The following is a 115,343-nucleotide window of genomic DNA, read 5'->3' on the forward strand; positions in this document are numbered from 1 at the left end:
AAAAGAGTAATGTTATGAGTAAGATAAAAAATATAATCTGTGGGGTTGGGCTCTCAATGGTTGCGCTAGCTGCAAACGTAGCCAATGCAGCTGATGGTAAGGCATTATACACGGCTAAAATGTGTCAAACTTGTCATGGCGCTGAAGGTAAAGCACCTATTATGGCTGCGTACCCTAAGCTAAATGGTCAAAATAAAGAATACCTAGCAGCGCAAATGAAAGACATTAAGTCGGGTGCGCGCAGCAACGGTATGTCAATGGCAATGAAAGCCATGGTAGCCAATGTATCTGATGCCGAAATTGACGCCATTGCAGAGTATTTATCACAGGTTAAATAACCTAGTAGTGAATTAAAAAAAACCACCGCATGTCGGTGGTTTTTATTTGGTTGAACAAATGCCCATACTCATTTAGACTTCTATACATCTAATTGGGCTTATCTAAGGACCCTCTATGTTTGAATTACCTAAACTTAACTTAAAAGGCAAAGTGTCTGAGCAGGAGTGGCAGCTACGCGTAGATTTAGCAGCCTGCTATCGCTTAGTTGAGCATATGCGCTGGGGCGATTTAATTTACACGCATATGTCGGCGCGTTTACCTGGCACCGATCAGTATTTGGTCAATGCATTTGGTTTAAGTTTTGATGAGGTGACTGCGTCAAATCTAGTGAAAGTAGATTTAGCCGGTAATATTCTTGATGATACGCCATTTAAAATAAACCCTGCGGGCTTTACGATTCATAGCGCCATTCATGAAGTAAGAGACGACGCGCACTGTGTTATTCATTTACACACCAAAGAAACGGTAGCCGTAGCGAGTCTTGAGTGTGGGTTATTACCTTTGAGCCAGCATTCGATGTTTTCATTGCCTTCTTTGTCTTATCACGGCTACGAAGGATTGGCGGTAAATGACGATGAACGTAAACGCTTGCAAGACGATTTAGGCTCAACGAATCACATGTTGCTGGTCAACCATGGTGGTTTAACGGTTGGACCTACCGTGGGCGATGCATTTATGCGTTTTTACGACTTGCAGCGCGCTTGTGAGATTCAACTGGCAATTCAGTCATCGGGCCAGCAAGCCGTGCCCGTACCGCAGCCCATAATAGATAATATTTACAACCAAGCTAACGTTGTTCATAGCGGCAGCACGGGCGGGCAAGTTGCTTGGCCTGCCATGCTAAGAAAGGCATACCGCTTAGACCCAAGTTTTGCACAATAGGAATTCGTAATGAAAGTTAATCGCGTCGAAGTATTTGATATTCACTGTCCTGATAGACCCGCTTGGACTCCGGTATTTGTTCGCATTCATACCGATGAAGGCATTAGTGGTGTGGGTGAAGCAGGCCTTGCTTATGATTTAGGCCATAGCGCAGCGGCGGCCATGATAAAAGAAATGGCTGAAGCCTTTTTAATTGGTCACGACCCATTTCAAACTGAGCTGTTATGGTCGCGCATGTTGCGCGAAAGCTTTTGGGGTTTAGGTGGGGGCCCTGTGGTGTATGCGGCCATGAGCGCCATTGATACCGCCCTGTGGGATATTAAAGGCAAAGCACTTAACTTACCTGTTTATCAACTACTTGGCGGTAAGGTTAACCCTGAATTAAGAACCTATGCGTCGCAATTACAGTTTGACTGGGATAGCGAGTTTAAGGCGCTTGTAGAGCCTCAAGAGTATGCAGAAGCGGCACTTAAAGCCATTGCCGAAGGCTACGACGCGGTTAAAGTTGACCCAATCCAATACGACAAGTTTGGCAACACCTATTACGATCGCACTAAAATAATCTCTCGCGCAGAGATGAAGCTATACCGTGCACGTATGCAAGCCATTCGTGAAGCGGTAGGCGATGAAGTAGACATTATTTTTGAGTGCCACAGTTTACCGGGGGCAACCTCAGCCATTCAAATTGGCGAGATAGCCGAAGAGTTTGATTGCATGTATTACGAAGAGCCTGTGAACTACCTAAACCACTCTTTACATGCCAAAGTGGCCGACAAAGTAGCCGTGCCTATTGCTGGTGGTGAGCGCTTGTATAACCGTTGGGGTGTGCGCCCATACTTAGAAGATCAAAGTATTGACGTGTTGCAACCTGATATTGGTTTGTGTGGTGGTTTTACTGAAACCAAAAAAGTGTGCGACTACGCCGATATTTTTGATGTGCGCATTCAAGCTCACGTGTGCGGTGGCCCCGTTGCCACAGCAGCCTCGCTACACCTAGAAACAGCCATTCCTAACTTTTTGATCCATGAACACCACACCTACGCCATCAAAAAGTGGAACCGTGAATTATGTATTCAAGACCCACAACCTAAAAATGGCGTATTTAAGGTATCGGAAGAGCCAGGCATTGGCATTGAATTAAACGATGAAGTTGTAATGCGCTCACAACGCGTTGAGATCAAATAACGCATAAATTTATGTTAGAGGGTTAAGCCGATTTAGCCCTCTTTTTAATTTTTTTGAGCCTTAGGGGGAAACCTCGGGGAGAAGTCTTTATAGAGAAGTACTTATAGAGAAGTACTTATAGAGAAGTACTTATAGAGAAGTACTTATAGAGAAGTACTTATAGAGAAGTACTTATAGAGAAGCCCGTGGCGGTTGCTAAAATGGCTTTTTTCACCTTGCGCAAAAGGAATGTAAGCACTTCGTGCTTTGTCATTAAATGAATTAGTCTCGACTTGATCTGACATTTCGATTTGAAAAATTGAGAGTTACCCGTTTTGATAAAGGTGTCGAATCTTTTAATCAAAACAACCTAAAAGGTGGTAACTCTCATGTTGCATACTAACAACCCAATTATAAAACACAAAACTGGATTACTTAATCTTGCAGAAGAACTAGGTAACGTTTCAAAAGCCTGTAAAGTCATGGGCGTTTCAAGAGATACATTTTATCGATACCAAGAGCTAGTAGAGGACGGTGGCTTGGATGCGTTAATTGATAAAAGTCGTAGATCGCCAAACATTAAAAACCGTGTAGATGAAGTTACTGAGAACGCAGTGGTTCAATACGCTATCGATTACCCAGCTCATGGCCAGCACAGAACTAGCAATGAGTTGCGTAAACAAGGCGTCTTTGTTTCAGGCAGTGGCGTTCGCTCAATCTGGTTACGCCACGATTTAGAGAACTTCAAGAAACGCTTAAAAGCTCTAGAAGGTAAAGTTGCTGACGAAGGTATTATCCTCACCGATAGCCAAATCGCTGCGCTTGAGAAAAAGAAAAGCGATGACGAAGCTTGCGGTGAAATTGAAACAGCACATCCGGGTTACCTAGGCTCACAAGATACCTTCTATGTTGGCAATCTCAAGGGTGTTGGGCGTATCTACCAACAGACGTTTGTCGATACCTACAGCAAAGTAGCCTTCGCAAAGCTGTATACGACCAAAACACCAATTACTGCGGCTGACATACTCAATGACAAGGTTCTGCCTTACTTCGAGCAACACGAGTTGCCAATGTTACGCATTTTGACTGACCGAGGCACCGAATATTGCGGTAAGGTAGAGCACCATGATTATCAGCTCTATCTGGCAATTAATGATATCGACCATACGAAAACTAAGGCAATGTCGCCTCAAACCAATGGTATCTGCGAGCGATTCCACAAGACGATACTTAACGAGTTCTATCAGGTTACGTTCCGTAAAAAGCTTTACGGTTCGCTAGAGGAACTTCAAAAAGATCTGGACGAATGGATGGCTTATTACAATAATGAGCGAACTCATCAGGGAAAAATGTGTTGTGGCAGAACGCCATTTGAAACATTGCTTGATGGAAAATCGATTTGGGCTGAGAAGAATTTAGCTCAAATCTAAACTGACAGTCACCGATTGAAAAACGGGTAACTGTCAGATCAAGTCTGAGCTAGTACACATTAAACTTTTGCACTTAATTCACCTTGCGCAAAAGAAACGCACTCACTGCGTTCGCTCTCGTTAGCCTTTTGCACCTAATTCACCTTGCGCAAAAAGAGCGTAATCGCTTCGCTCTTGTCGCTAACCTTTTGCACCGTACTTGCGCAAAAGGAATGCAAGCACTTCGTGCTTTATCATTAAACTTTTGCACTTAATTTACCTTGCGCAAAAAACACATGCTCAATGTGTTCGTTATCGATATCGTTAACGTTATACACGATTGATTGATTGATTGATTGATGGTGTTTAGATACATTTTTGAGATTGTTGTAACAATACAAATAGAGTTAATTAATGAACGTGAATGATCTTGTATTATATTTATTTGATATCTTGAAAGGGTATGTAACTCTATTAGCTGCATGGTTTTTGTTGCTACACTTCCCTGCTCACAAATGGAAGCTATTTTTTGCAACAAGAAAACATCTATCAACCCTACAGCTTCATGGTATTCATTCTTATTTTATTACTATTTGTTCTTTTTTAATATTTCTTTATATCGGTGGTTCGATAGAAAAAGTGTTTTTTAATTTGCCGCTTAGCTTAGAAGGTAAGAGGAAGATTTTTTATCTGGCATTAATAATTAGTAAATTTTCATTTCTACTAATGCTATTTTTTTTACACTTTATTCGAGGGTGTTTTTTTTCAAAAGTATCGCGTATTTGTATTTATTCGAATGTATTTTTTATGCTTTTACTGTTTATGCAGCTCGTCGCTAGAGGTTACTTCGATTATCATGGCCTAAATATTTTTTACACTTTTGGTGGTTGGATATGTTATTTAATCATAATCACCGTGCTGTCTATCTACCCAATCAGGCAAACATTGGGGTATTTCAAACAGCGCCGCGTGGCTTAACCGATGTTAAATGGCGCTTTAGGCTTATCTAACCTACAAGTTTTACTACTAACAACATGGATGTGTAACAATGACTCTTAACGACTTCCTAAATCACTTAGCGTGGATTTTTAAAGGCTATGAAGCGCTGATTGTATTGTGGTTTTTAATCACGCAATTTCCTAAGTATCGTTGGTCGTTATTTTATGCCCGTCACCATACATTGAACTCCTTACCGCTTCATGAAATGCATTCGTGTTTTATGACGGCGCTGTGTTATTTATTCTTTTTTCTTTACTCTAGTGAAATAGATAACTTCATTATCAGGCAATTAAGCGCTGTTGATGGGCAAATTAAACTGTTTTACTTAACGGCAATGATAAATCAATTCTTATTCTTGGTAACACTATTTAGTCTACATAGGTTTAAAGGGTGCTTTTTTTCTAAGACAGCAAGGGTAAACATATATACCACACTTGCTGTAATGGCATTGTTATTTATGCAGCTTGTTGCCAGAGGCTACTTTGATTATCACGAGCTAGGGATGGTATATGTCTTTGGCGGCTGGGCATGCAATATAATCTCAGTCTCTGCTTTGTCTATTTACCCAATTAGGCAAACGCTGGGGTATTTTCAAAAGCGCAGTGTGGCTTAGCCGATGTTAGATGGCGCTTTAGGCTTATCTAACCGACTAGTTTTACTACTAACAACATGGATGTGTATCAATGACTCTTAACGACTTCCTAAATCACTTAGCGTGGATTTTTAAAGGCTATGAAGCGCTGATTGTATTGTGGTTTTTAATCACGCAATTTCCTAAGTATCGTTGGTCGTTATTTTATGCCCGTCACCACACGTTGAACTCCTTACCGCTTCATGAATTGCATTCGTGTTTTATGACGGCGTTGTGTTATTTATTATTTCATCTTTACTCCAGTGAAATAGATAACTTCATTATCAGGCAATTGAGCACTGTTGATGGGCAAATTAAACTGTTTTACTTAACGGCAATGATCAATCAATTCTTATTCTTGCTAACACTATTTAGTCTACATAGGTTTAAAGGGTGCTTTTTTTCTAAGACAGCAAGGGTAAACTTATATACCACTCTTGCTTTAATGGCATTGTTATTTATGCAGCTTGTTGCTAGAGGTTACTTTGATTATCACGAGCTAGGGATGGTATATGTCTTTGGCGGCTGGGCATGCAATATAATCTCAGTCTCTGCTTTGTCTATTTACCCAATTAGGCAAACGCTGGGGTATTTTCAAAAGCGCAGTGTGGCTTAGCCGATGTTAGATGGCGCTTTAGGCTTATCTAACCGACTAGTTTTACTACTAACAACATGGATGTGTATCAATGACTCTTAACGATTTTCTTTACCACTTAGGGGGGATTTTTAATGGTTACGAACTAGTCATAGTTTTGTGGTTCATTATCACGCAATTTCCTAAGTATCGTTGGTCGTTATTTTATGCCCGTCACCGCACGCTGAACTTCTTACCGCTTCATGAAATGCATTCGTGTTTTATGAGTGCTGTGATTGTTTTGTTTTTCCATGCTGCGGGTAGTGAAATAGAACAGTATTTGCTCTCATTTGAGTTCGAACAGGTTATGCGTATCCGAGTGTTCTATATGGGAATGATTGCGCAAAAGTTTGCTTTTATCGCTGCGCTGTATACGGTACATCGGCTACGCGGCTGTTTGTTCTCAAAAACCGCCCGTATGTGTCTATATATGAGTTTTACTTATGCTGCTTTTCTATTTGTGGAGTTGGTTGTTAGAGGGTACTTTGATTACCATAACTTCACACCTGTTTATCGAGTTGCTGCATGGGTATGTAACACCGCCGCAATCGCTGCTTTGTCTATTTATCCAATCAGGCAAACGCTGAGGTATTTTCAAAAGCGCCGCGTGGCTTAGCCGATGTTTGATGGCGCTTTAGGCTTATCTAACCGACTAGTTTTACTACTAACAACATGGATGTGTATCAATGACTCTTAACGACTTTCTTTACCACTTAGGGTGGATTTTTATCGGATATGAATCAGTGATTGTGCTGTGGTTTTTTATCACACAACTTCCGAAATATCGCCTGTCATTATTTTTTACACGGCGTGGTGTTCTGAACTCATTAGAACTGCATGAAATGCACTCTTGTTTTATGAGTGCGGTGGTTTTTTTATTGTTTCATGCGGTAGGTAGCGAAGTTGAGCACTACTTACTGTCATTTAAATTAGAGGTTGTTACACATATTCGCGTATTTTATATGGGGATGGTTGCACAACAGTTTGCCACTTTAGTTGTCTTATATACATTACATCGGCTACGTGGGTGTTTATTTTCAAAAACAGCACGTATTATCATGTACACGACCTTTTTATATGCAGCATTTTTGTTCATGCAATTAATCGCCAGAGGTTATTTTGACTACCACGAATTGGGAATAGTTTATCGTGTTGGTGGCTGGACGTGTAACACTGTCGGAATTGCCGCTCTGTCTATCTATCCAATCAGGCAAACATTGGGGTATTTCAAACAGCGCCGCGTGGCTTAGATGGCGCTTTAGGTTTATCTAATCGACTAGTTTTACTACTAACAACATGGATGTGTATCAATGACTCTTAACGACTATCTTTACCACTTAGGGTGGATTTTTATCGGATATGAATCAGTGATTGTGCTGTGGTTTTTAATCACGCAATTTCCTAAGCATCGTTGGTCGTTATTTTATGCCCGTCACCGCACGCTGAACTTCTTACCGCTTCATGAAATGCACTCTTGTTTTATGAGTGCGGTGGTTTTTTTATTGTTTCATGCGGTAGGTAGCGAAGTTGAGCACTACTTACTGTCATTTAAATTAGAGGTTGTTACACATATTCGCGTATTTTATATGGGGATGATTGCACAACAGTTTGCCACTTTAGTTGTCTTATATACATTACATCGGCTACGTGGGTGTTTATTTTCAAAAACAGCACGTATTATCATGTACACGACCTTTTTATATGCAGCATTTTTGTTCATGCAATTAATCGCCAGAGGTTATTTTGACTACCACGAATTGGGAATAGTTTATCGTGTTGGTGGCTGGACGTGTAACACTGTCGGAATTGCCGCTCTGTCTATCTATCCAATCAGGCAAACATTGGGGTATTTTCAGAAGCGCAGTTAGAGTCTCTTAGCGGTTGTTAAAACGGCTTATCGCCCTTACCGATTTGTAAAATGTTTAGCCCGTTCTAAGTACATAGCTTATTTACCTTAATGTGTTATATGCTGGGTTAAACGCAAAAATAAAGGAATAAGGCGATGAAATTAACCGGTAACACCATTTTAATTACAGGGGGCAGCCGCGGTATTGGGCTTGAAATAGCCAAAGCTTTTTTAGCTCTTGGTAATAATACCGTGATTATAACGGGTCGTGATGAGCTGCAATTACAGCAAGTTCAAAGTCAGTTGGCAGGCATTGTTTGTATTAAAAGTGATGTCAGTCATATTGACGATATTCGTAATCTATACTGTGAGGTGGCAAAGCAATATCCCACGCTGAACATGCTGATTAATAATGCAGGGGTGATGAAAAAGATTAATCTGCAGGCTCATTCTGGCGATGCGCATGCTTTAACGCAAGAGATTGATATCAACGTAAAAGGGCCTATTTGGATGGTAGATACGTTTTTGCCATTACTTAAACAAAACCCTAATGCAGCTATTGTTAATGTGTCATCGGCTTTGGCGTTTGTGCCTATGCCCGTTGCACCTGTGTACAGTGCCACCAAATCAGCCCTGCATTTTTATACTCTGTCTTTACGAGCGCAGTTAAAAAACACGGGTATAAAGGTGTTTGAGTTAGCCCCTCCTGGCACGAAAACCGAGTTACTTGACGAGTTTAGTGACGCAGATTTACAAGGCAGTAAGCCGATGACGGTGCAAGCTTTGGTTAGCGATTTTATGAAGGGCCTTTCTAAAAATAAAGAAGAGATCACGCCTGATCAGGCTGGTTTACTGAAGTTTATGAGCCGTTTTTTTCCTAACATGATTTTAAAAGAGATGAGTAAAAGCGTTAAAGATATGCAGTAATAAAAGGTCGGGTAAGCTTACCCGACCTTGTTTTAAATTACAGCGCTTGGGCTTTTTTGGTTTGATGGGCTTTGGCTAAAGAGAGCTCTCTCATGGTAACAAATGCTTTTATATCAGAAGAAATAATTAATAGCGTTGGCATCAGTATTAAACAGATCACCGTAGCAAATAATAATCCATAAGCCAGTGATACCGCCGCGGGGATCAGGTACTGAGCTTGCTCTGAGGTTTCGTTAAGTAGCGGCAATAGCCCCGCGAAGGTGGTAATCGTCGTCAAGAAAATAGCCCTAAAACGGTCTAAACAGGCTTGTCTTACCGCATCTACTTTACTGTCTAGTTCATGACAAAGCTGATTATATCGATTGACGATTAATAAGCTGTCGTTCACCACCACGCCAGATAGCGTGAGCATACCTAACCATGAATAGAGGCTAACACTTAGGCCTAGCCAAACATGCCCTAATACCGCACCAACTAAGCCAAAGGGTACTGAAAACACAATCAGTAACGGCTGGCCATAGCGTTTTAGCGGGATAGCCAAGAGTACGTAAATCAGCGCGATAGCCACGGTAAAGGCAACGCCCAAGCCTTTGGTCGACTCAACATTTTGCTCCAGCTCTCCGGCCCGCTTTAAACCCGCACCTGGGTATTGCGGCCGTACATGGCTGGCAAATACCGCCTCTAACTCCGTGTAAAGTTGCTCAGGTGAAACAACACTCTTATCAACATCTACCTTTAATGAGCGGGTAAGTTCACCATTAAAGCGGGTTAAGGTGTTATTCACTGTGGTGGTTTCAACATTGGCTACCGCTGACAGTGGAATTGGCTGCCCTTGCTCGTTATATATGTATAACGAGTTGAGATCCGAGCGCGAGTCACGCAACTGTTGGTGCAAGGTTAAGTACATTTTTACCCGATGTTCATCACGATAAAAGCGGTCAAGCTCCAATCCGCCGTATGCTGTCGCCAGTTGCTCAGAGAGCATACGATGAGTAATACCAAACAATTGTGCTTCAGGTTTTAGCGTAAAGGTGAGCTGCGGCATAGACGATAAGTTTTCTTCAAGCACATTGTTCACGCCTTCTTGGCGTGCTAACCACTGTTTGGTGTAGTCACTGATCTCATTCAGTCTATCAATATTAGGATGACTTAAGCGTATGTGAGTGCCAGCACCTGTGCCTTCTAATGAGACAGTTACCTCAACACTTTGCAGTGCTTCAACGTTCAGTAGTTCTTTGCGCCATTGGTTTGCCACTTGTTTTAGGTTGATATTGGCGCGTTCACTGCGCTGTATCGGCTCAGCAAATACCAGTATGTTGCCTTGCTCAAACGTTACCGTCATTGCTTTTTCAATAATATCACCGCTTAACTGGTACTGCTGCTTGTATTGCTCATTAATACGCGTTCTAACGGCTTTGACTTGTTGTTCGGCTTGTTGCAGCAAGGTGACTGGCACATTTTGTTCTAAATTTAGCTCAAGAATGATCAAATCACTGGGCACATCAGGAAACATCACACTGCGTATGGTTCCGTTTTGTAAACTGCCTAAAATGCCTAATACCAGTGTAAAAAAGCCAATTAAGCACACGTAACGGTATCGTAAACATGCATCTAGTACCGGGCGGTAGATTTTGTGCGCTAATAACTCGAGTAATTTACGAGGGTAAACCGTCAGCTTTCTGGTCAAAGACTTTGGATTGTTATCAAACTTAAGAGAGCGTAAGTGCGCTGGTAAAATAAACTTAGACTCTAGCAGCGAGAACAATAAGGCAATGATCACAACCCATGCAAAGCCTGCAAATAAACGGCCTGTTTCTGATGGAAAGCGTGTCATAGGTAATAGCGCTGCAACGGTTGTTAACACGCCAAAAATTGTTGGGATCGCAACGCGCTCAGTCCCTTTAATGGTTGATTCGAGCGATGCACCGTGTTTTTCTTTGTAGCTATAAATGCTCTCACCCACTACAACGGCATCATCCACTAAAATACCCAGCACCAAAATAAAGCCAAAGGTGGTTACTTCGTTTATGGTGTATTGAAAGCCAAGCTCGCCTAGAACAATAAAGGTCCCTGCAATAGCCACTGGTAAGCCCATTGCAACCCAAAAAGCCAAACGCATGTTTAAAAACAACGTCAAAATAATAAACACCAGAATAAAGCCTTGAATTGCGTTGTTTTGTAGCAAGTCTAAGCGTTCTTGAACGTAGTTGGCAGCGTTAAACCAAATGGTGATGTCTAGGTTACTAGGTAGGGTGGCTTTTAGTTCATCTACGGCAAGTTGAGTTTGCTCTGAGATCTCTAACACATCGCTGGTGGCCGACATTTTAACCGCAAAACCCATGGTAGGTTGGTTGTTAAACGTTACATTTGAGTCATGCTCGGTGATGTCGTCTTTAATATCAGCAACATCAGATAAATAAATAATGTGGCCCTGCTCAGTTACGCTGACCACTAAGTCTGAAAGCATTTTTTCAGTTTCAGCAACATGATCAGAGTAGAGCAAATATTTACCATTGGGCGTTTTTAAAATACCACTTTTAGCACGTACCGATTGTTTGGTGATGGCCGCAGAAATATGGTCAAAGCTGAGCCCGTATTGGCGCATTTTATATGGGTCTATTTGAATATAAACCGCGTATGAGTGAGCACCATATTCTTCTATTTTTTGAATGGCAGGGTAGCTGAGTAGCTTTTGTTTTACCGCCTCACCAATTTTGATCATACTATCGGGGTCGGTGTGGCCATGTAATTGTACCAGCAAAGCATCAAATACTAGTGTTTCTTGGAATATTTGTGGTCGCTCAGCAAGCACTGGCCAGTCATAAATACTGTCAATGCTCGACTTTACATCGGCCATTAAGCGATTCATATCATAATCAAGCTGCTTGATGATAGTTACAGTTAAACTGTTTTGTCCTGCAACACTGTTAATCGACTTGATCCCGCTGATCCCTTCAAGCGCGCGGTCAATTTTTTGGCCGATTTCTCGGTCAACTTGATCGGCCGTTTTACCTTCATAATATGTTGAAATGATCAGCTGGTTTGACGGTAACTTAGGAATAATTTCTTTGCGCATGTTGTTGGCGCTGAGCAAGCCGCCCAGCAGCAAAAACATCATTAATAAGTTAGAGGCAATCGGATGGCGAATAAACCACTGGATCATAACGCCTCCTTGTTAGATGCAGAGGTTTTTACTGCAAGCTCCATACCTTGGCTTAAGTAGCTTCTTGGAAACTCAACCACTCGGTTAAATTGGCTATCGTGCATAGGAAAATACACCATGGAGTCGTTGATGGTAAATTCGTTGAGTTTGTGACGATAAATTTTGTTTTGCTCATCAACGAGCCAAATTTCGTATTTTTCGGTTAATGCTGATTCAGGTACAGAGTAAGTTGTTTGCCAGTTCTTATGCGGCAATTGCACATACACGTTTTCACCAAACATCGGCAAACTACTATGTTCGCTGTCGATACTTACATATAGGGTGCGTTGTTGGTTTTCACTAAAGTGACTGACCCCCGTTACTTTGCCGTGCCAGCTTTTAAGCTTGTTTAAGCTAAATACCTCAACTTGTTTGTTTAGTAACGGCTGCGCTATGTCATCAAACTCTTCAATATTAATCGGCACACGAATTTCACGCGTGGCTTTGGGCAATGCCGACGCGACACTTGTGCCAGCCGCAACGTACTCACCTAAATTGGTTTTTATTTGCACCAGCTCACCATCAAAAGGTAGTGCGATAACGGTGCGTTTTAAATCAACTTGCGCTTGCTCCACTTGTAGCTCGGCAAGTTTTAGCTGGCTCTGCGCCGACTTAACCACCAAGCTGTTAGCATCATATTGTGTTTGTGCATTTTTTAAATTTGTTTTTGCTTCAAGTAGCTGTGATTGTGCATTGGCGAGTGCAACTTGATAAGGCAGTGGGTCAACATGAAGTAAAGGACTGCTTTCATTGAGTAGTTGGCCCTTTCGAAAAGAATCAGTGACTAAAACGATACGCCCAGATACGTCACTCATCACCTCTGTCATTTTCAACGGCTCTACATAGCCTAAACGCATTAAGCTGGGTAGTTGCATTATCGGTTGAATATCAACCACTGAGGCGACGTGCAAACTCGGTGCTACATTGCTACTTGGTGGTATGACGTTAGCTTGCTCTGCCTTTTCTAGCTCATCTAACACCACTAGTAAAAAAAACAACGCGACTACGGTGGCAATCGCTTGTCTTACTCGTAAACTTGAAAAAAAACGCTTCATAGCAAGCTCCAATCATATCCTACTGTAAATTAATAAATACTTGCGCTAACTGGCTGTTAAACTTGAATTTGCTTTGTACAAAGGTGGGCGACTGATTTTGTGCTAAATCAACACCGCTTACTGCCAGTTTCTCTTTAGGGGCACCCAAAAAGTTTTCGTCTAGCTCTTTGTTTATATTTTCGTCGTGGTAAGCAAAAATGGCATATTCGCCGTGCTGCAGTTTGTCGAACTTACACAGCGCCTTTAACTTATCTATGGTTTGTCTACATACCGCAATAGGAGTTTCTTTTGAGTCAAACTGGGCGGCATTGTTCATTAATGTGACTTGTATTTCGCCATCATCATTTTTTGCTGAATTAACAACAACCTCAAGAACACCTTCGTGTTCAGGTGTTGCGGAAGCTGATGCCAATACCGGGACTAACATGGCACAAAGCAGGGTTGCTCGAATTAACATGGTTCTCTCCTTGTTTATGGTAAATTCAACACTAAGAAATGCTTTATAGAAGTGCATAATACGGGGTAAAAAAATACGGGTCAGTAAGCCTTTGTAAACGTATTTGCTATTAAACGCGCTGGCTAGCTATTGCTGCTATGTTGCTGTAAATCATAGAGGTTACGTTACAGTCGGTATTTTTTATTGCTAAGTAGTGGGTCGAAACTGATAATTTAATGCTTAAAACAGGCTGTGCGGTATTGTTTATATTTAAACAAAGGAGAAGGGGCAACGGGTGCTCTTTCTCCTTCTTGATTGCATAATAGCGATAATTAGAAACTATACACAAAGCCAATAGATGCGCCGTAGCCCATGTCTTTGTCATCATCCACTAAGGGGCTGTTTTTAATTTCGTCATCAAGGGAATATGCGCTAATTTCACTAAATAAGGTCACGCTCTGCGTAAGCTTATAGTCAAGCGATAATGCTGCACCAAAGGTCGAGGCTGCATCTGGCGTATATGCCGCGCGCGTTGCAGTGACTTCCTTCGCTTTTACGCCGTAGTAATAATTCACTAAATCTTCACTTTGCCAGCGCCAGAACACACTTGGTGTGATCGTGACTGATTTGCCCTCAATAGGGTAGGCCCAAATGGCAGATACTTCGTCACCTTCGGATTTACCCGCCACATCGGTTAGCCACTCAACAGATAAAAAACCGATTTCAGCATCGTAAAAGTTAACACTAGCACCTAAATCAAAACCGATACTTCTATTATCCATGCCTTTAAATGTTGCATTATCATCAGCCTCATAGCCTTGCAGCCTTAGCGCACCAATGGCGCTTACCCACATATTGCCGCTAAATTGAAAATAATACTCTGCGCGACTAGGGGAGAGGCTGAAGTTTTCGCCTTCGTACATTAAAACAGGTAGTAAATATACTTCGGTATCAATGTCTTTATATTCAGTTGAGCCATTGAATAACCCTAAACCGATACCAAAATTACCTTGCGCTTGCGCAGTTCCTGCCGTGCCTAATAAAAGCGCCGATGTTAATGTGAGCGTATACAAATGCTTTTTCATTTCGTTTTTCCTTTTCAAATACTAGCTGTGTTCACAGAGATAGTTGCTGAACTAAACCCTTGCTTTTTTGCTTGCGCGAGCTGTTCGTTCACAGCACTGATTTCCTTCAAAAATGAAAAATGAGCGTGCTGTTGTATTGCAATACGTGAGTGTCCTCATAGCGGCAAATAGCGTTATTAAATTGTTTACATTTTGCTGGCTAGATGTCTGTCGTATTTACGGGACCTAAGATACTCAGTGCCAAAATACAATTCAGTAAGCGATTGTAAGGACCTGTAGTTTCTTTAAACAGCTGAGTATATGATATGTATACCCAATAAAGGTAAACCCCTTATTTATCATGGTTTTGAGAGGGTTTTATGATTTTTGTCATATTTTTAAAGTGTTAATTTTGGTATGAGATTTATCATTTTTTACGCAATAAAACTCGATCAAGTATTTGATTTTTATAGCGTTGAGTTGCCTTATTAAAGATTTTAACAATTTTAAACATTTGGGAAGCAAGATGTTGGTGCGTTCTGCTTGTGGGTACATTTGGTTTTGCACAACAACCATGCTCATAGTGAGAACACTTGCTCAAGCTTATTTTGTTGAGCTTTAAGGGCTAAACACAGTTTGATTTTAATGAACATATGTCTGTGAGATATATGCAATCGCGCTGCGCGCTGTTACAAAAAAGTTTAGGGAATTGGAACAATGAATGTATGGCATGACGTTGCTTTGGCTGCCAATAAATACCACTCGAATACTGCGATAGAATATGGTTCGTCAAAATATACCTACAAACAAATGTATCAGGCGGTTCATTTTTTACATCAGCAAGTGAACGAGCAGCTGCCAGCTCAGGGGCAAGAGAGCACAACCCCTGCACGTATCGCCGTTTATCTCGATAAGTCTGCGTTATGGGTTGTGAGCCTGTTGATGACACAAAAAGCTGGACATATCTTCGTTCCGATTGACCCTAAATGGCCGGCAAAGCGATGCCAACTGATCTTAAAGCAAGCCCAACCACACCTTGTTTTATGTGATAAAAGTACAGCAAGCGCCACATCAGAATTCAAAAATACCTTACTTATCAGCGACGCCATTTTTAGTGCTGCCGAAGTTGTAGAACAATCAGATGAATGTGCCAATAAGGCCGGTTATTTGTATTTTACCTCTGGATCGACGGGTCAGCCCAAAGGGATCGTGGGTCGAACAGACTCACTGGCGCACTTTATTCGCTGGCAATCTGAGTTTGTACAAGTAAACGAAAAAGACAAAGGCAGTATGCTTACGTCAGTGGGGTTTGACCCTGTCTTGCGTGATACATTGTTACCGCTATGCAATGGCGCTACATTGGTTATTCCAAACGATGCCGATATATTGCTTGACCCGCAAGCAACACTCAATTTTTTAGCTCACTCAAAAGTGACCCTAGTGCACCAAGTGCCTTCGATTGTTGAGCTATGGCTTGGACAACCCAAGCGCAGTATTGTGGAGGCGTTTTCTCATATTCGTGCGCTGATGCTGGCAGGTGAAAAGCTGCGCCCTGAGCTGGCTGCCAGTATTTATGCGCAAGCCCCTGAACAACTAACACTGTATAACTTGTATGGCCCAACGGAAACAACCTTGGCGCGCTTTTGTTACCCAGTACCAAAGCTGTCATTGCAAGCGCTTAAAGCGCTGGGCGCAACAGTCCCGGTGGGTAAGCCAATTGCCGATAGCGCATTTTTGCTTAAATCAAATGAGCAAGAGCAAGAAAATGAAGCCCCAAGTCGAGGTGAGGTGGTTATTTGCACTGAGTATTGTTCAGCGGGTTACTGGCATGCTGAACAATTAAAGGCGATAGCTTTTAGTGACTCATCACAGCGGGTTGAATATGCAACGGGCGACCAAGGTGAGCTGAATAGTCAGGGCGATTTGGTTATTTTGGGGCGCCTTGATAAGCAAATAAAAATTAACGGTCAGCGCGTTGAGTTAGCTGAAATTGAACTTGCGTATGAGCGCCTTGCTGAAGTTGATAAAGCGGTTGTGACATATCATCAAAATGCGCAAGGAGTTCACCATATTTGCGCGCACTTAATTGCACCACAAGCACTTGAGTTAGACCTGTTGCATAGCCAATTGGCAGAGCAGTTACCTGCTTATATGATCCCAAGTCAAGTCTTTCAACATGCACGGTTTGAGTTATTACCAAATGGCAAATCGGACCGCATGTTATTACTTAACTTTGCAAAGGGCGATGTGCAGTTAAGTGATGTCACACAGCTTGCATCAACATCCAGTGAAGACAGCGCAATATCATGGCCAACAGACCATCCAATAGCGCAAACAATCACAGCGCTTTGGCAGTCAGTTTTTACCGATGGCCATTTTTCGGCGCTAACCTCTGCATTTGCCCTAGGTGGCTCATCGTTACAGCTTGTCTCTTTGCTCGCTCAGCTTAAATTGCAAACAGACGTAGCGATCCCTTATTTTGAGTTTGCCAAACAGCCGACACCAGCGCATTTACTGGCTTTGTATCAGCAGTATGCAGATACGCCTGCGCAGCAGCAAAGTAGCGAGCTTGTTGATGCGCACGCGCTGACATTGGCGCAAAAAGGGCTGGTGTTTACTCAGCAGCTTTACCCGCAGCAGCCACTTTACAACATGCCATACTCGTTATCGTTTGAAGGCAAAGTAGATGTTGAAAGGCTTTCACTGGCATTAGTAAAACTCAGCGAAGAAGCAGGGTTATCACAGGCCATCGATTTAGATAATTTGCAATGGCGCAGCGGACAATGCCCTAGCTTAACCAGCTTGCAAGTAGAGCAACTTGAGGATGCCAAGCAAGCGTTAGAGCAGTGGGCCGCAGTATCATTTGATTTAGAAAACGGGCCATTAGTCAAAGTGATGGTGGTGCAAAGTCAATCTCATTGGCAACTGGCCATTTGTGCGCACCACTTGCTAATGGATGCCGATAAGTTTGCGCTTATATTTGAAAACCTGCTAGCGCTTTATCACCAAACCGCGCTTATTGAAGTGCCTGTACAACAAGATAGTCGCCACTTACTGGCTGATTATAAAAGTGCGCAAAACTACTGGCAGCAAAAGTTAGCTGGGGTAAATACTGAGCTTGACTTAACCGGCATGCAATATAACACCACGCCTTTTAGTGGTGGTTTGCATGCGTTTGAGCTTTCTGAGCAACTAACCAAGTCTTTGCAGGGCCTAGCAAAGCAGCAGCAAGTATCAATAAATAGCGTATTGTTTAGCGCTTTTCAGGTGTTTTTATTCAAGTACTCTAGCCAGCCACAAATAGTCACGGGGTTGCCATTTAAGATATCGAGTGCCGAGCAAGTTCGTTTTAATATTAATCCGCTGCCTATCGTGACTGAGTTTGATATGCAGCAGCCATTTAGTGAGTTATTGACGCACGTATCGCAGGATATTCAAACCGCTATTCATTATGGTATCTACCCATTTGCCAATATGGTCAGTGACTTAAACTTACAAGGCACACTTGGCTTTCATCCTGTTTTTCAAAGTTTATTTGCTTATCACGAAAATAACTTGCCCGTTGTTTATAGTACAGCAGGCTTAGAGCGCATCGACAGCAAAATAGCACGCTATAGCTTAAGTGCCGATATGTGGTTGCATGGCACGCAACTAAAAGGCTTGTTTGAGTATGGCGCTATTGCTTTTGATGAGTATCAAGCGGCTCACATTGTTGCTCACTTCAAACAATTGCTTGAGTCGATTGTGGCGCAGCCCAATGCGCCATTATCACGGTTGAGTGTGCTAGATGAGCACCAGCAGCAGCGGCTTCATGAGTTGGCTAGAGTCAGTGGTCAAATGCCTAAAATTCATACCATAGATGGCATGATTAAAGCGCAGGCTTTGGCAACGCCAACACTCGGTGCAGTGACTTATCAATCACAGACCATCAGCTATGAAGAGCTTGAGGCGCGCGCCCTGTTATGGGCTAAGCAACTTTATCAGCTGGGCGTGCGACCTAACACCCGAGTGGGGTTAAGTATCTCGCGCTCAATTGAGCTGGTGGTGGGCTTTTACGCAATATTAAAATTAGGCGCGGTATATGTGCCGCTTGACCCTGATTACCCCGCGCAGCGCCGAGAATTTATCATTGCAGATACGCAAATGCACTTTTTGTTATGTGAAGCGCAAGTGCTTGAGCAATATCAAGCGATGGACGTACGTTGCCTAGTCTTTGATAATAACCGTGCTATTTATGAACACGGTGCAAGCGCCCCATTATGTTTGGATGAATTAGCAGAGTTACCTAGCTATCAAGCTGAGCATACCGGCCAAGATGTGGCTTACATCATTTATACCTCGGGCTCCACGGGTAAACCTAAAGGGGTTGAAGTCCCTCATGTAGGGGTGTGTAACTTAGCTTACGGCGAAGTGGACTTTCTCGATATGAAGCCGGGCAGTAAAGTGCTGCAGTTTGCTTCATTTAGCTTTGATACCTCAATCTGGGAAATTGTAATGACACTGTGCTCGGGCGGTGTGTTGGTCATGGCGGATAAACTGGCTATTTTACCCGGGCCCGACTTGGCTAAAACGTTGCTTGAGCAGCGCATTACTCATGTTACTTTGCCTGCATCGTCCTTAGCGGCCTTGCCTTATCAAGAGTATCCAGATTTAAGCGTGATCATTACCGCCGGTGAAGCCTGTGCCATCGATTTATTGAGGTTATGGGGTAAAGGTCGCCGTTTTGTCAATTCATACGGCCCAACCGAGGCATCGGTAAGTGCCAGTAACGCCGAGTTGCAGTGGGATGATGAGTTGGTTCATATTGGTCATCCACTTCCCAATGTACAAACTTGGATTCTAGACAGCGCGCAACAGCTGCGCCCACAAGGTTTGCCCGGTGAGTTATATGTTGGTGGAATTGGCGTTGCCAAAGGCTATTTAAACCGCCCAGAGCTAACGGCAGAAAAATTTGTAGCCGACCCATTTGCCACAGATAAACACGCCAAAATGTATCGCACGGGTGACTTAGTGCGACTCAATCAACATGGTCAGTTGGAGTTTTTAGGGCGCATAGACGAGCAAGTGAAAGTGCGAGGCTATCGCATTGAGCCCAGCGAAATAGAAACCGTGCTCAGACAAGATGCTCACATTATTGATGCCAAAGTGATTGTAAAACACCTTGAATCAGTGCCTTTGCTGGTGGCTTACGTGAGTATTGGGCAGCATATATTTGATGAAAAAACGCTACGTGGCTATTTAGCCAAGCAGCTGCCGAGCTACATGCAGCCAGACCGCTTTGTGGCGATGGAAGACTTCCCGCGTTTACCAAACAATAAAATAAACGTAAAAGCGTTACCTGAGCCGCAAGTGCAAAGTGCGCAAACGTACGAGTTTGATGGCGATGATGAGGTTTCGGGTCAAGTAGCCTGTGTGTGGCAAGACTTTTTAGCCGTAGAGCATATTGCACAAAGTGATAACTTCTTTAGTTTAGGTGGCAACTCACTGCTGGCCGTGTCGATGATGCGGGTATTAAGCAAGGCATTTGCCGTTGATTTGGGGGTCAGTGAGTTATTTAGATACCCAACGGTGAGCGAGCTGGCGCAGTACATCACCCAGTTGTTACAAGATAAGCCTGAAGAAACCAATCACGGCGAGCTGCAAATCGAAAGTCAAACTTGGTACCCTATGACGGCCTCGCAGCAGCGTTTGTATTATTTGCAGCAACTAGATGAGCAGGCGATTAGCTATAACTTGGCATTTTGTGATTTTCTTACAGGTGAATTGCAAACCGATAAGCTCTACAAGGCTTTGGAGTTAACACTTAAACGCCATGCAGGGTTGCGCTGTGAATTTAGACAATCAAGCGCAGGTTTAGAGCAACGTATTGTTGATAATGCACTGCTGCTTAAGCAAATAGATTACTCGGCTCAAGCAGAGTTATTTGTTGATTTTTGCCAACAGTTTAGTGATAAAGCGCGTAAGCAAGTGTGGCACTTAAACGATGGGGTGCCGCTACAGCTTACTTTTATCACCGATAACTGCACGCATCATGCGGTCATTTTAGCATGCCACCACATCATGCTCGACCAAGAAGCATTGGCGCGTTTTAGAGCTGACTGGCAGCAAACCTATTTACAGCTGTGTGATGTAAATTATGATGACTTAGCAGCACAGCAAGACACTGTTGATTATCAAATCATTAAGCATGCACTTTGGCAGCAGCAAAACCGTGGCACTGTGGCATGGCAAAACAGCCTTGATTTTTGGCAATCTCACTTGTGTGATGCCCAAGTACAATTGAACTTACCGATAGGTAATAAAACCCAAAGTGCTGCGCAAGTGAGTGTTGTGCAACAGCAGGTTGATGAGGCAATTCAAACATGGGTAAGCACGCTTGCAAAGCAGCTGCAATGTTCAGAATTTAATTGCTGGTTTGGCTTATTCTATGGGTTTTTATATCGCTATTGTGGTGCGCAGCAAGACATCACCTTATTACTGCCAATCTTAGGCTTATCAACGCAAGAAGACTATGTGGGGTTGCGCTTAAATACCCTTGCGCTAAGGCAGCAATGTGATGGTAAACAAACGCTTAATCAGCTTATCACCCAAACTCGCAAACGCTTTTTAGATGCTACACGCCATGGGCAAATTCCTTTTGATGAAGTGGTTGATGCCCTTGGTTGGGGAGGCGACAAAGCCCCTGAGGTGATGTTTGTTTATAAAGACAATTCGGTGCAGCCGATGCTACCAAATATACATACTCAGAGCTTAGCGCTTGATAGTCAGCAGGCTAAGTTTCCGTTAACGCTGTTTGTTGAGTCGAGTGACCAAGCAAAGGGTGCAAGTTATAAGTGGGAATATGACAGCGCACGCGTAAGTGAGCAACATATGCAGCAGATACAAGCTGCATGGCACCTATTTTTGGTGAATTTAAGTAAGCTTGATAGCAATACGACAGCGCTCAGTGACGTAGCAATTAATGCACACACTTATCAGCAGCCCAGTTTTATCGCCCAGCAGCAGGCTTTGCCTGCAACTTGGCTCGTAGAGCAGCTACAACATGCTGAGCAGCAACACGCTACACAATTGGCTTTATCACAAGGTGATGTACAACTCAGTTATACTCAAGCCAAGCAGCACAGCGCACAACTGGCTAATTGGTTGCAAGAACAAGCATGTCACAAGGCTCATCAACCGCGCTGTTTAATATTGCAAAAACACAGCCCGATGTTGGTGATAAGTATTATGGCCGCGATAAAAGCGGGCTGGTGTTATATCCCTGTTGACCCAAGTTATCCCGCAGCGCGTGTTGCCCATATTATTGCTGATGCTCAGCCTGATATGATTTTGACGGATAGGCAAAGTGCAGCCGATTTTGCCTTAGATGAGCGTACCCCGTGCGTAGCCGTTGATCAAAGCCCGTTACCTTGGCAGCACTACAGTCAAGATTTGCAAATCGCAAGAGGTGCACAGGCGGCGTACATTATCTATACCTCAGGCTCGACCGGTAAGCCAAAAGGGGTGGAAGTTGGCTTATCAAGTTTGGCGCATTACTTAGCGTTTGCGACGTCGACTTACTTACCAGCGTCGCTCGAAGGCGGCATGATCTTACACAGTTCGGTGGGCTTTGATGCAACGGTTACGAGTTTATTTTTGCCGTGGTTAACGGGTCGCCCTCTATACATCGTTGAGCCTTCAAAGCCGCTAGAGTCACTATGTGAATTATTTAGCCAGCGCCATTATGGCGCTGTAAAAATCGCTCCTGCACATTTAGATGTGTTACGTCAGCATGTGTCTGCTGAACACTTAGGTAATGCTGCGCACCTTATTCTTGGCGGGGATGCGCTGCATTATGGGGCGCTTGAGTCATGGCGTGACACCGATGTGGTGGTATTTAATGAGTATGGCCCAACGGAGGCGACGGTTGGCTGTGGTATCTATCGCTTTGCACCTAGGCGGTGCAACGACACGGGTCCTGTGCCAATCGGTCAAGGGATCGCGGGTACTGAACTGTTGGTGCTCGATAAAGATCATAATCTGGTGCCTCGTGGGGTGACTGGTGAGCTATATATTGCCGGATTTAGCTTGGCCCATGGCTATGTCAATATGCCCGAAGTAACCGCTGAAAAGTTCAGTGAGCATCCTTTTGATAAAGCCCGAAAGATTTATCAAAGTGGCGACTTAGTTAAATATAACGATGCGGGCCAACTGGTTTACTTAGGGCGTAAAGACAACCAAGTTAAATTAGCGGGCAATCGTATAGAACTCTCGGATGTAGAAGCCTGTGCCCTTAGCATTGATGTGGTGAGCGATGCGATAGCCTTAATTAAAGACAATGCCCAAGGCAATAAGGTATTAGCGCTTTATTATGTGTGCAGCGGCGCGATTTCTCAGCAGCAGTTGCGTGCAAAATTAAGTGATGCGTTGCCACAGTATATGATCCCTGCGCAATTGTTTGAACTGGCAGCGATGCCGTTGACTCACAACGCTAAAGTGGACCGCGCTGCACTGCTGGCAATCGAACCAAACAATAACAACACAACTGAAGATGAGCACACTTCTCCTGTAATAGAGACTTTGCGTGCAATTTGGCAAGAGGTGTTAAAACTAGAGCGCATTTCGGTCAATGATAACTTTTTTGCTTTGGGCGGCGACTCTATTGTTAGCTTGCAGATCATCTTCAAAGCGCGTGAGCAAGGGCTTAAGATCACCCCGAGAATGATGCTAACGCATCAAAGCATTGCGCAATTAGCAGCCGTGGTGTCGTTAGAAACGCAGCAGCAAGTTACACAGCATGAAGGGGAGTTTGCCTTAACCCCTATTTTGCAGTGGGCAATTGAATACAACGCGCCACAAATTAACCACCTGAATCAATCACGCATCGTGACGTTACCTGATAACTGCGATTTGGCAATGTTACAACAAGCGTTACTGAGCGTGATCAATCACCACGGCATGCTGCGCTTTAAGCTATCTAAGACGCAGCAGCAATGGCGAGCTGAAATTGCCCCAGCGTTGGCAGCGCTACAATTAAGTGAGCCTGTGAGCCTTAGCCATGACGAATTTGATGCGTGGCTCAAAATACAACAAAGCAGTTTAGATTTAACACAGCAGCCGTGGTTATTGCGTCAATTCGTGCTAGCCGATAACCAACCCCGTTTGTTGTGGGTGATGCACCACGGTGCGGTGGACCATGTTTCTTGGCAAATCATCATCGACGACTTAAATCGGGCTTATCAGCAGCTGCTAGCTGGGGAGTCGGTGCAGCTGGCGGCCGTCACCTGTGGCTACGGAAATTGGGCGCAGTGGTGCAATACGCACAGTGTTGCGACGATGGCTAAGGTGTCAAAAAGCAGTATTGCGCGTTTGCCGTTATACGATGATGGCATGAATACGCCGCTATTAGCGGGAGACACCCAAGTCTTTACCCAAACACTGCAAATTGATTTATACCAAGAACAGAATGACGGTGTACTTGCACAGCATGCTCAGCAAGTTTTATTGGTCAGTGCTATGGCGCAAGCCGTACGCGAGTGGGCCGAGATAGAGCGGGTACTGATTGTCAGTGAGAGCCATGGTCGCGGCGTTGATGCATTGGATGTCAGTCGCACCGTAGGGTGGTTTACGCACTTTAACCCGCTGTTTGTACAAACATCGGGGCGCTTGTTAGACACTCTACATGCCAGCCGACAGCAGGTTATGGCAGCAACGCAGTTAGCCGGTGTTGACCGAGCAATTGATAAGACCGTGTTAGAGCAGGCGCATGTGTGTCTTAACTTCTTAGGTAAAGCATCAACAAGCAACAACGAACAGGCGCTAGCGCTTGACCCTGAACTATTACTACCTTATCAAACCGGCGCGCAAAACCGTCGTGGCTTTGCATTGACCTTGGATGTTGAAGCCACTGATAAAGGCTTAAAGCTGTATTGGTCGCATGCGGCGCATGGCGACAGTGCACAGCGGGTGAAAGAGTTAGCAAACTGTTTTGAGTCTAACTTAAATGCGTTGCTGGTGTTGTTGCAGCAAAGTCAAAGTACAGCGTTTTTATCGATATGTGACGCGCAAGCAAACATCAATGCAGCTCAATTAGCACAACTGAGTGAGCAGCAACCATTAGAGCGAGTGCTAAGCGCAAACAGCATGCAACAAGCCATGGTTTTTCACAGCCAGCACAATGAGCTAGGCCATTTTTATCACGAGCAATTGTGTTTTGATTTGCCGCAGGCCAAGCCTCATGAGCAAAGCCATTATCAACATTGTTGGCAGCAACTGGTCGATACCCACCCAATGCTCAGAGCAAGATTTGTGAGTACCTTGACCGATGAGCCGTTGTTGGTGGTTGATAGCCATGCGCAAGCTGCTTGGCAAGCGCTGAAAATTGACAATGATGAACAACTACAGACACTACTTGATGCTGACAAAGAACGGGGTTTTGCTTTAGAGCAAGCGCCTCTGCATAGAGTTTATTGGCTTGAGCAAGGTGAGCAAATCAAGATGCTGTTGGTGCATCATCACGGTATTTTGGACGGCTGGTCGGTGAGCTTACTGCTGGCACAGTTTACTGACTTGCTCAATAACAAACCCATAGCTAAGGCCGACTACGATTTAGTTGCGCAAAAGCATGACTTCACCATAGTGGCACCATTTTGGCGCTCGCAGCTGGCCGATTTTGCGCATAGCAAATTACCGTTAGAGACGCTGTCGGTTATGCAGCAAGCAGAGGGCGAAGTCGGTCACTACATCAGTGAGTACTTGCAGCTTTCACAGCTTGAAACCAATGCGTTAAAAGCTCTGGCACGCAGTGCCAATGTGTCGATTAATACCGTGTTGCAAGGGGCTTGGGCATTAGTTTTACAGCGTCAACAAGGCCATGCAAAAGTATGTTTTGGGGTGACACATGCAGGTCGTCAGCCTGAGCGCGGACAATTGCAGCAGTCGATAGGTTTGTTTATTGAAACGCTACCATTACCAATTGATTATCAAGGTCAAACACAGCTCGGTGAATGGTTAGCTCATATTCAGCAGCAAATGGGGCAGGTGCAAAGCCAAGCGGCTGAACTTGGCGAGCTTAAAGTTATTGCTGGCCTCAGTGCCGACAGCCGGTTATTTGATAGCTTAGTGGTGTTTGAAAACTACCCCCATGAGCGCACACCGAGTCACTTTGTATTTGATTTTGCAATTGAAAAAACAGAAACCCCACTCACTTTAGTGATTAGCGAGCAGCAAGGGTTAAAAATTAAGTTTAACTACCATAGTCCAAGCGTAGCGGGTCATGAGCAGTTGCAAGGCTTAATCGCTCAATTAGATACCGCATTACAGCAGTTGTCAGCCTCACAGCTAAACACACCACTGGCACATATCAATACCGTGCCAGCGCAGCAACAAGCGCGTTTGCTCAATGACTGGCAAGGTGAAACTATCACCCTGCCTGCGCAAGACTTTGTGAGCTTATTCGATAATATGGTTGCAAAGTATCCGCAGCAGTGCGCGGTATCAGCACCTGACACCGAGTTGACGTATGCGCAGTTGGCGCTTCGCAGTGAACAATTGGCTGCAACATTAATCGCCAAAGGGATTGTTGCGGGTGAATATGTAGGTGTTTGTTATCATGCTCATAGCGACTTATTGGTCGCCATCATCGCGCTGCTGCGCGCAGGCGCGGCTTATATCCCCATTGAGCCAAATTACCCTGCACAGCGCAAACAATACATGCTTAAACAAGCGCAAGCTCGTGTGCTGCTAAGTGATGACACACAAGCCGATTGGCTACAACACATTGATGTATCAGCGTATCAAGTGGATGAACTGATACAGCAACCAGTCCCGCGCCCCGAGGTATGGCCACATTTATCGCATAAATCCCCTTGCTATGCGATCTATACTTCGGGGTCGACGGGCCAACCGAAAGGCGTAGCGATTAGCCATAGTGCGTTGGTTAACTATGTCACGCACTGTCAGCGCGAGTATCACTACCCTGTTGGCGGTAAGGTGCCTGTAACTACATCCATTAGCTTTGATGCCACCGTGACCAGTTTATTGGTGCCCATTGCTTGTGGTGCGCAAGTACAGCTATTTAGCCAAGATACCCAGCTGATTGAGTTAGCAAAAGGGATTCAAGCGGGCAGTTTTTGTTTGGCTAAATTAACTCCAGCTCACTTAGACCTAATACACCAAGATTTAGGCCATGATTTTAAAGCCAATATTCACACCCTAGTGGTGGGCGGTGAAGCGCTGCACCGCGCAACATGTCAGCCTTGGCTTGCAGATAATGCCCGCATTATCAATGAATATGGACCAACTGAAGCCACGGTAGGCTGCTGTATTTATTCAGTGCCAGAGGCAGAGCAACTAGCCGATGTGCCAATTGGTAGTGCAATTCAAAATACCCAGCTGTATGTGCTGGATGAAGACTTAGCTTTATTACCCATTGGCGCAGAAGGCGAGCTGTATATTGGGGGGATGGGCCTTGCCCAAGGTTATGTTAACCAACCACAATTAACGGCCGAAAGGTTTGTGCCACACCCGTTTAAGGCGGATGAAACCCTCTATAAAACTGGGGATAGAGCCTACTTTGATCACAGCGGTCGATTGCATTATCGCGGTCGTAGTGATGACCAAGTCAAAGTGCGCGGACACCGTGTTGAGCTCAGTGATATTGAGCAGAACATTCTGAGCCATAAGGATGTTGCTCACGTTGCTGTGGTATTAAATCAAGGCGATAGCACACAAGCACATCAGCGAACTCGCATTATTGCTTTTGTGGTTGCAAAAGACAGCGTTACAAACTGGTCTGCATTGCAAAGAAGTCTTCAAGATGAGCTGGCAAACACCTTACCTGATTTTATGCACCCAGATGTCTGGCAACAAGTGTTGCAATTGCCACTGACAGCGAACGGTAAAGTGGATCGCAAAGCCTTGTTGGAATTAGCAGTAGAGCAACAAGTTACCTTTTTAGAGCCTAGTACACACACCGAAAAGAAACTCGCTCAAATTTGGCGTGAACAGCTGCAAGTTCAGCAAGTTGGTCAACAGTGTAGCTTCTTTGATTTAGGGGGGCATTCGCTCAAGGCGAGTCAAATACTGGCTCGAGTACAAAAAGAATTCAAAGTTAAAGTACCTCTGTCGGCGTTTTTGCGAATGCCTACGCTCAGTGCTTTGGCTGGTGTAATAGATAAAGCACCGAAAGTGAGCACATCGAATATTCGGGTAAGTTCACGTAGAAAACGTCAATAAAGACGAAACAAGGATAATTCACAAGTTTGCGCTTAACGTAGCGGTGATGAGGATAACACAATGACTGAACAACTCTCTTTTCCAGTTTCAATGGCCCAGCAAGGTATGTGGCTAAGTGAAACGCTTTTCTCTGGCACGGGCCATAATCATGTCTGTCAGGGGTTTTGTATAGATAAGTCGATACGCAATGACTTAATAGAACAAGCTGTATCACTGATTGTGCAGCAGCAAGAATCGTTGCGTACGGTATTTAAGTTTCAGCAAGGGGAGGTAAAACAGTACATTTTGCCCGATCTTGATTGGCATATTGAGCAGCTAGAGTGTGCGCAAAGTGAACAAGCACAGTTAGTGCGACGCTTAACGCGCCAGACATTTAGTTTATCTCAGGCGCCGTTGTTTCGTGTTATTCGCTTAGTCCAGCCTGAGCAAGACAAGCTCTTATTTATCTTTCATCATATCATCACCGATGGTTGGTCAGCTGACGTCTTTAAGCGTCAGTTATGGCAAAATTATCAACAATTAGCGCAAGGGCACACACCGCAACTAGAAGAGCTTGAGCTGCAATATGGCGACTTTGCTGAGTGGCAAAGTGAGCAATTGGCAGATCAGCAGGCGCAGCAGCAATTAGCTTATTGGCGTGAGCGGTTGGCAAATGTTACGCCTTGTACTTTTCCCCCAGATAAAGTGCGTCCAGCCCAGCCTAGCTTTCAGGGGAAACAACTTGAAATTGCACTTCCTCAGTCACTGGTCAAAGGGGTGAATACGCTTGCTCTACAGCAGCATACCAGTGCTTTTAATATCTATTTAAGTGCGTTTAAGGTGCTGATCAGTCGTTACACTCGCCAAGAAGATATCACGGTAGGTTCACCTGTTGCAGGCCGAGATCAGGCTGAACTTGAGCCGATCATCGGCTATTTTGTTAATACCGTGGTTTATCGCACTCAGTGCGACCTATCGCAAAGTTTTAGCGCTTACTTAGAGCAAGTAAAAAACACCGTGCTAGATGCTTGGGAGTATCAGCAATTACCATTCGCTAAATTAGTCAGTGATATTTATGGTGAAAGAAGCTTAGATACTTCGCCATTTTTTCAATTGATGTTTGCCTACTATCGCCATGATGGTGACGCTGATGAACAGATGTCTGATCTGGGAGTAAGCAGTTGGCAGTTGCACAATGATACCAGTAAATTTGACCTGACTTTATCGCTTGAAGACAATGTCGATGACGTGTCAATGGCATTGGAATACAGCTCGGAGTTGTTTGAAGCGCAAAGCATTGAGCGTATCGCAGCAGCATACACGCAATTGTTAGCCTCAATTGTTGCCGCGCCTGATGTACCGTTATATCAATTGCCTTTACTTAATGACGCGGCGAAAAGTGCTCAGCTTGCGCGATATGAGTCCAAATCTGGCGATTATTCATCACCGTTTAGCAGCATTTGCGAAGGCTTTGAGCAGATGGTGGCACGTTTTGCTGATAATGAAGCAATAGTAGATGGTGAGCGCACGCTAACTTATCAACAGCTTAATGCGAGCGCTAACCAACTCGCTCGTCATTTGCTCAACGTACAGCAGCAGTTAGGATTAGGCTCGAAAGTGGCGATTTGTTTATCGCCAAGCGTAAATACCATGGTGGCGATTTTAGCGGTGTTAAAAGTCGGCGCGGCTTACGTACCAATTGACCCAAGTGCAGGCCAACAACGACTGGAATATATTTTAGATGATGCCAATGTGGATGTGGTGATTGGCAATCAAGACAGTCTTACTTTATTTGCGCAGCGTAACTTACAACTGGTTTGTTTAGATACCCATGCGCAGCAGATAGCAAGCAACGATGACAGCAATCTGAATTGCCACATAGAGCGCACTGACCAAGCTTATATGATTTATACCTCGGGCTCTACGGGTAAACCAAAAGGCGTGAAAACAACACACCACAACGTGTTGAGACTCTTTAGTGCCACCGAACATTGGTTTGAGTTTAACAGCCAAGATGTATGGAGCTTATTTCATTCATGCGTGTTTGACTTTTCGGTTTGGGAAATGTGGGGCGCATTGTTATACGGTGCAAAATTGGTGGTGATCCCCAAAGAGGTGACTCGTGCACCTGACGTGTTTGCACAGTGGGTCGAAAAGTACCAGATCACGGTATTGAATCAAACACCGTCGGCATTTAAGCAATACGCCGCAATCGGCAAGCCCTATAGCTTACGCTACGTCATTTTTGGTGGTGAAGCGTTGGATATTCCCTCGGTATCACGTTGGTTTGCGCAATACCCGCAGCAGCAACCAAAGCTTATCAACATGTATGGCATCACCGAAACCACAGTGCATGTTACTTACCAAGCGCTGTCGGCCGAGCTACTAAAAGGGCGTATTGCGGCACCAATTGGTGAAGCCATTCCAGATTTATCTATGTACGTATTAGACCCATGGTTACAACCTGTGCCAGATGGCATGACTGGCGAGCTGTTTGTATCTGGAGACGGCGTTGCCGATGGTTATCATAACCGTGTACAGTTGAGCGCAGAGCGTTTTCTTAACAACCCATTTAATGACGCGCAGCCAACACTTTATCGCTCTGGGGATTTAGTGAAAGTAGATAATCAAGGTGAACTAATTTACCAAGGACGTGCCGATCACCAAGTGAAGATCCGTGGTTTTAGAATTGAATTAGGGGAGATTGAAAACGCGTTATTAGCCTGCAGCGGTATCAAAGAGGCTTTGGTGTTAGCACATGAAGCGCCGCAGCAAGGTGCGCAATTGGTGGCTTATGTTGTCTGCGATGAGCTTAGCGTGCAAGCGTTGCGAGAACAGCTTGGCAAGACCTTGCCTGAGTATATGATCCCCGCCATTTTTATGCCGTTAACGGCATTTCCACTAACCATTAATGGCAAAATTGACCGCCGCGCATTGCCTGAGCCTAAAGTTGATAGAAGCACCCTCACGCAAGAATTTGTTGCACCAAGTAGTGCCATAGAAGTGGGTATTGCAAAAATTTGGCAACAAGTACTGAACGTTGATAGCGTCAGTGTCAACGATAACTTCTTTGCACTAGGTGGTGACTCATTACGTGCGGTGCAAGTGAATGAGCTGCTTGAGCAACAAGGGATTTCTTTACCACTAGAGCAAATTTTTAAGACTCAAACCATCAAAGCGCTCGCTGAATATCTAAGCCAACACGATGCAGACTCTATGGGCGTTGTAAAAGACGTTCCAGCTTTTAGCATGATAAGCGAGGAGCAGCGCGCGCAACTACCTGAAGATGTAATTGATGCTTATCCTTTGAGCGGCATGCAGGCAGGTATGTTCTACCATATGATGTTGGCACCAGAGTCGAATATCTACCACTGTACGGGTACCTCGCACATTTGCTTGGACCATAAACTCAACGAAGCGTTGTTTTATGAAGCGGTGCAAGAGTTGGTAGCCCATCATGAAATTTTGCGCACCGGATTTGACTTACACAATGAGTATCAACCCATTCAATGTGTGCATGCCCATGCGCTGTTGCCAGTGGAGTTTTCTGATATCTCGTCGCTGGATGAGTCACAGCAAGAAGCGCAAGTGATGGCATTGATTGAGCAAGAGAAAGCCTCACCATTTGATTTAACTAAACCTACGTTACTGCGCTTTTTTATTCAACACCGCAGTGCCACAAGCTTCCAGTTTACCATGACGGAATGCCACCCTATTTTTGATGGATGGAGCTACCACTCATTAATTGTTGATGTGTTCAATCTTTATGCCGAAAAAATGGGCCGTCGAGCGCACACCGCACTGCCACAATTAAACTGGCGTTATGCAGATTTTGTGGCCACCGAAAAGGCAACCATCAACAACCCGCAAAGCATCGATTTTTGGACAAACTATTTGGCTGATTTTGAGCCGCTGGCATTGCCGCTGCAAAGTGATGCAATGTGTGAGTCAAAGCAATTGCGTGCTGTACACCTACGAATTGAAGATAACATTTACAACGGCTTAAAAGCGTTGATGAAACAAGCCAATGTACCTTTGAAAAGCGTACTATTAGCAGGCCACATTAAGGTGATGAGCTTGGTCAGCGCACAACAAGATGTACTAACGGGTATTCCCACCAATGGCCGCTATGAGGGTAAAGGGGGAGATAAACAATATGGTCTATTTATCAATACATTACCGTTTAGACAAAAGTTAAAAGACGGCACTTGGCAGGCCCTTATTCAAGATACCTTTGCGCTTGAGTGCGACCTTATTCCACATCGTCGCTTCCCTTTAGCAGAAGTGCAGCGCTTAGTAGGCCGAGAAACCTCATTGTTAGAAGATGTGTTGTTTAATTACATGGACTTCCACGTGTATGAAGCGCTGTGCCCTGAATTGGGTTTAACAGTGAAAAACAATCTGCGTACCGACCAAGTTCATGAAGGCACCAACTTTGCTCTGACAGTGCATTTCCAGCATTTAACTCTGTCGTCAGGTCTAAAAGCCAATGATGTGTCATTGCAATTAGACTACGACAACGACCTGCTAACGCGGGAGCAAGTGGTGGCGCTGGGCGAGTTATATATGGCGGTATTTGCGCAAATGGCCGACAACGCGCATGTGCAGCACCAAGCGTTTAGCCACAATTCAGTTGCGATTGCACAGCGTTTAGCAGCTTCGACAGCCAGTGATATAGTGCAATCAGACAGTGCCTCAACCCAAGAACCAGACACAGAGCAAACTAATGTGGAAGTGGTAGAGCAAGGAGGTGCGTCCGTTGAGCCCGCCCTGCTAGAAGGCGTTCGCCGCGTTTGGCATGAGCTCTTGCAAGGGCAGGTGAGCGATACCGATAACTTCTTTGACGCAGGTGGTCACTCGCTGTTGTTTTTACCCTTGCTCACTAAGCTCAAAGCGCTACCAGAGCAAGGGCCGATGAGTGATGCAAGCTCCTTGGCGCTTAAGGCAATTACCACACTAGATTTAATTAACTACCCATCAATTGAACGTTTTTGTCAGTTTATTTGTGGCGCACAGCAAGCGACTGCTCAAGTTGATAATAACAAAGTAAAGAATAAACAAGATGCAAGAGCGCGAATGCTCAAGCTGAGAAACCGACAAGGGAAAAGGGCATAAGCATGGAAACGGTAACGGGGCTAGAAGTTGCAATTGTCGGTATGGCTGCTCGGGTGCCTGGGGCAAACTCAATAGATGAATATTGGGAAAATTTGCTGGCAGGCAAAGATGTCCTAAAAATGCAGCAACAACGATATCCCGATCAAAGTGGTAATTTGGGCGGGGTATTAGACAATGTGCATGGCTTTGATGCGGCATTTTTTGATGTTGCGGCACGCGAAGCCTGCTTAATGGACCCTCAGCTTCGACAAAGTTTAGAAGTTAGTTGGCATGCCTTAGAAGATGCTGGTTTGATTAACCAGCGCACTGATGCGCATGTTGGCGTATATGCAGGCGCCCCAACCAGTGCTTATTTAACCTATGGTATTAGCAATAAAGATAAGTTAGACAGCGCGGTAGAAATTGATGAGTTAATCCATCATAACTCGCAAGAGTTGTTTGCCAGCAAGCTTGCTTATCAGCTGGGGGTAAACGGACCTGCATTGTCGTTGACAACTGGGTGTTCCACGTCATTTGTGCTATTGCATTACGCGTGTTTAGCATTGAATAGTGGTGACTGTGAAACCGCGCTGGTGGTTGCCAGTCGTATTGGGTATCCCCATTATGAAGGCTACACAGCAACGCCCGGTGGACCGCTTAGCCCTGATGGTTTATGTCGACCTTTTGCCAATAATGCGACTGGTATGGTGCCTGGTAGTGGCGCGTTGGCAGTGGTGCTTAAGCGCTATGAAGAGGCACTTGAAGATGGTGACCGCATTTATGCGGTGATAAGAGGCAGCGCACTGAACAATGATGGACGTGACAAGTTGGGCTTTGCGGCACCGTCGGTCAATGGTCAAACACACGTGGCTCAGCAAGCGATGATGAACGCCGACATTGAGCCGCATGACGTGTCTTATGTAGAGGCGCATGGCACAGGCACTGAGCTGGGCGACGGTGTTGAGTTAAGAGCACTGCAACAAGCCTATGGTCAAACTATGCCAAGCCAATCTTGTGCACTGGGGTCGGTTAAAGGCAACATTGGCCATCTCGATGCGGCATCGGGCTTGGCTAGTTTGGTTAAAGTGAGCTTGATGCTACACCATCGCACATTGCTGCCCACCATTAATTGTGAAGCGCCGCTTGAGCAATTAAATGCACCAAGCAGTGCGTTTTACGTGCAACGAGAGGCCGAGCCTTGGCCTGAGTCTAAAGCGTTGATTGCTGGGTTGAACATTTTTGGGATCGGCGGCACGAATGGTCATGTGCTATTACAAGGTGCCAACGCGACTCATTCAACAGCGACAGAAAACAAAAATCATGTTTTATTTTTAAGTGGCAAAGACCCACAAGCGGTGTTGCGTAATAGAGATGCTTTATGTGCTTGGCTGCGCAAACACCCACACTGTAACTTAAAACAATTAAGTTGGACTTTACTCAATTGCAAAGAGCCGATGCGTTATCGCAGCGCAGTCAGTGTCTCATCTTTGCAGCAGTTGCAAGCGCTCAAGGCATTGTCTGACAACGATATATCCAAAGCAGAACCATCACCTACGCTTGGTATTGAGGCGATTACGAGCGAGCAGTTGATCATCTTGGAGCGGTTATTTGAGCGCGATGAAACACTTAACTGGCAATTTAAACAGCACCTTTGTGAGTCTGGGGCGCAATTAGATGCGATAAGTAAGTCGGCGTCAATGTGGCACGAGTTACGAATAAAAGTAGAAGAAAGCGAAACAATCAATAATTTGCTGAACCGCGCGGTTTGGCTGAGTGTGTTATCGCATTTATCACACATGGGGATAGAGTTTAAAAGTATCCAAGCGTCGGGTGTGATGTTTATCACAGTTGCTGAATTGGCTGGGGTGTTAACATCAACACAAGCACTGGGTTTACTCCATAATAAAAGCATCGAAAATGCGCAAAATTTGCCTAATAGTGCTCGTTATGCACTGGCTTGTAATGACTCGGTTGAGCCAGTAACCGCGCAACATTGGCAGCAAGAAGCGTTTTGGCAAGCATTATGTGACGCTCGAGAAAACACGCGCGTAACTTCTTCATCATGTCATACATTAACTTTAGAAACTGATTTATATGCCATGGCAGCACAGCTTTGGATGCAAGGTGTGACGATTGATAGCCAAGCGCACTTCAACGAACAGTTAGCGCCCTTATCTGTGCCGGGATATGCTTTTGCAACAACACGCTATAAGTTACCTTTGCATACAAAACAAAGCACGCTTTGGCGCGCGCAGCAGTGGCTCAAAGTTGTGCCGCAAAAGCAGCAAAATCACATTTTACTGTTGATGCCAAAGGGAGAGGCCGCCAACAAAGTGCAGCGCTGTGTTAGCGCCAACGACACGCACTTGTGGTTTATCTATCAGGCAGATCAGTTTAGCGCAGCAAATGACAATGTACTGTTTGGCGATTTAACGCAAGTTGCGCATTTGCAGCGCATAGAAGCGCATGTAAAACATATTGTTGATGCATCGTGTTGCTGGGTTGATGCTCGGTTGAGTGATATCTCGCCAAAATTTGATGGCCTGTTAAATGCGATGGTGGACAGCGAGCTACGTCGCAGTTGGCAAGCGCTTGATATCCATCTGCTGCGTGATAGTAAGCGATGGTCACTTCTGTACATAGCATCGAGTGAGGCGGCTTATCAAAGCAATGCGCTAATGGGGCAGTATTTACTCGATTTCTTCTTGCACAGTTATCAAGATTTGGCATTACAGCAAGCGCCAAAAACTGTGTGGTGTGCAGCACCAAAGGGCGCATTTAAACGCACAGGTAAAGAAACTGTTAGCGGCTCTTTGTTAAGCCAGGTGGCAAACAGCAAAGCTGAGCAGTTTAAAATCATGCATAAGCAACTCTTTTGCTCTACCTACACGCCGTTTAAACCCACAGCAAAGGCAGCCACTGGCGATAGTAAAGTTGTGTTATTAGGAATTGAACAAGCCAATGGGGTGGCAATCGCGTCAGCCTTGCCAGCATTGTGTGACAAGGTTCATGTGGTGTTACCGCAAGATTTTCCTGCGCAAACAGCATGGCAGCAATGGTTATCGGCGCATGTTGAGGGAAATTTGTATAGCAAAATCATTGTGCTGCTTAGCGGTTGGCTTAAAGAAGGGGTTCGTTGTTCTTGGCATATTGATAATAAAGCGAATCGACCTTTGCACAAACAGCTTGCGTTGCTCGACAGTGACATATGCATCAATTTATTGGGCACCGATAACGCATTAAGTCAGCCAGATATTTTGCTATCACATTTAGAGCGACAACAAGCAACTGGCCAGTTGCTAACAAAGTTAATGTCAAAGAACCCACTAGTAAGTTCGCTGGTATTATTGCAAGGCCCCTGTCCAGCTGGCTTAACAAGTGGTGCGCAATTGTGGCATCACACATCTAGCCAGGCATTTTCAAGTATTATTTTTGCCAATAAGGAGCTAAGTCCTGATGATGTGGCAGAGTGTCTTAACGCTTTAGCTTATCCTACACACAAAGTGCTTATTGATGACATGTTAGTCAGCAGTGTTTCGTCTGCCTCGTTAGTTAAGCAGGCCCAACAATGCAATGAGCAGCAATATGCGCCTCGACCCGAGTTGGCACAGCCTTTCTGTGAGCCGGTAAGTGCGCTTGAACAGCAAATTGCGCAGATCTGGCAAAGCTATTTTTATTTAGCACCGATTGGTCGTGATGACGATTTTTTTGACTTACATGGACATTCTTTACTCGCGCTCAAAATTGTCAATCGTATTAATGCGCAATGTGCAACGCAGCTTACTTTACAAGATGTACTTGAAAACCCAACGATTGCTAGGCTCAGTGAGTTAGTCAAAATCAACATGCCTGTGCAACAAAAGGAGCGTAGTGATGAGTATTAGTATTGAGAACAACAGGCAGGTTTTACCACTTACTAATGGGCAACTCAGTTTTTGGTTTATTTACCACATGACCAAAGAAACGGCGAATCACTTCTTACCTTATGAGTTTGAAGGGCCGTTACGAGCAGACTTCTTGGAGCGTGTGCTCAACGTTTTGTTGCAAGATAACGAGATCCTCCGTTCATCTATAAGTGACTGGTGCGCCGTACAATATATTCATCCTTATGAGTACTTTCACTTACCCTATGAAGATTTAAGCGGTATGTGTGAGCAAGGCAGAGCAGCCGCTTTGGGTGCGCTATTTTTAAAATATAGTGCCCCTAATTTTGATTTAATGAAAGCGCCGCTATTGCGAGCGTGTTTGGTTAAAACGGCCCCAGAGAAACATTTACTTATGTTGGTAACCCCTCACTTCGCAATGGACGGCGCGGCGCTTTATCAAATGGACAATGAGTTGCGGTCGTTGTATCAAAAAGCGCTGCAAGGGCAGCCCTTAAGGACGAGCCGAAAGTTAGGGTTGGCTGAATATGTGACGCAAGAGCAATCCATTCGCAGTGCTCAAAGTCAACAGGCGAGTGCCTTTTGGCAGCAACAGCTGGGTAAAACCAAACCGACTTATTTAGCGTCCGATTTATTGGATATCAGCAATCGTTCGCGGCGTGGCATTTTTATCCCATTGAATGACGCTCAGTTGCAAGTGATTGGACGTTGGTGCTCTAAACACAAGCTAACACAGCAGATGGTGTTTTTAGCATTGATTGGCAAAGTGATGGCTAAAGTTTCTGGCAATCACAGTTTATGTTTAACAACGGTGCAAGAAAACCGCGATATTGACGGTGCGCGTGAGCTATTTGGCGCGCTACTCACTTCTTTACCCATACCGCTGCAGATCACCGAGAAACAATCTCTTACTGAGTTGTTTTTACAAGTTAAACAGACAACGCTTGCGGTATATGAATATCGTCACGTGCCTTGGAGTGTACCTTTATCTATGCTAGCTCGTAGCAAACTGAAGAAGCAACCTTGGTGGCTAAAGGCAATAAGCAAAGTAAGTGGATGGTATCACCGTATCAGCAAACAAGCAGGGTTGTATCCACAGGCGCTTATGGATTTTGCTGCAATTGCCGCCAGTGATATGGCAGAAGATAAAAAAATAGCCCGGTTTGGGCCTCAGCATCAAGCGCTGACTATTAATGTAAATATGTTGCCTTCATTTTACGAACACGCAGCGCAGGTGCAATCTACTGAGCAAAGTGAACAAGCGTGTGAAATTACTTTGCGCCGTGAGTTAGATTTCCCAGTCCCCCAAGATGATAGCGAATGGGAGCAGAATGTACTGAACTTTTACATTGAAAAACATGCACTTAAAGGTTTTGGGATCCGCCTTTCTCATCAGTGTTTGACACCTCACGCAGAGCAGATTTTACGTGACGAGTTGTATGGACTGTTGTTGCAAAGCTCGGATGTGGCATCGCCGTTAGTACAAGAAGCTTAATGTCCTTTGGTAAGGCTTTGTAAGCAAGTGGCTATTTTTGCAATGATTCGATTGACCTAAAATGGGGAAAATTTATACTCGATATGCTTGAAATAGCATCGGGCTGTACGTCACATCGATGTTGAGTATAAAAAGAACGGAATGAGAATATCGTAATGCACTCAATAATAAAAATCGCCATCGCGTTTTTAATTGCTTTGCTTGTCGCTGTTATGTGGCTTTCAAGCTACGAGCGATATGCAATTAAATTCGTCAGCCAACAAGATAGTTTGTATGGCTCTTTGGTACTGCCTAAGCAAAGTACTGAGCAGCCAGTGCCCGTGGTGATTTTTGTACATGGTGATGGGCCTATATCCAGTGGTAGCTATGGCTATTATCATCCGCTTTGGCAGGCCCTTGCTGATGCAGGGGTCGCCTCGTTATCTTGGGATAAACAAGGTGTTGGTGGATCTGAAGGTCATTGGCTAGGCCTTAACATGGAGCAACGCGCTGATGCACTTAGCGCAGCCATTGATTGGATATCGCAACAACCACACTTAGATAGTGAGCGTATTGGGGTGATTGGCTTTTCACAAGCCGGCTGGGTTATCCCGCAGGTTTTGGCCAAAGATGAGCGACTCAAATACGCCATTATGGTATCTACGGCGGTTAATTGGGTGCAGCAGGGCCATTTTCAAACGGTTCAGCGATTAAAGTCTCAAGGTCAAGAAGGGGCGTTACTTGCGCAAAACCTCGATTTTAACTCAGCCTTAGATGCGCTTTTAAAGCAAGGTGTTTCCTACAAAGCTTACCAACAATTTATGGCGCAAAATGCGCCCGAGAGTTATGGCGCTAAGGTGATGAATAAAGTGCGCTACGAGTTTGTGGTTAACAACATGCTTGTTGATGCCAGTGCTTCGCTGACGAAAATACAACAACCGGTATTGGCATTATTTGGCGACTCGGACGCAGTGGTAGATGTAAACCACAGCATTAGTACTTATCAACGAAGTTTGTCAGGCCCTTTTAGCTACAAAGTGTATGAAAATGCCGATCATGGCATATTTAAAAACGCGTATTTTTCTGATATCCGCAAAGACTCAATTTGGTTTGGCGTCAAAATGAATTGGTTAGGAGCTAAGGGGTTCTCTGATCAATTTATTGATGATGTGCTCAATTGGGTAACGACGCACACTCAAGCAGAAACACTAGGAGTAAACAATAATGACCGATAACTTTAGCAGCTGGTTTACCAAGCAGCGTGAAGACTTGTTATGGGATTTATTATTTTCAAGCGTATTAGAAGTGCTTGCGATGTTTGCGGTGATGTTGCTTATTTCCCCCTATTTTGAAACGTTAAACTCGTTTTGGTATGGGTTTTTCTTGGTGTTGATCCCTTTGTATATATTTTCCGAGGCGGCGGCTGTTTTGGCTAAGTTAAAAATAGCAACACAAAAACAGCTGAGCGAATTAAGCGGTGTGGATATTTCGTCAATCAGTGTGGCTCCCATTAATCACCAATGGCAGTGTGTCACTATCAAAACGGCGGTTCTGGCGTTACTACCAGCGCTTGGTTGTGTGGCGTTATATTATTTTAGTTCAAAAAGTGTTGGCATCATGCTGCTTATTGCACTGTGCGCCGCAGTTGCTGTGTTTATTGGTAGTGCATTGTTGTTTGAACGTTATGCCAAGTCATTGGTTGCTGGCACCTTGTTGCAAGCACAAAGTAAAGACTCACTCAACGAATCTCAAAGTATCGACTTTTTAGTAACGTATCATTTGTTGCCTTGGCTGGTATTTACCACATTGGTATTTGGTTTGCTAATGAGCAAATATTACATGGGTTATGTTGCTGATGCCGGTCAAATTAGCCTGTCGAGCTTAGCAACATATAGTTATGTCAGCTGTACCTTTGTTGGCTTTTGGAGCTGCTACAACGTGCTAGAGTCGATGCAAGTAGAGTTTAAGTTACAGTCTATGTACTTGTCTGGTGTTGATAAATTCTCTCACTCAGAGCTATTTGGCATGATTTTAGGTGCGGGCTTTGTTCCTTGGGTCGCGCTGTTTGTCACAGGCTTTTTTGTGCCGACCTTAACCAGCGGCCTTTGGCTTACGGTCATAGCCACTAGTGTTATTGTTTTTGCCGTTGTTGTGGGGGTGAGTGCAGCGGCACTATTTGCATACAGTCAATTACAAGAGCAGAGGCAAGCGGAGTCTTGCTCACAATAATGTATTTTTGTTAATCGCATGAATGGGGTAAAGATAAAACCACCATACATGCGAATGTATTTATGAATTTATTTATAAATTAAACGTAGCTGAGCGTTACAGTAGTATAAGGATGTTGTTATGAGTATCACCTTTTGGCAAAACCAGTTCGTTGATCTTGATGCTTTGAGTGTTGCGGATCCGTGTGAAGATGAAGCACACATTGCGGCATATGGTGATAGTCACGCTGTTAATTTAAGCGATAAAGAAGTGCTTTCAATTAGGCAGTTGTTGGTGCAAACGAATCGTTGTTTGCGTACGGTGCTGGTGCTTAACTATTATCTCACTTTAAGGGTTTTGTCGGCACAAACTCGGTTTGCCATTGGTATAAACTACACGCATCCTCAGTCGCCTTTAAAGTACAGTCCACTTGTATGTGACTTGCCTATGGATATCAGCGTCGGGCAGGCACTAGAGAACTTAGAAAAGCTCGAAAGCAGGGTATTTAAACACAGTGCAAGAGCGACAGAAAAAGCGCTTTTACAAGCTGCGAATGCTGCGGGTGTCGAGTCACTTTATCAAGCAACCTTGAGTGTATTACACGACCCATTGCCAGTGCAGAGCAACGATTGTTGGCAAATACAAGCTGTTGAGCAAGGTGAGGCTATTGATATTCAGATAGTTTGTCCGACTCAATATAGCCAATCAGGCTTAGCGTTGTTTGCGAGTTGTTTTGCACAGACATTGCACAGTTTAGTGAGCTGCCCAGAGCAATGTTTGGCAGAAATTAATTGTGTAGCGCATGAGCAACAGAGCAAGCTACTTAAAGATTGGCAAGGTAATATTGTTAATTGGCCGCAAAGTGACACATTGGTGAGCCAACTAGAGCGCTCGGCTTCACTGTGGCCGCACCGTACTGCGGTTATTTTTCAAAACCAATCGATCAGCTACCAGCAATTGCATCAGCAAGCCGATAAACTCGCAAGCTACATTTGTAGCGAACTCAGCAAAAACCGCTCAGCACACCAGTTTGATGGGCAAAGCATCGTGGCGCTGCTGATGGATAAAAGCGTAGATATGGTGATTGCTATTCTCGCTGTGCTGAAGGCGGGCGCGGCTTATGTGCCGATTTCGCCTAAGTTCCCTGCTCAGCGACGTCAATTTATACTCGAAGATACACGCAGTGCATTGGTGTTAACTCAATCACATTATCTGCAGTGGATAGATGGCGAACGTTACCAATCATTAGCACTGGATAGTGCGGATTTTTGGAGCTGTATTCAGGCTAGCCAGGTGTCTACAACAGCTCATCCAGAGCAGTTAGCTTATGTGATGTACACTTCGGGTACAACAGGGCAGCCTAAAGGAGTCATGATAAGCCATAAAAGTGTGGTTAATTTGATTAACTGTCAGCGCCAAGCGTTTGCCTTTTCTGAGCAAGATACATCAATTTGGCTAGCCAACTATATTTTTGATGTATCTGTAGAGCACTTTTTCTTAACGCTAACGAGTGGCGCTTGTTTGGTTGTGCCAACTGAGCAGCAGATAGCGGAACCCAGTTGTATTAAATCATTGTTGCAAAAAGAAAAGGTCACCCACTTTGAAGCAACCCCGACTTATCTAAGCGCCATGGGCGCGCTTGAGGCCCCATATTTAAAAACAGTGATCACCGGTGGGGAGGCGTGTACCAAAGATGTACAAATGCTTTGGCAAGCAAAGTTAGTTAATGGGTATGGTGTGACCGAAGCAACGGTAACGCAAACTCAACGGATTGGTAGAACCGATACTGGGCGCATGAATAATATCGGCAAACCACTGGCTAACACGCAAATATATATTTTGTCGCAGAACTTAAAGCTGCTACCCATTGGCGCACCAGGAGACTTGTATATCGGCGGTGCTGGGTTGGCACAAGGCTACCTAAACCGCCCAGAGCTAAACCAAGAAAAATTCATAGCCAATCCTTTTACAGTGCAAAGTGACAGCGCTAACTTTTCTAATATTTTATATAAAACCGGCGATAGAGCACGTTGGCTGGAAAATGGTGATATTGAGTATCTTGGTCGTGAAGACTTTCAGGTAAAAATTCGTGGATACCGTATTGAACTGGGTGAAATTGAAGCGGTTATAACTGCGCAGCCGGAAATCGAAAGTGCCGCTGTAATTGACCGACTACGTGGACAAATCAAGTATTTGGCTGCTTATTATGTGCTTAAAGCTGGTTGTTGCTTAGACAGTAAGCAGCTCAAAGCACGTTTAAAGCAGACGTTACCAGAGTATATGGTACCTACCACTTACACAGTTGTTGAGCATATTCCAATCACAATAAATGGTAAATTAGATAGACGAGCTCTGCCTGAACCACAGCACAGCACTGAAGCGCACATTGCACAGCCCACAAGCGAATTAGAAGTACAACTTAAATCATTGTGGCTGCAAGTATTGTCATTACCAGAAATTGGTATTCACGAAGACTTTTTTGCACAAGGAGGTGACTCGATCACTGCGCTTAAGCTATTGGGCCTATGCCAACAGCAGTTTTCCACAGCGTTATCGTTGGCTCAGTTGTATCAACACCCTACGATTGCGTTGTTGGCACAGCAACTTAGCCAAACGAGCAGCGTGGTAGAGATCCCGCGTGCCAGCGGGCAAAAATTGTCCTATGCACAGCAGCGCATGTTGTTTATCGAGCAGTTTGAAGGAGGCACGGATGCTTATCACCTGCCATTTTTTACCCAATTAACTGACGATGCTGATTTAGCATTGTTAGAACAAGCCATACAGCAGCTGTGCGAGCGTCATCCTGTGTTGAATAGTTGCTATTGTCACGCTGAAGATATCGTACGTGCTGAGTTAAAAGAAGTCACATACCCAATACACATCGCACGCATAGAACTTGACAGTGAACAGTTGCTCGTAGCGAGAGTGAATGAAGACTATCAGCGACCTTTTAATTTGCAAAACACAGCGCCAATGCGAGTATTTTGTTATCAGGTGCACCAGCAGCGGTTCTTGTTTATTGTCTGGCACCATATTGCCTTCGATGGTTGGTCAGAGCCGTTGTTTTTTAATGAACTGGCATTGATTTATCATGCGCTACAAACCGCATCAGAGGCAAAGCTGCCAGAATTGCCAATTTGTTATAGTGACTATGCGCAATTTCAACACAGCGAACAACAACAGCAATTGATGCAGCAACAGCTCGCTTATTGGCAACGTCAGTTAGCAGGGTGTGAGCCGCTGGCATTGACAACCGACTTTCCTCGTCCTGCAAAATTTGATTATCAAGGAGCAACACATGCATTTGCAATTGAGCCGAATTTAACCAGGCAATTAAGGTGTATTGCATCTGCAAACAAGACAACTTTATATACGGTGATGATGGCATGTGCGTTTGCTACCTTTTATGGTCAAACAGGCCAAAATGATATAATAATCGGCACGCCGACAGATAATCGTCATTTGCCGCAAACCCATTCGTTGATTGGCTTTTTTGTTAATAGCTTGGCGCTGCGGCTCACTATGTCGCAAGACATGTCGCTGCTGGATTTAATTCGCCAGCTTCATCATGTGATCATGCAAGCAAAACAAAATCAAGACGTGCCATTTGAGCAGGTGGTGCAGGCGCTCTGCGATACTAGAGATACCGCTCGTCATCCCCTTTTTCAAGTGATGTTTAGTGTGGTGCCACCCGATAATACCAATGAACACGGTTTATTGCCTTTTGCCAGCAAAGGTGAGGTGGTGGAAATACAAGAGTCGGCGAAGTTTGACTTAGACATCGCAGTGACCGATCACAATACGCATCTAACCGGTAAATTGGTATATAGCAAGTCACTGTTTTGTGAGCTGCGAATGCAATGGTTAGTGCAAAGCTACTTAGATGTGTTGGGGCAGTTCGCGGATGATCTGAGTATTGAGTTACAACAACTTAATTGGTTGCCACAAGCGCATACACAACAATTAATAAGTTGGAATACCACACAATCACCATACCCAAAAAATACATCATTGTCGCAGCAAATAGATGATACTGCAGCACAACGGGCCGATGCCATTGCGCTGTGTTTTGGTGATACCCAAGTGACTTATGCACAGATGACTAAGTGGGTTACGACACTTGCGCTACAGATCCGTGAGCAGTATCAGAAAAGCTATGGGGTAGCGCTCAGTGCGAATACGTTTGTTGCGCTGCAGTTTGATAAAAGTATTGAAATGGTTATCGCGATTTTGGCTGTATTGAAGGCCGGGGGGGCATATGTTCCCCTATCGCCTGATTTTCCAGCGCAAAGACGCCAGTTTATTCTTGAAGATACACAAGCCGCTTTGCTGTTGTGTACGCAAGATCACCAAGCGGCATTGGCCAGTACATCAGTGCCCATTATACCTGTTAGCTGTGCCGCGCTTGAAAAAGCGGATTGCATCGAGCAATTTGATTTAACATGTCAAGCAAGTGATTTGGCCTATGTGATCTACACATCAGGTACGACGGGTAACCCAAAAGGAGTGATGCTTACGCACGAAAACGTGACGGTTTTAGTTGCATCGCAAACTCAAGCTTTTGATTTTAGTGCAAATGAACGCGTGCTGTGGCTGGCAAATTATATTTTTGATGTCTCTGTTGAGCATTTATTTTTGACCCTTATCAATGGCGCTTGCTTGGTTATACCCAGTCAATCTCATATTGTGCAGCCTGATCTGATCCGTACCATGCTCGTTGAGCAAAAAATTACACATTTTGAAGCAACCCCGACTTACTTAAGTGCACTGGGTAAAGTCTCATCGGTGTTTTTAAAAAGAGTGATCACCGGTGGTGAAGCATGTACTGCTGAGGTTGCCCAGTTTTGGGGCGACTTACTAATCAATAGTTATGGGGTGACTGAAGCTACCGTAACTCAGCTGCAAAAATTGGAGAAAACGCCATTTGATAGTATCCAAAATCTGGGTAAGCCATTAGCCAATACCCAGCTATTTATTTTGAATGAGCAAGGTAAGCTTGCCCCTTTGGGGGCGATCGGCGAACTTGTGGTTGCCGGGGAGCTGGTGGCGCAGGGGTATTTAAATCGCCCAGAACTTAACGAGCAGCGTTTTGTTAGCCAGTTTTCTTACACTAATAGCGATGACTTAGAAGCACTCAAAGCCTATAAAACGGGTGATCTGGCTAGGTGGCTACCCAGTGGTGAGATTGAATATCATGGCCGCAATGACTTTCAAGTAAAGATCAGAGGATATCGTATCGAGCTTGGTGAGATAGAAGCGGCATTGTGTAAATTGCAGCAAGTGCAACAGGCCGTCGTTATTGAGGTGAACAATGGGCAAAACCCATTTTTAGCCGCTTACATTGTGCCTACAGCTGAGCATAACTGTGATGAAGGAGCGATACTTGCACAGCTTTCTGAGCAGCTCCCCAGTTATATGGTACCAAGCACCCTTACCTTGGTGGCGAGTATTGCACAAACTTTAAATGGTAAAGTAGATAGAAAAGCGCTGCCGAAACCTGCATATCAGATGAAAACGCAGACTATTGCGCCACGTAATGAGTTAGAACACAGCCTATACGAAATTTGGCAGCAGATCCTAAATGCGGATAGCTTTGGCGTGACAGATAACTTTTTTGCCTTGGGCGGACATTCGTTAAGTATTGCCAAACTCAAGGTGTTGATCAAAGACCGGCTAGATACCGAGGTTGAACTCAAAGCACTCTTTGACAACAGTACGATTGCAAAACAGGCAAAACTGCTGCGTTCACTTGAGGGGCAAGAAGCAGAACCGCGTGTGCAACAAGGCGTTACTTTGCCTGCGCTAACGACGCAAAAATGGCATGTAAATGAGTCTTTTCCGTTGTCTTACCAGCAGGTGGTATTTTGGCTAATTAACGATGCCAATATTGGTACTGTAAATAATACACAATGTATTGAAATTAAGTCGGTTATTGATGTAGCGTGCTTACAACAAGTATTACAAAAACTGTGTACACACCACGACGCCTTGCAAGTTGAGATTGACTTGAAAAAGCCTTTGCAAAAAATGCGTGACAGCGTTGCGCCTATAAATTTGCAAATAATTGATTGCCAAAATAAAACACCAAGCCAATTAGCCCAAGTCTATGACACATTAGAAAGGGTCCGTATAGAGCCTTTTGATTTAACCAATCCGCCGCTGTTGGTTGCGTATTTATTGCAGTTTTCATCGGATGAACATGTGCTTTTCTTGTGCGCACCACATATTATTTTTGATGGTGCCGCCCTGACGATTTTTGCGCGACATATCGAGCAATGTTACTTCAGCACGCTTAAAAACCAGAAGTGGCCTTTATCACTCAATAACGCTGGCTTGAGAGATTTTGTGTACTGGGAGCGAGCCGCCTACCACGCTTGCCAAGATGATATTACTGCGTTTTGGCAAAGTGCATTGCAAGGTCTTCACTACCCAGTATTTCCACCGCATTATCAAGCTGAGCAGTTACAGTTGCAAACGGCTTTAGTGAGCTTAAGTGAAGTGCAGCTGGATAAACTTAAAAATTATGCGCAGCTACATGGTGCTAGCATACAAATGCTCTTGAATACTTTGATTGGTATGAGTTTATCTGAGGTTACTTCAAACTCAGAGTTTTGCATAACTCATGTGATGGAGAACCGCTACGATGCACAGATGAGCGACCTCATCGCGCTATTGGCTGGCGAAAGTGCGTTGCCTATTCGGGTATCTCAAGCACGCAGTGTTGCGAAGTTACTCAAAAGTGTTAAGCAGCACACCATTGCGGCACTTGAATATCCGGTGATCTCTTCGGTTATGCTCGATGCCATCATAGAGCAAGGCCGCTGGCAAGAGGTGCCCAGCTTTTACAAGTGGATGCTTAGGGCTGGAAGTCGCTTGTTCAGTTGGTACTTTAAATCGGCGCAAATTTACCCTGATTATTTGCAAGAAATGATGGCTGTGGATGATATCCCTAAATGGATCCGAAAGCTGATGACAGAACAGCGCCAAAGCCAAACTTATCGGGGATTTCGTGAAGCGCCACCGATTTCAGTCAATATTTTGCAGGATTTTGCTCAAGTGCAAGCAACCAGCGAATTGCAAACTTGGCATCATGATGCATCGGTCACAAAGACTTTAGAGCAGTATTGTGATGAGTCTTTGCAACTAGAAGAGCAAATCAATGAGTGTGATAACGCAATTTGGGGGGCTACGCTTGAATTTGAGTGTACGCGAAGTGATACGCGACAGCCTTGTATAAAAATAAGCGCTCGTAGCTTAAACCGCGATGCATTGGATGCCTTAAGGTGTGAGCTTGCATTACAAATAGAGGCACTTTGTCAGGAAAGTAGTACCTGCCTGCCAGCGAATGAAAAGAAAGAGGAGCACAAATGTTAAGGAAAGATAATGGGGTGAGATTGAACGATAAGGGGGGTGATGTGTATGCGCGTTGGAGCTTATACGTGGCGATAGTCGGCCTTGTTTTGATTTTGCTTGTGATGCTCGACCGTGCTCCGTATGAGAAGTTAGCGCAAGACTTTACAGTTGCAAACTCAACTCGTGCTGGTTCGTTAATATTACCAACCAATATCGAAACGCCTCGCGCTGTGATGATATTTGTACACGGTGATGGTGCTATGGGACGCAGTGCTTTTGGGTATTACTACCCGCTGTGGCAACGATTCGCCAAACAAGGGATCGCCTCATACTCTTGGGACAAAGCAGGAGTTGGCGGCTCCGACGGCAACTGGCTTAACCAAGATATGCAAAGTCGCGCCCAAGAAATAGATGAAGCCATTGCGAAGGTGCGTCAGCAAGCGTTGCTCAAAGACGTTCCAATAGGATTGATTGGCTTTTCACAAGCTGGGTGGGTCATGCCCAAAGCACTAAAAGAATCTTCTCAAATCGCATTTGCTGTTTTTGTATCTACGCCCGTGAACTGGTTAAAACAAAGCGAGTTTTTAACACAGGTGAGGCTACAAAGAGAGGGGGTTGATGGTGATGAGAAGCAACAACACATGACCCAAGCACAACAGATCTCCATGTTGATAGCACAAGGTGAAAACCACAGCGCATACTTAGACTATTTAGCGCAAACAGACCCCGATGCGGTCGGATCCGCAATGAGCCCTGAGCGCTATCAATTTGTGCAAAAGAATATTCTTGCTGACTCGCAACAGGATTTAGCGCAGGTTACACAGCCGCTATTTGTTGCTTTTGGTGAGCATGATAGCAATGTCAATGTGCCCTATAACGTACAGCAATATCAGCACATATTTGCCAATCGAGCTGCGCAGTTACAGCTTAATGTCTATCAAAATGCAAACCACACAATGCTGAAAAATAGTGAGTTCGGACACCTATCTCCCTCGTTATGGTGGCTAATAAAAATGTCGTTATGGGAAGAAGATGGCTTTTCAGAGCCGTTTGTGGAAGACGTTACTTTGTGGCTCAACACACAGTTAACGCAGTTAGCCTCGCAACAAACTCAACAATTAGGAGCTGCACAATGAATCAAGTGACAGAGTTAGTTCGTTCACAATCTCCAGGTTACGTCATGCGAACATTGTTGCTTGGCGTATTCGAAGTTGCTGTTGTTGCGCTATTGTTTTTGTTTACCAAGCCATATTTTGAGTCTTATCAGGTATTTTGGTATTTACTCTGTCTGATACTTGTTCCTGCGTGCGCATGCTCTGTGGCTGTCAATGTGCTGACAAAAATTGCATCGCAAGTTCTGATTGCAGCCAAAAAAAACAACATACATGTAGAAGAAGGCGAGTACAGCACCTTAGCTACTTCAGCTTGGCAATATATTAGTTGGAAGAAAGTATTGATGATGGTGAGTACAGGAGCTGTGATAGCGCTTTGCTACAGTGAAAGTACACAGACTTTTAGCGATTTATTACTTTTGTTTGGTGCTATCACGATTGCTACGTTTGTGTTTGCAAATTGGATGGTTACTCAAGCTGCAATGCCACTTTGTTTGGCAGTGATAAGCGCATATAGGCATCGCCGTGATCCCTTAACAGAAGCACAAAGCATCGACCATATTATCCGTTTTCATTTGTTACCATGGAGTGCGATTGCCGTTGCCACGCTGTTCACATTCTTTGTGAAATATTACTTAGGTTTGGCTGATGAGCATGGTTATGTTGAAACAGGAACTGTGGTGAAAAGCACGTATATATCGGGCGCTATTGTGGCTCTTTGGCTATGGCTAGAAGTCGGGCAAATCGCACGACTAGAACATATTTTGGGGCATATTAATCTTAGCGGAATAGGTCATATGTCGGACTCAGAAGCATTTAGCTTGGTTATGGCCGTACCGATTGTACTGGCTGTCGTTATTGCGGCTGTAAATGGCTTTTTTGATATTGAACAGTATCGCTATCAGAGTGCGATTGCTATTAGCATGTTTTCGATGTTTTTGGCTGCGCTTGCTGGCGTTTGCATTGCGATTATTAAGCTATGTGCGAGTAAAGCGCTAAGCGATTCATTATTTGAAAACACGTGAGAGACGGATCTAGGATGATAAGCAAGACAATACGTGGCCGAGTCCATTATTTGGATAATTTACGCGCCTATATTATGTGGCTGGGGGTGGTTATTCATGTTGCTATGTTGCAAATGGTCTCTGATACGCCGCAGCGACTCAGGGAACCTGAACTGAGTGAGTGGGCTGATATGCTGGTTTTTTCGATTCATAGTTTTCGAATGCCGCTTTTCTTTATTTTGTCTGGCTTTTTTGTTGCTGCTATTTTGGGCAGAAAAGGGTTAGGTGAAACCATTCGCCTGCGTTTAGTACGGATCGGTATTCCGCTATTAATTTTTGGCCCAGTCATTTCTTACTCTCTTGGCTCAATCATTGTTGAGTATTTGCAGCTTATGCAAACCAGTGGCGCAGAGATTGATCAAGATTGGTTAGTGCAAGCGCAAGACCATCGCTTTAATTTCGCCCATTTATGGTTTTTATATTATTTGTTTATCTGCCACATTATTTTATTACCATTATTTTATAAGTTGTCTTTGAGTAACTCATTGCGCTTAAAACGTTGTCGTTATTGGGCCAGTCACCCAGTTGCTATTATGTTTTACGCGGTCATGATTGCCTATGTTGATAGCCATTTTGAGCGGGGTATGATCCCCGCAGATGGTAAACTGATCCCGAACCCTTTGCAGCTGTTGCACTATATTCCTTATTTTTGTTTTGGTTTTATGATGTACAAATTTAGACGGCTTTGGCTCAATCATTACCAACGGTGTTGGGGGCGCTATACCTTATTGGGATGTGTCATGATGGTTGCAACCTTGGTTGTCATTGAGCCATTGCTTTACGCGCCAGGTACGCAGGTTGATAATTTTTTGGTGGCCTACTGTTACGGTCTTTGGGGTTGGTTTTGGAGTTTTGCGCTATTTGGGTTTTTTAAGCATTGGCTCAGTAGCTATAAAAGTTGGTTGCGATACTTATCGGATAGTGCGTATTGGGTATACATCGTACATTTACCCATTGTATTGTTGGTGAGTTACGCCTTATATCATTATGAGTGGGCGTTTTATGTAAAAATGCTCGTCAACATAGCTTTGACCTCAGCAGTGTCATTACTTAGTTATCATCTATTCGTTCGTTACACTTGGCTTGGTTTACTGCTCAATGGTAAACGTAGATCTCGTAAGTGGCCTAAAAGGCAAAACACGGCAAAGCTGGGTGAAGCGTAGATGTATGAGAAAACCACCAACTAGAGCGGTATATAGTATCTCATCATGCTATTAATCTAAGTACCGGTGTGTACACATTACATTGGCTCGCAATTATTGAGTATTGCAAGCTAATGTAATGTAAGTGGCCTTACAATGATAAGCATAAAACTCGCAGTTTGTTTTTATACGAAGTAGTTGAATGTGGCTTATCGCGACTTTATGCCGATCATTTTTCTTTAAAACTTAAAAAAGCTAGCTTTAAGCATCATACACCCCATGTTGCGTTAAATTTGAGTCGCCCTTATGCACGATAATTTTTAGAGTGAATGAATTTAAAGTCACTTTTAATTAAACTCGTGTAAATTTATTGTAAATAAAAACTATTGTTCTTGCTTGTTTCCCCTAGCTTATGTCTGTTTATTGTAAAGCGATATATTTTAAGGTTTTGGTTGCTGGTTTGGTTGTCATTCTTTTGTTATTGATCATGAATAATTCTCATTTTTGTTGGTTTTCTCATTGTCTTTGCTTTGTTTAAGGTGTTGTTTTGTATGCTTTTATTTTTGCATTGCTTTTATTGTTTAATTTTTTCTTTATTTATCATTGGTTTGGCTTTTTGTTGAGGTCATGATGTAGGTTGTGTTGTGGGTGTGATGATTTTTATTTTTGGTTTTTTTTATTTAAGCTATTGAATTTAATATATTTGTTTTGTCTATTTTGTTGGCTTTTGGTTGTTTTCTCATAGCTGGATTTAGCTAATGTAAGGCGTGTAAAGTCGGTGTAAGCGTTCTATTTTTAGGAAAATAAATAAATTCATATGTAACCACATAAAAACTAATGGAATTATTTTGTGTATAAAAAAATTCATATTTTTTGTCTTCATTTTGCCGACAAAAAGTGTTCTCATGTGTAACAAATGTTAAACATTTGTCGTTCCTGCGTAGTATTTTGATTTCGACTGGTTTGGGTGTTTATGCACTTAATTTAAATGGTTTCGCAATCAAAAAAGGAATTTTTTGACTTCACTAATTTTTTTAAAAAGGACGAGTGATATGGTCACCAAGAAGTCGCCTACAAAAGCTAAAGCAAAAGCTAAACCGAATACGCAAAGCCAATCTAAAACGTATGAGGATGAACCAATCGCCATTGTAGGCATGGCGAGCCAATTTCCTGATGCTGATAATCTGTATGATTTCTGGAGCAACATTTGCCAGAAAAAAGACGCGATGACCAGTGTTGATGAAAAAGACAACATGACCTACTGGGACAAAGATGCGTACTACGATCCGGATCCTAGCAAAGTTGATAAAACCTATATGTTTAAGGCTGGGTTTATTAAACCTATCGCCTTTGACCCAATAGAATTTAAGATCCCCCCGGTGTTGATCGAGTCGATTAGTACTGCACAGTTGTTTGCGCTGCATGTTGCCAAAAGGGCGATTGAAGATGCGAATTTGTTGAAAGAAAGCAGCAGCTTAGATCGCTCTAAAGTTGGGGTTATTCTAGGTGGTGCAGGTAACGGTAACACCGCTTTCTCACTGCTTGCGCGTAACCAAACGCCGATGGTACGCAGTGCGATGGTAAGCCAAGGTATACCAAGCAATGTAGTTGATACTGTGGTTGACAAGCTCAATGAGTGTTACATCGGCTGGAACGAAGACAGTTTCCCTGGCTTTTTAGGCAACGTAGCCTGTGGTCGTATTGCAAGTTACTTTGACTTTGGCGGTACTTCTAACATGGTTGATGCGGCGTGTGGTAGTAGCCATGCTGCAATCAAGTCAGCAGTCAATGAACTAAGAATGGGTAGTTGCGACGCAGTATTAACCGGTGGTGTTAACTTAGAGAACTCTATCTTCTCATTCTTATGTTTTTCAAAAACACCTGCGCTTTCAAAGGCGGGGATCTGTCGTCCATTTGATGAACAAGCTGATGGTATGCTGCTAGGCGATGGCGTAGGCTTGGTGGTGCTAAAACGTTTGAGTGATGCTGTGGCCGATGGCGATAGAATTTACTCAGTGATTAAGTCAGTTGAAGCATCAAGTGACGGTAAAGCGAAAAGTGTGTTTGCGCCACGAGATCAAGGTCAGGTTTTTGCACTGGAGCGTAGTTACAATAGAACGGCTATCTCGCCAGAAGACATTGAGCTGATTGAGGCGCATGGCACGGGCACCGCTTCTGGTGATGAAACAGAACTGCGCAGTTTGGGGATGGTATTTGGTAACTATGATATTGCACCGCAGTCGATAGCTGTTGGTAGTATCAAGTCTCAAATTGGTCACGCGCGATGTGCTGCCGGTGCGGCTTCGTTGATTAAAGTGTCGCAAGCGCTGCATCATAAAGTGCTACCACCAACAATCAATGTGACTACGCCTAATAAGTTTTTTGCTGATGAGAAAAACCCTTTTTATATCAGTGCCGAAGCAAGACCTTGGGTGAAGAAAGATGGTAAAAAACCACGTTGTGCAGCAACCAGTGGTTTTGGTTTTGGTGGTACTAACTACCATATCATTTTAGAAGAGTTTCAAGATGAGCATACAGACGCTTATCGTCAGTCAATTTTGCCAGAAGTTGTTGTATTAAGTGCTTCAACACCTGCGCAATTGCAGCAAGTTGCTGAGCAAGCGCTTGCAGATTGGCGCTCTGAAGAAAGTGCAGTTAAGTTTCGTGAACATCTTGAGCAGCAGAATATTACGGTTGCGCAAGGTGATGCACGCTTAACCATGGTAACGGGCGATGCACAACACGCTGCGGGGTTACTTGAAAAAGTGCTACCACTTTTGAGCAAGCAACCAGAACAAGCATTTGAGCACCCCCTTGGTGCATTTTATCGCCCAACGGGTTTGGTCGAAAATAAAAACCAAGTTGCTGCATTGTTCCCAGGTCAAGGTTCACAGTATCTTAATATGGCCCGAGACTTGGCTATTGAATATCCAGAATTTCGAGACTCCTTACGTGTTGCAGATTTAGAGATCCGTAAAAAACTTGGTGAGAAACTATCAACGGCTATCTACCCAGTCCCCGTATTCAGCGAGGAAAAAGAGCAAGCACTGCATAACAAGTTACGCCGTACTGAGTTTACTCAACCAGCGCTAGGTGCCATATCCGCTGCGTACTACAAAACACTGTGTAATATGGGTTTGCAAGTAACGCGATTTGCAGGTCACAGCTACGGTGAACTTACCGCTTTGTGGGCCGCAGGTGCCATGTCTGAAAGCCAACTTTATCTTGCCTCGGTTGAGCGTGCTTTGTCGATGACCAATGCACTTAAAGATAAAGATGAAAAAGGCGTGATGTATGCGGTTGAAGCAGATGGTGAGACGGTAAAGAGTGTATTAGCTGAGTATAAAAACTTGGTTGTTGCTAATTTTAACTCTCCGACACAAACCGTGTTTGCTGGTGCCGAAAATGAAGCACAGCAAGCGGCACAAAAACTGACGGCCAAACAGCTTAAGTGTCAGCAGTTAAATGTCGATGCTGCGTTTCATTCGCCCTACATTGCACAGGCGCAAGGTGCTTTTTCTGAGGTGCTAAAGTTCATACCATTTAAAGCGCCTAAACACCCTGTTTATGCCAATACAACGGCTCAACCGTATAGCGAACAATCAACGCAAATGCGCGAAACATTGTCGTCACAGCTCACCAGCTCAGTACGTTTTGTTGAGTTAGTAGAGCAAATGTATGCCGATGGCGTAAGAGTATTTGTAGAAGTTGGCCCTAAAGGTGTTTTAAGTAACCTAGTTAAAAACATTCTGGGTGATAAACCGTTTGCCGTTGTGCCCGTTAACCCATCGTCTTCAGCACCGACGGTTGCACAGTTCTACAAAGCTGCTGCGCAAATGGTGTCATTGGGCGTCGAGCTCAAGCACATTGATAAATATCGCTTAAGACAGCCACTTCCTGCTAAGCAATCTGCGATGACTATCTTGCTAGACGGTGGTAACTATGCAACGCCTAAGCGCAGAGCCGTAATGGAAAAGTTACGCGACACTGACGATAGCTTAATTAAAGAATTTGTTGACGAACAAGTACGTCAAGAGGTTGCACTAGCACAGGCAAACCTTGCACAAACTATTGCACAAAAAGATCAAGCGCTAAAACAGCTGCAATTGGCTAACCAAGATTTAGAGCAGCAGTTAGAGCAAAAATTACAAGAAGTGAAGTGGGCAGCAAATCAAGCTACGCACTTTAATCAGGCATCTTCAAACTTAAATCAAAATCAGATCACAAGGGAATTGACCATGTCTCAAAACGACACAAATGCACAGTTCGGCGCCGTTGCTGGACAATTACAAGCTCAACAACAACTTAGCGACGTTCATAGCCAATTTCAGGCTAACCAACAGCAATATTTAAATATGCTTACGTCGGTTATTAGCCATCAGCAAAATGCATTAAGTGAGTTTAGAAATCACGATAGCTTTAACCAAGTTCTTGGCCATATTGATCACACCTTATCAGTACTTGAAAAGAACCAGACACTTTATCATGTTAACCATGAGCAATACTTCCGCAGTCAACAAGCACTGTTAGGTCAAGTTGAGCCAAGTGCAACTGCATCTGTGTCTGACATTTCTAGCGTTAACGTTAACACCGCACCTGTTGCACCAGTTGCTCAGCCTGCGCCAGTAGCCTCTGCACCAGTAGCCACGGCACCAGCGACTCCAGCGCCAGTTGCACCTGTTGCATCAGCACCGGTTGCTTCAGCACCTGTTGCGCCAGTAGCGCCTGTTGCTTCTGCACCTGTGGTTGAAACGCCAGCGCCAGCAGCACCTGTAGCAGAAGTTGCTGAAGCACCTGCACTTGATAGTGGCGCAATGGACTTAGAGCAACGTTCATACTTTGAATCATTGGACATTGATAAGATCTGTGGCCTGTTAGTTGAAATCGTGAGTGATAAGACGGGTTACCCAACTGATATGATTGACCCTGATATGGACCTAGAGTCAGATCTTGGTATTGACTCAATCAAACGGATTGAAATCTTCGCTGCGTTGTTTGAGCGTTTGTGGGGTAAAGATTCTGACGATGGTATGGACGAAGACAATCTCGATGGTGACGTTAACTTCGATGCCCTTAACACAATTCGTCGTATCGCTGAATTTGCGCATAACTCAATTCAAGAAGTATTAAATGCGATTGATGGTGGCGCACTTGACGCAGCGCCAGCAGCTGAAGCAAAACCAGCTGTCAAACAAGAAGCTAAAGAAGAAGTGTACGTTGCTGACGCTGACGTGAAAAAGAAAACTCAACAAATCGGATTCTTTGTGTCTACAGACACACAGGAGGGTGCCGTAAAAAAGTCCCAGCTGCAGAGTAAATCTGCAGCGTCTCCCAGTTCAGTAGGCCGTTATGTTGCTAAAGTAGAAGCAATTGCACATCCTGATCGTATTGAAGTTTTGCCGCAGCAAAATCACCAATGGTTAGTGCTGGCAAATACCAAGAAAAGCTTGACGTTATTTGACGATACGTTCAAACAGCATCAGCAGAATATGGTTGGTGTGTTAGTGGGTACTAAAAAAACGAACACGACAAGTGACTTCTACTTAACCCAGTGCACAGAAGAAGCAGTAAACGCGTTGGTTGAGCAAGTAGAGTCTAAAACCAAGCGTAAGATTGCAGGTGTGTTGTATGTTGCTGATGCAGTTAAGCAAGAGTCACTAGATTCCTTATATGACCCAGCACAAGTATTTAGCTTAAAAGCACTCTTTATGCTGGCAAAAGTACTACAGCCCAAATTACAAGCTGAGTCTGCAAAAGTACCTGCTTACTTCTTTACTGTAGGCCTAAATGATGGTCAGTTCGGTACCAGTGAGGAAGGTAAAAGTGGCACTTTGAACAGCGCCCTCAGTGGGTTAACTAAGTCGTTAAACTACGAATGGTCTAGCGTTTACTGTCGTCACCTTGATTTGCAGGCAAGCTTGAATAAAAAAGCCATGAATGAGGCTTTTACAAAAGAACTTGCGGACTCTGACCGTACCTTAAGTCATGTGGGTGTGAGCAAAGCGCAACGTGCTGTGCTGGTACTTGAGCGTGATGAAGTGACGCAGCAAACAGCCACGCCAGTGCTCAATGAGCAGTCGGTGTTATTGGTCAGCGGTGGTGCCAAAGGGATCACAGCTGGGTGTGTGATTGAGTTGGCGAAACGCTATCGTTGTAGCTTTGCATTACTTGGACGCAGTGAGCTCAAAGCACTGCCGCAGTGGGCACAAGGTGCAAACGATGATGCACAGCTGAAAAAACAAGCGATAGCACACTTAAAAGCACAGTCTGAGCCGATGACTCCGGCAAAAGTCGATGCGTTAATTCGCTCTACCAAAGGCACGCAAGAAATCCAAGAGACCTTGGATGCGTTGGCCAAGATAGGTGCCCCGGCACGTTATTATGCGGCCGATGTACAAAGCCAAGAAGCGCTTGGGCAAGTTATTGAAAGTGCTGAGAAAGAGCTGGGTGCAATCACTGGTGTGATCCATGGCGCGGGGAACCTTGCAGATAAGAAAATTGAGCGCAAAACACTAGAAGATTTTGCTTTAGTGTTCGATACCAAAATATTGGGATTGCAGAACATTTTGTCATTGCTTGATAAAAGCAAATTAGAAACGGTATTGCTGTTCTCATCTGTATCTGGGTTCTTTGGTAATGCAGGTCAAACAGACTACTCCATGTCAAATGAAGTGCTTTCACGTGCTGCAGATATGATCAAACGTCAATATCCAAACTGCCTTGTACGCTCTATTAACTGGGGCCCTTGGGATGGTGGCATGGTCAATGATGTGCTGAAAAAAGCCTATGAAAGCCGCAATTTAGTGCTGATTGACAAGCCAACGGGTTTTGCTGCGTGTGTGAGCGAGCTGGATGCGCCACAACAAAGTGCGACGCAGGTGATCATTGGTGGTCGTGCTTATCATGCTGATAAAAAACCAGTGTCGGTAAAATACAGTGAGCCACAAAAAGTGACTCGTACTTTACTTGCATCGGCAACACCGGGCCTTGCGGATCATCAGGTAGGCGGCAATATCGTGTTCCCTGCAATGTTCTCTTTGCACTGGATGATAGAGCAGAGTCTTAACTTCTACCCTGGTTTCTCTTTAAGCGAAATCAATGACTTTGCCGTGCTAAAAGGCATCGTGTTTGATGGCAAACAAAGCGATGACTATGAGTGTGTTATCAAAACGGATAAGCAACAAGGTAGTAAGTTGAGTTTAAGCCTTGAAGTGACAGGCCTTAAAGATGGTAAAACATTAAAGCATTATCAAGCTAGTATCGCCTTGGTTGCAAAAGCTGAAGCCAGCAAAGAGCAGCTAGATGCGGCTAAATTGCAAGGTGAAAAGGTTCTGCCATTCCCTGTTTATCATAACGGCGAGCGCGGCTACTTATTTAGTGGTCCTTCACTGCAAGGTATTGATTCTGTAATACAGAATGACGAAAAAGGGATGTTGGTATCTTGCCAGCTAACCAGCCAGCAAGTGGGTCATGGTCAGTTTAATGACATCAAACAGTTCAACGGCTTTATCGCTGATATCTTTGTGCAAGTGCCTTATCTGTGGCTTCGTCATCACAAGCAAACTGTGGGTCTGCCGCTTGGCATACAGCATATTGAAAAGCACCGTGATATTAATTTTGATGAGCGCTTTTATGTGGCTGTTGACGTGGTCTCTTGTAACAAGCAAACGTTGCTATCTGATATTTCGGTATATAACGAGCGTCGCGAGTTAGCGTATCGACTTTCAGGAGTCCAGTACACACAGTTGGCGTCGATTTCTGCTTCAGAAAACGCGTTATTGAAAGGTGTGAGTGAACATGAAAGATAAAATAGCGATTGTCGGCTTAGGGTGTGTTTTCCCTGAAGCTGACAACCCAGAGCAACTCTGGAAAGTCTTTGAACAGGGAACGGACGTAACGAGTGAGATCTGTGAGCAAGAGCTCGGGGTATCTCCCTCTCTTTACAAGCACCCAGAAAAAGGCACGATTGATAAGATTGGTTATAGCAAAAATGGCTATGTAAGAAAGTCAGATCTTGAACTGAACGGGTTTCGCGTTGCTCAGCAAACTTTGCAGCAGTTTGACAAGGTGTTTCAATGGACTTTGCACGCAGCCGCCGCTGCACTAAAAGATGCAGGCAGCAGCGATGTTGAAGAGCTGTTGTCTCGCACCGGCTTGGTTCTTGGCAACATCAATATGCCAACCCATGCAGCGAAGCAATTGGTCAGTGGTATGTACCATGAGATTTTGACACCGCATATTCAAACGCTGATTGGTCGTGAAGACTTTGCGTTTAGTAAGTATTGGCAAGGTCATGACTGGTCTTTTGATAACTTATTGATTGGTAGCCACAATGCTGTTGTAACCGCACAAGCGTTGGGTCTGCAGGGCCCAACGTACACCATTGATGGTGCATGCTCTTCGGGGATTTATTCTATTAGCCTTGCTTGTAAACACTTACAAGCAGGTGAAGCGGATATCATGCTAGCTGGTGCGACGTGTCAAGCAGACCATATTTATATCAACCATGGTTTTAACGTACTCAAAGCGTTTCCTGATAGGGGGGAAGAATCTTTGCCCTTTGACAAACGCTCAGGTGGGTTGAAAGCGGGCGAAGGTGTGGGGGTGTTAGCGCTCAAACGTTACAGCGATGCCAAAGCCAGTGGTGACAAAATTTATGGTGTGATTGACGCCATCGGTCTGTCTAACGATGCCGGTGCGAAACACATGTTGGTGCCGGATAGTAAGGGCCAGCAATTAGCCTTGTCGCGCGCTTATGAGCAAGCGAGCCGTTATCCTGATTATGTTGAGTGTCATGCCACGGGAACCCCTGTTGGTGACAAAGTAGAGCTTAACTCTATCGCCAGCTTCTTCGGTGCCGAACGTTTACCAAAAATTGGTGCTAACAAGCAAAACTTTGGTCATGCACTTACTGCGTCTAGTATGATCAGCATCTTTAAGGTGCTGCTAGCTATGCAGCATGACAAAGTACCCGCTACCCAAAAAGTCGAAGATTTTGTGGGCAGCGAATCCGGCATATTAACCATTAATTCGGTTGTTCGCTCTGCCATCAAATGGCCTGCTCAAGGCAAAGGCAAAGTGGCGGGGGTTAACGCCTTTGGTTTTGGTGGTGTAAATGGTCACTTAGTGATCTGCTCTGAAGATGCCATTAAAACGGTGACTGAAGAAGTGCCAGAAAAATCACCAAGCAGTTTAGCGATAGTTGGCTTAAGCGCTTGTTTACCTAAGGTCAAAGAACTCGTTGAACTTGACGCCTTAATTGAGCAAAGCGCAGACAACTTCAGTGAGTTGCCTTTAAAGCGTTGGTCGGGTATTGAACAATGTAAATCGTTGTTAGAAAAGTACAATCTAAATGAAATTCCGACAGGCGCATTTTTAGATAACTTTATCTTTGACTGTCAGCGTTACAAAATCCCACCTAATGTGGCCGGCTTACACTTACTTTCTCACTTATCGCTTATGCCGCTTGCTGAAGCTGCATTTTTAGATGCGGGTTTTGAGCGTGATGGCCAAGTGCGCAACATAGCGGTGATAGTAGCCGGTGATGATGATGTGAATAGCTTACGTTATCAAGCTAGAACCGAAATGGCTTGGCAACTCAAAGACAGTCTTGCCAAAGCAAATATTGAACTGACAGATGAAGAGCTAAAACGTTTAGAGACAATTACAAAAGATGCCTTGTTCCCAGAGCCGACCGTAGAGGGGGTAACGGGAGGGATCGGTAATATCGTATCTAGCCGTATCTCAGCACTTTTAAAACTCAATGGCCCTGCGTTTACCTTGCAGTCTCATGAAAACTCAATTGCCAAAGCCATAGATGTAGCGCGATTGCTGCTTGATGCCGGACAGGTTGATGCGGTGATCGTCGGTGGAGGTAGCTTCGGTGGCAGCGCAGAAGGCGTTATGTTCGCTCATCAGCGCTCACCGATAAATAGCGCTGAACCAGGCAAGCCATTACTTGAAAGTAAAGGTTGGAAACTGGGTGAAGGTGGCGGAGTTGTGGTACTTAAACCAAGCGATACGGTAACTGATAAAGACCGTGTTTATGCCACGATAGAAGCTTTGAGTTTTGTGCAATCGGTTGACAATGGGACAACGTTTGTACCTGACTCAGCAAGCATTGCGAAAGCGGCTAATATGGCTCTGACAAAAGCAGGTGTTGATGTTGAGCAAATTGGGCTTTTAGAAGTTCATGCCAGTGGCATTGATGCTGAAGATGAAGCCGAAAAGCAAGGATTGTTATCGGTTTATGGCGATGTACGCAAGCCTGTTACGGTGTCTAACATCAAGCAACATGTTGGTCATTTGCACGGTGCATCTTATATCACTAGTTTGATTGGCACAGCGCTTAACTTGTACCGCAGGCGTTTGCCGGCAGTGCCGCAACTGTCGCAACAGCAGTCTATATCTGTGCAGCAACAGGGGTTAGTGCTTCGTCATGAAAATCACATTAGCGATGAGCTGTGTTATGCGGCTATCAGTGGTATGGGCTTAGACAGAACATATAGCCATATGGTTTTAAAAGCCGCTGATAAGTATGAAGAAAAAGGCTTAACGAGCTTATTTGCTAACTTATCAGATGAAAAGCCCAAAGGACTGTTTAAGACAATCTGGGTTGCTGGAGAAAACACCATTGCCGAAACACTGGTAAATGACAGAACGATGGCCCAGTTTGCGCCATGCCGTGAACGTTTTGCCCCGCTTGAGAGCAGTGTAGTTGAAGCGCCGAAAAACGATGTGCAAAGTAGTGTTGCAGCGCAAACGGTCAGTGCGCCAGCAATACCAGTTGCACATAATGATGAGCAATTAACTCAGCCTGTGCCAGTTGTGGAAGCTGTTCATGAGTCAGCTCAAGAAAGCACTCAACAGGGTACTCAAGAGGGTACTCAAGAGGTTCCTCAAGTGCATAATGTGGCGGGTTCTACTTCGTTACCTAGCACAGCACAGCACAAAGTGTTATCTCAGCTTGCCCAAAATGCCAAAACCCACAGTGCGTTTTTACAAGCAATGCGTGCAAGCTATGCGGCAACGGCGACATTATTGGCCTCAGACCTTGATGCGCAGCAGCCTGAAGACATCGTGCCTACAGCAAACAGTACCAGCCGTGCTAAATCGGTATTACTTGACCCGCGCTACGGGCGTTTAGCACCAGAAGTGAAAAACATTCCGGTATCGCCTCGTTCAAATGGTGCAATGTTCAACGAACAGCAATTACATGAGATCACAGATGGCTTAATTGCCAATGTTTTGGGGCCTGATTATGCCGCCGCAGATCAGTACCCTGTGCGTACGCGTATGCCGTCATGGCCGTACATGTTTGTCTCTCGTATTTTGTCGTGCAGCGCTGAGCGTGGTCAGTTAAAACCGTGTGAAGTACATTGGGAATACGACATCTCGCCAGATGACTGGTACGTGGTAAAAGGGCAGGTACCATCGTTTGTATCTTTAGAGTCGTCACATGCCATGATTGTGGCATTCACACTCATTGGTTGCGACGAAATGTTCCAAGGGCAGCATTCTTATCGCGCAGTGAACAGCGAAACTACCGTCTACGGCGAGTTCCCTAAACCGGGTGAAATACTCCGTGGTGTGGTTCGGATCACGTCATTTAAGAAGATGGGCAACAACGTATTGATTGATTATGAGTACGACTGTTTTGCCAAAGCGCCAAATGGTACAGAGCGTCATTGTTTTACGCTCGTTGCGGCATCAGGGTTCTTCTATCGTGAAGACTTGCAAAAGCAAAGTGGCAAGAGCATGAACAACAAAGGTGTGTTCTTTACAGCTAAGCCGCAACACAACCCAATTGATGTAACCAAACTAAGTCAGCAGCAAAGCTTTGATAGCACGCAAATTGCGGCGCTAAACTCGGGCCTATTATCGCAGTGTTTTGGTGATGGGTATGCTGATAACAGCGCGCTTGCACTGTACGGACCATGCCATCGGATGCTTGATAGAGTATCGCAGTTTGAGCCTTGTGGTGGTGCTTGGCAGTTAGGTCAAATGCTTGGTGAAGTTGATATTTCAACAGATCACTGGGTGTTTAATGCGCACTTTAAAAATGACCCCTGCGTGCCAGGTACCTTTACGGTTGAAGGGTGTCAGCAGCTGTTCTCTTTCTACATGTACTACTTAAAGTTACCGCAATTACCGGGGGTTAAGTTAGTCACTAAATCTGGGCATGCCTCATCGGCTAAGTTCCGTGGTGAAGTGAAGTACCAAGACGAAACTCTGTTCTACCGTATGACCATCAAAGATATCAGTGTAACTGAGCTGTCTGCCAGTCAAGCTCGCTTAGAGATCACTGCGGTTATTGAGGTGTTGTATGAAGAACGTGTGATTGGCTTATGTGACGACATGTATGTGTGTTACGAGGGCGACTTGCAGTCGATATTAACTATGAGAGCGCAAACGGTATGACGATGTTAACGCAAATCAAAGACAACTTGGCCACATTAGACTTGCCTTTGGCAGTGTGGTCAAAACAGTCAACACGCACGCTGATGCCCCTAAACCAGTTGGTGGGCGATCAGATCTCAATTAACGAAGTGGCAGGCACCATTCCTGCTGTTACACCTAACACCCTAGGTAGTGAAGCATTTAGAAAAGCTTATGGCTTAAAGTACGCTTACATGGGTGGGGCGATGGCCAATGGTATCCACTCAGCACGCATGGTTGCCGCGTTTGCCAATGCCGGCATGTTAGGTTCATTTGGCGCTGGTGGTTTAACACTTGATCGCATCGCGCAAAGCATTAGTGACATAAAGCAAGCGATAGGGGATAAAACCTTTGCAATGAACATGCTGCATAACCCCGCAGACCCTGAATGGGAAATGCGGGTCGTACAGCTATGTTTAGACAACGGTGTAAAAGTAGTAGAAGCCGCCGCTTATATTAACTTAACACCCGCATTGGTTTATTTCCGCTTGAAGGGCGTACAGCTCATTAATGGTCAAGTTGTACCTGCGCAACGCGTTATCGCGAAAATTTCTCGCCCAGAAGTGGCAAGCAAATTCTTAGCGCCTGCGCCAGATAAGATAGTTGCTAAGTTGGTGGCCAGTGGCCATTTAACAGAAACTGAAGCCAAGCTTGGTGAGCAGTTAGCAATGGCTGACGATATTACCGTTGAAGCTGACTCGGGTGGTCACACCGATCACGGCTCATTGACTTGTATCTTCCCACAGATGCTGCGCTTAGCGACTCGTTTGCACAAGCAATATGGTTATCAGCATGTTGTACGTGTCGGTGCTGCGGGTGGTATTGGTTGCCCTGAAGCTGTGGCTGCGGCTTATGCGATGGGCGCCGCCTACGTGGTGACAGGGTCAATCAACCAAGCGTGTATTGAGTCGGGAACGTCTGATCAAGTACGCGAAATGCTCACCGGGGCTACGATAGCGGATGTTGTGTCGTCACCTTCTGCTGATATGTTTGAGTTGGGCGCGCAAGTACAAACTTTGAAAAAAGGCACTATGTATGGTGTGCGTTCGCAAAAGTTATATCAAATCTATAAGCGTTATGACTCATTAGAGCAAATTCCAGAAGCCGAGCAACAGCAGCTTGAAAAACAAATGTTCCACAAGCCGTTGGCGCAAATTTGGGATGACACCAAAGCCTTTTTTGCGAGTCGTAACCTGCAGCGCATAGCTGATTCTGCAGAGCAAGATCCTAAGCGCAAGATGGCCTTGGTATTTCAATGGTATTTAGGTCAGTCATCTAAGTGGGCAATTACCGGTGATGCGCAGCGTCGCATCGATTACCAAATTTGGTGTGGACCAGCGATGGGGTCGAATAATGATTGGTTACAAGACACTCATTTGCAGGGCGCACCATCACGTACAGTTGAGAGCGTAGCAAACTATCTACTTAACTGCGCCGCATATTTAACTCGTGTAAATATTGCAAAAACACTTTCCGTTTCTGGTATCGAACAGTGCCAAGATGGAACCTTCCCCATCCGATTACAGCAGTTTAGTGAATTTACTGATGCGCAGTCGCAAAAGGAAGAAATTAAGAAAGATTCTATTCAAGGAGAACAAAAGAAAATGAACACAGTAGTAAATCAAAAATTAGATCTGACCGAATCAAAAGAGTACTTCAAAAAACTATGGGAAGTACTTCCAGGTGGCGCACACTATAACTTCGCAGATCCAGAAAGAGCCTTAATTGTACCTTTTGTTAAAGGTAAAGGCTCTCGCGTTTGGGATATGGATGGCAATGAACACCTTGATTTATTCTGTAAATTTGGTGCTTTGTTTGTTGGCCACAACAACGAACAATACAACCAAATCTTAATCGAAAACATGCAGAAATTAACGTCTGTAGATACCTTCGACCTTGAGTATGAAGTGTGTCAAAAGTTAATTGATAATGTGCCTTCTGCGGAGCGTGTTCGTTTTAGCTTAAGTGGTACAGAAGCGGTACAAAATGCAATTCGATTAGCTCGTGGTTATACGGGCAAACCACGCTTTATCCGCTTCCATGGTCACTACAATGGTAATGCAGATAACGTAGTTGGGGGCCGTTTTAACCCAGAAACTGCAGACTTCCCAGTGCCTGAAATGTTCAAAGGTGACATGCTAGACACTCTAGGTCGTTTCCCTAACACATTACAAGACCAAACATTTATGTTGCCTTGGAATGAGCCAGAAATCTTAGAGCAGACATTAGAGAAATACGGTCATGAGATTGCTGCGGTACTAATGGAACCTATCTGTATGAACGGCGGCGGTATTTTGCCAAAAGATGGTTATCTTGAGCGTGCAAAAGCGGCGTGTGAGAAGCACAATGTGGTACTGATTTTTGATGAAGTAATCACCGGTGTACGTTTTGGTCTAGGTGGTGCACAAAAATTACTAGGTGTTACGCCGCACATCACGACTTTAGGTAAAGCACTAGGTGGTGGCGCAGTACCAATTTCGGCAATTGTAGGCCGTAAAGACATCATGGATTACTACACCAAAGGTAAGATCATTCATGCGGGTACTTTCAACGGGTATCCTATGGGTCTGGCTGCTATCAAAGCAACATTTGACCTAATTGAGAATGAGCCAGGTTGTTATGACCGCATGGGTGGTTTGATGTCGCAAATGGCTGATATCTTTGTTAAGGCTGCACACGCTGCAGACATGCCATTGGTACTACAAGGTATGCCGACAGGGATGGTGTTCCACTCTCAGAATGAGTTAGTAGACCGCTCTGAAGGTTACACAGCAAAAGTGAAGATGTGTGACATCATCATTCGTGAGATCAGCAAGCGTTACGGCATTCAGTTCTCGCCACTATCACGTATGTACTCAAACTTAATGCTTAACCAAGACGATGTCTCGTTCTTCGAAGAGCGTATTTATCCTGCAATGGTTAACGCAAAACAAATCATTGATATCACATTCCCTAAAGGACTTTGATAAGCATGATACAACAAATAGCAGTTGTTACAGGTGCTGCTGGTGGGTTTGGTGCGGCGATATGCCGCGCCTTACTCGCGTCAAATTATACGGTAGCGGCTGTAGATTTGAATGAAGACAAATTGGCGTCACTTAAGCATTGGTTAGACGGTGATGAGCGCTTACTGACGTTTGTTATGGATGTGACCGATGTGGATAGCGTGCAAGCGGTTTATGATCAATTAGCGCAGCGTGAGAACAGCACAATTACAGTGCTGGTTAACAATGCCGGGATATTGCATAAGGCGTTTTGTCTTAAAAAGGACTCTTTGGCCGCAGCGCAGCAAACATTTGATGTAAACCTCACTGGCGCATTTAATTGCACCACCATTTTTAGCCAAGCCATGGTGAGGCAAAAGTATGGTCGGATCATCAATATAGGCTCGGTAGCCGGTATTTGGGGCTCTGGTGGCAGTGCCGCCTACGCTGCATCTAAAGCGGGTTTGATTAAAGCATCAGAGTCGTGGGCTCAGGAGCTGGGGCCGATGAATATTTGTGTCACTTGTGTGGCACCAGGTATTTGTAAAACTCAGATGTTTAATCAATTTCTTGAAAAAGAAAGCATCCCTGATGCTGAAGAAGCCAAGTTTGCACGCCGTACAGTACCCATCGGGCGCTTTGGAACGGCTGAAGATGTCGCTGAAGTCGTGCAGTTTTTAGCAACTTGTAAAACTAACTATCTCAATTCGGCCGTGATCACCGTGGATGGTGGCATGCGAGTTGGGGCCATGTAACGTAAACGCGAAACTCAATGGAACAATTGTAAGGAAGAAAGATGAACAATAACGCAGCGTTTTTACCAGATAATTACTTATTAACTGGTGCATCAGGCGTATTGGGCGGACGTATTTTAACTGAGTTGCTTGCAACCACTAATGCTAAAGTATATTGCATGTCTCGTGAGCAAGACTTAGAGAATGCACGTCGTAGAGTATTAGAAATGGTTGAGCTGTATGATCCTCAAGGCACAGTGACTGACCAATTATCACGTGTCAGTGTTATTTATGGTGATATCGGCAAAGACCTATTAGGCCTAAGTAATGACGATTACGCGACTTTGGTATCACAAGTAAAAGTTGTGATCCACTGTGCGGCTAAGTTGTCTTTAATTGCTGAATATCCTTCTTTGCGCGAAGAAAATGTGGTGGGTACAGAGCGTATTGCCAAGCTATGTATGCAAGCGAATATTCCTCTACTTTATACTTCAAGCTTTTCTGTTATTGGCTCAAAGCTGTATGAAACGGGTTTTGTGCTAAAAGAAAACCAAGTTGATTATGGTCAGCACTTTAAAGACATGGGCTATGAGCAAACTAAATTTGAAAGTGAAGTATTACTGAATGATTTGGCAAAGCAAGGCCTGCAAATGGCCATTGTACGCCCTGGTAACATTTGGGGTGACAGTCAAAATGGTCGTTATCCATTAACCGGTACCACAGTTAAAGGTATCTACTATGAGATGATAAGGGCGCTAGTTGAGACGGGTTATACCTTCCACTCAACCGATGACTTTGATGTCACGCCAGTAGATTATGTGGCTAAAGCGTCTTTAGAAGTTGTAAAGAACATCGGTACTGTAAGTGGTCAAACATTCAACTTGGTAAATCCAAACCCACCTACTTACAACGAGATTATCGACTTGCTACGTGCTTATGGCTACGAAGTGCGTAATGTGCCTTGTGATGATTACTTCCAAGCGCTACACGAAGACCGCATGTTGTTAAATGGTAAGCCTTATCACTCAAGCTTTACTGATATTTTGGCATTGGTCAGTGATGATGATAATTTATCTGAGCAAGCAAAGTATGAAACATCAGGTATACAAGCTTTGTTGGAAGGGACTGGCGTAAGCTGCCCTAAACTGGACGCTAAATTAATGTCAACCTTGTTAGATCACTGTGTGGCTGCAGGGTTAATTAAAGCACCAGCGCAACAGCACCCGATAGCAGAGATCAGCGAAGAGATCACAGCTAAGGTGTTTATGGAACATTTATACGACGCTTAAGTGGAAGTTAAATATGAGCGATAAACTAAAAATAAGCCTGTTACAGCTAGACTTGGTTTGGCAAGATGCTGGCGCAAACCGTGCCGCAATTGAGCAGCACTTAAAAACAGTATCTGATAGAGATTTAATCGTTTTACCAGAGATGTTTTCAACCGGGTTTGATATGAAGCCTGCAGGCTTGGCCGAAACAATGGATGGCGAAACTGTTAGCTGGCTGAAATCTCTAGCGGCACAACAAGATGCCGTTGTATGTGGCAGCATGATGATGCAAGTGGGTAATGAGTACGTAAACCGCTTTTTGTGGGTAACACCACAAGGAGAGGTTTCTCATTATGACAAACGTCATCTATTTAAATTTGCTGGTGAAGACGAGCAATATAGTGCGGGTACTGAGCGTGCTATTTTCCAACTTGGCCAGTGGCGTATTGCACCATTTATTTGTTTTGACTTACGTTTTCCTGTTTGGTCTCGCAACTTAGATTGTCAGTACGATGTGGCATTGTACGTAGCGAACTGGCCGAAGGTACGTGCACCGCAGTGGAAGAGCTTGATACCTGCACGTGCAATTGAAAACCAAAGTTATGTTGTCGCGCTGAACCGCGTGGGGGTGGATGGTAACGATATCGCTTATAGTGGCGACTCTATGGTTGTCGATCCGCTTGGAGAGACGCTGCTATATGGTGCTCAACAGGAAGTGGTGTTGAACATTGAGCTTGATTTAAATGAGCTTAAAGATGTGAGAAGCCGTTTTCCATTCTTGCAAGAGGCAGATGGATTTACCTTTGCTTAAGCTTTAAAACGCCCGTTATGGGCGTTTTTTTCAAGTTTGAAGTACTGAGCAAATGGCACGAGTCGTTGTATCTTTACCAACCCTTACCAAATTTACCTGCTATTTGTGGTACAAGTATTTGATTGCGCAAACCAGTTGTGATGCTGAGTATGTTTGCAACCGTTGTTTTAATTTAAGGATAAGTGAGAATTCAATTGGAAAGCTTAAATCGCCTCTATAAAAAATACTTTTGGTATTTTGCTTTTACCCTACCAATGGGGATTTTATTAGGTGTCATTAGTATGCATGTATTGCAGATCATTAATGATGCGCTTACCTCTGGTGTTGAGACTATTGAATACTCGGCGCAACAGTTTTTTATTACGATTGGCGTCTTACTCGGTCTTGGTGTACTCAATGAGTTTGTTAAAATTCGCCTAGTGGTGAATGCGAGTCGAGATATACACAGCCGCTTAGTTGATAAGGTTTTAGACTCATCTTATGAAAAAGTAGAGAGTATTGGCTTACCTAAAGTGAATGCCACACTTAGTAAAGATGTTGATACGGCGATTAAGTTCTTCCAAGTGTTACCGCAGATGGTTGCCAATGTGTCGATCATTGTTTGTGCGATTGCTTACATGGCGTATCTATCTTTAACAGCGCTGATGTATGTGTTTGCCTTGATTGCATTTGCGGGGCTGAGTTTTACGGTGATCATTTTGCTATCGCGTAAATATTTACAGAATATTCGTGAGTGTGCAGATACGCTCATGGAACACTATGAAGCGATTGTAAAAGGAAAAAAAGAACTCTCTTTAGATTCAAAACGTCAGCGCTACGTGAGAACCGATATTCGCGGCACTTTAGATCAGCTAAGAAAAAACAACCGAGGTGCATTGACCTTATTTGGCATGCTAGAGCATTGGGGACAATTTATCTTGTTTGCCATTTTAGGTGTGATTTTATATTACCTAGGGATGACGTTGGGGCTAGAAAAAACGGTTGTGGTGGGTTATATCCTAACGCTGTTGTTTATTCTTGAACCTATTGAGCAGGTGACACAGGCTTCTACGGATCTTATGGAAGCCAAAGTGGCATTTAAAAAAATAGAAAGCCTAGAGCTGTCGGATGACATGGTTGATGAGACGCAAGAAGTTGCTGCTTTGGGGAGTAATCTTAATTTAAAACTCAGTAATATTACCTACCAGTATGCAGCGCAAGTGGAGTCTGAAAAAGGCTTTAAAATTGGCCCAATTGATTGTGAGTTTAAAGCGGGCGAAGCTACATTTATTATTGGCGGTAACGGCAGCGGTAAATCGACCTTATTCAAAATGTTAGCTGGATTGTACAACCCTACTGAGGGTTCGATAGCGTACGGCGATATTCCTGTAGATGACAATAATATGCCAAGTTATCGAGAGTGTGTGAGCCTAATTGCCGCTGATTTTTGGGTATTTAAACACATCATGGTTAACGAGTCAGCAGAAGATGCGCAGTTACTTCAGCAACTGGTATCGTTGCTAAAACTCGACAAAGCGGTGGAAATTATTGAGGGTAAATGGAGTAAAACAACCCTGTCACAAGGCCAAAGAAAACGTTTAGCGTTGATCCAATCTTATATCGAACACAAACCCATTGTTTTGTTAGATGAATGGGCTGCAGATCAAGACCCTGTATTTAAAAAAGTATTTTATGAAGAAATCGTGCCTTCTTTAAAAGCGCAGGGTAAAGTAGTGATTATCGTATCTCATGATGATAACTACTATCACACGGCAGACCGTTTAATGGAGTTAAGGGATGGGCAGCTGATACTGCACAAAAACAATAAGCCCGCAGAAATTACACAGAATAATCAATTTTTTAAAATACTAGATAATTGCAAGGAGTAGGCAATGGCAAATAAAAAGCGCATTTTATTGGTCGAAGATGACAAACGTTTGAGTCATATGATCTCACATGTGCTGCGACATGAAGGTTACTTGGTCACTTGTGCATTTGATGGACAAGTGGCGTTAGAAAAAGTAAATAGTGAACTTTATGATGTCATTTTACTCGATATGATGCTGCCAAGGCTCAATGGTATTAGTGTGTTGGAGCAAATACTCCCAGAATACACGGGGGTTATCATTATGATGACTGCAAGCAATGATGAGTGTCTAGAAGCCGACGCGCTTGCGCTAGGTGTTCACGATTTTATTACTAAACCAATCAGGCCCCACATATTGGTCGCAAAAGTAAAAGCGCTTAGCCGCCTTGCCGGTCAAGCACCGACATGCAGAAAGTCAGTATTTCAAATTCAAGATTTAACCCTTAATACCAGCAATCGTAGTTTTTATTTAGATGATACGCCTGTAGAGCTGACTGAGGCTGAGTTTAGCTTGATGTATTACTTGATGTCACATCCTGGGGAAATCTTAGACAGAGCCAGTATCATCTCTGCTGTTAGAGGCATAGAATACGATGGACATGACCGTTCTATTGATATGAGACTCTCTTCCTTACGCAAAAAAATGAATGATAATGTCCCTCCCTACAAGTATATAAAGACGGTTAGGGGAGTGGGGTATGTACTACGCGAGTAACCAAATGTTTAAACGTTTATTTTTCTATTCTGCCGCTGCTTTTATTTGTAGTATTTTCATCGCCGTTATCTTACTTGATACCAATTATGTTGATATACGTGTTCAAGAAGAAAAGCCAATCTTGGAAGGTATCTATTCTGTTATCAACAAGCAAGCGCAAGAAGGCCTTATCAGTGAAGATGTGTTGAACTACTGGTCAGGTCAATTTGGCTATAAGCTTGATGTGCTGAGCGCTGAGCAAGCAATGGCTCTAGATGTGGATTTATCAGTTTTAGCCGCACAAGGAAGTGTTGTAGAGTTAATAAGTGGTTGGACGCAAGATAGAGTGACTGCTTACTATCAGCATGGCGAGCAAGTGTTAAAAATGTCTAAAATGCACATAGATAAGCAAGCTTACTTGCTGTATTGGCAATCATTATTGGTGACAATTTTAACGGTTTTGGCACTGTTTGTTTATTGCTATGTACACATGCACAAAAAGTACCTTAAAAGATTGCTCAAGGCCTATCAAGCCTATGGTCAAGGTAAACTGTCTTTGCGTGTGCCCACTGAAATGCCAGCGCCTTACAGCGTGCTTGCTAGTCACTTTAATACCATGGCAGAAAAAATAGAAAGTTTATTAGAAGAGCATCAACATATGCTTAATGGTATTTCTCATGATTTAAAAACCCCGCTTGCACGATTGCGCTTTGCGCTAGATATGACTCGCAGTTGTAATAGTGCTGAAGAGTATCGTGAGACTATTCAATTTATGGATGAAGATTTAGATGCATTGGACGAATTACTTGATGACTGGTTTTTATATGTAGGTTTAAATGCCGCACGCACAGAGCCAAAGATAAAATCGTGTTTATTAGATAGTATTGTCAATAAAGTAGTCAGTCGCAGCGTACCAGCTTATTCAAAGGTTAATGCGCTTAACCATATACAGCCTGACATTTTAGTTAATGCCGATAGCAAACTGTTGACGCGCGCCATTGAAAATTTAGTAAACAATGCCTGTAAGTTTGCATCTAGCACCATACGCGTGAGCACTCGCACTACGAGCAAATATGTTTGTATAGATGTTGAAGATGATGGGGCTGGTATACCAGAGGATAAGCGCACAGCAGTGTTAAAACCATTCTTACGATTAGACAGTAGTCGTAATGTGCCCGGTATTGGGCTTGGCTTATCGATTGTGGCAAGTATTTTAAATAGTCACAATGGTAAACTAGAGATCTGTGACTCCTCATTGGGTGGCGCTAAAATAACCTTAATGTTGCCAATCAGCAGTCAAGATAGCAACGCCACATGTACCGCCAATTGAATTATACCAATCCGCAATAACACTTAATCCTTTTGAAGGATTAAACCTGACGACAGCTGCGTTAAAAATTTCTCATTTAGAACAACTAAATAACGAAATTTTTGCCTTGCTATCGACAAGGTTTTCTTGCTTCAAAATAGACCACTTAGTTAACCTCAGCTGCGGATAAGAGTTTTGATAGCTCAGAAGAGAGACATTGCAACCCCTTCAATATCCAATGACGATATTTCGCTCACTATCAAGGCATTTTCGTGAAGTAATAGCGAGCTATTACAAATGAAAATAACGAAGAGAGTGAGTGAAATAGCTTTATTGGGCAAATTCTCTTATGTGCAGCTGAGGTTAGTTAAGCGGATTGGTATTAATTTTCTAACTCACACGTTAAACAAAAAAGGACCATTCGGTCCTTTTGGTGTTTTGTTGGCTGCTATCAGCAGCTAAATTTGGCTATTTCTGTTTCTAATTTAACCGTTAAGTCCTTAATGCTATCCGTGGCATGGTGGGCTTGCTCAGATACATTAGCGGTTTGAGATGCGGTATCTGAAATTGTTACTACACGACGGGCGGTATCTTCACCTGCTTCTAACTGCTCTTTGGCAGCATGGGCTATCTGGTGACTCATTTGCGATATTTCACTCAATGAATTGGCTACTTTACGCAGCTCCTCGCCAGCCTCTTTAGACATCGTAACGGTTTTTTCACTAGTATGAATAGAAACGGTTACTGATGACTTCGCTTCTTGTGTGGCAGATTGCAGCTTACCAATCATGGTATGAATTTCTTCGGTACTGGTTTGCGTACGTTGTGCAAGTTGGCGCACTTCATCAGCAACCACGGCAAAGCCGCGACCTTGCTCGCCTGCGCGGGCGGCTTCAATAGCTGCATTGAGCGCCAGTAAGTTGGTTTGTTCAGCAATGCTTTGAATAACACTCAGTACGTTAGCAATATTATTTACTTCTTCATCAAGGGTTTGAATGTTATTACCAGCGCTGTCAATTTGTTTCTCTAATAAAGCGATGGTTTTTGCTGCCTCGGTTGTCAGCTTATCGGCATTTTGGCCTTGTTTCTCGGCTTCCTGCACGGAGTTAGCGGTTTGATCTGCATGTTCCACGACTGTTTGCGCTGAGGCTGTTAATTCAGTAATGGCTGAGGCAACCATCTGTGTCTCGCTACTTAAACTGCGGGTTAGTTGCTCAAGTTCATTGGAGCGCTGCTCACCATCGTTGCTTTGAGATTTAAGCGCATCGCTAACCCCTGCAATGCCACCAACTACTCCTTGCAAGCCTTTTTGCATGTAGCTCATTGCTGCTATGATGCTATCTTCTTTGGCATGGGTGGTATTAATGGAGGAGCTTAAGTTGCCGCGGGATACTTGTTTTACAATTGACAGTACTTCGTCCAACTCTCCACCGAGCTTGTTAGACAAGCCTAAGCCAAATTTCGCTAATGCAAAGGTTAAAGCAACTGCGATGAGTAATGACAAGCTCAACAACCAGCGAGCGGTGTTCCAGTAGCGTTCATCGACCTCCTTGGCGCTGATCCCTGTGCCGACGTACCAGCCGAACTCAGGCGTTTTTTGTACGACAGAGGTTAAATCAACAACCTCACCATCACGCACCGAGTCCCATTCGTAGGTGATGATTTGGTTTGTTTTATTGCCAACCAAGCGCTCCACCATGCGACCTATGCTGCTCCCTTTGGAGTCCTTAAAGTCATTAAAGCTGGTGCCATGAAGTTGTGGATCATGTGGCGTTGCTACAAAATTAAGTTTTTCATCAACAACATATACGTACTCAGAGTCATGATACTTATTTTCTCTGAGCATTTGGGTAGCCAGTTTCTTAGCTTCCTCTTCATTAAGAGCGCCAGTTTGCACATAGGCTTCGAACTGTTCGACAATATTAACGGTACTCTTCATCAATTGATTGATACGTGCAATATTGTCAGATTCACTAGCATGTCGTAATGCTTGTAATCCTAAGATAGCGACCAGTAAAAGTGAGAGGAAAATAGCCGCGGCGAAAAGTATTATTTTTATTCTTAAAGTTAAACCTGATAGCACGATACGCCCCTTTCAGATAATAGAGTATTATTATCTACCATGTTTATAGGAATCATGTAAGTAACATATAGTGCATTTGGCTATAAATAGAGATGATATTTCCTCATACTGATTAAGGAATAATCTTATTTTGCATTGATTATGCTTACCTCTTGCGCTGTCAGAGCGCGATATTCACCACTTGCTAAGGTACTATCTAATTCAATATCCGCTATTTTTTCTCTATGCAGTTCAACGACCTTGTTACCAACCGCAGCTATCATTCGCTTTACTTGATGGTACTTGCCTTCGCAAATAGATAAACGCAAGCTATAGCTTGCTAGTTGTTGCGCAATAGCAGGTAGTGTGGGGTTTTTCTCATTATGAAGTTGTACACCTTCTCTAAGTTGTTCAAGCGCTTCCTCCGTGATTGGCTCTTGGGTTTCAACCAAGTAGGTCTTAAACTTTTGCTTTTTGGGAGATGTAATTTGGTGCGACCAATCACCATCATTAGTGATAAGTACAAGCCCGGTGGTATCGATATCTAAACGTCCTGCAACATGAAAATCTTTTAAGTTAGGTTCGTCTAATAAATCAAATACTGTGGCGTGAAGGTCATCGCTATTTGCGCACACATAGCCGACTGGCTTGTTGAGCATATAGTAGCGTTTACCTAGATATTGCAGAGGGTTACCCTGCCATGTTACCTCATCATCTTGAGTTATTGAATGGTCAAACTTGGTCACAGTTTTGCCGTTTACGGTTACATAACGTTTTTTAATGCCCGCTTTGACTTTGGTACGGGGTAATTCAGCGAGGTGACTTAAAAACTTATCTAATCGGCAAGGAAACTTCATAATCTTTTATCTTCAATTTTAATTAATCATCAGTATACGTGACTGTCTCAATCAGATCAGTTTTTTCGATAAAGTTGCGGCAGTAAATCATAGGGGTGCACACTGAGTAACCAATCACTATCTAAGAGCTCTTCAAGGGCACCAAATAAGGTGTCGCTCAGTAACTGTTTTTGCTCTTCGCTACGTCCTGCTATGAGATGAGCTTGAATATGTATAAAACCGCTTTTACCTGCTTGTAATTTTACATGCTCGTAACTTTGAGCTCGGGTTTTAATTGTACTGTTATCAAAGAGGTTAGTTTGCTCTGTTGCTTGATGAACATGTTCAATAAGTTGTTGGGTTGCAATTGGCAGGTTGTTGGAATGCTCAATGATTATGTGTGGCATGATGACTTATTGTCTCAAGTATGAGTAAATGAGAAGTATATTAAGTCATTTATATGGAAATGCCAGATGTATAAATACAAAAGCGCGTGTTTTGCTGTAATTGCGATGTGGGCATTAAATGGTTGCAGCGACGATGCGGCTAAAGTGAGCTTGGGACTGTTTACAACCAAAGATGTGGTGGTATCGGCTCAGCAAGATCCAATTGTTACTGGCGTGACATGCCATATCAGCCATGTTGAAGCAGATTTTGACTTTTCAGATCCATCGGATATGTCTATAGCGTGTCGCCAAACCGGAGAAATTACCGAGCAGCAGATGCAGCAAGTAGACTTGTCCAAAGATGGTGAAATTGTTTTCAAAACGTCTAAGAGTGTGTTGTTCAAATCACTTAAAGTGCGCCGTATTTATGATGCCAAAACACGTACTTTGCTGTATTTGTCTTACTCTACGAAAGAAACCAGCGGTAGTCATCATCATGCATTGTCAACTGTACCTCTGTATAATACACAAGCATGGCAGTGGGCAACGAGAGCAAAGTAATTATGCTAACTTTATTTAAATCAAAACCATTATTAACCGAGTCAGAAGTTGCTTGGCTGGTGGATACATTTGTTTGGGCCTGTGAGCATTTTGACGGGCAGTACTTTTTATCAAATACACAAATCATTGAGCCTACTGGGCAGTACTTTCCCGACCAAGTAACCAGCGTAGAGCAAATGGCTCAAACGGTATTCAAGCGAGTGCGCGATTATGCTGGCCTGCAGGCATGGCCATTGCAGTTAGTTGGGCCTGCAAATTTACCGGCGCAACAAAATATGCCGGTATTTAGTTTTGCCGATACCATGCGTGGTGAGTCAGCCATGCTCAATGTGCAGCCACCTCATAATGTATTATTGTCGTACAATCCTAATCAAATCAATCAACCGCAGGATTTGGTGGCCAGTTTTGCAGGTAGCTTAGCCACGGTAATGATTTATCAAAAAGGTGCTTTGCCCCCTGGGGGAGAGCAGCAAGTTGCTGCTGCGAGTGATGCTTTAGCGTGCTTTATGGGCTTTGGCGTGATGATGAGTAACACGGTATATCAATTTAAAGGAGGCTGTGGTTCTTGTTATAACCCCTATGCGAATCGCCAAGCAGCACTCAGTGAAGCCCAAACAGTGTTTATGCATGCTTTAGTGTGCTATTTCAAACCCCAAGTAGATGGTAAAAAACATTTGAAGCCACATTTAAAAAGCGTTTATAAAAAAGCGAAAAAACAAATTGAAAGTTATATTAGCGACTCACCAAACCCAGTTCTGCTGATGCTAAAGGAGCAAAGTCATGCTTGAGTTTGTTGACGAGTTTTTGCTCATTGCTGTGGCACATTTTTTTGCAGTTGCAAGCCCCGGTCCTGACTTTGCAATAGTATTAAAGCAAAGCATTCAGCGTGGTCGGGCTAATGCACTATGGACCAGCGGTGGTGTTGCGTTGGGTATTTTGGTGCATGTGACATACTGTTTGTTGGGTGTGGCGATTGTTTTGTCGCAATCACCAACGCTCTTTAGTGTGCTTAAATATGTTGCGGGTGCATACTTAGCGTATATGGGAGTGCAAGCACTGCGAGCAAAACCAGCACAAGGCAACGCAGTAAGTGAACAAGCGACAGAGCAACAAACACAAAGCGCTTGGCAAGCGTTGCGGCTTGGTTTTTTAGTTAATGCTCTTAACCCAAAAGCAACACTGTTCTTTCTCTCTTTATTTACTCTAATTATTTCACCAACAACGCCCTCTGCGGTGCAGGCATTTTATGGTTTATATATGGCTTTTGCTACTTGGGCTTGGTTCTCATTTTTAGCTATGGTGCTGAGTAAAGAACGTGTTCGTCGCTTTTTTTCACGAGCGGGCCATTGGTTTGATAGAGGTATTGGTGTTGTCTTAATAGCTTTGGCGGTTCGGGTAGTTTTATAAGTAAGTAAAGGTTTAGAGTAGTATGAGTATTAAGCCCCATATCAATTTTGCATTTGGTTCAAATATGTCGACTAAGCGGTTGTTTGCCCGCTTACCCCAAGCACAATGTTTAGGTGTTGCTAAGCTTTATAGACATCAGCTTAGTTTTAATATGCTCAGTACAGATGGTTCAGCTAAGTGCACAATTGAAGCGACTAACCGTGATGAAGACATTGTAATGGGTGTGTTATATGCCTTAAACGAGCATGAGATAAACCAGTTAGACAATATTGAAGGGCCGCGTTATAACCGCACAAAGTTGGAAGTTGAAGCAATTGAGCATGGCCCCATGCATGCTCATTGTTATATTGCGAACACCTTTATTGATGATCATTTACCATTCGATTGGTATGTTCAACATGTTTTACATGGCGCTAAAGAGCATCGTTTTCCAACTGATTATGTCAGGCAGATTGAATCTCAGCAGCACGTTACAGACCATGATGTCAGTCGTGCAGAACGAGAGTGGCAGTTATATCAAAAAGTGCGATTGAGTAAAAAGGCGTAGTGTGAACACTAACACCAAAGTCGCACAGAATGAGTTTATGTGGCCTGCTAAACTAAGGCAAAAACAAAATGTAGGATTAAAATGCGAACAGCAGTGATAAGCCATCCTCATTGTCGAAAGCATACTATGGGAGCTGAGCATCCAGAGTGCCCTGAACGTTTAGATGCTATCACCGATAGGTTATTGGCTTCGGGTGTTGATGCAACGATTGCGCATATGCAAGCTCCTAAAGTGAGTATGGCTCAAGTGGCGTTAGTTCATGAGCAGTCTCATATTGATGAGGTGCTCGCGGCGATTCCTAAGCAAGGGGTGCATGAGTTTGCAGATGATGTTTGGCTGTGTCCCGACTCTTTTAAAGCGGTTGAGCGAGCGGCAGGGGCTGGCATATTAGCGGTAGACGAAGTGTTGGCTGGTAACTTGGATGCTGCTTTTTGTAGTGTGCGCCCGCCAGGACATCATGCAAATCAATATGCTTCATCGGGTTTTTGTGTGTTCAATAATTTGGCAATTGCGGTTGCTTATGCAAAATCGCTGGGTGTAAAGCGTATTGCGGTATTGGATATCGATGTACATCATGGTAACGGCACACAAGATATATTTCGAGAGCAACCAGATGTACTATTTTGCTCTTTGTTTCAATACCCATTTTATCCAAATACTGAAATCGAAAATAATCAGCATATTGTAAACTCTCCGTTGCCAGTGGCCAGTAAAGGCGAAGATTTAAGAGCTTTGTTTAATCAGCAGTGGTTACCTAAGTTATTAGAGTTTAACGCTGAGCTCATTTTTATTAGCGCGGGTTTTGACGCTCATATTGAAGATGACATGGCGGGGTTACAATTCGTTGAAGCTGACTATCAGTGGTTAACTGAGCAAGTGATTAACATTGCAAAACACACGCAGGCAAAAGGGATCATCTCATTTTTAGAAGGAGGATATGCGTTATCGGCTTTAGGGCGCAGTGTAACCTCCCACGTTAAGGCGTTAGTGGAAGGTTAAATCTAATTATGTAGCTGTGAGAGCAGCTCAAACGCTTGCTCGTGTCTGCGCAAGATCACTTTTTGTACGCAACATTGTCCATCGTCAACGAGAGCCTGTTGAACCAATTTAGTTAGTTTCTCTAAAGGTATTGATGGCAATGCCTTGCCTGATAAGTTATGACATTGGCCATCTTTTTGTAAGCATATAGCGAATTGCTTTTGTTGCGCAGTTAAATGAAAAACGGCGTGCTCGAGCGTTTCTTGGTTATCTATATACTCAATACTTTCTTCTAAACATAGCAAGAATGGGTAATATTTTATTGCCATAGTTTGTTCTCAATCAAAGTATAAAACATGAGCAGCATTATACTGCGTATTCGACTAAGAATACGAGGTTGTGCTTAATGGTATCTGATAACCGTCAACTACAAATCAAAGATATTTTTTCAAACCAATTATTGTCCTGTGATCATCAAACTTCTTTAGCTGAAGCGGTAGAATTGATGCGTCAGCGACGGGTTAGCTCTATTTTTGTGACTGAACACGGACGAATTGTTGGTATTTGGACGGAGTCAGACTGCGTAAAACTCAACTTTAATGACCCTGATTTTGCGCAAACGACTATTGCTTCTTCTATGACCGCTCCCGTGCATGACATACAAGTTGATAAAACGCTCAGTGAAGCGACTGTTAAGTTTCATCAGCTTGGTATTCGCCATTTGCTAGTGAAAGACCAGCAGGGTGAGCCTGTAGGCGTGGTGTCTTTATCTGATATTGTTCGTAATCAAGGGCTTGATCATTATTTACATTTTCGACCGATAGAAGATCACTACAATCGAAATGTGGTTATTTTAAAGGCGGATGATTGCGTATCTAAGGTGATTGAAGTAATGCGATTGCGTAAGGTGACCGCGGTGTTGGTTTATCACAATGAGTTAGCCGAATATGGTATCGTGACGCAGCGTGATATCGCTTATATGTTGCTCAAACCTGACTGGCGCATTCCGTGTTGGGAATTAGCCACTTATCCGTTATTACAAGTCCGCCCGAAAGATAGCTTGTTTGACGCATATCGGTTAATGACTGCTGAGTCTATTCGTCATTTGGTTGTAAAAGACCCATGTTCGGGTCAAGTTATCGGGCTGCTTCCTCTTAAAAATGTGCTAACTGAGATTGAAACCGCATACTGCAGCGAGCTTGAAAAAGTCTTGGTGCAACGAGACTTAGCACTGCGCAAATCTGAGAAAAACCTCTATCTTGCTAATCGAATTATCGACGCATCACTGGATGGTATTATGATCACCCGTGGTGATGGAGAAATACTGCAAATAAACCCCGCATTTAGCGAATTGACGGGTTATCAGGATTACGAGGTGATAGGTAAAAGCCCAAATATTTTGAGTTCGGGTATTCACGGTAAGGAATACTACGACCAGATGTGGGCGGAGCTGCGATCTAAGGGCGTATGGCAAGGTGAGATCTGCAACCGTAAAAAAAGTGGTGAGATTTATGTTGAGTGGCTAACCATCATTGCCATCAATGAGCCTTACAGCGATGAAGTTTTATATGCCGCGATATTTAGTGACATTACTGAGCGTAAAAATGCGGAAGAAAAAATAGCTCGGTTAGCGTATTTTGATGAATTAACAGGCCTGCCTAATCGTCGTTTGTTTTATGATCGTTTGTCTATGGCGCTGGCATCTGCGCATCGAGAAAGTCATAAACTGGCTGTGATGTTTATCGATTTAGATCGGTTTAAAGAAGTAAATGATAGCCTAGGGCACAGTGCAGGAGATGAGCTGTTAGTGCAAGTAAGTGAGCGTATTAAAAATATGCTCGAAGAAGGGGATACGCTTGCACGTTTAGGTGGCGATGAATTTGTGGTGTTACTGACAGAAGTAAAGCACATGTCTGATGTGGTTGGATTTGCTAACAAAATACTTGAGCAATTAAGCGTGGCGTTTGAACTTAATGATATTTGTGTTAACGCGACAGCCTCGTTAGGAGCGGCTATTTATCCAGATGACGGAGTAGATAGTGAGACTTTACTCAAGCATGCGGATGTGGCGATGTATCGCTCCAAAGAGATAGGTCGAAATTCGTTTCAGTTGTACAAAGCGTCTATGAATGCTCGTTCATTAGAGCGCTTATCTATGTTAAGTCGATTTCAACAAGCACTTGAACATGATGAATTTGAACTTTATTTTCAGCCTTTGCAATGCTTGAAAAGTGACAGAGTCTCCAGTGTTGAGTGTTTGTTGCGCTGGAATGACCCCAAACTGGGCTTGATTTCACCTGCTCAGTTTATTCCGCTTGCGGAGGAATTAGGATTAATCATAAAGTTGGACCAATGGGTTATCAATAAAGCCTGTGAAAAAATGGCGCTATGGCGTCGCCAGGGAAGTGACTTGAGGCGTATAGCCATCAATGTATCTGCTCAGCATTTATGTCAAGGTGAGTTAGCGACAACGGTGTCGAATGCATTAAATAAACATGGTTTGGATGGACGCTTTGTAGAGCTAGAACTGACTGAAAGCAGCTTTATCAGTAATTTACATGAAGCTAAAAGCGAGCTTCATAAATTAAAAAGTTTAGGCATCTCGATTGCTTTAGATGACTTTGGAACGGGGTATTCTGCATTAAGTTATCTAACTAAGTTGCCTATCGATACGCTAAAAATCGATGCCAGCTTTGTGGCCAAAATCCCTGATGAATATGGTAATAGCGAAATTGTTGCTGCGATTATTGCAATGGCAAAGGCACTCAATTTGCATGTTGTTGCAGAAGGGGTTGAAAAGCCAGAACAGCGCCAGTTTTTACACAAACTGGGCTGCAACACAGTACAAGGTTTTATGTATTGTAAACCTTTGAGCTGTAACGACTGGCTACGTTTTTATCATGCTGAGAAAGTTATTTCGTAGGCGGTAAATTTACGTATATTGATAACGCCAGTATCAAAAATAAGGTACTGGCCTTTTATTCCCTGCAAAACACCTGATACTTCAGGGTTTTTATCAAAGTTAAATGACGTGATCTTGGTTGGAAAGTGTTCAACGGGAAAGCTTAAATCCACCACATCCTCATCCAAGCATTCAATTGCTGTGGCACCGAATAGTTCGGCCAGCTCATCTAATTTGTGCTTTATTTGCGGGATCAGTTCGTTGGCACAGGCTTTAAGATCCATATCTTCTGAGACGCCCTTGAGCATATTGCGCCAATTGGTTTTATCAGCAATAAACTGAGCAAGTGCTACTTCAACGAGGCCAGATTGCAAACGCGTTTGTACTTTAAATATAGGCAGCGCTTGCGTTGCGCCTTGATCTATCCAACGCGTTGGGATCTGAGTATGACGGGTAATACCTACTTTTAACCCTGATGTATTTGCAAGATAGACATAATGCGGGATCATACAATTTTCTTCCCCCCATTGTGGCTCTCGGCATGTGCCTTGTTCAAAGTGACAAGTTTCAGGTTTCATAATACACATGTCACAGCTAGCAAGCTTTTTCATACAAACAAAGCAGTGACCTTGGGAGTAACTTTTTTTGGTTTTTTTACCGCAGTTGCAGCAAAAAATATTCCCTGTATGCGTGAGTGTGATGTGCTTACCAATATACTCATTGAGTTCAATAAGCTCATCACCTATAGGTAATTTATATTGGATTGGTTGTGTATGCGTTGCTTTTAACTTGCTTAAAGTACCTTGCATCTTTACGCCCCTAAAGATGGTAAAAGGGCGATACTACCAAGCTGCTCGATAAGTCACAATGCGTATAGGATGATAAGTGCGAATAGCTCGGCTATCCGCACTCAAGAAGGTTAGTATTTAGCGGAACGAGTTTGGCTTTTTAAAGACGCCTTAATAAACTCACGTAAATCATCGTTAGATGTTTTTAAATCCTCTTTGCGCAAATACATCATGTGGCCTGAACGGTAGCCCTTAAAGCTTAAGCGGTCTCGCATTTTGCCACTGGGGTCAAGTTGCCACATAGTATATTTTGCATCAAAGTAGTTGGTGGCTCCATCATAGTAACCGGCTTGTACGAGCACATTGAGGTAAGGGTTTTCAGCCATCGCCTCACGCAGTTGCTCACCCGTGTTATTGTTACTTCTGTCCCATGGATGAACGTTAGCCAACATATTGTATTGCACATCCGTTTTGTAGTTAAGTTCTTCACGGATGTAATGGTTAATGGCAGGTGTAAAGGCATGCAACCAAGCGCTTAATTCAGGAAAGTAATCTGGACGATCCCCTGCGTCTCGCTTGTCGATGCCTAAATAACGTGAGTCTAATCTGCCTAAGATATAACCTTTGTCTCGTAGCAGTTCTTTCCAAAATGCATCATCACTGATATCTAGGTTATTTTGTAGGACAAAAGTTTTAGTTAAACCACTGTAAAAAGCAACGCGCTCTGCAATGGCTTGTTTTTCATCGTTTGCAATGAAAGCGCCTTTTGCTAGTGCTGGCAAATATTGGTTTATAGTAAAGCGCTCAACTTCTGAGAGTACATCAGTGAGATCTTTTTGCTGCAACTTGGCTGGTAGGGCTTTGTGATGCCACGCTGTGGCCGCAAAATAAGGAAGTCGATTGGCAGCTTTCACCGGCCCCTCGCGTTTGATACCGATATCGGTTGGCGAAACCAGCACTACACCATTTAAAAACCACCAATGGGCTTGTTGTAACTCTCGGGCAAGGCCTGCGACTCGAACTGTGCCATAACTTTCACCGATTAAAAACTTGGGGGAAAGTGAGCGATTGTTGCGGGTAATAAAGGTATTAATCCAATCTGCGAGGTATTCGATGTCGGCGTTAACACCAAAAAACTGCGCTTTTTGCTCATCGGCACTGGGCATTTTGCCTTCTTTATTAGGCAAAACACGTGAATAGCCTGTTCTTACAGGGTTGACGAAAACGATGTCGGCAACATCAAGTACAGAATGCGGGTTGTCTTTCATACCGTAAGGTTGTACCGGGTATCCTTCGTCATCTATTTTCAAAATACGTGGCCCGGTATAAGCAATGTGCATCCAGACAGAAGCGGAACCTGGTCCACCGTTAAATGAAATTAAAAGTGGGCGCTTACTGATATCGTCAACTTTGTCTTTTTTATAGTAGTTGTAGTAGAGCGTTGCTGTCGGTTCGCCTTGTTCGTTCCATACAGGCTGGGTGCCTGATGTCACACTGTAGCTGATCTTCTCACCATTGATAGTCGCTTTATGGTTGGTGATCACTTTACTATCAATATCAATTGCTCGATTTTGTTCAGCCGCAATACAATTAAAGCTAACTGTTACAACACACACTGCAAGCATTTTGCGTAAGTTCATTATTTTCCCCAAATGAATATGTTTGTAACATTACAGTTGTTTTTCACGCAATTTTCAAAGTGTATGAGTCAGATACCATTAACAATAGGATAACCGACAGGCGGCATTGAGCCGCTGGCTGTCTTTGAGTATTGCACCATCACAGCACAGCATAGTTAATTGTGCACTTAGTTGGTGCATTTATATTCTATTTTATCGTCATGAAAAAAATAACATTCTGAAAATTAATAACTTTATTATGTGGCACGAAGGTTGGATTAGCTTAGTTAACAGGATAAACCTGTCCTAAGGGGACCAACAATGAAAATGATAAGTGCAATAATAAAACCATTTAAATTGGATGAAGTAAGAGAAGCGCTCGCAGACTTAGGTATCGAGGGAATGACCGTGGTGGATGTAAAAGGGTTTGGCCGCCAACGAGGTCATACTGAGCTGTACCGTGGTGCTGAATACCAAGTTGATTTTATTCCAAAAATTAAACTAGAAATTGCGACCCGTAGTGAAAATACACAGCGAGTTGTCGACACACTAACAAAAGTTGCTAGCACAGGAAAAATCGGTGATGGCAAAATTTTTGTTTATGACCTAGACCAAGTCGTGCGGATCCGTACCGGCGAATTAGATGAAGAAGCAATTTAAGGAGCCGAATGATGGAAAGTGCAATTGTAGAACTCAAATTTTCTTTAAACACATTTTATTTTTTAATCTCTGGTGTATTAGTCATGTGGATGGCAGCGGGTTTTGCCATGTTAGAGGCAGGATTGGTTCGCTCAAAAAACACCACGGAGATTTTAACTAAAAATATTACCTTGTACGCCATAGCATGTACGATGTTTTTGCTCGTTGGTTACAACATTATGTACGTTGGCAATACTGAGGGCGGTATTGTACCAAGTTTTGGTGCATTGATAGGTGAAGCCGCAGCGGATGCTGATCATGCTTTGGAATCTGACTTCTTTTTTCAAGTTGTGTTTGTGGCCACGGCGATGTCAATTGTATCGGGCGCAGTTGCTGAACGCATGAAACTATGGGCGTTTTTAGCTTTTACGGTGGTACTAACAGGGTTTATCTATCCTGTTGAAGGGTACTGGACTTGGGGTGGTGGCTTTTTATCAGCACTTGGCTTTGTCGACTTTGCAGGCTCTGCGATTGTACATGGAGCAGGAGCTGCTGCAGCCTTAGCAGGGGTAATCTTGTTGGGTGCTCGTAAAGGTAAATATGGCAAGAATGGTGAAATTTACCCAATCCCTGGTTCAAACATGCCCTTAGCAACATTAGGCACGTTTATTTTGTGGATGGGATGGTTTGGTTTTAACGGCGGCTCACAACTATTTTTGGCAGATAAGGCAAATGCAGTTGCTGTGAGTCAAATTCTATTAAATACCAATGCGGCAGCCGCAACAGGTGCAATTGCAGCACTGTTGGTATGTAAAGCGCTGTGGGGCAAAGCGGACCTAACGATGGTGTTAAATGGCGCATTAGCAGGACTCGTTGTTATTACCGCAGAGCCGGCTTCACCCACGCCTCTGCTGGCCTGTATGCTTGGCGCATTAGGGGGAGCTTTAGTGGTGTTTAGTATTGTATTTTTGGACAAAGCTAAAATTGATGACCCAGTTGGCGCAATTTCAGTGCATGGCACCTGCGGTATGTTAGGGGTTATGTTAGTGCCTTTGTCTAATAGCGATGCTACTTTTGTTAATCAGTTTATTGGCTTGGTTTGTATTCTTGGCTTTGTATTTATCGTGTCTTACTTGGTTTGGGCTTTGCTTAAAAAGACCATGGGTATACGTGTTGGTGAAGAAGAAGAGATTAACGGTATGGACCAACATGATTGCGGAATTGATGCTTATCCAGAGTTTGTATCGGTACGTAGTCAGTAATCGTGGCAATAGTTGAACAATGAACGATAAAGAACGGGCCACAGTGGCCCGTTCTCTCTTTAAGGCTTTGTTAATCTGGGGTACTCTATGCTTCGGTATATTTAACTAAGAAGTTTGTAATTATTGGCATGGTAGATAACAGTAAAAAAGGCACAGAAAACACGAAGAAAAAGCCCACCAATACGCCAGCCAAAAAGCGTCGCACAAAAAGCACTTCATCAAAAGCTAAGGCTGCTTCACAAAAAGCCACTGTGGCTGCATTCAAGCACCGTGTATTACAAACTTGTTGGCGTTTTTTTTACAAAGGCACGCTCGCCACAGTGGTACTGGTTAGTTTTTATCTCATTTATTTAGACGCTAAGATCACGCGCCAATTTGAAGGGAGTAAGTGGCAATTGCCGGTGCAGGTATATGCGCGTGCCATGAACTTTTATCCAGAGCAATTTTTATCCGAGAAGGAAGTTATCTGGGAGCTTAAACGTCTCAATTATTCAGAGGTGAATAAAATTAGCCGCACGGGGCAATATGTTATACAAGGGCGAACAATCAAGGTATTTCGTCGAGCATTTGAATTTTACGATGGCGTAGAGCCGGGGCAAGTATTTACTTTAAGCTTTGCCGGTAAACGTTTAGCCAATATTGTTGATGAACATGGCCGGCGTATACAACAGGCGCGTTTGGAGCCTGTGCAAATAGCACGAATTGGTAATGAATCTAAACAAGACAGAGAGTTTGTGCCGCTTGAGAAGTTTCCTAATATCTTAAAGCAGGCGCTTTTGGTCGTTGAAGACAGAGCGTTTTATGATCATCATGGCGTGTCAGTTTGGTCTATTCTGCGTGCTTTATATACCAACCTTAAAGCCGGTCGAACTGTGCAAGGGGGCAGTACGTTAACTCAGCAACTAGCCAAAAACTTTTACCTGACTCGCGAGCGCTCGCTCGTTAGAAAAATCAATGAAGCATTTATTGCGCTTATTCTGGATTATCGATACAGCAAGGACCAAATCCTAGAAGCCTATCTAAACGAAGTGTTTATGGGTCAAGCTTATAGTCAAGGTGTACATGGTATGGGGCTGGCGGCGGAGTTTTATTTTGCAAAGCCTGTGGATGAGTTGGAATTCGACCAAATTGCAATGTTGGTTGCGATGGTAAAAGGCCCTTCATACTATAATCCAAGGCGTTATCCTGAGCGTGTACAAGAGCGACGAGACCTCGTACTGCGATTACTGGCGGAGCAAGGGCACATATCGACAAAAGAACTGCGTCAAGCTTTGGTTCGGCCGATTAAAATACAGCCTTTAAAAAAGAGTCGTCAGCAAAGTTATCCTGGCTACTTGGAACTGGTCGACAGAGAGCTGAAAACGCTGCTGACGAATCAAGAGATCATTAATGCAGGTGTGCGTATTTTTACGTACTTTGATTTGCAAAAGCAGGCGGCGATGGAAGAGGCCGTGCGCAAAGGGCTGCCTTACTTAGAGCGGCGCTTTGATACAGAGCAACTGGAAACCGCCATGATTTCAGTCAATGTCGAAAAAGGAGGTGTTGCTGCCTTAGTAGCTGGGCGTGACGTACGTTACAGCGGCTTTAATCGCGTCTTAGACACCAAGCGAAATATCGGCTCGTTGGTCAAACCCGCAATATATTTAACTGCATTAGAAAAGCCAAATTATCACCTTGGTACATTGCTTGATGACGGCCCATTACAAGTCACCGATGAGTCGGGGGATGTATGGCGGCCTGAGAACTTTGATCGTAAATATCGCGGCGCTTTACCGCTTTACCAAGCATTTAGTAACAGTGTTAATATCCCCGCGGTTAACTTGGGACTTGATGTTGGAGTACATAATGTAGCTACGACGCTTAAAAAGCTTGGCATAGAGACACAAATAAACCAATACCCGTCTTTGCTTTTAGGGGCCTTAGAGTTATCTAGTTTTGAGGTGGCGCAAATGTATACTACCTTGGCAGGCAACGGGGTATATCGCCAGCTGACCACTATTTCTGCAATGACCAATGCCACAGGCAAGGTTTTATATGAGCATGATGTGATAAATCGTGAGCGATTCAATGAACAAGCCGTTTATATGACCAAGTATGGGTTGAAAAAGGTGACCAAAGAGGGCACGGCTAAAAGGCTGAACTTACATTTTCCATCTATTCAATTAGCAGGTAAAACCGGCACTAGTAATGATCTGCGAGATAGTTGGTTTGCAGGGTTTGATCACAATACCGTGACGGTGACTTGGTTGGGCAGAGACGATAATCAATCAACCGGTTTGACGGGGGCAAGTGGCGCGCTTGAGCTGTATATTCGTTATTTAAAACCGCTCAATCCTCAGGCGATAGCTGATAACCGCCCAAGTGATGTACGTTGGGCATTTATCAACCCTTTAACGGGTAAGCAAGCACCACCAGGGTGCGGTAAAGTGATCCAATTGCCAATACGTGAAAGTGAATTTAAGCCAAGACCTCTGTGTGAATGAATACAGAGGTCTTGATGAAAGCGATTAACTTTTAAACTGGCTCATCGCTTTTTGTAATTTCTGTGCCATTGCAGCAAGTTTTAGTGCATCTTCCTCTGTTGCTTGAGCTGAGCTGAGTGTATGTTCAGCTAAATCGTTTACTTCGCTTGCATCAATAAGTGCTTGTTGTGTCGCTTGGCTTTGTTGTTGCACTAACTGCGCAATGTGAGCCCCTTGCTCATCTATTTTGACCATGCTTTGCTGGGCTTGCTGTAACACTTGATTGGTTTGATCTGCGGCATCAACACCTTGCTCCATTTTTTCTACACTGCTACGCATTTTACTTTGGGTATCATTTGATGCGTGTTGTAGTGAGTTGATAATGGTATGAATTTCTTCAGTTTGTTGCTGTGTTCTTTTGGCTAGCGTTCTTACTTCATCAGCAACCACAGCAAAACCCCGACCTTGCTCTCCGGCCCTGGCTGCTTCTATGGCAGCATTTAGGGCTAGTAGGTTGGTTTGCTCTGCAATCTCACTGATGGCTGCGCTGACTTTACTGATGTTTTGACTATCCTGAGCAAGCTTATCTAGCGCAATACGACTTTCTTCAAATTCTTTTTGCAGCTCTGTCATATGTTGGGCAAGCTCGGTGGTGTTTGCTGAGCTTTGTTTAACTTGTTGGGCGGCGGTACTTGCTAGCTCCGTTGCGTGCTGAGCTGAGTTCTCCACTGCATCTGCAGCGTTAGCCATTTCACTCAATGCACTGTGGATCATACTAATTTTATCTTGCTGCTTATCAACATCACTGCGTGTGCTGTGGCTTATTTGAGTTAACTTAGATGTTTCGCCATCTAGCTCTATACTGGTGGTATTCACCTCTTTGAGTAGTGCAATAAAAGCCGCTATTACTTTATTGTACTGAGCCACAATAATCGTCATTTCATCTTTGCCATACGCAGTTGCTTCAGCGCGTAAATCACCCTGTGCAGCAAGTGCTGCCGCATCAGAAAAATTGGAAATGCTATCAACCACGGCAAAGTAGAAGCCAAACATCAAATATATTGCCAGTATTAGACTCAGTGCTGATGCAATAGCAACACCATTTCTTATTATTGTTTGCCTTGCCACTTTGTCTGCTAGTAGCTTTTTAAGTAAAGGAGTTGCTTGGTTAATTAGCTCTGACACATCTTTGATCACGGTTTGATGAAGTTGTTTAAACTGAGCATTTGATAGCGCCAATTCGTCCGGATCGAGTAGGTTTTCTTTTATGGTATTTTTATATTGGGTAAGGCTTGCCTCTAAGCGTTGAATAGGTTGTTGTAACTGCTTTTTGGCTTGTGGATTAGCAGTCATTGCCACAGCCAGTTTGGTATCCAGCTGAGTGTAAAATGTCAGCAGAACTTTGTTTAGGTTCGACAGGGCAATAAAGCTGTCTGGGGTAAATTCACCTTGCTCGATCACCAAGCGAGCCTGCTCGGCAAGGGCATTGATTTGCTCTACCAACTTTGGGGTAGACTCGACTAAGGCTCGGTTGATATACGAGCGAGCAAGATCATCGTCAATGGCCAGTTTAGATTGAATCGATACTTGCTCTATCACTGAACTCTGTGAATTAAGTTGGTAATTTGCCCGTTTAGCGATTGCATGATTGTCCTGCTCTTGCATTTGCATCATGTTATTGAGTAGCTTTGGGTACAAGTTTAAACCTTGCTGCTGCTGAGCACTGATATTTATTGAGTGTGACAGTATATTAGTTAAGAAGAATAAGCTGACACTTAATGGCACCAGCAAAATGCCAAACACTAAGGTGATTTTGGTTTTATACTTAAGGTTTGCCATTAGGTGTATAGCAGGCGCACAAAAAGCTCTTAATCCATCCATAAAGTTCACTTTCTTTAGATATTAGTATGATAAAGACCTGACAAAACTTAATATTAGTTCAAGTTTGTTTAATTTGTGCGAAGCGGATTAAATGGGTGGGAAAGAATCTGCAACCAGCTAAATGTAGCCAGTTGCAGAGGTCGTTTGATTATAATTTGGCAAACGCGCGTTTTGCTGCTGCAATGGTATTATCAATATCCTGTTGTGTATGCATTGTACTTACAAAGCCTGCCTCAAACGCAGATGGGGCTAGGTAAACGCCTTCATCAAGCATCAGGTGGAAAAAACGCTTGAAGCGTTCTAGGTCACACTCGGTAGCTTGCGCAAAGCTATTAACACTGTCTGCCTCAGTGAAGAAAAAGCCAAACATGCCACCGGCATAATTTGTGGTAAGGGCAATGCCAGCTTCATCTGCAGCGTGTTGAAAACCATCACATAACGCCTTACTTTTGGCTTCTAACTGCGCGTGCAGGCCTTCTTCACTTAACAGCTCTAGTGCTTTTAAGCCAGCGGCCATCGCAATAGGGTTACCTGATAAAGTGCCTGCTTGGTAAACGGGGCCAACAGGTGCAATGAAGTCCATGATCTCTTTTTTACCACCAAAAGCGCCGACAGGCATACCGCCACCAATTACTTTACCCAAACAGGTTAGGTCGGGGGTGATGTTGTAATACTGCTGAGCACCACCTAATGCAACGCGAAACCCTGTCATTACTTCATCAAAAATAAGCACGCTGCCATGGTTGTCGCATACCGCTCGCAAGCCTTCTAAAAAGCCTGGCATAGGAGGAATACAGTTCATGTTACCAGCAACTGGCTCTACGATAATACAGGCGATTTCGTCTTTATATTGCTCAAAAATGGCATTTACTTCATCAAGATTATTAAACGACACAGTGAGTGTGTGTTTTGCAAAATCAGCAGGAATACCTGGTGAGTTTGGAACCCCCATAGTTAGTGCTCCCGACCCAGCTTTTACCAGCAAAGAGTCGGCATGGCCATGATAACACCCTTCAAACTTCAAAATTTTGTCACGTCCTGTGAAGCCGCGTGCTAATCGAATGGCACTCATTGTCGCTTCAGTACCAGAGCTAACCATGCGTACTTTTTCAATGGATGGCACCAGCTCTTTAACTTTTTCAGCCATAAGAATTTCGGTTTCGGTTGGCGCGCCATAACTTAAACCATTTTCTACCGCGGCTAATACAGCTTGTTTAATCTGTGGGTGGTTGTGGCCTAAAATCATCGGTCCCCATGACCCGACATAGTCAATATATTTGTTGTTGTCAGCATCAAAAGTGTAAGGACCTTGCGCCTTAGTAATGAAAAGTGGTGTACCACCCACCCCATTAAATGCGCGAACGGGTGAGTTTACGCCACCTGGGATGGACTCTTGAGCGCGTGTAAATAAATCTTGGCTAATTGTCATTATGATTCCTATCTGTTAGCTGTTACGTTTGCGGCTAAACCAAGGTACGTCTGCTTCGTACTTTTCAACTTGGTTTTCTACTCCTAAGGTCAAAGCAAAGAGTGCCATGCGGATCAGTACACCATTTTGTACTTGGCGGAAAATAGCGAGGTTATCGTTGCTGTTTAAGTCATTGTCTAATTCATTGGCATCGCTGCGGCTATCACGAGGCAAGGGGTGCATCAATACAGAACTCGGTTTACAGTGCGCATTGTATATGGCTTGGCTTATTCTAAAGCCGCCACGGTATTTATTGGCTTCTTCTTGTGATGGAAAACGTTCTTCCTGAATACGTGTTTGATATACGATATCAGCGGCAAGGTTACCTTCCATTTGTGAGACAAGCTCAATTTTATGACCCGCATTACTCACGCTATCTAATATGTAATCAGGCATTTGCAGGCCATCTGGCGCGACCATAGTAAAGTGTACATCTTTGTAATGACACAGTAATTTTGATAATGAGTGTACAGTGCGACCATATTTTAAATCGCCTACAAGTGCAATGTGCATACCGTCTATACCGCGCTCAAAGCGACCTAATTCACGTTCAATGGTGAGTAAGTCCAATAGTGCTTGAGTAGGGTGTTCATTTGGGCCGTCACCACCATTGATAACAGGCACATCAGAGCCTGTGGCAAATTCGCTCACGGAGCCTGCATCAGGGTGGCGCATCGCAACTGCATCAGCGTAAGCTGAGATCACACGTGCTGTGTCATAAAGCGACTCACCTTTAGCCAATGCGGAACTTTGCATACCAGTTGTCTCTCGCACCAAACCGCCGAGTAGATTAAAAGCAGTACCAAAGCTGACTCGAGTACGTGTGCTGGGTTCAAAGAATAAATTTGCTAAAATGGCCCCTTCAAGAACGCGAGTACGCTTGTGCTTTTTAGCATACGGTTCCATTTTTTTTGCGACAGTAAAGATATGTTCAATCGCTTCTCTGTCTAACTGATTGACAGAAAGAATATTTTCACCTTGGAAACTTAACATTGGGCGGTTCCTAATCACAACTTAACAACGGGTCACACGTAGCAAGGTAACCCAACCGTGATAACGCGCACATAACATCGCGGTTATTTGGCGCGCTATCATAGCATAGTTATAGATTAGGTTTGAGTATTGCGAGCAGTACAATGGCTAATAAAAGCAATACTGGAAACTCGTTGAAGTATCGATAGAAGCGGTGACTCTTTTGGTTGCGATCATGTTTAAAGTCGTTGAGCAGTTTAAAGCAATAACCATGGTAGACATACAAGGCGATCACCAGCACTAATTTGTAGTGCAGCCACATACTATGGCGGAACCATTCTCTGCCATATTCATAAATAGTCAGCACACCAAACAGCAACGTAAACAGTGCAAAAGGTGTGACAAAGTAAAGCAGTCGTCGTTCCATGATTTTGAGCATTGCAGAGCAAGATTTCTCTTCTGTCATGGCGTGATATACAAACAGTCGCGGTAGGTAAAATATACCTGCAAACCAAGCTATCATAAAAAATATATGCAGGGCTTTATAAATTAAAAGTGCGCTCATTACATCTCCATTAAAGTAAACTATTGCGTATCGTTAGAATATGTCGAATTTGGTCCCATCTTAATAAGCCCATAATTTGCTTATCATCTTTTTGGCTATAAACATATACTGCGCCGCTGCGCTTATCTTTCAAAATATCAAACGCATCAGATAAAGTGGCTTGGCTACTCAGTCCTTGCAGTGGTATATAAGAGATCCCCACACTTTGGTCACTCATTAAGCTCAAATCATATTCAGCGAGTCGATAGCCGTTTTCCTCATCATATACGATCAAAGGCGTTTGACTGTTCACTGCTGAGAGGGTTTCTTTGATTTGTTCTTTATCATCAGAGTAAAGAAGTTTAAAGTTTTCATCCATTTCTTCCATGATCCCTACTTTTTGTAAAGCCTCACTGGCAGGAGATACTTGATAGGGAAGGCCTTGAAAATCGAGTTGCTGTAAGAAAATAGAACGATTACCAAAAACTTGTAAAGCTGTGACGTAAGCGGTTGATATAACGAGCATAGCAGGAACAATGATTTGTGGGTTAGAGGTCAGTTCCATAACGGCGGTTAACGCGGCCAGTGGTGCGTGCAATGTGGCTGCGAGTAATCCTGCCATACCCAGTACACCATAGGTGCCGCTAACATCTAACTCGGGAGAGATAAACTGTGCGAAGAACGACATCAATGTGCCCATAATAACGCCCAATCCAATGACTGGACCGATTAAACCGCCGGGGATCCCTAAACCAATTGCGAACAAGGTTGCCAGTAACTTAGCAATTAAAACGGTCGTTAGTAGTTGCATATTATCGGGTGACTCGACAGCTAAACTAATCGCACTCATACCAGAGCCCATAGCCTCTGGCACCATATACCCAATTAACCCAGCGATTAGCCCTGCCAATAGCAGTCGAGGAAACATGTTCACTGATTTAAAGGTTTTGATAATTAGCATTAAGTTTTGATTAAAGCTAAATGCGATTGCGCCCAAAACAACTCCGCACACAACCAGATAAGGATAGTGCCAGAAGTCCAGTGGCGTAATACTGATTAAAGCCAGTTCACTGTCGTTACCAAATACAAACTGTGTTGCCAGTGCACCAGTCACAGCCGCTAACATGATCGGTACGAAAATATGGATTTTGTATTCTCGAAGTACCACTTCCATTACAAAAATAACGGCAGCCAGTGGCGTGTTAAATGATGCGGCAATACCCGCCGCTACCCCACAACCGGCTAATGTTCTTGCCGAGTTAAGAGGTAAATGCAGGCGGTCTGCTAATATACTCGCACCTGCAGCCCCCATGTGTACAGAAGGTCCTTCACGACCGACAGAAAAGCCGCAAATAAGCGCTGTTGCGCCTCCAAAAAATTGGTTTGCACTGTTCCATATCGGCATTTTGCCATAGTGGTGTTTAATACGATGAATAACGAATGGAATGCCTAAACGGTAGTGTTTAAAGCCAGTAAGATCTGCAAATACCGCAATCATTAAAGCACCCAAGACGGGTAATATGACACGTTGATGCTCGGCAAGTACCGAGAAATTGTCAGAAGTTTGTAAAAACAGGGCTTGGACGTTAGTGATGGTTAATCGAAAAAGGATAATCAAAATTGCAGCCAATAGCCCAGCAATAACACCTAACAAGCATAATTGTATTGACGTTTTTGGTTTGGCTAGTCGGCGCCTCAAAGTATCCAGCGACATGTTTGATTTCCCAGTCATAATAAGGACTTAAGTTTATCAAAAAAATGTCATAGCGTCCTTGCAAAGTGAATAATTAATTCGGCATTTTTTCCTCTTATTTAAACAGACACAGCACGATAACTATACTTGATTAAAATACTCGGGTATTAGATAATCCCGACATAGAATGTATAAGGGTTGAGTGAGAATGTCTGAACAGTTACCTATCCAGTTTAGTGATGCAGCAGCAAATCGAGTAAAAGAACTTATCGAAGAGGAAGAAAATCCGAACCTTAAGTTGCGGGTTTATGTAACAGGTGGTGGCTGCTCTGGTTTTCAGTATGGGTTCACGTTTGATGAAAAAGCTAACCCAGGCGATTTAGAAATTGAAAAAAATGGCGTAACCATGGTTGTTGACCCGATGAGTATTCAATATCTCATTGATGGTGTTGTAGATTACACTGAAGGGTTAGAAGGAGCTCGGTTTTTTGTCGATAACCCCAATGCAACAACGACCTGTGGTTGCGGTGCAAGCTTCAGCGTATAACCAGCGCGGTACAAAAAAAGAGCCACTTATGATAGTGGCTTTTTTTATGCCTGATGTGTAACTTGAATCATCAGTACAAAAAAACCTAATACGAAGGTGCTGAAAGCCAAAATATATATAAAGCCTTTTTTTCCCTTCTTTATTGGCACCCCATTAGTGCGTAAAAAGCAATACCATGCAAAACACAGCAAAATTGGTAATAAAAACAGCAATCGGATCATATATTTTCAGCCTATTTTTTAATTGATTTGTTAATATTAGGTGTAAGTTTATCTTTTTTAAAGAAAAATATTTTATTATTAAAAGTGGTACATTTTATAAAATTTTTGTTAAAGTTAAAGGGCCTGCTACCTAGGTAGAAACTTAAAATATATTAAGTTTTAATTAGGTGTTAAAAGAATTATAGTCTATACCTAATTTGGTACATAGGGACAAAGCAGAGCTTCCTCTTTTGTTCCTATGGTATACAATAAAGCACTTCAAATGAGACGGGCATATTTCATTTGAATTTTTTATGAATATCATCTAGTAGGAGATGTTTAATATGATGGGAAAAACGGTTTCTTCCGAAGAAAACGGTAAGCTAACTAAGTGGCTAAAGTCTAAGCGTCATGAGAAAGGTCATACAATGCGTAGCCTTGCACAGGTTTTAGGTACTCCTCACTCTTTCATCGGGAAGATTGAGAACCAAGAGCGTCGTTTAGACGTGATAGAGTTTTTACGTTATTGTGAGGCGCTTGAAGTTGACCCGTATGAGGGACTTCACCTGCTAAAAGACGAGCAGTAAGACTTGCTAAAGCAATAAGGTGCAGGGATTTGCACCTCGATCTTTTCTAAATTCAATTCTGTTATTTTCACCAACTTATCACTCGTAAGTAAACATGCATTATTTTACCGCTACTCTGCCATGATAGGCGTTTTCTATCGCATATAGCTTGTGTCGGATTAAATATAAGAAAGCCAAAGAAGGTGTCACCATAACTGCCGTTAAGGCGAAAAATAGCGCCCAGTTACCTGCGAACCAATCATCAATCACCACACCACTGTAGCTGGAGAGTACTGTGCGACCTAAACTGCTCAACGACGCCAATAAGGCGTAGTGTGTGGCACTGAAGGCTCTATCACAGAGCATGGAAATAAACGCCACCATAGCTACCAATGACCAAGCTTGGGTAAAACCATCGATAATGATCGCCAGTGCATATAAATGCTCTTTAGGGCCTGCAATGGCAATCCAAGAAAACATCAAATTAGAGGCTGCCATGGCAACACCACTTACAAATAGCCCTTTTACGATACCGTACTTGTGATTAAATACACTACCCAAAAAAGCAAATATAATCGTGATAAGGCCGGTACCTAGTTTTGAATATTGGGCTATTTGGCTGTTACTAAAGCCAACTTCTTTATAAAAGACAATCGACATTCTCGCTAAGAATGACTCGCCAATTTTGAATAAAAACACAAAAGCTAACAGTGCAAAAGCGGTTTTTACGCCATTTTTTCGAAAGAAACTTCGAAAAGGTTCGACTAAGGTGACGGCTAACCAAGCACTGAGACGGCTGATTGTTCCAGGGGCCAATTTGGCAAGCTTATTTTGGTAATCTTGCTCTAATTGTGCTTGTATGACTTCGCGAGTAGATTCAGGTTCTTTAGCAAACAAAGTGACAAGTAGCAGCATTAGCATTATGCCAGCCAAAATAATGTAGATATAAGGCCAGTCAAAGTTAGGTAAATCGGCTAAAAAGAATGGCATTGCACCGAGCAGAGCATAACCCGTCCACCACCCTGACGTTGCCATGGCTGCGGCCGCAGTGGCTTTTTCACTTTCATCTTCAGGGAGTGAGTCAATTCTAAACGCATCGATTGCGATATCATGTGTAGCTGATGCTAGCGCAATCACAAAGCATAATAGGGCTGCTAAAAACAATTGCTCTTTGAGTACAATAGTTGACATGCCAAGTGCTGCGCTTGCGGTGATCACTTGGCATAAGGCTATCCAACTGCGCCTTTGACCTAACCATTTTCCTATTAAGGGGAGTTTGATGCGGTCAAGTAATGGAGACCATAAAAAATTGACTGTGTAGGCCGCAAATACAATGCCGAACAGACCTATCATGCTACGGCTAAGCCCTTCGTCTTTTAACCATGCCGACATTACCGAGCCAATTAGCACCCATGGGAAGCCGCTGCTGATCCCCAACATAAAAATAGTTACTAGGCGTTTATCAGTATAATAGCCTAAGTATTCACGCAAACTTGCTTTGAGGATCATGTGTTTCCTTGCTGATTAGTACGGCTGAGCTTCAAGCACGCTGACATCAAAAATAACAATGGGGGTTTTAGGAATGAAGGTGTAGCCGAGTTTGCTGTTATATCCTGTTTCAACCTGCATGATTTTATCTAGCGTTTCATACCCTTCGACAACATTGCCAAACACAGCAAAGCCCCAATCTCGACCTGGATTTAAATGATCATTATCATTCATATTGAAGAAGAATTGACGAGTGCCGGAATGTGGCTTGTTATCTTGATAAGCCATTGCAACAGAGTACATATCATTTTTTAAGCCATTACCGCTTTCATTGAAAATAGGCGCACGCTCAAACATACCATCATATTCTTTGTCGTAGCCGCCACCTTGAATAACAAAGTCTGTTTCGTTGGCTTCGTCACGCTCTACACGATGAAATACTGAGCCTTTGTAATCGCCATTGATCACGTAGGTCAAGAAGTTATTTACCGTCATGGGCGCACGTGAACGGTCTAACTCAATGACAATATCGCCAAGGCTGGTAACCATTTTAACGCGTGGAAAGAGGTTATCTTTTTGCACAAATCGGCCTTCTTTATTGGCAGCGAAGCTTGAGATAGAAACCAATAAACATGATAAAAAAATGATGATGTTTTTCATTATGATCCCTGTAAAAATTGAATGAGTTCTTGATCAGATACAATGCGAGTAATGAGTAGTTCAGTCAAGTTATTGAGTTGCCCTTCAACTTTCGCTTGCTCGTGTTTTAGTGGGCCTTTGAGCTGGGCGTTTGCATGATAGCTCTTTGTAAAGCGTTTTGGGCCTTTTATAACTTCAATACTAAATTTGGCTTGAGCATGACTTTGGTGCTCAGTAAGAGACTCGGTGATTTTGGCCACAAACTCATTGATATGTAAAATGAGTTGGTTGTTAGTAACATCGGTTATTTGGACACCATTGGTTTGTAAAGCTTGTTGAAGCGTGTTACCGACAATGTTAGGTAAGGATGCATCAGGCAAATACAGTGCAGGCTCCTGCTGTAATACTCGTATGGTAAAATTGCTTATTCTGTTGTCTTCTACCTTGACTTGTAATGGTATGTTAAGGCGTGTCACCTGACCTGCAGTGTAGTTGGGGCTGAGGATCACTGTTTTTGGAGCACTGGCGCAGCCGGCTAAAAAAATAGCCAAAACAACGGTTAATAATTTCATTGCTTAACCTCTTCTTTGTGTACTGAGTACGGTAAATTTTTTATTGTTTCCTATCACCTTGGCGTTGCCAAATAAGCGCTTAAGCTTATCTTGGTAATCAAGGTGGCGATTACCGATGATCCTAAGTTCACCGCCTTTTTTCAGCACTTGTTTAGCTTGAACAAACATTTGCCAAGCAATATGGTCGGTGATTGCTTGAGCTTGGTGAAACGGAGGATTACATAACACGAGATCAGCTGAACCTGGGATGAAATCACTAAGACAATCGTTTTGCACAAACTGGCAACGCGCTAGGGCATCAGGTAAATTCTGTGAAACATTAACTTTGGCACTGGCTACAGCCATTGCTGACTCATCGACAAAAGTCAGTTCGGCATTGGGCATTTTACTGAGTGTCATGAGCCCTATTACACCGTTACCACAGCCTAAATCTATTACTTTTAAAGGCTTTTTGCCTTGGGGTAGATAGTTCATGAAAAAGCGTGCACCAATATCTAAAGAATCTCGGGAAAAGACATTAGCATGATTAGTAAGCGTAAAGTCGGTTTTTTCCAAAGGCCAGGACACGGGAAACTTGCTGCTTACAGGCTTAGCGGTTGTTTCACTAAAAACGAGGCGGGCTTTTTTGACTGCCAGACTGGTGGTTGGCTCTGTTAAAAAGTGGCTAAAGCTTTTAAGTGTTGAGGTATGGATCTCTTTTGCTTTACCGCCAGCGATGACTTTAATACCGCTGGGCAGATGACTAAGTAGCGCTAGTTGGTAAGCTAAAAACCCCGCATTTTTTGGTATCTTTATCAATACTAAGTCAACGTCATGCGGGAAATCACTTAGGCTGTCCAGATTGGTGACCTTGCTGTTATTGAGCTGGTTCTCGACCAAATTATGCTCGCACGCTTGTTGTGCAACGAACGAATCATTCACATTAATGATATGTCTTTGCTCACAGCCCATTGCTTTTAATGCACAAGTAAGTGCGCCAAAGCCATCATTGAGTACCAAAATGCGTGAAGCTTGGTTATGATGTTCCTGTACATAATCGATGAGGTATTCGTCGGCCGCATCCCATGCTTGCAGACTACGGTTTTTTTGTTCTAAAGGAAAACGGTGTAAGGTTAAGGTGTGGCCACCTAATAACGCATCAGTTGTCATAATATTGTGTAACATGTAGTGAATAGGTCAATGGTATCATGACATCGAGCCAGTCTGAACAGCTCTTGCCCCCCGGCTTTGATTATTATCCTCAGGTAATGAGCTTGTCTAAAAGTATCTCGCTTTATAGCTATTTGTGCCATCAATTAGAGTGGCAGCAGCCCAGCATTCAAGTTTACGGTAAACACCACCGAATTCCGCGTATGCAGTGTTTTATTGCTGATAAGGATGTGTCGTATGGTTATTCTAAGCAAACCTTAGCAAATACGCCTTGGCCTGAACCTCTATTGGCGATGAGAAGGCGCTTACAGCAAACATATGGTCATGAGTTTAATGCGCTACTCGCCAATTGGTATCGCAATGGTCACGATAAAATGGGATGGCATAGTGATGATGAAGCCGAACTTGGGCCACAACCATGCATTGTCTCTATCTCGCTAGGAGCTGCGCGCAAGTTTAAAATTAAGCATAAAGTAACAGGCACGCAACAGGAAATACTGTTAAAAAGTGGCAGTTGTTTAGTGATGCATGGCGATAGCCAGCTTTATTATCAACATGCGCTTCCTGTGCAAGCCAAAGTCACCGGCGGGCGAATCAATTTAACCTTTAGAACGGTTGGTCATGAACGCACAAAGGCGTATAGTAGCGCCCATAAATAAAATTTAAATGAAGGGGTTAGCATGTCGATGCAAGCACACATCCACGAAAAATTAGCGGCGGCAATTAGCTGTAAACACCTCAACGTCGTAAACGAAAGCCACATGCACTCGCGCGGTGAAGACTCACACTTTAAAGTGGTGGTAGTGAGTGAAGAGTTCATGGGAAAGCGCTTGTTACAGCGCCATCGTAAGATCAATGAAGTATTAAAAGAAGAATTGGCTAATCATATTCATGCCTTGTCAATTCATGCTTACACACCTGAAGAGTATAGTGAAAGGGCTGGGCAGACACCCGACTCACCCAATTGTTTAGGTGGTTCCAAATTTGATAACTAGCTGATCAGACCTGTATTTGTCTGATCAACCATTAAACTATGACAGTTTTTGAAAAATTATAGGATTGATTATGGTCGTTAAACCGAAAATTCGTGGTTTTATTTGTACCAATGCACACCCTCAGGGCTGTGCTGCGCACGTGCAAGAGCAAATTGCTTACGTTAAAGCGCAAGGCCCAATTGCCAATGGCCCTAAAAATGTATTGGTTATTGGTGCATCTACTGGATATGGCTTAGCTTCGCGTATCACAGCCGCTTTTGGTGCTGGCGCGAAGACATTAGGTATCTTTTTTGAAAAAGAGGGCTCTGAGCGTAAGACTGCTTCGGCAGGTTGGTACAATACTGCGGCTTTCCAGCAAGCGGCTGATGAAGCGGGTTTATGGTCAAAAAATATTAATGGTGATGCGTTTTCAGATGAAATAAAAGCAAAGACTGTTGAAACCATTAAAGCTGAAATGGGTAAAGTAGATTTAGTTATTTACAGCTTGGCTTCACCTCGTCGTACAGACCCTAAAACAGGCGAAGTTTATTCTTCAACGTTAAAGCCAATCGGCGGTGACATCACCACCAAAAACCTAAATACCTCTAAACGCGAAATCGATGAAGTAACAGTAGAAGCGGCAAATGAAGATGAAATAGCGAACACAGTGAAAGTGATGGGCGGCGAAGACTGGGAGCTTTGGATTGAAGCCCTGAAAGAAGCTGATGTATTGGCAGATAACTTCAAAACCAGTGCATATACATACATTGGTAAAGAGCTTACTTGGCCTATCTATGGTCATGCAACGATTGGTAAAGCCAAAGAAGACTTAGACCGTGCAACCGCTGCTATCAAAGAATCAACAGCTGCGTTAAACGGTGAAGCGTATGTGTCATCATTAAATGCAGTGGTAACGCAAGCAAGTTCGGCAATTCCTATTATGCCTTTATATATATCTGCACTATTCAAAGTGATGAAAGCAGATGGTACTTATGAGGGCACGATTGAGCAGATTAATGCGCTATTTCGTGAAAACCTATACGGTGAAACGCCGCGTTTTGACGAAGGCGGCCATTTGTTCCAAAACTACAAAGAGCTTGAAGATGATGTGCAGGCGCGTGTTCAGCACATTTGGGACACAGTTAAAACTGACACTATTGATGAGCTAACGGATTACGTGGGTTATCATAACGAGTTTTTACGCCTATTTGGTTTTGGCATTGATGAAATCGATTACGAGCAAGACGTCAACCCTGACGTAGCAATCAATAATCTAATCTAACTAAGTCACTCACACTTAGATAAAGCGGCTAGTTTCAGCATCATTTTATGATGACTGATTAGCCGTTTTTTAATGTCCTTTTTTCGTATGATAGTTTGCATTTTAAAGCTTGAGCGATATCGTATGCAGGCTTGCTGATAAAAGGAATTATAACGTTATGCAACCAATAGACCCCCTTAGCTCATTTATTTCTTATTTATCTCCTCAATGTGAAGTCTTTGCCCATGTTCAGCTCAAAGCACCTTGGGGTATTCACGAAGTAGAACAAAATTATTGCTATTTTAGTTTTGTAAAAGAAGGCACTTGTATCGTTGAGTTAGCCGATGGCCGGGCAGTGCAACTCAGCGCAGGAAAACTGCTGTTATTACCATATGGCCATGAACATCAAATGATGAGTGGACAGGGTATACCTTGCAAATCGGCAGATGATTTGTTTGCTGGGAAATCACGTGAAGAAGTTGAAAATATGGTGATAGGAGGGCATGGAGAGAGTTGCTCAATGATGTGTGGCTATCTCGTTTTTTCACTTATCCAATATTGGGGGAGAGATCACTTGTGTGGTGCTTTACCAGAGTTGCTGGTTATTGATGTCGCACCACAAAGCAGGCTGAGTTGTGTTTTATGTTGGTTATATGAAGAAAATAGCTTGATGGCACAAGGTTCTGCATTAGCGCACAAAGCGCTCTTAGAGTTACTTTTATTAGAGGTATTACGTGGTTTAAAGCATATCGAAAGAGCGCCTAGTTGGTTAAAAGCCTTGCATGATAGGCATTTGGCCCCGGTACTTGTTGCGTTGCAAAGCCAACTTACAAGGGAGTGGAATGTTGAACAGCTCGCTCAAGTTGCGGCTTTATCGAAATCATCATTTTGTAGCCGCTTTAAATGTATAACTGGCATATCTCCTTTGCAGTTTGTACGTCAATGGCGCTGCTTGGAAGCGGCTAAATTATTGGTTTCTACTAACTACTCGCTCAAAAAGATAGTTCAAGAGTGCGGTTTTCAGTCTGTGGATGTATTGATAAGAAATTTCCGCCAATTTCATAACACAACGCCAAATCAATATCGTAAAGCACGCCGTGATGAGCGCATTGTTGCAAAGTCGACGATTTAACCCTATTTATCGATGATTTTTCCTTTTGCTAGATCAATGACTAGTTATCTTTTTACGGCTTAATTAGCCTTGTTTCTAATATTAAAATACTTAGCAAGGTTGTTCATTATGATAGAAAAATCAGTGTTAATTACAGGTGGTACGGGAAATATCGGCAGTGCCGTGGTTGAAGAGCTTCTTACATTCGGTTACGAGGTAAAGGTATTGTGCAAAGATGCTGCAAGCGCGCTTAAAGCAAAAAGTATGGGAGCGCTACCCGTAAGAGGAGCTTTGCAGAATGCCTCGGATTGGCAAAGCCACATTGAAACATGTGCTGCACTAATTCATACCGCATGCACGTTTGATGAGCAAATGGGTAAGGTCGATTATGACTTTTTAGAAAATATCGCTTGGCACGCAGCTCATCGCCCAGAGCCTCTTATCTTTTTATACACATCAGGATGCTGGACCTACGGCAGCCATCAACAAGTCATTTGTGAAAAGACGCAAAAATCTAGCACTGCAGATTTTCGGTGGATGTTAGATAGTATTGAGTTTTTGTCTAGGCAAAAAGGTATCGAATTGCGCGTTGTGAGCCCTACCAATGTGGTTAGTGAGCAAAGCCAGTTTTTGCCACCTATATTGTTGTGGGAAATGGAACGGTGTGGGCATCCGGTTATGCCGCAAGGGGAGGAGCAAACTTGGTCTTTGATTGAAAGGAGAAATCTTGCGCAGTTATATCGTTTAGTACTAGAAAATGGACGCTCGGGTGAGGAGTATATTGGTAGTGCGGAACATCAAGCCCCCATTAAGAGATTACTTGAAAACCTTTCGAGCGAAAGAATTGAAACTGGCGCATTGGCGTGTTGGGCTCGTTTTTATGGGCGCTGGGTTGAGGGCTATGGATTAACTCAGGTTTTTTCTAGTGATAAAGCAATCGAGGAGCTTGGTTGGCGGCCTAAAAAATTTGTAGCGCAGGCACTTAACACCCCAACTAAATCGAACTTCAAGTAACAAGGTATGGTGATATCGCAACAGTAGTGGCTCTGCTGGTGAAACTGACTATGTATGGTAAAAAGATTAAGGCTGTTTAATTGCTAACTAACAAAGGAGCAATTATAGAAAAGCAATCTTATACTCATAGCGTGACACACTTTCTATTGTGCTACTTTAGTCTATACTGCTCTCATTGCTCGCTACAAAGCCGATGAAAGGCATATAAATTTTGTATTTCCACTCGCATAGTCTGGGTGATTAATGTTAAAATCACAGAAATATGTGAGAACACAACTACGATGCTTGTGCGATATTCGTTCAGGTGGCTCTTTGATACCAACAAAATATGAGGCACAAGCGCCGTGGTGATTAAAGATTTTTCAATTTCTTTCCGTTAATGTAATGCAAGTGCGTATGATCAACATAAAAAAAGGTCTGGACTTACCCATAGAGGGCGCGCCTCAGCAAGTGATTCATGATGGTTCTGCCGTCAAACGAGTTGCTGTGCTTGGCGAAGAGTTTATCGGTATGCGTCCTACCATGCATGTTCGTGTGGATGACCAAGTCAAAAAAGGCCAAGTTCTTTTTGAAGATAAAAAGAACCCAGGCGTCAAGTTTACTGCACCAGCTGCTGGTGTAGTTAAAGAAATCAACCGTGGTGCTAAGCGTGTACTGCAATCCGTAGTGATTGAAGTGCAAGGCAACGAGCAAATCACTTTTGACAAGTTCTCTGCTGCAGAATTAAGCAACTTAGAGCGTGACAAAGTGAAAGAATTGCTTGTTGAGTCAGGTCAATGGCCTGCGCTAAGAGCACGTCCTTTTAGCAAAGTAGCTGCAATTGATGCAACACCAAGTTCTATCTTCGTGACTGCAATCGATACCAACCCGTTAGCTGCGGATCCAGCTGTGATTATTGCTGAAAATGTGGAAGCATTTGAAGCAGGTCTTGCAGTTGTATCTCGTTTGACTGATGGCAAAGTATTCGTTTGTAAGCAAGCAGGTAGCAAGGTGCCAAGTTCATCACTTTCACAAGTTGAAGTGCATGAATTTGCCGGTGTTCACCCAGCAGGCTTAGTGGGTACTCACATCCATCATCTAGACCCTGTATCTGCCCATAAGCAGGTATGGCACTTAGGTTATCAAGATGTGATTGCATTTGGTCAGCTATTTTTAACTGGCGAAATTAACGCAGAACGAGTGATCTCTTTAGCTGGTCCTCGCGTTAAAAATCCTCGTCTAGTTAAGACCCAAGTAGGTGCGTCGTTAACAGATTTAGTTGCAGGCGAGCTTGAAGACGGTGATAACCGAGTCATTTCTGGCTCTGTGTTAGCTGGTAAAACAGCAACCGGCCCTCATGCTTTCCTTGGTCGTTACCATGTTCAAGTATCTGTATTACTTGAAGGTCGCGAGAAAGAACTATTCGGTTGGATTGCACCAGGTAGTGATAAGTTCTCAGTAACACGTACATTTATTTCACACTTAGCGCCAAGTCGTTTGTTTAAGATGACAACATCGACGGGTGGTTCTAAGCGTGCGATGGTACCAATCGGTAACTATGAGCGTGTTATGCCACTCGATATCTTACCAACTCCATTATTACGTGACCTAATTGCACGTGACTTGGATAGTGCGATTTCGTTGGGCGCATTAGAGCTAGATGAAGAAGATTTAGCGCTATGTACCTTCGTATGTCCTGGCAAGTATGAGTACGGTTCAATCCTGCGCGATTGCCTGACTACTATCGAGAAGGAAGGTTAAAAAATGGCCTTAAAGAAATTTTTAGAAGACATTGAACCTCACTTTGAACCAGGTGGTAAACATGAAAAGTGGTATGCACTGTATGAAGCAGTGGCGACCATTTTTTATACGCCTGGTTATGTAAACAAAGGGGCAACTCACGTACGTGATAACATCGACCTAAAACGTATTATGATTTTAGTGTGGATGGCAACGTTCCCAGCTATGTTCTTTGGTATGTTCAACATCGGTCATCAGGCTGCAATTGCGCTTGGTAACGGTTTTGAACTTGCTAATACATGGCAAGTGGCGATTTTCCAAGCGCTGGGTGGTGAATTAACCGCACAAGCGGGTTGGGGCGCTAAGATGTTTTACGGTGCATGTTTCTATTTACCGATTTACGCAACTGTGTTTGCTGTAGGTGGTTTTTGGGAAGTTCTATTTGCGTCAATCCGTAAGCACGAAGTTAACGAAGGTTTCTTCGTAACGTCAGTACTATTTTCGTTGATTCTTCCTGCAACTATTCCGCTTTGGCAAGCAGCACTAGGTATTACTTTTGGTGTTGTTATTGCAAAAGAGGTATTTGGTGGTACAGGTCGTAACTTCTTAAACCCTGCGCTTGCTGGCCGTGCATTTTTATTCTTTGCATACCCTGCAAACATCTCAGGTGATACGGTATGGACAGCAGTAGATTCTTTCTCTGGTGCAACTTACTTAGGTCAAGCTGCTCAAGGTGCTCTAGATTTCAATAACATGGTGCTTTGGTGGGATGCATTCTATGGCTTCATTCAAGGTTCTATGGGTGAAACGTCAACACTTGCGCTTATGATCGGCGGTTTCTTCTTAATGTATGTTCGCATTGCTTCATGGCGTATTGTGCTAGGTGTATTCCTAGGTATGGTTGCAATGGCAAGCTTATTTAATGCATTAGGGTCAGACACTAACGCTGCATTTGCAATGCCTTGGTATTGGCACTTAGTGGTAGGTGGGTTTGCATTTGGTATGTTCTTTATGGCGACTGACCCAGTTTCTGCGTCTTTCACTAATAAAGGTAAATTTGCATACGGTGCATTAATTGGTGTGATGGTGGTATTAATCCGTGTGGTTAACCCGGCATACCCAGAAGGCATGATGTTAGCAATACTATTCGCTAACCTATTTGCTCCGCTATTCGACCACTTTGTTGTGCAGTCTAATGTTAAGAGGAGATTAGCACGTGTCTAGTAACAATGAATCTATAGGCAAAACGTTAGGCGTTGTTGTTGGCCTGTGTTTAGTATGTGCGATCGTTGTATCTGTTGCGTCAGTACAGTTACGCCCTCTACAACAAGCTAACAAAATCCAAGATATTCAGCGTAACATTTTGAAGGCTGCTGGCTTTAAAGATGTTGAAAATGTTAAAGAAACATTTGACGCTAACATTGAATCTCGTGTAATTGATATGAAAACGGGTGAGTTTGTAGATGTTGACCCACTTTCATTCGATTTTGAGATGACAAAGTATGACAGCGAGCGCAGCTTTGCTCTTGAGAAAGAGGAAGATGTAGCTGGTATCCAGCGAATGACTCATAACTCACCAGTTTACCTTGTTAAAGGTAATGGTGATGATGTTTCGACTGTTATTTTACCTATCCAAGGCTATGGCCTTTGGGGCATCATGTTTGGCTTTTTAGCAATGGATGATGATGGTCAAACTATTAAAGCGATTCAGTTCTATAAGCACAAAGAAACTGCGGGTCTAGGTGGTGAAATCGAGAACCCTAAGTGGACAGCAACGTGGGAAGGTAAGCAACTTCCGATTGATATCGTTAAAGGTACGGCTGGCAACAACGAGCATAAGATTGATGGCTTATCAGGTGCTACTTTGACCTCAAACGGTGTAGATAACACGATTGACTTTTGGACTAGTAACAAAGGTTTTGGTCCATTCCTTGCGAAAGTACGTAAAGGAGCATTGAACTAATGGCTAACACTAAAGAAATGAAAGAAGTCTTGTTTGGCCCTGTCTTTGCGAATAACCCAATTGCCCTTCAGGTACTGGGTATTTGTTCGGCACTGGCAGTAACATCAAGCCTTAAGAATGCATTGATCATGTCAATTGCTTTGACATTAGTAACTGCTTTCTCAAGCTTATTCATCTCTATGATGCGTAATCACATTCCGTCGAGTGTACGTATCATCGTGCAGATGACTATCATCGCATCACTGGTAATTGTTGTTGACCAGGTATTGCAAGCGGTTGTCTACTCAACGGCTAAAGAGCTTTCAACCTTTATCGGTTTGATCATTACTAACTGTATTGTAATGGGTCGTGCTGAAGCTTATGCAATGAAGTCGCCACCAGTAATGTCTTTCTTAGATGGTATTGGTAATGGTTTAGGCTACTCTGTAGTGCTTTTAACAGTTGGTTTTGTGCGTGAGTTATTTGGCGCTGGCACCTTATTTGGTGTTGAAATCTTACCTCTAGTTTCTGATGGTGGCTGGTACCGTCCTATGGGTCTACTAATTATGCCATTTAGCTCGTTCTTCTTGGTGGGTATCTTCATTTGGATACTTCGCACATACAAGAAAGATCAAGTAGAAGCGAAGGCATAAGGGGAGAAAGATGGAACAATATATTAGCTTATTCGTGAAAGCGGTTTTTGTTGAAAACTTAGCTTTATCTTTCTTCTTAGGTATGTGTACATTCTTGGCGGTATCTAAGAAAGTAACGACATCACTAGGATTAGGTGTTGCGGTAATTTTTGTACTAGGTGTGGCTGTTCCAGTGAACAACCTAGTGTATTACGCAGTATTGGCACCAGGTGCGCTTGAGTGGTTAGGCTTTGCTGAAGCTGACTTAAGCTTCTTACGCTTTTTGACCTTTATCGGTGTAATTGCAGCACTTGTACAGATCCTAGAAATGGCGCTAGACAAGTTTTTCCCTGCGCTTTACAACGCACTGGGCATCTTCTTACCACTTATCACTGTAAACTGTGCAATCTTTGGTGCGGTTTCATTCATGGTTGAGCGTAACCTTAACTTTGGTGAGTCTGTGGTATTTGGTATTGGTTCTGGTGTGGGCTGGGCATTAGCAATCGTATTGCTTGCTGGTATCCGTGAAAAAATGAAATATGCAGACGTGCCAGATGGTCTTCGTGGTTTAGGTATTACCTTTATCACTGTTGGCTTGATGGGTTTTGGCTTTATGTCATTCTCTGGTATTTCACTGTAAAAGGTAGCGAGGAAAAATCATGCTTGAGGTATATTTAGGCGTAGGGATGTTCATTGCTATCGTTGTTATCTTAGTTTTAGTTATTATTGCGGCTAAATCTAAGTTAGTAGCAAGCGGTGACATCAAAATTGGTATTAATGGTGATGAAGACAAGGCAATTACTACATCAGCTGGTAGTAAATTACTTGGTGCTTTAGCAGATGCGGGTATCTTCGTATCATCAGCGTGTGGTGGCGGTGGCTCATGTGGTCAGTGTCGCGTACATATCAAAGAAGGTGGTGGTGATATTCTACCAACCGAACTTGACCACATCTCTAAAGGTGAAGCACGTGAAGGCTGTCGTCTAGCGTGTCAGGTTAACGTTAAAAACGACATGGAAATTGAACTAGAAGAGTCAATCTTCGGTGTTAAAAAATGGGAATGTACGGTTATCTCTAACGATAACAAGGCAACCTTCATCAAGGAGCTTAAACTGGCTATTCCTGATGGTGAATCAGTACCTTTCCGTGCCGGTGGTTATATTCAGATTGAAGCGCCAGCTCACCATGTTAAATACGCAGACTTCGATATTCCAGAAGAGTATCGCCCAGATTGGGAGCGTTTTGGCTTCTTTAATCTTGAGTCTAAAGTGGATGACGAAACAATTCGTGCATACTCAATGGCTAACTACCCTGAAGAGTTTGGCATTATCATGCTTAACGTACGTATTGCGACTCCGCCGCCAAATAACTTGTCATTACCTTGTGGTAAAATGTCATCGTACATTTGGTCACTTAAAGAAGGTGACAAAGTAACGATTTCTGGTCCATTTGGTGAATTCTTCGCTAAAGATACTGATGCAGAAATGGTATTTGTTGGTGGTGGTGCGGGTATGGCACCAATGCGTTCACATATTTTCGACCAGCTTAAGCGTCTTAACTCTAAGCGTAAGATGTCTTTCTGGTATGGTGCGCGTTCTAAGCGTGAAATGTTCTACGTTGAAGACTTCGATGGCCTAGCGGCTGAGAACGACAACTTCGTATGGCACACGGCATTGTCAGATCCACAACCAGAAGATAATTGGGAAGGTTACACAGGCTTCATCCATAACGTGCTTTATGAAAACTACTTGAAAGATCATGAAGCGCCAGAAGATTGTGAGTTCTACATGTGTGGTCCTCCAATGATGAACGCGGCTGTGATCAACATGCTAAAAGACTTAGGTGTAGAAGAAGAAAACATCTTACTTGATGACTTCGGTGGCTAATAAGTTTTTAGTTATGATCCAAAACACAGTTTTGCGATAAAATATAAACCCCAAGGTAGCTAAACCTTGGGGTTTTTTATTGTTTCTATATTTGATTTTATTATACCAATTGCATTAGATTGGTGATCAGATATTGCGACAGATAAATGGCTTAGTAACAAGGCAAATATTTCGCTATGTAGTTATTCTACATGAGAAATATTTAACGCAGTTAATGAGTTATTTAGCTCGCTAGAATGATCAATGTATTAATAAAATTGGTATTAGACATTGGTGCCGACTAAATCACTCTGGCTATTAAATGCTTTATTGGTTATGAAGGTTGGTACAACTTTTTAAGGAAGGGAACATGAAGCGGGTATTTTTTCCACTGCTTATTTTTATGATCTTACTTGTTACAGGTTGCGAGCGAAATGAGACGCAGCAGCTTCAGCCGTTAATTATAAACGGTAAGACGATGGGCACGAGCTATAACATTAAGGCGTTTCCGTCGAATGAGCAGATAACGGCGGCGCAACTAAAAAAACAAGTCGATGAAGTACTCATAGCAGTAAATCAGTCAATGTCTCCTTGGGTTAAAGACTCAGAGATAAATCGCTTTAACTCGTTTGCTGATAATGAATTCATGCCAATAAGTGATGACTTTAGGGCTGTTATTGCTGAGTCAATACGCTTAGGTAAGTCAACACAAACGCTTGATGTCACAATGGGGCCGCTGATCGATTTATGGGGATTTGGCCCTGACAAGCGCCCAACTAAGCGCCCGTCACAAGCACAGTTAGATGATATGCGCAGCCGCATTGGGGTTGATAAACTAATTTTAAATGAACAAGGTCTTGCCAAAACTATAGCTGGCTTAGAAGTATCATTCTCTGCAACTGCAAAAGGGTTTGGCATCGATAAAGTGGCCAGTTTGTTAGAGCAATCCAATATACATAATTATATGGTTGAAATTGGTGGAGAACTTCGCCTGTCAGGTAGCAAACCAAATAATAAACCTTGGGTTATTGCTATTGAACAACCTGATGCGCCTATGGGGCAGCGCCAAGTCCACAAAGAGCTAAAGCTGCATGACACAGGTATAGCGACATCAGGTGATTATCGTATTTTCTATGAAATGGATGGTGAAACGTTTACGCACTTAATTGACCCAGCTACTGGCATGCCGGTAAAGCATGACTTGGTGTCTGTTACTGTGTTACACCCATCAGCGATGACTGCAGATGGCTTGGCAACGGCGTTAACGGTGATGGGAACGCAACGAGCTAAAGAATACGCTCAGCAACATAACTTGGCTGTGTACTTAATTAGTAAATCAGACGATGGACTGGTTACTTACGCCAGTGAAGCGTTTAAACCTTATTTGTGAGTAGGCGACAAGCGAGTTATAATATCGCAGTCTTAGACCGTCAAAGCTCAGTTTAGCTGGGCGATTACTTTACTCTATAGGGGCCATTACCATGTCACTGTTTTTACTTACCTTCGGTTTGCTTATTTTGATAGTTGCTGCAATGGCGGTGGGTGTTATTGTACAAAAGAAGTCAATGGCCAGTAGTTGTGGTGGCTTAGGTGCAGTGGGTGTTGAAAAAGCATGCGATTGTGATGACCCTTGTGACAGACGTAAAAAACGCTTGGCCAAAGAACAAGCATGGAAAGAGAACCAAATACTATAAGTGGTTTATTATAAAAAAATGCGAGCTAAGGCTCGCATTTTTGCTTGATAAGGGGCTGTATGGAACAAGTTTGGTATTTTATTCGTCATGGTACCCCTCAAGTCACCGGTTGCTTGTTAGGTGCGACGGATGTCCCTCTCAGTGATCTGGGGTGGCAGCAATTATCAGAGGCTGTGGCACACTTTAAAAATATCGATAATGTTGTAAGCTCACCGCTAAAACGTTGCAAAGCTTTTGCCGAGCATATGTGTGCTCATCGCAATGCGTCGTTGAAAGTTGACGCGCAGCTGCAAGAAATGAACTTTGGCGATTGGGACGGTCAGCCTTATGAGCTTTTATGGCAGCAAACTTCGACACCTACGATAGGCCAATTTTGGCAATCGCCAAATATTTATGCACCGCCAAATGGAGAGTCATTACAGCAATTTCAAACGCGTATTATCCAATGGTGGACTAAACAGCTAGGTAATAATCGCTGCCGTAGTAATATGGTTTTTACGCATGCCGGCGTTATTAAACAGCTAATCGGTCATATCTTGTGCCTTGAGAGTAGTAATATGCAGGCGTTTAATGCCTTAGATATAGGGTATGGCAAAGTAGTAAGTGTCCATGTTTATTACGATGAACAGGATAAAGCATGGCCAAAAGTTGTTTTTTAGACGTCTAGACAGCATAATGGGCACTTAATTTTGTTGGTAGTTCTTGGGAATGAGTTGCAAATACTCAACTGTCCCCGCAACTGTGATGGCCAATGCCTAAGTCAGATACCAAGGCCAACAAATACACTCTTAGCGGGCGCACTTTGAGTCACAAGCAATCTTCCGTGTAAAAAAATACTTAAAGTAAAGTATTGTATTTGTTTGTGTCTATGTGCTCGTTTTACAGTATTTAAGGTAGACATGAACCACGCAACTACACCGTCCCCCATCTTACAAATCAAGAATCTGAGCTTGAGTGCGAGTCATACTGATATTCTTAGCAAGGTAAGTTTTGAGGTTCAAGCGGGGCAGTTTGTAGGATTACTTGGCCCGAATGGGGCTGGTAAATCTTCACTATTACGCTGTATTTATCGATATTGTGCCCCCAGTGAAGGTCAGGTTTCACTGTTTGGTGATCCCATCGATAATTACTCTAGGCAAGATTACGCAAAACATGTTGCAGTGGTTTTACAAGAGGTTCCTGAGCAGTTTAACTTGGCGGTATTTGATGTGGTTGCAATGGGGCTTACGCCACATAAGCCGTTATTTTCTGTGACGACCACAGAGGATAAAAACAACATAGCGATGGTCTTGGATAGAGTTGGCCTGTTAGCCAAAGCCAGACAAGTATTTAGCTCATTATCGGGTGGCGAAAAGCAAAGAGCGATGATAGCCAGAGCAATGTTGCAAAGGCCTAGCTTACTCATTATGGATGAACCAACGAGTCATTTGGATGTGAGATATCAAATTCAAATCATGGAATTGGCAAAATCATTAGGTGTTAGCGTGCTGGCTTCATTTCATGATCTCAATCTTGCTGGTGCAATTTCAGACCATTTGTTGGTGCTGCATAATGGTCAACTCAAAGCGCAAGGAGCCCCAAACCAAGTGCTTACCAGTCGTTTGCTGAGCGAGGTGTTTGGTGTCTGTGCTGATGTTTCGCAAGTGCCCAGTAGCAAAGATGCTGAATCATTTGTACCGCATATTCGTTACCACTACGGTTATATTCAATGAGCCGACTTCCTTTGTTTTTGATCTCAATCGTTACTATCGCGCTGAGCTTTCAGT

At 43.6% G+C, this 115,343-nt stretch carries 75 protein-coding genes and 1 riboswitch (1 of these 76 cut by a window edge); of the genes, 56 read left to right on the plus strand and 19 right to left on the minus strand.

The window, feature by feature from the left end; translation table 11 throughout:
* The first annotated feature begins 14 nt into the window (after positions 1 to 14).
* From GDK41_RS03215 to GDK41_RS03260, 10 genes are all read left to right on the plus strand, one after another.
* Positions 15 to 338 (plus strand): c-type cytochrome, encoded by a 324-nt coding sequence (locus GDK41_RS03215; protein WP_152085059.1) that lies wholly within the window; start codon positions 15 to 17, stop codon positions 336 to 338.
* A gap of 115 nt (positions 339 to 453) precedes the next feature.
* Positions 454 to 1,221, plus strand: coding sequence for a class II aldolase/adducin family protein (locus GDK41_RS03220; protein WP_152085060.1), 768 nt, complete (start codon positions 454 to 456; stop codon positions 1,219 to 1,221).
* Between the two features lie 9 nt (positions 1,222 to 1,230).
* Positions 1,231 to 2,406, plus strand: coding sequence for a mandelate racemase/muconate lactonizing enzyme family protein (locus tag GDK41_RS03225; RefSeq protein WP_152085061.1), 1,176 nt, complete (start codon positions 1,231 to 1,233; stop codon positions 2,404 to 2,406).
* Positions 2,407 to 2,774: 368 nt separating this feature from the next.
* Positions 2,775 to 3,815 (plus strand): IS481 family transposase, encoded by a 1,041-nt coding sequence (locus GDK41_RS03230; RefSeq protein ID WP_152085062.1) that lies wholly within the window; start codon positions 2,775 to 2,777, stop codon positions 3,813 to 3,815.
* Between the two features lie 1,027 nt (positions 3,816 to 4,842).
* Positions 4,843 to 5,406 (plus strand): hypothetical protein, encoded by a 564-nt coding sequence (locus tag GDK41_RS03235; protein ID WP_152085063.1) that lies wholly within the window; start codon positions 4,843 to 4,845, stop codon positions 5,404 to 5,406.
* A 70-nt stretch (positions 5,407 to 5,476) separates the two neighbouring features.
* Positions 5,477 to 6,040 carry a hypothetical protein gene (locus GDK41_RS03240; RefSeq protein WP_152085064.1) on the plus strand — a complete coding sequence of 188 codons (564 nt, stop codon included), beginning with the start codon at positions 5,477 to 5,479 and terminating at the stop codon, positions 6,038 to 6,040.
* A 70-nt stretch (positions 6,041 to 6,110) separates the two neighbouring features.
* A complete protein-coding gene (locus GDK41_RS03245) occupies positions 6,111 to 6,674 on the plus strand; it encodes a hypothetical protein (protein ID WP_152085065.1) in 564 nt (187 codons plus the stop codon).
* Positions 6,675 to 6,744: 70 nt separating this feature from the next.
* Positions 6,745 to 7,308, plus strand: a complete 564-nt coding sequence (locus GDK41_RS03250) for a hypothetical protein (protein WP_152085066.1) — start codon at positions 6,745 to 6,747, stop codon at positions 7,306 to 7,308.
* A gap of 60 nt (positions 7,309 to 7,368) precedes the next feature.
* Entirely contained in the window at positions 7,369 to 7,926 is a 558-nt protein-coding gene (locus GDK41_RS03255; protein ID WP_152085067.1) for a hypothetical protein, read from the plus strand.
* A 134-nt stretch (positions 7,927 to 8,060) separates the two neighbouring features.
* Positions 8,061 to 8,831, plus strand: coding sequence for an SDR family oxidoreductase (locus GDK41_RS03260; RefSeq protein WP_152085068.1), 771 nt, complete (start codon positions 8,061 to 8,063; stop codon positions 8,829 to 8,831).
* Between the two features lie 37 nt (positions 8,832 to 8,868).
* Here the strand turns inward: GDK41_RS03260 and GDK41_RS03265 are convergent, their stop codons facing one another.
* The 4 genes from GDK41_RS03265 to GDK41_RS03280 form a co-directional block, all read right to left on the minus strand.
* On the minus strand, positions 8,869 to 11,994 hold the full coding sequence (locus GDK41_RS03265) for an efflux RND transporter permease subunit (protein ID WP_152085069.1): 3,126 nt from the start codon (positions 11,992 to 11,994) through the stop codon (positions 8,869 to 8,871).
* A complete protein-coding gene (locus tag GDK41_RS03270; RefSeq protein WP_152085070.1) occupies positions 11,991 to 13,088 on the minus strand; it encodes an efflux RND transporter periplasmic adaptor subunit in 1,098 nt (365 codons plus the stop codon). Before GDK41_RS03270 ends, GDK41_RS03265 begins: the two co-directional genes overlap by 4 nt.
* A 19-nt stretch (positions 13,089 to 13,107) precedes the next feature.
* A complete protein-coding gene (locus GDK41_RS03275; protein WP_172971541.1) occupies positions 13,108 to 13,545 on the minus strand; it encodes a DUF2141 domain-containing protein in 438 nt (145 codons plus the stop codon).
* Between the two features lie 311 nt (positions 13,546 to 13,856).
* Positions 13,857 to 14,609 carry a MipA/OmpV family protein gene (locus GDK41_RS03280; protein ID WP_152085072.1) on the minus strand — a complete coding sequence of 251 codons (753 nt, stop codon included), beginning with the start codon at positions 14,607 to 14,609 and terminating at the stop codon, positions 13,857 to 13,859.
* A 696-nt stretch (positions 14,610 to 15,305) separates the two neighbouring features.
* Here GDK41_RS03280 and GDK41_RS03285 point away from each other — a divergent pair.
* The 19 genes from GDK41_RS03285 to GDK41_RS03375 all read left to right on the plus strand — a co-directional run bounded on the left by GDK41_RS03285 (position 15,306) and on the right by GDK41_RS03375 (position 73,218).
* A complete protein-coding gene (locus tag GDK41_RS03285) occupies positions 15,306 to 27,803 on the plus strand; it encodes a non-ribosomal peptide synthetase (RefSeq protein WP_152085073.1) in 12,498 nt (4,165 codons plus the stop codon).
* A 60-nt stretch (positions 27,804 to 27,863) separates the two neighbouring features.
* Entirely contained in the window at positions 27,864 to 32,897 is a 5,034-nt protein-coding gene (locus GDK41_RS03290; RefSeq protein WP_152085074.1) for a non-ribosomal peptide synthetase, read from the plus strand.
* Between the two features lie 2 nt (positions 32,898 to 32,899).
* Positions 32,900 to 36,760, plus strand: coding sequence for a beta-ketoacyl synthase N-terminal-like domain-containing protein (locus tag GDK41_RS03295; RefSeq protein WP_152085075.1), 3,861 nt, complete (start codon positions 32,900 to 32,902; stop codon positions 36,758 to 36,760).
* Positions 36,750 to 38,255, plus strand: coding sequence for a condensation domain-containing protein (locus GDK41_RS03300; protein WP_152085076.1), 1,506 nt, complete (start codon positions 36,750 to 36,752; stop codon positions 38,253 to 38,255). The genes GDK41_RS03295 and GDK41_RS03300 overlap by 11 nt, the downstream gene beginning before the upstream one ends.
* A 155-nt stretch (positions 38,256 to 38,410) precedes the next feature.
* Entirely contained in the window at positions 38,411 to 39,469 is a 1,059-nt protein-coding gene (locus tag GDK41_RS03305) for an alpha/beta hydrolase family protein (protein ID WP_152085077.1), read from the plus strand.
* Positions 39,459 to 40,463, plus strand: coding sequence for a hypothetical protein (locus tag GDK41_RS03310; RefSeq protein WP_152085078.1), 1,005 nt, complete (start codon positions 39,459 to 39,461; stop codon positions 40,461 to 40,463). The genes GDK41_RS03305 and GDK41_RS03310 overlap by 11 nt, the downstream gene beginning before the upstream one ends.
* Before the next feature lie 120 nt (positions 40,464 to 40,583).
* Entirely contained in the window at positions 40,584 to 47,816 is a 7,233-nt protein-coding gene (locus GDK41_RS03315) for a non-ribosomal peptide synthetase (protein WP_152085079.1), read from the plus strand.
* Positions 47,810 to 48,931 (plus strand): alpha/beta hydrolase family protein, encoded by a 1,122-nt coding sequence (locus GDK41_RS03320; RefSeq protein ID WP_152085080.1) that lies wholly within the window; start codon positions 47,810 to 47,812, stop codon positions 48,929 to 48,931. Before GDK41_RS03315 ends, GDK41_RS03320 begins: the two co-directional genes overlap by 7 nt.
* On the plus strand, positions 48,928 to 49,932 hold the full coding sequence (locus tag GDK41_RS03325; protein WP_152085081.1) for a hypothetical protein: 1,005 nt from the start codon (positions 48,928 to 48,930) through the stop codon (positions 49,930 to 49,932). Before GDK41_RS03320 ends, GDK41_RS03325 begins: the two co-directional genes overlap by 4 nt.
* Before the next feature lie 14 nt (positions 49,933 to 49,946).
* Complete coding sequence (locus GDK41_RS03330; RefSeq protein ID WP_152085082.1) at positions 49,947 to 51,134, plus strand: acyltransferase family protein; 1,188 nt, start codon at positions 49,947 to 49,949, stop codon at positions 51,132 to 51,134.
* Positions 51,135 to 52,165: 1,031 nt separating this feature from the next.
* Entirely contained in the window at positions 52,166 to 58,921 is a 6,756-nt protein-coding gene (locus GDK41_RS03335) for a type I polyketide synthase (RefSeq protein ID WP_152085083.1), read from the plus strand.
* A complete protein-coding gene (locus tag GDK41_RS03340) occupies positions 58,911 to 63,533 on the plus strand; it encodes a hotdog fold thioesterase (RefSeq protein ID WP_152085084.1) in 4,623 nt (1,540 codons plus the stop codon). Before GDK41_RS03335 ends, GDK41_RS03340 begins: the two co-directional genes overlap by 11 nt.
* Positions 63,534 to 63,535: 2 nt before the next feature.
* Positions 63,536 to 66,517, plus strand: a complete 2,982-nt coding sequence (locus tag GDK41_RS03345) for a PfaD family polyunsaturated fatty acid/polyketide biosynthesis protein (RefSeq protein WP_172971542.1) — start codon at positions 63,536 to 63,538, stop codon at positions 66,515 to 66,517.
* A gap of 5 nt (positions 66,518 to 66,522) precedes the next feature.
* On the plus strand, positions 66,523 to 67,290 hold the full coding sequence (locus tag GDK41_RS03350; RefSeq protein WP_152085086.1) for an SDR family NAD(P)-dependent oxidoreductase: 768 nt from the start codon (positions 66,523 to 66,525) through the stop codon (positions 67,288 to 67,290).
* Between the two features lie 41 nt (positions 67,291 to 67,331).
* The gene (locus GDK41_RS03355) at positions 67,332 to 68,558 is read left to right on the plus strand and encodes a thioester reductase domain-containing protein (RefSeq protein ID WP_152085087.1); all 1,227 of its coding nucleotides are present in this window, start codon (positions 67,332 to 67,334) and stop codon (positions 68,556 to 68,558) included.
* Positions 68,559 to 68,571: 13 nt separating this feature from the next.
* Entirely contained in the window at positions 68,572 to 69,348 is a 777-nt protein-coding gene (locus tag GDK41_RS03360) for an amidohydrolase (RefSeq protein ID WP_152085088.1), read from the plus strand.
* 254 nt (positions 69,349 to 69,602) lie between these two features.
* A complete protein-coding gene (locus GDK41_RS03365) occupies positions 69,603 to 71,216 on the plus strand; it encodes a cyclic peptide export ABC transporter (protein ID WP_232056555.1) in 1,614 nt (537 codons plus the stop codon).
* Positions 71,217 to 71,219: 3 nt separating this feature from the next.
* Complete coding sequence (locus GDK41_RS03370; protein WP_152085090.1) at positions 71,220 to 71,909, plus strand: response regulator transcription factor; 690 nt, start codon at positions 71,220 to 71,222, stop codon at positions 71,907 to 71,909.
* Positions 71,893 to 73,218, plus strand: coding sequence for a sensor histidine kinase (locus tag GDK41_RS03375; RefSeq protein WP_152085091.1), 1,326 nt, complete (start codon positions 71,893 to 71,895; stop codon positions 73,216 to 73,218). Before GDK41_RS03370 ends, GDK41_RS03375 begins: the two co-directional genes overlap by 17 nt.
* Before the next feature lie 430 nt (positions 73,219 to 73,648).
* Here GDK41_RS03375 and GDK41_RS03380 read toward each other — a convergent pair whose 3' ends face one another.
* The 3 genes from GDK41_RS03380 to GDK41_RS03390 form a co-directional block, all read right to left on the minus strand.
* On the minus strand, positions 73,649 to 75,280 hold the full coding sequence (locus GDK41_RS03380) for a methyl-accepting chemotaxis protein (RefSeq protein WP_152085092.1): 1,632 nt from the start codon (positions 75,278 to 75,280) through the stop codon (positions 73,649 to 73,651).
* Between the two features lie 125 nt (positions 75,281 to 75,405).
* Positions 75,406 to 76,116, minus strand: a complete 711-nt coding sequence (rsuA, locus tag GDK41_RS03385) for a 16S rRNA pseudouridine(516) synthase RsuA (RefSeq protein ID WP_152085093.1) — start codon at positions 76,114 to 76,116, stop codon at positions 75,406 to 75,408.
* Positions 76,117 to 76,172: 56 nt separating this feature from the next.
* The gene (locus tag GDK41_RS03390; RefSeq protein WP_152085094.1) at positions 76,173 to 76,502 is read right to left on the minus strand and encodes a 5-carboxymethyl-2-hydroxymuconate Delta-isomerase; all 330 of its coding nucleotides are present in this window, start codon (positions 76,500 to 76,502) and stop codon (positions 76,173 to 76,175) included.
* Positions 76,503 to 76,568: 66 nt separating this feature from the next.
* Between GDK41_RS03390 and GDK41_RS03395 the strand changes: the two genes are divergently transcribed.
* From GDK41_RS03395 to GDK41_RS03415, 5 genes are all read left to right on the plus strand, one after another.
* Complete coding sequence (locus GDK41_RS03395) at positions 76,569 to 77,042, plus strand: CreA family protein (protein ID WP_152085095.1); 474 nt, start codon at positions 76,569 to 76,571, stop codon at positions 77,040 to 77,042.
* A 2-nt stretch (positions 77,043 to 77,044) separates the two neighbouring features.
* Entirely contained in the window at positions 77,045 to 77,830 is a 786-nt protein-coding gene (locus tag GDK41_RS03400) for a hypothetical protein (RefSeq protein WP_152085096.1), read from the plus strand.
* Positions 77,823 to 78,449, plus strand: coding sequence for a LysE family translocator (locus GDK41_RS03405; RefSeq protein WP_152085097.1), 627 nt, complete (start codon positions 77,823 to 77,825; stop codon positions 78,447 to 78,449). Before GDK41_RS03400 ends, GDK41_RS03405 begins: the two co-directional genes overlap by 8 nt.
* Positions 78,450 to 78,471: 22 nt before the next feature.
* Complete coding sequence (locus GDK41_RS03410; RefSeq protein ID WP_152085098.1) at positions 78,472 to 78,996, plus strand: gamma-glutamylcyclotransferase family protein; 525 nt, start codon at positions 78,472 to 78,474, stop codon at positions 78,994 to 78,996.
* Between the two features lie 81 nt (positions 78,997 to 79,077).
* On the plus strand, positions 79,078 to 79,995 hold the full coding sequence (locus tag GDK41_RS03415) for a histone deacetylase family protein (RefSeq protein ID WP_152085099.1): 918 nt from the start codon (positions 79,078 to 79,080) through the stop codon (positions 79,993 to 79,995).
* Between the two features lie 2 nt (positions 79,996 to 79,997).
* On the opposite strand, the gene GDK41_RS03420 is transcribed toward GDK41_RS03415, so the two are convergent.
* On the minus strand, positions 79,998 to 80,303 hold the full coding sequence (locus GDK41_RS03420; protein WP_152085100.1) for a hypothetical protein: 306 nt from the start codon (positions 80,301 to 80,303) through the stop codon (positions 79,998 to 80,000).
* A gap of 77 nt (positions 80,304 to 80,380) precedes the next feature.
* Here GDK41_RS03420 and GDK41_RS03425 point away from each other — a divergent pair, with 77 nt between their 5' ends.
* Positions 80,381 to 82,897, plus strand: coding sequence for an EAL domain-containing protein (locus GDK41_RS03425; RefSeq protein WP_152085101.1), 2,517 nt, complete (start codon positions 80,381 to 80,383; stop codon positions 82,895 to 82,897).
* Here the strand turns inward: GDK41_RS03425 and GDK41_RS03430 are convergent.
* Both GDK41_RS03430 and GDK41_RS03435 read right to left on the minus strand, forming a co-directional pair.
* Positions 82,873 to 83,685 (minus strand): DUF2797 domain-containing protein, encoded by an 813-nt coding sequence (locus GDK41_RS03430; RefSeq protein ID WP_152085102.1) that lies wholly within the window; start codon positions 83,683 to 83,685, stop codon positions 82,873 to 82,875. The genes GDK41_RS03425 and GDK41_RS03430 overlap by 25 nt on opposite strands.
* Positions 83,686 to 83,795: 110 nt before the next feature.
* Positions 83,796 to 85,304: a S10 family peptidase gene (locus GDK41_RS03435; protein ID WP_152085103.1), complete on the minus strand. Its 1,509-nt coding sequence runs from the start codon at positions 85,302 to 85,304 to the stop codon at positions 83,796 to 83,798.
* 300 nt (positions 85,305 to 85,604) lie between these two features.
* Here GDK41_RS03435 and GDK41_RS03440 point away from each other — a divergent pair, with 300 nt between their 5' ends.
* The 3 genes from GDK41_RS03440 to mrcB all read left to right on the plus strand — a co-directional run bounded on the left by GDK41_RS03440 (position 85,605) and on the right by mrcB (position 89,667).
* Positions 85,605 to 85,943 carry a P-II family nitrogen regulator gene (locus GDK41_RS03440; RefSeq protein ID WP_152085104.1) on the plus strand — a complete coding sequence of 113 codons (339 nt, stop codon included), beginning with the start codon at positions 85,605 to 85,607 and terminating at the stop codon, positions 85,941 to 85,943.
* 11 nt (positions 85,944 to 85,954) lie between these two features.
* Positions 85,955 to 87,184 (plus strand): ammonium transporter, encoded by a 1,230-nt coding sequence (locus tag GDK41_RS03445; protein ID WP_152087502.1) that lies wholly within the window; start codon positions 85,955 to 85,957, stop codon positions 87,182 to 87,184.
* 128 nt (positions 87,185 to 87,312) lie between these two features.
* Complete coding sequence (mrcB, locus tag GDK41_RS03450) at positions 87,313 to 89,667, plus strand: penicillin-binding protein 1B (protein ID WP_152085105.1); 2,355 nt, start codon at positions 87,313 to 87,315, stop codon at positions 89,665 to 89,667.
* Positions 89,668 to 89,691: 24 nt separating this feature from the next.
* On the opposite strand, the gene GDK41_RS03455 is transcribed toward mrcB, so the two are convergent.
* From GDK41_RS03455 to GDK41_RS03475, 5 genes are all read right to left on the minus strand, one after another.
* Positions 89,692 to 91,527, minus strand: a complete 1,836-nt coding sequence (locus GDK41_RS03455) for a methyl-accepting chemotaxis protein (protein ID WP_152085106.1) — start codon at positions 91,525 to 91,527, stop codon at positions 89,692 to 89,694.
* Between the two features lie 148 nt (positions 91,528 to 91,675).
* A complete protein-coding gene (gene hemL / locus GDK41_RS03460) occupies positions 91,676 to 92,956 on the minus strand; it encodes a glutamate-1-semialdehyde 2,1-aminomutase (protein ID WP_152085107.1) in 1,281 nt (426 codons plus the stop codon).
* A 15-nt stretch (positions 92,957 to 92,971) separates the two neighbouring features.
* A complete protein-coding gene (locus tag GDK41_RS03465) occupies positions 92,972 to 93,988 on the minus strand; it encodes an aspartate carbamoyltransferase (RefSeq protein ID WP_152085108.1) in 1,017 nt (338 codons plus the stop codon).
* A gap of 109 nt (positions 93,989 to 94,097) precedes the next feature.
* A complete protein-coding gene (locus tag GDK41_RS03470; protein ID WP_152085109.1) occupies positions 94,098 to 94,532 on the minus strand; it encodes a CopD family protein in 435 nt (144 codons plus the stop codon).
* A gap of 10 nt (positions 94,533 to 94,542) precedes the next feature.
* Entirely contained in the window at positions 94,543 to 96,225 is a 1,683-nt protein-coding gene (locus tag GDK41_RS03475) for a chloride channel protein (RefSeq protein ID WP_152085110.1), read from the minus strand.
* Positions 96,226 to 96,412: 187 nt separating this feature from the next.
* On the opposite strand from GDK41_RS03475, the gene erpA reads away from it, so the two are divergent.
* A complete protein-coding gene (gene erpA, locus GDK41_RS03480) occupies positions 96,413 to 96,751 on the plus strand; it encodes an iron-sulfur cluster insertion protein ErpA (RefSeq protein ID WP_152085111.1) in 339 nt (112 codons plus the stop codon).
* Positions 96,752 to 97,295: 544 nt separating this feature from the next.
* A complete protein-coding gene (locus GDK41_RS03485) occupies positions 97,296 to 97,538 on the plus strand; it encodes a helix-turn-helix domain-containing protein (RefSeq protein WP_070983810.1) in 243 nt (80 codons plus the stop codon).
* A 99-nt stretch (positions 97,539 to 97,637) separates the two neighbouring features.
* Here GDK41_RS03485 and GDK41_RS03490 read toward each other — a convergent pair whose 3' ends face one another.
* From GDK41_RS03490 to GDK41_RS03505, 4 genes are read right to left on the minus strand one after another with little or no spacing between them, the layout of a single operon-like run.
* Positions 97,638 to 99,026, minus strand: a complete 1,389-nt coding sequence (locus GDK41_RS03490) for an AmpG family muropeptide MFS transporter (protein WP_152085112.1) — start codon at positions 99,024 to 99,026, stop codon at positions 97,638 to 97,640.
* A gap of 15 nt (positions 99,027 to 99,041) precedes the next feature.
* On the minus strand, positions 99,042 to 99,665 hold the full coding sequence (locus tag GDK41_RS03495; protein WP_152085113.1) for a peptidylprolyl isomerase: 624 nt from the start codon (positions 99,663 to 99,665) through the stop codon (positions 99,042 to 99,044).
* Entirely contained in the window at positions 99,665 to 100,216 is a 552-nt protein-coding gene (locus tag GDK41_RS03500) for a YajG family lipoprotein (protein WP_152085114.1), read from the minus strand. Before GDK41_RS03500 ends, GDK41_RS03495 begins: the two co-directional genes overlap by 1 nt.
* 3 nt (positions 100,217 to 100,219) lie before the next feature.
* On the minus strand, positions 100,220 to 101,365 hold the full coding sequence (locus tag GDK41_RS03505; protein WP_152085115.1) for a methyltransferase: 1,146 nt from the start codon (positions 101,363 to 101,365) through the stop codon (positions 100,220 to 100,222).
* A 38-nt stretch (positions 101,366 to 101,403) separates the two neighbouring features.
* On the opposite strand from GDK41_RS03505, the gene GDK41_RS03510 reads away from it, so the two are divergent.
* The 16 genes from GDK41_RS03510 to GDK41_RS03585 form a co-directional block, all read left to right on the plus strand.
* A complete protein-coding gene (locus tag GDK41_RS03510; protein ID WP_152085116.1) occupies positions 101,404 to 102,024 on the plus strand; it encodes an alpha-ketoglutarate-dependent dioxygenase AlkB family protein in 621 nt (206 codons plus the stop codon).
* Positions 102,025 to 102,045: 21 nt separating this feature from the next.
* Positions 102,046 to 102,360, plus strand: coding sequence for a BolA family protein (locus tag GDK41_RS03515; protein WP_152085117.1), 315 nt, complete (start codon positions 102,046 to 102,048; stop codon positions 102,358 to 102,360).
* Positions 102,361 to 102,430: 70 nt separating this feature from the next.
* Entirely contained in the window at positions 102,431 to 103,621 is a 1,191-nt protein-coding gene (gene fabV / locus GDK41_RS03520; protein WP_152085118.1) for an enoyl-ACP reductase FabV, read from the plus strand.
* A 157-nt stretch (positions 103,622 to 103,778) separates the two neighbouring features.
* Positions 103,779 to 104,732 carry an AraC family transcriptional regulator gene (locus GDK41_RS03525; protein WP_152085119.1) on the plus strand — a complete coding sequence of 318 codons (954 nt, stop codon included), beginning with the start codon at positions 103,779 to 103,781 and terminating at the stop codon, positions 104,730 to 104,732.
* A gap of 108 nt (positions 104,733 to 104,840) precedes the next feature.
* Positions 104,841 to 105,725, plus strand: coding sequence for an NAD-dependent epimerase/dehydratase family protein (locus tag GDK41_RS03530; RefSeq protein WP_152085120.1), 885 nt, complete (start codon positions 104,841 to 104,843; stop codon positions 105,723 to 105,725).
* A gap of 396 nt (positions 105,726 to 106,121) precedes the next feature.
* Entirely contained in the window at positions 106,122 to 107,465 is a 1,344-nt protein-coding gene (locus tag GDK41_RS03535; protein WP_152085121.1) for a Na(+)-translocating NADH-quinone reductase subunit A, read from the plus strand.
* A 3-nt stretch (positions 107,466 to 107,468) separates the two neighbouring features.
* On the plus strand, positions 107,469 to 108,668 hold the full coding sequence (locus GDK41_RS03540) for an NADH:ubiquinone reductase (Na(+)-transporting) subunit B (RefSeq protein WP_152085122.1): 1,200 nt from the start codon (positions 107,469 to 107,471) through the stop codon (positions 108,666 to 108,668).
* Positions 108,661 to 109,407 carry a Na(+)-translocating NADH-quinone reductase subunit C gene (locus GDK41_RS03545; protein WP_152085123.1) on the plus strand — a complete coding sequence of 249 codons (747 nt, stop codon included), beginning with the start codon at positions 108,661 to 108,663 and terminating at the stop codon, positions 109,405 to 109,407. The genes GDK41_RS03540 and GDK41_RS03545 overlap by 8 nt, the downstream gene beginning before the upstream one ends.
* Positions 109,407 to 110,039 carry an NADH:ubiquinone reductase (Na(+)-transporting) subunit D gene (locus tag GDK41_RS03550; protein WP_152085124.1) on the plus strand — a complete coding sequence of 211 codons (633 nt, stop codon included), beginning with the start codon at positions 109,407 to 109,409 and terminating at the stop codon, positions 110,037 to 110,039. Before GDK41_RS03545 ends, GDK41_RS03550 begins: the two co-directional genes overlap by 1 nt.
* A gap of 10 nt (positions 110,040 to 110,049) precedes the next feature.
* Positions 110,050 to 110,658 (plus strand): NADH:ubiquinone reductase (Na(+)-transporting) subunit E, encoded by a 609-nt coding sequence (gene nqrE, locus GDK41_RS03555; protein ID WP_070983820.1) that lies wholly within the window; start codon positions 110,050 to 110,052, stop codon positions 110,656 to 110,658.
* Between the two features lie 19 nt (positions 110,659 to 110,677).
* On the plus strand, positions 110,678 to 111,904 hold the full coding sequence (gene nqrF / locus GDK41_RS03560) for an NADH:ubiquinone reductase (Na(+)-transporting) subunit F (RefSeq protein WP_152085125.1): 1,227 nt from the start codon (positions 110,678 to 110,680) through the stop codon (positions 111,902 to 111,904).
* Between the two features lie 349 nt (positions 111,905 to 112,253).
* Positions 112,254 to 113,273, plus strand: a complete 1,020-nt coding sequence (locus tag GDK41_RS03565; protein ID WP_152085126.1) for an FAD:protein FMN transferase — start codon at positions 112,254 to 112,256, stop codon at positions 113,271 to 113,273.
* Between the two features lie 91 nt (positions 113,274 to 113,364).
* On the plus strand, positions 113,365 to 113,577 hold the full coding sequence (nqrM, locus tag GDK41_RS03570; RefSeq protein ID WP_070989757.1) for a (Na+)-NQR maturation NqrM: 213 nt from the start codon (positions 113,365 to 113,367) through the stop codon (positions 113,575 to 113,577).
* Positions 113,578 to 113,636: 59 nt separating this feature from the next.
* Positions 113,637 to 114,236, plus strand: a complete 600-nt coding sequence (locus GDK41_RS03575; protein WP_152085127.1) for a histidine phosphatase family protein — start codon at positions 113,637 to 113,639, stop codon at positions 114,234 to 114,236.
* Positions 114,237 to 114,253: 17 nt separating this feature from the next.
* Positions 114,254 to 114,369, plus strand: a riboswitch (cobalamin riboswitch).
* 107 nt (positions 114,370 to 114,476) lie between these two features.
* Positions 114,477 to 115,289: an ABC transporter ATP-binding protein gene (locus GDK41_RS03580; protein WP_152085128.1), complete on the plus strand. Its 813-nt coding sequence runs from the start codon at positions 114,477 to 114,479 to the stop codon at positions 115,287 to 115,289.
* Positions 115,286 to 115,343 carry the 5' end (the start) of a FecCD family ABC transporter permease gene (locus GDK41_RS03585; RefSeq protein ID WP_152085129.1) on the plus strand. Its footprint extends 935 nt past the window's final position, so the window shows 58 of its 993 coding nt (coding positions 1-58); it begins with the start codon at positions 115,286 to 115,288; its stop codon lies off the right edge, out of view. Before GDK41_RS03580 ends, GDK41_RS03585 begins: the two co-directional genes overlap by 4 nt.

Source organism: Pseudoalteromonas sp. A25 (assembly GCF_009176705.1).
Lineage (GTDB): Bacteria > Pseudomonadota > Gammaproteobacteria > Enterobacterales > Alteromonadaceae > Pseudoalteromonas.

Excerpts from the sequence above, each read along its gene's own strand:
- GDK41_RS03215 (WP_152085059.1), top strand. The coding sequence starts at position 15 with ATGAGTAAGATAAAAAATATAATCTGTGGGGTTGGGCTCTCAATGGTT.
- GDK41_RS03220 (WP_152085060.1), top strand. The coding sequence starts at position 454 with ATGTTTGAATTACCTAAACTTAACTTAAAAGGCAAAGTGTCTGAGCAG.
- GDK41_RS03225 (WP_152085061.1), top strand. The coding sequence starts at position 1,231 with ATGAAAGTTAATCGCGTCGAAGTATTTGATATTCACTGTCCTGATAGA.
- GDK41_RS03230 (WP_152085062.1), top strand. The coding sequence starts at position 2,775 with ATGTTGCATACTAACAACCCAATTATAAAACACAAAACTGGATTACTT.
- GDK41_RS03235 (WP_152085063.1), top strand. The coding sequence starts at position 4,843 with ATGACTCTTAACGACTTCCTAAATCACTTAGCGTGGATTTTTAAAGGC.
- GDK41_RS03240 (WP_152085064.1), top strand. The coding sequence starts at position 5,477 with ATGACTCTTAACGACTTCCTAAATCACTTAGCGTGGATTTTTAAAGGC.
- GDK41_RS03245 (WP_152085065.1), top strand. The coding sequence starts at position 6,111 with ATGACTCTTAACGATTTTCTTTACCACTTAGGGGGGATTTTTAATGGT.
- GDK41_RS03250 (WP_152085066.1), top strand. The coding sequence starts at position 6,745 with ATGACTCTTAACGACTTTCTTTACCACTTAGGGTGGATTTTTATCGGA.
- GDK41_RS03255 (WP_152085067.1), top strand. The coding sequence starts at position 7,369 with ATGACTCTTAACGACTATCTTTACCACTTAGGGTGGATTTTTATCGGA.
- GDK41_RS03260 (WP_152085068.1), top strand. The coding sequence starts at position 8,061 with ATGAAATTAACCGGTAACACCATTTTAATTACAGGGGGCAGCCGCGGT.
- GDK41_RS03265 (WP_152085069.1), bottom strand. The coding sequence starts at position 11,994 with ATGATCCAGTGGTTTATTCGCCATCCGATTGCCTCTAACTTATTAATG.
- GDK41_RS03270 (WP_152085070.1), bottom strand. The coding sequence starts at position 13,088 with ATGAAGCGTTTTTTTTCAAGTTTACGAGTAAGACAAGCGATTGCCACC.
- GDK41_RS03275 (WP_172971541.1), bottom strand. The coding sequence starts at position 13,545 with ATGTTAATTCGAGCAACCCTGCTTTGTGCCATGTTAGTCCCGGTATTG.
- GDK41_RS03280 (WP_152085072.1), bottom strand. The coding sequence starts at position 14,609 with ATGAAAAAGCATTTGTATACGCTCACATTAACATCGGCGCTTTTATTA.
- GDK41_RS03285 (WP_152085073.1), top strand. The coding sequence starts at position 15,306 with ATGAATGTATGGCATGACGTTGCTTTGGCTGCCAATAAATACCACTCG.
- GDK41_RS03290 (WP_152085074.1), top strand. The coding sequence starts at position 27,864 with ATGACTGAACAACTCTCTTTTCCAGTTTCAATGGCCCAGCAAGGTATG.
- GDK41_RS03295 (WP_152085075.1), top strand. The coding sequence starts at position 32,900 with ATGGAAACGGTAACGGGGCTAGAAGTTGCAATTGTCGGTATGGCTGCT.
- GDK41_RS03300 (WP_152085076.1), top strand. The coding sequence starts at position 36,750 with ATGAGTATTAGTATTGAGAACAACAGGCAGGTTTTACCACTTACTAAT.
- GDK41_RS03305 (WP_152085077.1), top strand. The coding sequence starts at position 38,411 with ATGCACTCAATAATAAAAATCGCCATCGCGTTTTTAATTGCTTTGCTT.
- GDK41_RS03310 (WP_152085078.1), top strand. The coding sequence starts at position 39,459 with ATGACCGATAACTTTAGCAGCTGGTTTACCAAGCAGCGTGAAGACTTG.
- GDK41_RS03315 (WP_152085079.1), top strand. The coding sequence starts at position 40,584 with ATGAGTATCACCTTTTGGCAAAACCAGTTCGTTGATCTTGATGCTTTG.
- GDK41_RS03320 (WP_152085080.1), top strand. The coding sequence starts at position 47,810 with ATGTTAAGGAAAGATAATGGGGTGAGATTGAACGATAAGGGGGGTGAT.
- GDK41_RS03325 (WP_152085081.1), top strand. The coding sequence starts at position 48,928 with ATGAATCAAGTGACAGAGTTAGTTCGTTCACAATCTCCAGGTTACGTC.
- GDK41_RS03330 (WP_152085082.1), top strand. The coding sequence starts at position 49,947 with ATGATAAGCAAGACAATACGTGGCCGAGTCCATTATTTGGATAATTTA.
- GDK41_RS03335 (WP_152085083.1), top strand. The coding sequence starts at position 52,166 with ATGGTCACCAAGAAGTCGCCTACAAAAGCTAAAGCAAAAGCTAAACCG.
- GDK41_RS03340 (WP_152085084.1), top strand. The coding sequence starts at position 58,911 with ATGAAAGATAAAATAGCGATTGTCGGCTTAGGGTGTGTTTTCCCTGAA.
- GDK41_RS03345 (WP_172971542.1), top strand. The coding sequence starts at position 63,536 with ATGTTAACGCAAATCAAAGACAACTTGGCCACATTAGACTTGCCTTTG.
- GDK41_RS03350 (WP_152085086.1), top strand. The coding sequence starts at position 66,523 with ATGATACAACAAATAGCAGTTGTTACAGGTGCTGCTGGTGGGTTTGGT.
- GDK41_RS03355 (WP_152085087.1), top strand. The coding sequence starts at position 67,332 with ATGAACAATAACGCAGCGTTTTTACCAGATAATTACTTATTAACTGGT.
- GDK41_RS03360 (WP_152085088.1), top strand. The coding sequence starts at position 68,572 with ATGAGCGATAAACTAAAAATAAGCCTGTTACAGCTAGACTTGGTTTGG.
- GDK41_RS03365 (WP_232056555.1), top strand. The coding sequence starts at position 69,603 with ATGGGGATTTTATTAGGTGTCATTAGTATGCATGTATTGCAGATCATT.
- GDK41_RS03370 (WP_152085090.1), top strand. The coding sequence starts at position 71,220 with ATGGCAAATAAAAAGCGCATTTTATTGGTCGAAGATGACAAACGTTTG.
- GDK41_RS03375 (WP_152085091.1), top strand. The coding sequence starts at position 71,893 with ATGTACTACGCGAGTAACCAAATGTTTAAACGTTTATTTTTCTATTCT.
- rsuA (WP_152085093.1), bottom strand. The coding sequence starts at position 76,116 with ATGAAGTTTCCTTGCCGATTAGATAAGTTTTTAAGTCACCTCGCTGAA.
- GDK41_RS03390 (WP_152085094.1), bottom strand. The coding sequence starts at position 76,502 with ATGCCACACATAATCATTGAGCATTCCAACAACCTGCCAATTGCAACC.
- GDK41_RS03395 (WP_152085095.1), top strand. The coding sequence starts at position 76,569 with ATGTATAAATACAAAAGCGCGTGTTTTGCTGTAATTGCGATGTGGGCA.
- GDK41_RS03400 (WP_152085096.1), top strand. The coding sequence starts at position 77,045 with ATGCTAACTTTATTTAAATCAAAACCATTATTAACCGAGTCAGAAGTT.
- GDK41_RS03405 (WP_152085097.1), top strand. The coding sequence starts at position 77,823 with ATGCTTGAGTTTGTTGACGAGTTTTTGCTCATTGCTGTGGCACATTTT.
- GDK41_RS03410 (WP_152085098.1), top strand. The coding sequence starts at position 78,472 with ATGAGTATTAAGCCCCATATCAATTTTGCATTTGGTTCAAATATGTCG.
- GDK41_RS03415 (WP_152085099.1), top strand. The coding sequence starts at position 79,078 with ATGCGAACAGCAGTGATAAGCCATCCTCATTGTCGAAAGCATACTATG.
- GDK41_RS03420 (WP_152085100.1), bottom strand. The coding sequence starts at position 80,303 with ATGGCAATAAAATATTACCCATTCTTGCTATGTTTAGAAGAAAGTATT.
- GDK41_RS03425 (WP_152085101.1), top strand. The coding sequence starts at position 80,381 with ATGGTATCTGATAACCGTCAACTACAAATCAAAGATATTTTTTCAAAC.
- GDK41_RS03430 (WP_152085102.1), bottom strand. The coding sequence starts at position 83,685 with ATGCAAGGTACTTTAAGCAAGTTAAAAGCAACGCATACACAACCAATC.
- GDK41_RS03435 (WP_152085103.1), bottom strand. The coding sequence starts at position 85,304 with ATGAACTTACGCAAAATGCTTGCAGTGTGTGTTGTAACAGTTAGCTTT.
- GDK41_RS03440 (WP_152085104.1), top strand. The coding sequence starts at position 85,605 with ATGAAAATGATAAGTGCAATAATAAAACCATTTAAATTGGATGAAGTA.
- GDK41_RS03445 (WP_152087502.1), top strand. The coding sequence starts at position 85,955 with ATGGAAAGTGCAATTGTAGAACTCAAATTTTCTTTAAACACATTTTAT.
- mrcB (WP_152085105.1), top strand. The coding sequence starts at position 87,313 with ATGGTAGATAACAGTAAAAAAGGCACAGAAAACACGAAGAAAAAGCCC.
- GDK41_RS03455 (WP_152085106.1), bottom strand. The coding sequence starts at position 91,527 with ATGGATGGATTAAGAGCTTTTTGTGCGCCTGCTATACACCTAATGGCA.
- hemL (WP_152085107.1), bottom strand. The coding sequence starts at position 92,956 with ATGACAATTAGCCAAGATTTATTTACACGCGCTCAAGAGTCCATCCCA.
- GDK41_RS03465 (WP_152085108.1), bottom strand. The coding sequence starts at position 93,988 with ATGTTAAGTTTCCAAGGTGAAAATATTCTTTCTGTCAATCAGTTAGAC.
- GDK41_RS03470 (WP_152085109.1), bottom strand. The coding sequence starts at position 94,532 with ATGAGCGCACTTTTAATTTATAAAGCCCTGCATATATTTTTTATGATA.
- GDK41_RS03475 (WP_152085110.1), bottom strand. The coding sequence starts at position 96,225 with ATGTCGCTGGATACTTTGAGGCGCCGACTAGCCAAACCAAAAACGTCA.
- erpA (WP_152085111.1), top strand. The coding sequence starts at position 96,413 with ATGTCTGAACAGTTACCTATCCAGTTTAGTGATGCAGCAGCAAATCGA.
- GDK41_RS03485 (WP_070983810.1), top strand. The coding sequence starts at position 97,296 with ATGATGGGAAAAACGGTTTCTTCCGAAGAAAACGGTAAGCTAACTAAG.
- GDK41_RS03490 (WP_152085112.1), bottom strand. The coding sequence starts at position 99,026 with ATGATCCTCAAAGCAAGTTTGCGTGAATACTTAGGCTATTATACTGAT.
- GDK41_RS03495 (WP_152085113.1), bottom strand. The coding sequence starts at position 99,665 with ATGAAAAACATCATCATTTTTTTATCATGTTTATTGGTTTCTATCTCA.
- GDK41_RS03500 (WP_152085114.1), bottom strand. The coding sequence starts at position 100,216 with ATGAAATTATTAACCGTTGTTTTGGCTATTTTTTTAGCCGGCTGCGCC.
- GDK41_RS03505 (WP_152085115.1), bottom strand. The coding sequence starts at position 101,365 with ATGACAACTGATGCGTTATTAGGTGGCCACACCTTAACCTTACACCGT.
- GDK41_RS03510 (WP_152085116.1), top strand. The coding sequence starts at position 101,404 with ATGACATCGAGCCAGTCTGAACAGCTCTTGCCCCCCGGCTTTGATTAT.
- GDK41_RS03515 (WP_152085117.1), top strand. The coding sequence starts at position 102,046 with ATGTCGATGCAAGCACACATCCACGAAAAATTAGCGGCGGCAATTAGC.
- fabV (WP_152085118.1), top strand. The coding sequence starts at position 102,431 with ATGGTCGTTAAACCGAAAATTCGTGGTTTTATTTGTACCAATGCACAC.
- GDK41_RS03525 (WP_152085119.1), top strand. The coding sequence starts at position 103,779 with ATGCAACCAATAGACCCCCTTAGCTCATTTATTTCTTATTTATCTCCT.
- GDK41_RS03530 (WP_152085120.1), top strand. The coding sequence starts at position 104,841 with ATGATAGAAAAATCAGTGTTAATTACAGGTGGTACGGGAAATATCGGC.
- GDK41_RS03535 (WP_152085121.1), top strand. The coding sequence starts at position 106,122 with ATGATCAACATAAAAAAAGGTCTGGACTTACCCATAGAGGGCGCGCCT.
- GDK41_RS03540 (WP_152085122.1), top strand. The coding sequence starts at position 107,469 with ATGGCCTTAAAGAAATTTTTAGAAGACATTGAACCTCACTTTGAACCA.
- GDK41_RS03550 (WP_152085124.1), top strand. The coding sequence starts at position 109,407 with ATGGCTAACACTAAAGAAATGAAAGAAGTCTTGTTTGGCCCTGTCTTT.
- nqrE (WP_070983820.1), top strand. The coding sequence starts at position 110,050 with ATGGAACAATATATTAGCTTATTCGTGAAAGCGGTTTTTGTTGAAAAC.
- nqrF (WP_152085125.1), top strand. The coding sequence starts at position 110,678 with ATGCTTGAGGTATATTTAGGCGTAGGGATGTTCATTGCTATCGTTGTT.
- GDK41_RS03565 (WP_152085126.1), top strand. The coding sequence starts at position 112,254 with ATGAAGCGGGTATTTTTTCCACTGCTTATTTTTATGATCTTACTTGTT.
- nqrM (WP_070989757.1), top strand. The coding sequence starts at position 113,365 with ATGTCACTGTTTTTACTTACCTTCGGTTTGCTTATTTTGATAGTTGCT.
- GDK41_RS03575 (WP_152085127.1), top strand. The coding sequence starts at position 113,637 with ATGGAACAAGTTTGGTATTTTATTCGTCATGGTACCCCTCAAGTCACC.
- GDK41_RS03580 (WP_152085128.1), top strand. The coding sequence starts at position 114,477 with ATGAACCACGCAACTACACCGTCCCCCATCTTACAAATCAAGAATCTG.